A 113,256-nucleotide genomic window follows, 5' to 3' on the forward strand; every position below is an offset into this window, starting at 1 on the left:
TCTTGTGCCCGGCGATGGTGCACCACCCGCGGGTGTCCTTGTTGAACTCCCCGAAGTAGGTAGTGCTGGCCTCGCCGGGGGAGAGCCGGCCGGAGTTGGCCTCCCCGATTTTCAGGTCGTGTTCCTTCTCGCCGTCGTTGACGAGGTTGACCACTAGCTTAGTGCCGCGCGGGACCTCGATCCGGTCGGGAATGTAGCGCATGCGCTCAATGCGCACGTCGGCGGTGACGACGTCGTCGCCGGTGGGCAGTTCGTCGTCCTCGGACTGCGTTATCACCGCCGTAGCGGCGGCAGCCGCGACACCTGCGGCGACAACCGTCCACGCTGCAGCATCTACCGCACGTATCATCGGGTCAGCTCCTCCCAAAACCAAGTTGTCCAACATCTCAGGTTGGAATATAATATGAATTTACCAACAAGACACTTCCAGGAGAACGCGTATGGAACGCGCTCACGCGCCCCGTCCCGCCGGTGATTTGCTCAACGCGGTCGGCCACCTCAGCCTAAAGCAGCTCGAGGTGTTTCACGTGATCCAGGAAAACCCGGGCGGCATCCAGGTCGCCGAGATGGGCGAAGCCCTCGGCATGCACCCGAACACCGTGCGCGGCCACCTAGAGGAGCTCCTGTCCGCGGGAGTGGTCTCCCGCCGTGTCGCCCCCGGCACCGGCCGCGGCCGCCCCTCGCACGTCTACACCGCCCGCGTGGCGCGCACGAACCTGGCCTCACACTCCATGATTGCCTTGGTGGAGGTGCTGGCCAACACCCTGGCCGACCAGGACACCGTCAGCGCGAAGCGTCTCGGCCGCCAGTGGGCCGAGCGGGTGAACACCCGCCGCCACGAAAACCTGCGGGTGGACCTGGACACCGCGGAGCGCCACACTTGCCAGACCCTGCGCGAGATGGGCTTCGACCCGGCGCCGCGCCCAGACGCCGCCAGCGCCAAGGTGCGCGAGATCGGCCTCAACGCCTGCCCCTTCATTGCCGAAGAGGGTACCCGCCCCGCCCCGGTGGTCTGCGCGCTGCACGAGGGCTTTTTGGACCGGGGCGCCGGCGACGTGGAGGTGCAGCTTATCCCGCACGACCGCCCCGGCCAGTGCGGCACCCGCTTGACCAAACGGGAGGTTTAGGCCACCAGCCAGTCGTTCGGGCTGAACAGCTCGTAGTACACGTTGGCGGGGGCCTTCTCGGCGGGCAGCTGCTTCAGGTCCTCGCGCAGCGACTGGAGGAAGCCGGTGCCGCCGCAGAGGTACACGTCCGCGCCGGCGACGTCGAGCGCGCCCACGTCGACGCGCTCAGCGTCGCCGCGGAAGTAGGTCTGCAGCGACCCATCCTTCAGCTCATCCACCAGCTCGCGGGTTTCCTGCGCCTGTGCCCAGGATTCCGCGGAGTCGTCGGAATGCACGTACGTCACCCGGCGCGGGTCACCGCTTTGCGCCAGGTGGCGGAGGATGCCGGTCAACGGAGTGGAACCGATGCCGGAGGAGATCAGCAAGACTGGGCGCTCGCCCGGCTGCAGCACCAGGTCACCGGCGGCCAGTGTCACGTCCACGGCATCGCCGACATTGACACGCTCCATCAGAAACGTGGAGACCTCGCCGTCTTTCTGCACCGCGATGCGGTAGCGCGCCGGGCTGCCTTCGATGATGGAGTACTGGCGCAGCTGACGTGCGCCGTCGTCAAGCTTGACGCCAATAGACGTGTACTGGCCCGGCTTCGGCTGCGTAAAGTCGCCCTCCACGGTGAACGCGGTCACGGTGCTCGAAAGTTCGGTCTTTTCCACCACCGTGCCGCGGCGGAACACGTCGCCATCGGCGACCCCGTCGGAGGCGTAGAGATCCTTCTCGGCCTTGATCAGCACGTCTGCCATGAGCCAGTACACCGCGCTCCACGCCTCCGCCACCTCGGGCGTGACGGCGTCTCCGAGCACCTCTGCGATCGCGGCCATCAAGTTCTCGTACACGATCTGGTACTGCGGCTCGGTCACGCCGAGGGAGACGTGCTTGTGCGCGATGCGGTTGAGCATGACCACCGGGTCGGGCGCGGAGTCGTCCACAAGATGCGAGGCGAACTTCACCACCGACGCCGCAAGCGCCTTCTGCTGCGCCTGCTGCTTCTGGTTGCCGCGGTTGAACAGGTCGGAGATGAGCTCGGGGTGGGCCGCGAACATCTTGGAGTAGAAGGTGTTCGCAATGGTCTGGATGTTCTCGCCCACCGGTTGGAGCGTCGCCTTGACGGTGCCGGCGTGCTCCTGGGAGAGGTGTGCGTGCGTTGAATCTGGGAGTGTGTCATTGTACATAAACACGATTATATCCGTTTTAAATTCCTTCGCAGGGTGGGCCTCTACACTTGCTCTATGCTCTCGCCAGTCAACGACCACCTCCAGGCCATCGTGGACCGCGTCCGCGACCAAGACAGCGGCGAACTCGCCGACTACATAGACGTGCTCAAAAACGCCGATCCGAACAAGCTCGCGCTGGCCATGTGCACCACGGACGGCCACCTCTACGCCATCGGCGATGCGGACTATGAATTTTCCATCCAGTCCATCTCCAAACCCTTCGTCTACGCACTCGCGCTAGACATGTACGGCCCGGACGAGGTGCACCAGCACGTGGGTGTGGAGCCGTCCGGCGAGGCGTTCAACGCACTTTCGCTTGACGACGACGGCCGCCCCGCCAACCCCCTCATCAACGCCGGCGCCATCACGGTCAACCAACTCATCGGCGGCCCCGACATTCCGGTGGAGCAGCGCAGCGAGAAGCTGCGCGACTACTTCTCCCGCCTGGCCGGCCGCGAGCTGACCATGGACCAGCGCGTGCTCGACTCCGAGCTGGAAAGCGCCGAGCGCAACAAGGCGTTCGCGCATATGCTTCGCGACGGCGGCATGATCACCGACGACGCCCACGACGCCGTGGCCAGCTACATCGCCCAGTGTGCAGTGCTGGTCACCGTCGGCGACCTCGCCACCATGGCCGCCACCCTCGCCAACGGCGGCACCCAACCCGTCACCGGTGAGAAAATCCTCTCCGCCGAAGCGGCGCGCCTCGCCCAGGCTGTCATGGTTTCCGCGGGCATGTACGACGCCTCCGGCCAGTGGATGGTCAACGTGGGCATCCCCGCCAAATCCGGTGTGGCCGGCGGCTTGATCGGCACACTGCCCGGGCAGCTCGGGATCGCGTCGCTCAGCCCGCGGCTGAACAAGCAGGGCAACTCCGTGCGCGGCGTGAAAATCTTCCGCGAACTATCCAGCTCACTGGGCCTGAACCTGCTGTCCTCCAACTTCTACCTCGCGCCGGGCATCAAGTCCGTGGAGCGCCGCGAGGGCGCCGACATCGTGGAACTGCAAGGCATGATCAACTTCACCGCCGCCGAGAAGATCTTGCGCGGGCTGGCGCAGCGCCGCCTCCACGGCGAGAAACTGATCTTCGACGTCTCCGGTGTGACCGGCTTCAACAAAGCCGGCCGCGACCTGATCAAAGACGGGCTGATGAAGTACAAAGACGACGGTTGCGAGGTGGCCATCTACGACCCAGACCACACCCTGTCCGACTGGACGTTTGCCGACGGCACCACCGCCCAAGCCATCCGCGACTTCACCGCCTCCTTCTCCGTGCCCGCCACCCGCGAGGAGGTCTACCGCGCGATCACCAAACCCAACAGCTGGTGGGACCAGAAGGTCGAGGGCGAGGCCGGCGTGAAAGGCGGCGAGTTCCACGCCGAGGAGGGCGACTTCTCCGTGCAAGAAGCCGACGACGGCAAACGCGTGGTCTGGAACGTCGAACCCACCGAAGGCGAGTGGGACGACACTTCGCTCATCTTCGACATCGAGGAAGAAGAGGGCAAAACCAAGGTCAATTTCACCCACCGCGGTATCCGCCCGCACGACCGCGGGTACGAGGAAATTGCCAAGACCTGGAAGGACCGCATTGCCAAGGGCCTGCAGCCTCTGATCAACCGGGAGGAAAATTCGTAGCGTTCACGACGGAAAATTAGTAGTGTAGGGCGCTATGAGTTACCTTCCGCGAGCCGTCGACGCCCAACTTGACCAGCTCATTTCGCACGCTGCGGCAATTGCGCTGGAAGGGCCTAAAGCAGTAGGAAAAACCGAAACCGCACGTCGCCGCGCCTCCACCGTTATGCGGCTGGATACGCAGGAGGGCGCCGGTGTGCTCGCCGCCGACCCCACGTTCAGCGCAGAAAAATCCGGCACAATCCTCATCGATGAGTGGCAACGCCACCCCGAGTCCTGGGACTATGTGCGCCGCGCTGTCGACGAGGGTGCCGCACCCGGCCGTTTCCTCCTCACCGGGTCAGCCACACCGGCGGCGGGCACGGACACACACAGTGGGGCCGGTCGAATCCTGTCCTTACGAATGCGGCCGTTGGCGCTGTTTGAACGGGCGGGGGCGGAGCCGTCGATAAGCATGGGCGAGCTGTTCCAGGGCGGGGCAGCAATCGCAGGTGAGACCGACAAAACGCTCAAGTACTACATCGACGCCATCGCATCCGGCGGCTTCCCCGGGTTCTATGAGGCGCCCCCGGCGCTGCGCAACCAGCAGCTCGACTCGTACCTTGCACGCGTGGTGGACCGTGACCTGCCGGAGCAGGGCTACACCGCGCGCAACCCGGCGGCGCTGATGAACTGGCTGGCGGCGTACGCGGCGGCGAGCTCGACCACCACGAGCTACCAGGAGATCCTCGATGCCGCGACGCCCGGGGAGTCCAACAAGCCCGCCAAAACCACAACCATGGTGTATCGCGAGAAACTCGCCGAGGTGTGGATGCTGGACCCGGTGCCGGCGTGGGACATGCGGCGGTCCCCGTTCGCGGGCCTGGCAAAGGCACCGAAGCACCAGCTCGCGGATCCCGCGTTTGTGCTCCGGCTTTTGGACATTCCCGCTACGAAGCTGACCGGCCGGTTCAACTACCTGCTTGGCCCGCTCTTCGAGTCCCTGGCCACGTTGTCGGTGCGGGTGGCGGCGCAGGCGACCTTCGGCAACGTCGGCCATTTCCGCACCGTGAAGGGCGACCGTGAAGTGGACCTGATCGCGCAGGATCAAGACGGCGCCATCGTGGCGTTTGAGGTCAAACTCGCCGCGAACATCAGTGACGACGACGTGAAGCACCTGCTGTGGCTGCGGAAGAAGTTGCCCGACGATGTGGTCGACACCGTCATTCTCACCACCGGCACCCGCGCCTACCGACGCCCGGATGGTGTCGCGGTCGTGCCCTTGGCGTTGCTCGGTGCGTAGGCTCGAGCCCATGCTGGACCGAACAATCTGGTGGCATGTCTACCCGCTGGCCGCCCTCGGCGCACCGATCCGCGAGGAACACGATTCGGCCCCTCGCCTCCGCGCCCTCGAGCCGTGGCTGGACTACCTGGTGGAACTCGGCTGCAACGGGCTGCTGCTCGGACCCATCTTCGCCTCCACCACCCACGGCTACGACACCCTCGACCACTTCCGCATCGACCCCCGCCTCGGCGATGAGGAGGACTTCGCCTGGCTTATCGACGAATGCCGTGCCCGCGGCATCCACATCATGTTGGACGGAGTGTTCAACCACGTCGCCCGCACGCACCCGTGGGTTGAGCAGGGCCTCGCCGGCGACACGGACTGGGAGGGCCACGGCGAGCTGGCCACCCTGCACCATGGGGACGATGCTGTGCGCGATGCCGTGGCGGAGATCATGCTGCACTGGCTGCGCCGCGGCATCGCAGGCTGGCGCCTTGACGTCGCGTACGCCGTGCCCGCCGACTTCTGGGCCGACGTGCTCGCGCGCGTACGTAAAGAGTTCCCCGACGCGATGTTTTTGGGGGAGGTCATCCACGGGGACTACTCGTCGATAGGCAAGGCTGGCTCCCTGGACGCCGTGACCCAGTACGAGCTGTGGAAGGCGACCTGGTCCTCGCTTGTGGACGCGAACTTCTGGGAGCTCGCCCACGCACTCGAGCGGCATCCAACCGACATCCTGCCCAACACGTTCGTGGGCAACCACGACGTGGACCGCATCGCCTCCACCGTCGGCGAGGACAAGGCGGTGCTGGCCGCTGCCGTGTTACTGACGGTGCCCGGCATGCCGTCCATTTACTACGGCGACGAGCAGGGCTTTACCGGCGTGCGCGGTGAAAGCTGGTCCGCCGACGACGCCGTGCGCCCCGCTCTGCCCGCTTCACCCGCAGATTTGTCCCCGCTCGGCGGCTGGTTGTTCACCGAGTACCAGCGGCTGATCGGGGTGCGCCGCCGCAACGCGTGGCTCACCCGCGCGTCGGTGGAGGTGCTGGACAAGACCAACGAGACCATCTCGTTCCGGGCCTTCGACGGCGAGCACTCCCTGCAGACGGACCTCTGGCTCACGCGCGCCCCCGGCGTGCGGGTGCACTCAGGCGGCGACGAGCTTTACAGCTGGATGTTGAAGTAAGCCAGGATCTGCGCCAGCGCCTGCTGAATGATCTTGATGATGTCCGGCAGCTGCAGCGTGACCACATTCGCCACCGGCACCTCAACGGTGGGCACGCCGGCCGGCGCGAGGTTGATCAGCTGCGGGCTGACGTTCAGGTTCTGGGGGTTCTGGGTCTGCTGCTGCTTCGGTTGGGCTTGCTGAGGCTGCTGCTGGGGCTGCTTCGGCTGGGTGTTCTGCTGGTTGCTCTGGTTGCTCTGCTTCGGCTGAGCCGGCTTTGCACCGCCCTTGAGGCCGCAGCGGTTCGCGGCTTCGTCGACACGCGAGAGTGCGTCGAGGATCTGCGGGCCGCGACGGTCGAACGCGGCGACCGCCCGGGCCTGGCGGACTTTCTGCTGGTAGTCGGCGTCGTTGGTCCAGTAGCGGGAGGCCTGGTCGCAGGAGATCGGGCCGGACGGCATCTTGGCCAGGGCGTCGTCGATGGCGTCGGCGCCGGCGGTCGGCGCGAGTGCGACGGTGCCGGCGAGGGTGGCGGTCATTGCAAGGGTGCGGATCTTCATGCAGGCCAGTATGTCACGGATGGGGCCAATGTGGTAGGTGTTACGTCCCTGAGTCATGCCTCAGCGCCCCGCTTTCCTTAGGAAAACAGGGCTCTATATGCCGGAGTTCTGCTCAGCGGTTTTCACGATTCGGTGCGGGGGAGACCGAGAACCCCCAGTGCTGGAGGCTACTTCGGGCGCTTCTCGCAGCCGACGCCGTCGCCATCACGGTCTAAGTGCGGTCCGTAGCCAGCGTCGCCGCGGCGGATCGGGCCACCCAAGTCGTTCCACACTGCGCGGCAGTTGGGGTACGTCTTGGTAGCCGGGGCAGGACGGGGAGCCGGTGCGGGTGCTGGAGCCGGGGCAGGACGGGGAGCCGGTGCGGGTGCGGGGGCAGGACGCGGAGCCGGTGCCGGTGCAGGCTTCGATACCGGGTGGCACGGGATGAGATTCGGTGCCGGGTTCGGGATGAAGCCCTGCTGCATTGCCCAGCATGCTCCGCCGCCCGCTGCGGCAACGAAGGCGAGGGAGCCGACGACTATACCCACGATTTTCAGCGTAGACGGATCGTCTTCCTGTGGTTTGGACTGCGCTTTGGCAGGCACCGTCATCGTGGTTGTGGGTTCCGCTGCGTGAGCGGTGGGCACAGTCAGTGCCCCGGCGGCGACCGCGACGGCGGCGGTGGTAGCTACGAGAGTCTTCTTCATGCACACAAGTATCACACAGCCTAATCCCAGCCGCGCCTAAGCCCCGACGAAGCGGCGGATTAGGGAGCGGTACGCCCGCACGGTCAGGTCCACGTCCTCCACGGAGACGGATTCGTCGTGGCTGTGCAGCTGGCCCAGCACGGAACCCAGCGTCTCCTCGCGGGCGTGCAGGGCGAACCCGTATCCGACGCCGCCCTTCCGACGGGCAAAGCGCAGGTCCGACCCGCCGGCCGCGATCGTGGGCACGACTGGCACGCCGGGGAAGAACTCGTCGAAGGTCTGGCAGATGGCATCAAAAAGCGGGCCGGAGGTGGGGGAGACGGTCCCGTCTTCTGTGATGAGGTGGGTGATCTCTACCTCGTCGGCGAGCTCGCCCAAGGCAGAACGCAACAACGAGTCGATCTCCTCCTGCGTCTGTCCGGGCAGGGGGCGGATGTCCAGTTCCAGCCACGCCTCGGACGGCAGGACGTTGATGCCGTTGCCTGCGCGTAACACGGTCGGGGAGATGGTCAGGTGGCTCATAGCGTGGGAGTAGCTCTCCAGCTGGCCGAACGCCTCGTAGCCTTCTCCACGCATCAGCGCCGTCTCGGTCGCGGGGTCGAATTTCCAGGCGCGGACGTAGCCCTCCCAGATCTCGTCGGCACGCACCTCAGGTTCAATGGCGGCGACGCGCCGGGCCACCTCGGCGATCTTCGCCACCGCCAGGTCGCGGCCATAAGGCGCGGAGCCGTGGCCGGCGTCGCCGTGGACGGTCAAGCGCCGCTGGCCGGCGCCCTTCTCGCCGACGACGACCGCCAGCGCGTCGGAGCCGTCGACAGCGGGAATGTGCGATCCGCCCTCCTCGGACAGGCAGTTCTTCCAGTAGAACTTCCCGTGTTCGGCCAACCATTTCGCGCCGAGCCCGCCGCGGGCCTCCTCGTCGGCGCAGCCTACGAAGGTCAGGGTGCCGCGCGGCCTCTCCGCGCGAGCCACGTCGCGCACGCACGCCGCCATCGCTGCGGTGATGTAGAGCATGTCGGTGGCGCCCCGGCCGTAGACGCGCCCGTCGATGATTTGGCCCCCGAACGGGTCGGTGGTCCACTTGTCCTCGTCCACGGGCACGACGTCGGTGTGGCCGAGGAGTGTCAGCGGCTCCGCAGCGGGGTCTGTGCCCTCCACAGTGAAGCTGATGGACACGCGTCCAGGGTGCGGCTCATAGCGTTCCAAACTGACGTCGGTACCTGCGAAGAAAGTCTCCAACGTGTCGGCGTTTCTTTCCTCCTGGCCAGAATCTGCCGAAAAATAGTTGACGCATGCATTCCGTATGAGAGTCTGCAATAGTCCCAGGGTGTCATCGGTTAGGCTCATAGTAGAAAAGCCTAACGTCCAAAGTATTTGGAGAGCTCAGGATGAACTACGACCTGCCTGGCCGCCGGTCTGACAGCACGGACCCGCGCGCCCTTCGTACTCGCAATGCACTTGTCCAGGCAGTGCTTCGCCTCCTCAACGACCATGATGTGGCCGACCTCAATGTTTCGCAGATTGTGAAAGAAGCCGGCGTGAGCCGCCAGGTGTTCTACCAGCACTTCGCCGACCGCGACGCGCTCATCCTCGCTACCGCAGCAGACTGGGTGCTGGCCGCCTACGAGCGCTTCGCGGAGCGTTTCGCGATCGACCATAACTTCGAGGCGTCAGTCGTCGAACTGGTCAGCGTCGTCGACGGAAAGAACGAAGCCGCCGTGCGCCTGATCGATTCCCCGGTGCACACCGTGTTCGACAATGAGGTGCAGCGCGTCATGCAGGACACGATGCGCGAGCAGCTGCTTCCGCGCTCGAGGGAGTGGGGGGATGCGGACGCCGAGCTCATCGCCGACATGTCCCGCGTCTACGTCGCCGGCATCCAGCGCCTCATTGAGCAGTGCCTCCGCGAGGGCTGCACCGCGGAGGAGATCGGCCGTCGCGCCGAAGCTGTGCGCCGTGTGCTCATTCGTGAGTAGCCTGGCTGCATGTGTGAGGTACCGGAGGTCGTCGCAAAGCTGAAAGCCCTCTACGAGAAGTCGTGCGAAATCGCGCGCTCGGGGGATTTCGACCGCTACGGGGAGGTGCGGTACCCCAAACTCACGGTGGAGGTGGAGCGGTGGCGGCCGATCGACCGCTCTGAGCCCTTCGGCTACGTCGACGAGGCCGGCACCTACTCCGCAGTCATCTCGCGCCCGGACCTCATGGAGCCGTACCTGACGGCCCAGCTTGAGGCGCTGACCTCCAACTATCCATGTTCGGTGGAGGTCGGGTACTCGGATGTGGCGATCCCGCCCGCCTACATCAAGGGCATGCCGCCTATCGACGAAACCGCGAACCTGCCGCGCCCCACCCTGGATGAGGTGCACGACGCGATTGTCGACGGCCACTGGGACGCCTTCAACGGAGCCGAGAAACCGCTGTTCCACTTCGGGCCGCAGCGCTTCGACCTCGCGCTGGCAAGGTTAGAGCACTACACCGGCATCGAAGCCGACTCACTGCAGCGCTTCATCCTGTTCACGAACTACGCCATGCACGTGACCGAGTTTGTGAAGTTCGGGCTGCGCGAGCTGTCTCATCCTGACTCGCGCTACACGCGCCTGGTACTGCCGAGCGGGGAGACCGTGTCCGACACCGTGGCGCTGGAGGACCTGGAGCTGGAGTCGAAATTCCAGATGCCGCGCTACGACCTGGTCACCGAAAACGGCGACGGCATCACCATGATCAACATCGGTGTCGGACCGTCGAACGCGAAGACCATCACCGACTCGCTTGCGGTGCTGCGGCCTGAGGCGTGGATCATGATCGGCCACTGCGCCGGCCTGGACGCCCGCATGCGCATCGGTGATCTGATTTTGGGCAACGCGTACGAGCGCCACGACCACGTGCTCGACGACTACCTGCGCCGCGAACTGCCCATTCCCGCCGTGCCGGAGATCCAGCGCACGCTGGAAAAGGCGGTGTCCAAGGTCTACGGATCGGACGCGTCTCTCATGCGCACCGGCACAGTGTTGAGCACCGGCGATCGGAACTGGGAGTGGAAGGACCCGCGCGACCTGTGGGAATGGCTGCGCGGCTCCACCGCGGCGGCCGTGGACATGGAGTCGTGCACCATCGCCGCGAACGGGTACCGCTACCGCGTGCCCTACGGCACCCTGCTGGCGGTGTCCGACCTGCCGCTGCACGCCGTGCCGAAGCTGCCCGCCGGCGCCCAGGCGTTCTACTCCAACTCGAAGGAAGCGCACGTCATGTGCGCCGTCCGGGCCGTGGAGAAGCTCGCGCGGCATCCGGAGCGGCTGCGCACGCGCAAACTGCGCCGCGCGATCGGCGAGGTGCCGTTTAGGTAGGGCCTACCAGCGGGATTCGTCGAGGATCTTCTCGCGCTTCGCCACCACCGTCGCCACCACGGACTGGCCGGTGACGTTGACTGCGGTGCGGCCCATGTCCACGATCGGGTCCACCGCCAGCAGCAGGCCCACGCCGGCGAGCGGCAGGCCCAGGGTGGACAGGGTCAGGGTGAGCATGACGGTTGCGCCGGTGGTGCCGGCGGTGGCCGCGGACCCCAGCACGGACACGATCACGATGAGCACGTAGTCCGAGATGGACAGGTCGATGCCGTAGAACTGCGCCACGAACAGGGCGGCGATGGCGGGGTAGATGGAGGCGCAGCCGTCCATCTTCGTGGTTGCGCCGAGCGGGATGGCGAAGGATGCGTACTCGCTGGGCACGCCCATAGCTTCCTCGGTGGTGCGCTGGGTCACCGGCATCACGCCCATGGACGAGCGGGTGGCGAAGCCCAGCGTGGTCACGGGCCACACGCGGCGGAAGAACTCCAGCACTGGGATGCGGTGCGCGGCCAAAACAGCGGGGTAGAGGGCGAAGATCACCAGCGCCAGGCCGATGTAGATGGCCAGCACGAACTTGCCCAGCGAGCCGAGCGCGTCCCAGCCGTAGGACGCCACCGCGTTGCCGATCAGGGCGGCGGTGCCGATCGGGGCGAGGCGGATGATCCACCACAGCACCTCCTGGACCACCTTGAGCAGGGAGCCGGAGAACTCGATGAACGGCTCGGCGGCCTTGCCCACGCGCACCGCGGCGATGCCGAGCAGCAGCGAGACCACCAGGATCTGCAGGACGTTGAACTTCACGGACTCGCCGGACACACCCAGGCCGAGGATGTTGGAGGGCACCACGGAGTTCAAAAAGCCCATCCACGAGCCTGTCGACGTCGGCTCCGCCGCCGTGCCCGCATCCACCGAGGTGTTCGCGCCGGGCTTGATCACCAGGCCGACGAGGATGCCGATGACCACGGAGAAGAACGCGGTAATGGCGAACCACACCAGGGTCTGCACGGCCAGGCGCGCGGCGTTGGTGACCTGGCGCAGGTTGGCAATGGAAGTGACCACCGCGGTGAACACCAGCGGCGGGACCAGCAGTTTCAGTAGCTGGACGTAGGTTGATCCGACCCAGTCCAGGGTGTCGGCCAGCGGCTGGACGTCCACGGCGATGAAGCCGAGGATGAGGCCGATGATCAGGCCGTAGATAACTTGTGCGCCGAAGCTAGTTGCCCACTTAGGCACGAGCGGCTCCTTCTAGACAGAATTGTTCATTTATGTGATAAAGACGTGGATAAACTACTCCTTCAGTCCGAAAATGTAAACCACACAAATAGACAACACGGTCTGTTCCGGGCCCAGGGGATAGACTCCCCAGACGATGGACCCCCACTTCGACGACCCCGCAATCGCCATGGCGCACCGCTCCGCCGTGCGCTCCATCGAGCGGGTCGTCACCGAAACTACCGCGCCCACTCCGAACGCCAAAGCGAAAATCCTCGACCAACTAGGAAACCCAAAAACCCTGGTCATCACCGGCGCGGGCATCTCCACCGATTCGGGGATTCCCGATTACCGCAGCAAAAACGGCCGCCTGACCAAGTCCCGCCCGATGACGTTCCAGGAGTTCGCGCACTCGCCGACCCAGGTGCACCGCTACTGGGCCCGCGCGTTCGTGGGTATGCGCTACATGCGCCAGGCCCGCCCCAACCGCGCGCACTTTGCCCTCGTTGAGCTGGAGAAGGCGGGGCTGATCCGCGGCATCATCACCCAAAACGTCGACGGGCTGCATACTCAGGCGGGCTCCAACAACGTCATCGCGCTGCACGGGGACATGGAGCACGTCGTCTGCCTCGACTGCACAACGCTGCACGAGCGCTCGCTTATCGACGCCCTGCTCACCGCCGCCAACCCCACCTACTTCGACTCGGTCGAGGTGGAGGGCTCCATGCTTAACCCGGACGGCGATGTGGAGCTCAAGCCCGGAGACGTTCAGCGTTTCCGCATGATCGCCTGCCCGAACTGCGGCAGCCACAGGCTCAAGCCGCATGTGGTGTACTTCGGAGAGGGGGTGCCGAGGCAACGTCGAAAAGCTGCGGATGCTTGGTTGGAGGAATCCACAGGCGTGATCGCGATCGGCACCTCCTTGGCGGTGATGAGCGGCTACAAGTTCATCCTCGACGCGAAAAAGCAGGGCAAACCCACCGCCGTGATCAATGGTGGGCCGGGCCGCGCCGACGCGAAAGTAGACACGCTGTGGAGAGTCGACATCGCCGACGCGCTCGACGACATCCTGGATGGGCTCGACCTGTGATCGGCCGTTTTCCAGCCTGCTTTATGCTCTGGTACTCGCTACGCTCAGGGCACGCGCACCCGTCTATTCGCCGCTGACCCGGCGCCCGTTCAACTCCACCTGCTACGGCGAGGTAGGCGACCTCACCGCCACTGTGCTGACGGTGCTGTCAGTGCTGCAGGCCCTCTTCAAGTTCGTCGAGCCGCAGCTGCAACAGTTCCGCCACCTTGTCTAGGGCGTCCATGGTGTCGTCGTAGCTGCCGTCCTCGCTGCGAGCGCCGATGGCTACCCCGTAGCCGTCGAACCAGCCGAACTGGCGGGTGTGCCAGGACCCGTCGGTCTCGTCGTCGGACCAGCCTCCCTTGAACGGCACGGTCTCTAGCGTGCCCAGCCCGTAGGACTGGTCTTCGGCGATGTGGTGCATCTCCATGATCACCGGGTCGTCCTCGTCTTGCTGGCTGAGGTAGAACGCGTAGCGCGCCTGCCCGGGAAACGACCAGCTGGTGGTGCCGAAGGCGCCTTCCACCTGCACCTTGGAGCCGGACTTGGCAATCTCGTCGCGGACCTTCTCCCCGGCTTCTTTGTCGCTGCCCATGCAGTCCCACAGGGTGCGCGCGGAGTCGTTGTCGGACCACTTGATCGAGGCTTCGGTGAGTTCCTCGACGTACTCTTCGCCGTAGTCGCAGTGCTCCACCGCGGCGCGGGCGATGGGGATCTTGATGGTGGACCAGGCCGGTAGTGCGTAGAGGGATCCTGTTTGCGTCATCTCGGAGCCGTCGAAAAGCGCGATGCCCACCTCAGTGCCCGTCTCCTTCTCAATTGCTGCCACTGCATCCTCCAGCCCCTCGAAGGGGTCGGGCGCGGGTTGGGTGGTCACCTCAGTGTGCAGCGGCTCGGGCTCCTGGGCGGCGCAACCGGCCAGGAGCAGCACGCAAGCCCAAGCGGCGCGCTTCATCTACGCCTCCGCCACCTTCAGCGGCTCGTGCAGCACGTAGTCCAGCGCCACCGCGCGGGCGATGTCGCGCACAACCTCGCGGTGGGTGGGGATCAGGCGCAGCTCCGGGCGGCAGTTCGCCTCCGAGCGAACGGTGCGGGCGAACGGGGCGGCAGCCAGCGGGTCGTCGATAAACGCGCTGCCCGCCACCACCACCGTCGCGGGGGAGTAGGTACTGCACAGCCCCGCCACCAGCGAACCTAGGCCCCGCGCGCGGCGGTCCAGCGCGTAGCGGGTGTCCTCGCGCGAGTCGGTCACCGCGTCTTTGAGCGTGCGGATATCCTCCTCGCCGATGGCGTCGATCAGGCCCCGGGTGGTCAGCTCGCCCTGTTCCACCTCGATCGGCTCCACGCCGTCCGGGTGGGAGATGGCGCAGGCGATGGAGTCGTCAGCGAACAGCGCCATCACCGACGGGATGTTCAGCGAGGCGGTGGAGTGCATCTCCGAGCCGACAATCGCGCTGGAGATGGAGGAAACCTCCACCGGCACCGAGAACTGCTCGCGCAGCTGGTCGCCGATGTCCACGCCGTCCCAGCCCAGGTTCGGCGCGAAGACCTTGCCGCCTTTGCGCACCGTGCCGGAGGTGGTCACGCCCACGGCGCGGATGGGGCGCTCCAGCTTGGTGGTCATCTGGTTCAGCTCCGCCATCATGGACTGGATGAAGTCGTCCTCGCTGACGTTCTTCACCGTGATCTCCATGTCGCGGCACAGCAGCGTGCGGCCCTTCAGGTCGAACAGGGCCACGTAGGTGGATTCGGTGCCCACCGACACGCCCGCGTGCACGCCGGGGGTGTCCGCCAGCTCCAGCGGGATGGTGGGGCGGCCGCGCCCCTTGGACTGGGTCAGGTCGTTGCGCTCGGTGACGTAACCTGCGTCCACCAGCGCGGAGATCGCGCGTGTGACGGTTGGCTGCGACAGGCCGGTTGCTTTCACAAGATCGCTTCTCGACGTCGTCTCGTGCAGCCGAATAAGGTGCAGACACTTAGCTGCTGGCGTTCGCGGGCGTGAGAAGGGCATATGAATATATTTACCTGGCCCCTGACGTAATTGTCCATTTGGCCAGCTCCGATACAATCGCTCGGCATGACCAACGAAAGCTGGCGCGAGCCGTCCTTATTGGACGCCACTTGTGAGGACTTCGTCTACGACCTCGCCGAGATCAGCCCCACCCTTGCCACCCAGATCGGCATCGACGGCCACGACGGGGAGCTGCAGGACTTTTCCCCGGACTACTGGGGGCGCCTGGCCGACAGGATGCGCGACCTTGTCGCGGACGTGGACGCGCTCAACGACTCCACGGACGCCTCCGACGACGAGGACGACTTCGACGACGTGGACAACCTCACCGCCGCGATCCTGCGCGACCGAATGAGCGCGGAGCTGGAGTTCCACCACCGCGGCGAGCTGTTGTGCCGGCTGAACAACATCGACTCGCCGGTGCAGACCATCCGCGACTCCTTCGCCCTGATGCCGAAGGTGACAGAGGAGGACTTCGACAACATCGCCTCGCGCATGTCGCGGATTCCGAGTGCGTTGGCGGGCTACCGCGAGTCTCTGAGCGAAGCGGCGTCGACAGGCGATGTTGCTTCCCACCGCCAGATCGACGCAGTGATCAACCAGTGCGAGCTTTTGGGCGACACCGAATCCCAGCTGGACCACTTGGGCCTGCCGCCCGATTCGCATGTGGTGGGGCACGCCAAGGAGGCATTCCTGGAGATGGCGGACTGGCTGTCCACAGAGCTGTCGCCGCAGGCATCCCACAACGATGGCGTGGGCCGCGAGCGGTACCAGCTGTTCGCCGAGTTTTTCCACGGCCGCGAGGTGGACTTAGACACCAGCTACGACTGGGCACAGGAGGAACTGGCGAAGACCGTGGAGGAGCAGCGCGCCATCGCGCACGAGCTCTACGGAGACATCTCCGTGGCAGGTGCCTACCGCAACCTGAACCAGGACGAGCGCTACATCCTCCGCGGCACGGACGCGCTGATTGCGTGGATGTCCGAGCTCAACGACAAAGCCGCCGACGCCTTCCACGTGCCCGAGGGCTTGCACACGGTGGAGTGCGGCATCGACCGCGCCGGCTCCGGCGGCATCTTCTACACCCCGCCCAGCGACGACATGATCCGCCCCGGCACCATGTGGTGGTCTGTGCCGGAAGGCCAGGAGACGTTCCATACCTGGCAGGAGATGTCCACCGTCTTCCACGAGGGCGTGCCGGGCCACCACCTGCAGCACGGCTACGCCTTGCTCAACCGCAGCGAACTGAATCTGTGGCGCCGCTCCGTGTGCTGGAACTCCGCCCACGGCGAGGGCTGGGCGCTCTACGCCGAGCACCTCATGGAGGACCACGGCTTCTTCGAGGACCCCGGCTACCGCATGGGCCTGCTTGACTCCAGGCGCCTGCGCCTCGCCCGCGTGATGGTGGACATCGGCGTCCACCTGGGCAAGTGCACCCCGGAGGGCACCGGCACCTGGAACGCCCAATACGCGAAGGCCTTCCTGCGCGACAACACCGCGATGCCGGAGGCGAACCTGGCCTTCGAGCTGGACCGCTACATGGGCTGGCCAGGCCAGGCGCCGTCGTACGCGCTGGGCTACAAGGACTGGGTGGATCTGCGCCGCCAGGCAATGGCCCAGGGGATGACGGAGCACGAGTTCCACGTCAAGGCGCTGAAGCTCGGCTCCATGCCCATGGACATGCTCACGAACGAGGTGCTCCACCACTAAGGATCTTGGGCAGCCACCCGGCGATGAGGATCACCATGATCAGCCGGATCACCTGCAGCGCCACCACGGCCGGGCTGGTTGCCAGCACCAGCACCGTCTCCAGCGCGCCGGGGCTGGTGGCCAGGTAGCCCTCGTAGAAACTCAGGCCCAGCCACTTGGACATCAGCCACCCCATGCCGGCGCACGCGAGCATCAGCCCGGCGATGTAGGCCAGCGTGGCGGGCAGCAGGCGGGAGAACCGGCGCAGCGCGGGCACGGACAGCCCGCCACCGCACATCCAGCCGATGGCCAAAAAGCCCACGATGGAAAGCAGCTGGGGCGGCACGATGGTCACGTCTATAAGCGCGCCCACCAGCACCGTTAGCGCCATCGGGCCGAAGACTGAGGGGTTGGGAAACCGCAGCAGCTTGCCCGCGAACAACCCGCAGACGATCAGCGCCGGGACCAGCAGCCACATCCACCAGTAGGGCTCGAGTTCGGTCTGGGTGGCGGGAGAAAACTGCGAGGCGACCAGCGGCAGCGACACGGACACGATGAGCAGGCGCAGGTACTGGCTGAGGCTGACGTAGCGGATGTCCGCGCCCACGTCGCGCGCGATCGCCGGCATCAGCGACGCCCCGCCGGGCAAAAGTGACAGCACGCCCGTTTCCCGTGAAACGCCGTGGTTGGCCAAAACCAAACCACCGGCAAAGCCCATGGCAATCACCACCGCGCCCGCAACCACGCCCGGCAGCAGGTAGGGCAGCGGGTTCATCCCCACCAGCGGCAGCGCCGCAAACACACCGACGGTGCCGCGGGCGAAGGTGAGCAGGTGCTCGTTGACGGGCAGGTCGTCCTGCGTCACCAGCGCCACCGATCCGGCCCCCAGAATCCCGGCGAGGATCCACGCTGCTGGGACCCCCAGATACGAAAACAGCAGCCCGAGCGCCGCCGACAACGGAGCAGCCACAAGCCAACGGTTCATGTGGGGCATAGTAGTCCCGTGATCGTTTTCCTCCTCGCCGCGTCCGCGTTCGCCGGTTGGATCGACGCCGTGATCGGCGGCGGCGGTCTCGTGCTCATCCCGGTGCTGATGTCGGCCACGTCCATGCCGGCAGCGTCTGTGCTGGCCACGAACAAGGTCGCCGCAATCTCGGGCACCGCGTCCGCCGCCGCCACCCTCGTGCGCCGCGTTGGGGTCCCCAGGGTGACCTGGGTCTACGCGTTTATCGCGGGTGTGATGGCTGCGCTCGGCGCCAGGGCGGTTTCGCTTATCGACGACTCCGTGGCCACCCCAATCATCCTCGTCCTGCTTATCGGAGTGGGCGTCTTTGTGGCGCTGAACCCGAAGTTCGGGCAGGAGGGCGCCGGCATCTTTTCCGGCAAACGTCTCGTCCTCGCCGCGCTCGCTGTGGCGCTGATCGGTGGCTACGACGGCGTGTTCGGCCCCGGCACCGGCATGTTCCTCATCATGGCGTTTACTGCCGTGTTCACCCAGGGCTTTGTGCGTTCGGCGGCGATGGCGAAGGTGATCAACACCGCAACGAACCTGGGCGCGTTGTTGGTGTTCGGGCTCGGCGGCTTCATCAACTGGAAGCTCGCCCTCGCCCTTGCCGCGGCCAACGTGGCGGGCGCGCAGCTGGGGGCGCGCACGGTGCTCAAGGGCGGGTCCACGCTGGTGCGCGTGGCGCTCCTTGGGCTCGTCGTCACGCTATGTGCGAAGTTGGGCTGGGACCTACTCCAACACCAGTGACCCGTTCACCAGCCCGACCACTGCGATCACTGCCGCGACCAGCACCACCGCGACAACGACCTTTTCGAAGGCGTTGAAGAGTGTGTCGCCGTGCTTGCGGCGCGTCCAGATGTAGGGGACCAGGCCCGGCACCACGGCGAGCGCGCCGAGCAGCACGTACACCGGGTCCGCGGCGTAGATCAGCCAGAGTGAGTACACGGAGCCGATCAGGCCCACGATAAGGTGCCTGCGGTTGTCGCGGCGGGGCACTTCTGGCCCGGAGTCGTCGAAACGCGTGCCGGCGTGCGGGTGGGTCAGCCCCTTGCCTCTGATGGTTAAGAGCACCAGGTAGATGGAGGAGAAGATGTACGGCAGCAGGTACATGATGGTGGCCAGCTGCACCATGGCGTTGTAGGACGCCGAGGAGAGGAAGAACACCACCACGAAGAACTGGATCGCCAGCGTGGACAGCAGCTGCGCGCGTACTGGGGAACCGTTGGAATTGTGGCTGCCCATGGAGCGGGGCAAAAGGCCGTCGAGAGCCATGAGCACGATCGGCTCGGCGCACAGCATCTGCCACGACACATACGCGCCCAGCACCGACAGGCACAGACCGATGGAGATCAGGGCGCCGCCCCACGGGCCCACCACCTGCTCGAGCACCGCACCCATGGAATTGTCCGGCAGCGCCGCCAGCTCTTCCTGGCTGAGCACGCCGTAGGAGAGGGTGGACACCGCCACCAGGAGGCCCAAAACGGACAGGAAGCCGATGATGGTGGCCTTGCCCACGTCGCTACGCACACGCGCCTGCTTCGAGTACACCGAGGCGCCCTCGATGCCGATGAAGACCCAGACGGTGTAGAGCATGATGCCCTTGAGCTGGTCAGTGAAGGGGATATGTGAACCCCAGAAATCCATGGTGAAGCGGTCCCAGGAGAAGCCGAGGAACGCCACCAGCACAATGAAGGCGAGGATGGGCAGCAGTTTTGCCACGGTCGTCACCGCATTCATCACTGCCGCCTGCCTCAAGCCGCGTGTCAGGCCGTAGAAGATCAGCCAGCTCATTGCACTCACTGAGAGGGCCAGCACCCAGCGGTTGGAGAAGGCCGGGAAGTAGTAACCGAGTGTGTTAAAGAACAGTGTGGCGTAACCCACCTGGGCCATCACGGAGCCGAGCCAGTAGCCCATGCCGGAGGTAAACCCGATGAAATCGCCCAGCCCCGCCCGCACGTAGGAATAGACGCCGGAGTCCAGGTGCGGCTTCCTCACCGCGAGGATTTGGAAAACGAAGGCGATGGAAAGCATTCCCACGCCCGCGATAGCCCAGCCGGTGAGCATGGCGCCCGGGCTGGCTACTGAACCAATGTTTTGGGGCAGCGCGAAAATGCCGGACCCGATGGTGGATCCGATAATGAGTGAGACCAAGGTCCACACGGAAACAGTGCGCTTTGACATGGCGAGTAAGACTACATCAGGACTTGTCTACTACAATCATTCCATATTCAAAGCCGTATAAACATTTACAACTGAGGAAACCTTAGAAATGCGCACCAAACTTATCGCCTTCACGAGCGCCATCGCGCTCGCCTGCGCGTCCGTTTCCCCAGCTCATGCCGAAGATGGGTACGATCCCACCAACGTGGTTCCGGGCCTTACAGCCACCGTAAAACCCCCGCTGCCACTCGGTGCAGCATGGTACGAAGCGAACTCCATGCCTAGCTGGGCGACGATCACGCCAGACGGCACCATCCGCCTCGAACCGGGGGAGGACATCACCCCCGGCGTGTACACGTGGACCGTGACCGCGACGTTCGCGGACGACACCACCCAGGACTTCCCGGTCCGCGTCACTTTGGGCGACGAGACTGAGGATGAGGCGTCCCAGGAAGGCGCCGTCATCGACGCGTTTGTCCAGTACGCCCCGGAGGTCTCGCACCGCTGCGCCGCCACAGCCCTCGGCGTCGGCCTGCCGCTGCTTGTGTTGCTGCCCCTCGGGTTCGCGTCCCAGCTGAGCATCCCGTTCGTGGCGCGCCAGGATCACCTGCAGCTGCAGGTGGACGACCTACCGTTCCAGTTGGACGTGAAGCTTCGCGACCTCAACTCCAGGGACGTGGACATGGGCATCGCCGCCATCCTCGCCGCCGCGGGCCTCGCCGGCGCCGGCGCCATCATTTCCCAGTGCCAGTAGGGTCCTCGGGCCACGCGTGTTTGGGGTAGCGGCCCCGCATCTCCTTGCGCACCTGCTGGTACGGCCCCTCCCAGAAGCTGTCTAGGTCGTCCGTCACCGCGAGCGGGCGCCCGGCGGGGGAGAGCAGGTGGTACAGCACCTTCACGCCTGAGACCGTCTGTCCCTTTTGGCCAAACATGTGCTGCAGCTTCACGCGCTTGACCGGCCTGCCGCTGCCGTACTGGTATTCATTCGGCGCCGCCGCATCCAGCTCCGCCACCTGCCGCCAATCCAGTTGGCGCAGCATCGCTTGCCGCATGTCGCAGCTGCCTATCGACGCACCTTCGGCCACCCCACGTACCTCGACCGAATAATCGCCCTGGCTGACATCCGGCCAGCCCAGCGTCTCGTGCAGGAAGTCCAGCCGCTCCTTCAAGTGCTGCTCCTCCTTGGTGAGCGGGAAGCTGGCGAAATCTAGCCCGGTGAGCGCCTCCGCCGCCTCATCCGGCGTGAGCTTCACCGGTGTGGAGCTGAGCTCGATCGCGCCGATCCTGGCCACCTTCCGGCCCCGGACCTTGCCGTCTTCCAGGTAGGCCACCTTTTCTTCCACCACGCGGTGTTCCGGAAACGCGATCGGCTCCGCCTCCCGGATGACCGCACCGTTGTGAGTCCGTTGCACCTCCGCGGCGGCGATCCACTCTGCATTGGAGTTGAACTTCGCTCGTGTTCCGGACGCCAGCTGGTAGTCCTCGCCCACCTTCTTGGCTATCCACTGCGGGAAGGCGGACGCAATGACTTCGCCCGGGTCCACCGGGCCCTTGTCTTCCACCAGCCTGCGCAGCCGCTTCGGGTCCGCCTCGCCTGCAAGTCTCGCCACCGTCGGCGCCGCCTGCGCGCCCCACTCCAGCAGCGCCGCGCCGAGTCTCGGGTCCAGGGGCATACTCGCGAGCTTCTTACCAAAGGCGGTGATCTTGCCGTTATGTGTCGCCCCGAGCTGTTCGAGGTTGGATGCGGCTTCGGAGAGGTCCTTTGGTTCGTCGATAAGCGGTAAGTCCGGCGACCCCCACGCCTTCATGGTCAGCAGCGCTCCGGTGAGGTCCGCGGTGAGGATTTCCGGGGTGATGTCCGGCTGCATCTTTGCGTACTCGTCGCGGGTGAAGATGCGCACCACCTCGCCGGGTCCCTCACGCCCCGCGCGGCCCGCCCGCTGGTCAGCGCTGGTTTTCGCCTCCGACACCGTGACCAGGCCCGTCATGCCCCTGGCGTCGCGCTTGGGCACCCTGGACAGCCCGGAGTCCACCACCTTGCGCACCCCCGGCACAGTTATCGACGACTCCGCCACCGACGTCGCCACCACCACCCTGTTGGCGCCGCGCAGCGCGTCGTCCTGCTCCTTGCTGGTCTGGCGGCCGTGGAGCGGCCTCGCGTCGTCGAGGAACCCGCACACCAAGTCCACCTCTCGCACGCCCGGCACAAACACGAGCGTCCGGTGCTCGCTCTGGGCGTGGGCGGCGACGTGACGATAAAACTCCTTTGTCCCCTGGATCCTTTCTGCGTGCGGCGCGTACTGGATGTCCAGCGGGTGCGTCACCGCCTCCGTGGACAGAATCTGCGCGCGCATGTGGTCCGCGAACTTTTGAGCGTCGAGGGTGGCGGACATGGCCGCCAGGTACAGGTCATCGCGCAGGAGCGCGACCTCCATGCACATCGCCAGCACCAGGTCGGTGTCCAGTTGGCGCTCGTGCACCTCGTCGATCACCACCGCGTTGACGCCCTCGAGGCCCGGGTCCTCGAGCAGGCGGTTCAGCAGCACGCCCGGCGTGACAAATTGGACCAACGAGCCGTCCTTGTGCTCGCCGCGGATGCTGTAGCCAACCTTTTCGCTGTCGCTGAGCTGCGCGAGCCTGTGCGCCGCGGACCGCACCGCCACCCTCCTGGGCGCTGTGACCAGCGTTTTTCCCACCTTGTTCGCGATCGCCGGCGGCACCAGCGTGGTCTTGCCCGTGCCGGGCGGCGCTTCCACCACCAGCGGGCCTTTGTCCGGCAACTGGTCGATGACGCGCGACACGGGCAAATCCCGTCCGATTTTCGCGAGGTCAAACATGGCAATAAAGGGTAGCGTGTGGGCCATGAGACGCCTCTTCGCAGCGATCGTCCCTCCGGCCGATGTTCGCGAACACCTCATCACCGCCCTGCGGCCCATCCGCGACTTCTCGGGCACAGAAGTGCGGTGGGCCGACCCCGACAACTGGCACATCACGGTCGCCTTCTACGGGTCACAGCCGAACGACGCCGCCGCGGTCACCGACCACCTGGCCCAAGCCACCGCCTTCACCCGGCCCTTGAGGTTGCACCTCCGAGGAGCCGGGTGTTTTGATCGGCGCACCATGTGGATCGGCGTCGGCGGCGACAAGGCGCCGCTGAAAGACCTGATGGCGGACTGCCAGCTCGACCCGGACATGCGCCGCCGTCAGCGCGCGCACCTGACCGTCGCGCGCACCGGGACTCGCACAAGAGATCCGTGGCTTCTCGACGACCACGCCCACGCCCTCGCCATCTACACCGGCCCCGAATTCGCCGCCGATGAAGTGCTGCTGTTGGAGTCACACCTGGGCAGGGGTCGAAGTGGCGGCCCGAAGTACGAGGTGGTGGATAGGTTCTACCTGCGGTAGTGTTCCTCCTCCTCTGGGTCGGGGAACGGAGCTTCTACCGGTTCTTCGGGTAAGGGTTCCACGTACGGCATCTCCGGGGTGAACCCGAATTTCATGCCGTATTCCTGTTCCAGGTCCTTGATCGCGGCAGTCGCCTGCTCGAGGTCGAGGTCCTGGTCGAAGTTGTCCAGGATTTTGTGGCCTTTGGCGAAAAACTCCGCGACCCGGGCGCGATTCTTGCGCACGGCGGACATGCTGGACTGCCACCTAGGATTGTGCGGCGTGAACTGGTCGCGCAGGAGACCATCTTCCACGGTGACCACGTAGGAGCCGTCGGCGAACAGCCAAATGATGTCCCCCGTGTACGGGTCCGGGATGTAGAACGCTGTCCGGTCGGTCTTCATGTTGTGGTGCCGCTGGCACAGGGGGTACAGGTTGTCCGCCTCGGTTGGGCCGCCCTCGTCGTACGGAATGCGGTGGTCCAGCTGACACTGCTCGGCGGGGCGGTTGCACTCCGGGTAGATGCAGGTGCGGTTGCGGGCGTACACGGCGTGGCGCATTCCCTCGCTGGGGACGTAGCCCCGCAGGCTTTTCTTCAGCTCAGCGTCGAGGTCACGTTCGTCTAAGAATGTGTCGGCGATCCAGCGCTCGAAAGCGGTCGCGGCCTCCGGCTCGGTCCACCCGCGGCCGGAAATGAATACCGGGTCGCCATTGCCGCGGTTCTTTGGGCTGTACACGTGCAGTACCGGCGAGACCTCAATGCCGAGGGCTTCTCCGCTGAGCAGTTTGATGGCCGCGTCGGCCGCGCTGATGCCGAGCTTGCGCGCCACCTCGACGACATTGGCCTGGATCCTCCGACCGTCCAGAGAATTCGTGTCCAGCTGCACGATCGCACGGTCGCGGTACTCGTGGACGCCGAAAGTTTCTGAGTTGTCCTCCTCGCGGTTATCGCGCTTGCGTTTGTCGTAGGCGCGGCTTCTATCCATGCGCTTGATCGCGGCCCGGATGCGGTCCGTAACCGTCTTGCGCTGGGGAACGGCCTGGTCGTGGCGGCTGGGGGTGAAGGTGTCGGACAGGATGCCGTCGATGAGCATGAGTGCTTCCTCGTCCACATCCGGGCCGAGCTCCTCGATGGCGGTGTAGACCGCGGTCAGGTGTCCCACGTCCAACAGGCGCGTTTCCTGCTGCAGTTCGCGCAGGCGCGGGAGGTCCTGCAGTGCGGCGTGGCCCAGGATCGCGTTCTTGACAAACCCCTTGTGCCAACCGGTGGCGAGTTGTAGCTGGGTCACTGTGGCGTCGAAATCTTCGACGTCGAAACCGGGGTACGCGTAGTGCCCAAACATCGTCCAATACGTGTCCCGGATGGCCTGGGCACATTCGCTATCCGGGTCGTGTTCTCGCTGGTTACGGAATTTTTTCGGTGCTGTGGTCGCGGTTGTCACGGTCGCCCCTCTCGTCGTGGCACCCTCCACAATATAGAACACACAAACGATTGTCAAGGTCTGCACCAGGAAAAAGACAACATAGACCACTTACGTATTCGACAGCGACGTGCGGATGCGCTACATTAATCCCGTGCTCGTCATCCCGCGGCCACCCGCCCGCATCATCCCTGGTGCGGTTCATTTGCCTGTCTTTTTCACGCCCACTGAGCAGGAGGAACTGGTCAATCAGGCGCGCGAGCTGGCACGGAAAGTAGCGGGGACGCCGGTTGCTATGCGACGTCCAAAGGTCGGCCACGGCCAAATGGATGCCTGGCTGCTCTCGCTGGGCTGGTTCTGGGCGACGAACCCGTACCGCATGGTCAGGGAGGTCGACGGCCACCCGGTGCCGCCGATCCCGGAGAACTTCCAGGCCATCGCGGACAACGTCATGGCGACGGCGCGGTAAATAGACCCGCTTGTCGGCCCGACCCCAACAATCGAAACTGCGCTAGTGAACTTCTACCCGCCGGGCAAGGGCATGGGGCAGCACGTGGACGCGGAGGAGGAATCGGAAAACGCGGTGGTCAGCCTGTCGTTCGGCCAAGACGCGATCTTCCGCATCGCAGGGCGCGATACGCTGCTCCTATCGGGCGACGTCGTCGTCTTTGGCGGGCCCGCCAGAAGGGCGAAACACGGCGTGCTCGGCGCGAGAAAAGGGACGTCCGACCTGCTTGACGGCCGGTTGAACATCACGATGAGACAGATGGAGGGCTCATGAGCGAGCAGAAGGTAGCAGTAGTAACTGGCGGATCGGCAGGCATCGGGGAGGCCACCTGCAGGGCGCTGGCCAAGGACGGCTGGAAGGTCGTCGTGGCGGCGCGGCGCCTGGAGAAGTGCCAGCAGATCGCAGACGAAATCGGCGGGGTAGCGATGGAGTTGGACGTGGTGGACCGGGGGAGCGTCGAGAAGCTTGCGCAGCTTGAACGCGTGGACCTGCTGGTTAACAACGCCGGCGGCGCGAAGGAGCTGGATTACCTACGCGACGCGGACGACGCGGACTGGGAGTGGATGTTCCAGACCAACGTGATGGGCACCATGCGGGTGACCCGCGCGCTGTACCCGCAGCTCAAGGCCGCCAAAGGCCTGGTGGTGAACATCGGATCGGTGGCTGGCACGGACGCGTACAAGGGCGGCTCCGGCTACAACGCCGCAAAGCACGGGTTGCGCGGCGTAACCAGGGCGTTTCGGCGCGAGGAGGCGGAAAACGACATCCGCGTGTGCGAGATCGATCCCGGCAGGGTGAAAACCGACTTCGCGCTGAACCGCTTCGGCGGCGACGAGGAGCGCGCAAACAAGGTCTACGAGAGCAAACAAAACCTCACCGCAGACGACATCGCCGAGGCCGTCCGCTGGGTGGCCAGCCTCCCGGCGCACGTGAACATCGACACGATGAGCATCATGCCGGTGGACCAGGCGGAACGCTAGAGGTAATCCACCACCTCCACGTTGAGGCGCTCCCGCAGGTCCGTCATCCATTTTTGAACGTCCACGTAGTCGCCGGCCTCGACGAGGGGGAGCACATGGTGGTCGTAGCTGATCGGCGGGCCGACGGTATAGGTGGGCATGAACCGTGCGCCGGTAAACGACACCTCGTCGCCGCGCTTGGTAAACGTGAACTCGCCGATGCCGCCGATCTTGGTCGGCTCCTCCAACTGGCCGTGGAGGAAGTTGCCGTGGGAGTACCAGACGGGCCCGTCGAACGGCTCGACCACATGCGGGTGCCCGCCGAGCACCAGGTCAGCGCCCGCTTCCAGGGAAGCCGCGGCGGTCTCCTCCTGGAACTCGTTTTGCAGCGGGGCGTACTCATCGCCCATGTGCAGCATCACGACGGTGACGTCTACCTCGGAGTCCAGGGTGGTGATGCGGTCCGTGAGGTTGTCGTCGATAAGCGATGCAAAATGCTCCTCCTCCACAGGCAGGCCGTTGGTGCCGTACGTGGAGCCGAGGAAACCGACGGTGATGCCGTTCGCCTCGATGATGCGCGGGGTGGCGGCGTCGGCGGCGCTGGAGAAGCTGCCCGCGTAGAGCATCCCCCGGTCGCGCATGTGGCCGGTAGAGGCGATCACGCCCTCGCCGCCACGGTCCATGGAGTGGTTGGTGGCGTTGTTCACGATGTCCACGCCAGAATTTTTCAGTGCATCGATGATCTCGGGCGGGGAGTTGAACTGCGGGTACCCGGACAGGCCGAACGCCTCGCCGGCGACGGGGACCTCCATGTTGGCAGTGGTGATGTCGGCGTCCGCCATGTACTGTCTGACCGGGTCGAACATGCGCGTAAAGTCGAAGCCGGTGTCCGTGCGTGCGGTGGTGTACACGTCGGAGTGGACGAGGATGTCGCCGACGGAGCGGATGGTCACGGTGGAGACGGCCTCTTCAACCTCTTCAACGACCTCCGGCTCCTCCGCGGCACAGCCAGCAAGCAGGAGGGTCAGGGTGAACGCCCAGATTCTTCGCATGCCTTAGACTAACCTGCATGCATATCGACGTGCCCATTTCAGGCGAGACGATCAAACTCGGCCAATTTCTCAAACTGGCCAACCTCGTCGAATCCGGCGGCCACGCCAAGGAGGCCATCAGCGCCGGCGAGGTCACCGTCAACAACGAGGTGGTCACCTCCAGGGGGCATTCGCTTATCGACGGCGATACCGTCGGCCTAGGGGAAGATTCAGCCACGGTAGTAGTTGACGGAGACGGCGACGACTACTTCGACGAACGCACCGCCAACGACGATTTCGACCCCGAGAAGTGGAGGAACCTCTAATGCCCGCATTCGAAGGCAAAGACGGCATGCCATTCTGGCAGGACCTGGTGACCCAGAACCAGCTCAAGTCCACCCACTTCTACTCCGAGCTGCTGGGCTGGGAGATCGTGGACGGCACCGCCCGCAAAGAGGGCCTGCCGGTGGCCGGCATCGTGCCAGCGCAGATGGACATGTGGGTCACCTCCTTTATCGGCAACCCGGACAACGTGGAGAAGCTGGGCGGCAAGGTGCTCAGCTCGGACGATTCTGTGACCCTGTGCCAGGACCCCGCTGGCGGCCTGTTTGGGCTGAAGGACCCGGAGGAGCGCTTCTTCGCCGCAGGTGAGCCGGGCGTTCCGGCGTGGTACGAGTACTCGGCTCCGAGCATGGACGCCATCGACTTCTACGGCGAACTGTTCGACTGGGAGATCCGCGAGGAAGACGGCTACTTCATCGCGGTGGAGGACGGCGCGCCGTTTTTGGGCATGTTCGTCGGCGAGCACGCCCAGTGGTTCAGCTACTTCGGCGTGCGCGAGGTGGACGCGGCCTGCCGGCAGGTGGAAAACCTCGGCGGTGGGGTGGAGTTCGGCCCCGAAAATGGCACCGCAGGCGTGCACGACCCTAACGGCGCCCAGTTCTTCCTCTCCGAGGTCGACGAGCCCACCTTCGACGAGGTGGACGAAGCAGAGTCCGTCCTGGGCTAGAGCGCCTCAGCGGCGTCTGCGACCCGGCGGCGAATCTCCGCCGGCGTGGAGATGAACCCGTCGGCGTAATACTCGGTGCCCTCGAGGCCCGACCCTTTCCGCACCTGCACGAACGCAGGTTTGGTTGGTTGCGTGGTGGGGAAGGTGACGATGTAGCGGGGGGCTGGCGGGAGCTCCACATCCCCCAACGCCCACACCACCTCGGCGCCGACCAAGTCTACTGCTTCCGCGGCATCTGCCACCGAGTCCACATCCAGGATCGTGGTGCCGGACAGCTCCGCCGCGGCGGCCACGTCCGGGCGCCAGAGCATTTCCTTGGCGTTGTCTGGGCCGTCCCAAAGCGAGACCGCCCACCGGCCGTTCGGCTCCGACGGGCGGAACACCGCGCCCAGCTCGTGGGGCTCCACCGTGACCCCGCCGGCCCACTTCGTGGCGGGCAGCGCATGGTCGACGGCGGTGCCGAGCATGAGCATCGCGGCGTGGGTGATGCGGTCCGGCAGCAGGGCCAGGTAGTTCGGCCCGTCCTCGTAGGTGGCGTGAATGTAGGACGCCAGCTGCTCCAGCTGCAGCTCCGGCGGCATGTCTCTTTTTACGCCGCCGACGTTGAAGTTCGGGTCGCCCTGTTCGTTGATGTGCTCTACCAAATCGTCACCCTGTCCTCGGGGTCGATCCACATCTTGGACCCCTTTTCCACCTCAAACGCCTCGTAAAATTCGGCGATGTTCGCGGCAATCACGTTGCAGCGGAACTCGTTCGGCGCGTGCGGGTCGATGGCGAGCAGCTGCGCGGCCATCTCCGGGCGCGCCTTGGAGCGCCACACCCGTGCCCACGCCAGAAACAGGCGCTGGAAGCCGGTGTACTCGCCCTCAAGGTCGCCGAACTTCTGCCGCTCCACATCCTCGAGGCCGTTGTCATCCAGGTACTTCTTGTACGCCACCACAGCGATGCCCAGGCCGCCAAGGTCGCCGATGTTCTCGCCGAGGGTGAACTCGCCGTTGACGCCCTTCGTCTTCGTGCCCCCCAGCACGGACGGCACCAGGCCGTTGAACTGGCCGACCAGCTTGGCGGTCAGCTGCTCAAAGTTGGCTCGGTCCTCGTCGGTCCACCAGGAGTTGAGGTTGCCCAGCCCGTCGTAACGCGAGCCCTGGTCGTCGAAGCCGTGGCCGATCTCGTGGCCGATCACCGCGCCGATCGCACCAAAGTTTTCCGCGGCGTCAGCGTCCGGGTCGAAGAACGGCGGCTGCAGGATCGCGGCGGGGAAGGTGATGTCGTTGACCACCGGGTTGTAAAACGCGTTGACCGTCTGCGGGGAGGAAACCCATTGCTGCCGGTCAGAGGCTTTTCCAATCTTGGCTAGCTGGTAGTCGTGCTCGAACGCAGCGCCGCGGCGCACGTTGTCCACCAAGTCGGGCCCGAACTCCAAACCGTCGTAGCTGCGCCACTTCTCCGGGTAGCCGATCTTGGCGTTGAACTGCGCGAGCTTCTCCAGCGCGCGCTGCTTCGTCGGCTCGCTCATCCACTCCAGCTGCTGGATGCGGGAACGGTAGGCGGCGATCAGGTACTCGACAAGCTCCAGCATCGTCTCCTTGGATGAGGGCGGGAAATGCTTATCCACGTAGCTCCGCCCGATATCCTCACCAACCAGGCTTTCCGCGAGTCCCACTCCACGCTTCCAACGGTCGCGCTGCTCGGTGGCGCCGCTCAACTTTTTCCCGTAGAACTCGAAGTTGGCCTCGCCGATTTCCTCGGAGAGCACGCCGGCGCGGGAGCGCAGGATGTTCCACGCGGCCCATAGCTGCCAGTCCGCCAGGGTCTCGCGGCGCAACATGCCGTCCAGGTCAGAGGTGAACGACGGCATCATGTTGACGACTTTGCCGGAGAGACCGGAGGCGCCCAGAAGCGTGCGCACCAAAGGCGGCATCTCCTCGAGGGTGGTGGGGTTGTAGGTAGCCACCGCGTCGCGCGCCTTGACCACGTCCCAGTGGCTCGCGGCCAGCTGAGATTCCAGGTTGACGATGCGCTCGGCGGCGATCTTCGGGGTCAGGCCCTGCAGGTACTTCGGCTCGAGGAAACCGAGCATCTTCTCCACGTGAGACTTGTACGCGGCGAGGGTTTCGGCGTGGTCCTCGTCGCGGTAGTAGGCCTCATCCGGCAGGCCCAGGCCGGACTGGAAAATGTACGCCACGGACTCCTCGCCCTGCGAGTCCTTCTCCACCCAGTAGCTCACCGGACCGCCGATGCCGACGCGCTCCAGTTCCCCAAGGCCGCGGACGAACTCGTCGACGTCTGCGACCTCGATCTTGGCGAGGTCGGGGTCAAGGGAGCTGATGTCGCCGGGGTTGTCCATGAAGGATTTGAACAGAGTGCCGCCGAGACCGGTGCCGTCCTCCAGGATGGCGTGGACATCTTCTTCCGATTTGTCGCGCAGGACGTAGAACGCGCCGTCGATGCCGCGGTCAGCCGGGATTTCGTGGGCTTTAACCCACGCGCCGTTTACAAGCTCAAAGAGGTCATTCATGCCCCAACTCTACGGGAATTTGGATGGGGGCTTGTGACTGTTCGATGATCCAGTTGCTGGCCTCTTGCTGTTGCGCCAGCGTGTAGCCGCCGTGGGAGCCGATGTCGAAGAAGATGCCCAGCGACTTCAAGCCGAGCGCGCGGAACAACACATTGAACTCGGCGAGCGGTATCCGGCCCGCGGCCAGGTTGGTGCGCATAGCGGGGGCCACCAGGCCGCGGTGCGACTCCTGCATGGAGCACACCAGGTCGTCGTCGCGGCAGATCTCCAGCACGCGGGGGCCGAGCATGCCGTAGCCGTCCGGGAGCGAGCCCAGCGAACCGCGCGAATGCGGCGACGTGCCAGCGGAGAGCACCGCGCCGTTGCCGCCCTGGTGCGGGTTGGCAAACAACGCCACGCCGGAAACGCGCTCCGGTTCGATCGGGCCGCGGCCCGCGGCGATGTCGCTGGTGATGGTGGCAGCGATGTCCGCGCCCAGCGAGTAACCGGTGAAGCTGAACTTCGCGTTAGGGCACACGTTGGCCAGCCGGGACACAGTGTTGCGTGCGCGCTTGAGCCCGCCCGCCTTGGACTTCTCGTACTCCGAAGTGGCAAACGGGGTGGAGGTGTAGGACACCCACAGCGGCTGGATCTCCCCGCCGGTGCCGAGGCGGGTGAGCATGCCGGTCATGAACACGTTGCCGCCGTGCGGAACGTAGTCCGGGATGCCCTCTGCCGTGTTGCCACCGCCCGGCACCGCGATCAAGTAGTGCGCGGCGCAGTTCTGCTGGTCCTGAGCCTGAACGGGTGAGGCCACCAGGGAAAACAGCAGGGCAGCTGCGGCGGTGACTTTGGGCAGTTTCATGGCGTTATTCCTCCGGGTCGCGCACCTTCATCGGACCAGGAGTGTACAAGCCCCACCGGGTGGTTTCAGCTATGTCCACCTGCGCCAGCGCAGGCACGTCGCCGGAGGAGTTGGTGCGGCGTTCGTACTTGGCCACAGAGCCCCAGTCGCGCTGCCAGTCGCCCTTGAGGTAGCCCGGTACCTCGTAGGAGGTGTTCACGGCCTCCACCGGGGCGAGCGAGCCGCCGCCGAGGAAGTCCATGAAGCCGGACAGCTTCGCCTTGCCTGGGGCGTCCGGCATGATGCGGTACTCCGGGAGCTCGTCCACGCCCGCGTGGTGGTAGAAGGGGCGCTGGCAGGGGTATTGGAACGCCACGGTCCAGTCCAAAAGCCCCGGGGTCTCCGAGTCGAACATGGTGTTCAGCTCCACCAGCTTCGGGTTGCGCAGCGGGGTCACCGCCACCCAGTCCTTCTCCGCCAGGGAGGTGTCCTTGGCTACCAGGCGCACCACGTTGGCGTCCTCGGGCAAGTCTGCGATTGGGTAGCGCAGGTTGCGCCACTGCGGGGTCGGGCCCTGGTCCAGCATCTCCACCGCGCCGAGCTTCTGCACGCCGCCATCTGTTTTCCGGCCGTACTGCAGCTCCACCTCGCTGCCCTCTTGTTCGATGCCGTTGATGTCGTGGTGCTCGATGCGGCCGGCCACGGACGCCACCAGCAGCGGGCGCTCCTCGGAGGCGGACGGCAGGTCGAACCAGGAGGTCTCCAGCTCGGCAGACTGCGTCGGCTCGTCCTCGAAGGTGCCCAGCACCGGCACGCGGGTGTAGTCCAGGCCGAACGGTAGGCGCACCGTCGAGCCGTTCACGCCGCGCATGGAACGCGGGCGGTTGCCCTGCGTGTTCACGCGCGAGGTGGACTGCGCCTCGTCGGAGCCCGGGTCCACGTCGGCGGTGTCGTCGTCTTGCACCTGCTGGTTGTTCGAATCAGATGTGTCGGCGTTTTCAGACGCGATGAAGGCCGGAACTCCGTCGGGGTGGAACCCGGAGTTGTCGCCGGAATCTAGAGAGCGGCCGAGCGGGACGCCGTTGATAGGCGAAAGGAATGCGTCGTTGGTGTCCTCCTCCAACAACACATCCGCGCCCTGGGCGCAGTGCTCGCCCGCGAAGGTGCGCACGTTGCCCATGCCCACGGAGTAGTCCGGCGCCTGGGAGACGAAGGACTTCACAAACGTCAGGCAGGACAGCGCCACAATCAGCGCCGCCGCAACGGCGATGGGGGCGGACATGACGCCGGCCCAGCGGGAGGCGTCCACAGGCTTCGGCGGGCGCATGGACTGCACCACGCCCACCACGAACACCACAAGCGCGATGGCCAACACAATGGTGTTGAACTCCACGGCCTTCAGCTGCGGGGTGCGGTCCCACCACGGCACCGCGTAGGAGGACACGTACCACCAGCCGTTCCAGCCCGCCAGCGTCAGGGCCAGCAGGAACAGCACCGCGGCCGTGGCAAACGAGCGGTTGCGCTTGGACTGCAGTGCGATCCGAGAAAGCACGACCGAGCCGTACGCCGCGATCGCCGCGCCAAGACCGGCGTAGATGCCGAAGTGGTGCGTCCACTTCGTCGGCGTGAACATGAGGAAGAAGGTGGAAAAGCCGATGATCAGCATCATCCGCTGTGCGGTCTTGGTCCTTTCGCCGCCGCGGGCGAGCCACCACAGGGTCAGGCCGATGCACATCAAGAGCACGAACATGGGGAACCGGCGCGCCAGCGAGCCGTCCACCGTTTGCTCGAACAGCACGGAGTAGCGGCTCCACTCCTCAAACCAGCTCAATGCGGGGCCCACCTCGGAGCGCACCGCGGTCGCCTCCAGCACGGTAGCCAGCGTCTGGTCCTTGAACACCGGCGCCATCACAGCCATGCCCGCGCCCAAAAACGGAGCGACGGAAGCGAGCGTTGCTTTACGACGCCCAATGGTCCCCAACACCCAGGGCAAAGAAATCAGGAACACGCCGACTGCGGCCAAACCGGTCGGGCCGCACGCCAGAGTCAGCGCCGCCACGACGGTGCCCCACGCGGCGGGGACCAGGCGGTCGGTTTCCATGGCGCGCTCGAACAGTGCCCACGTGGCCATCAGGCCGAAGGCGATGATCGGCTCCGGGCGGGTGCCGTTGTTGTACGGCAGCCAGAACGCCAGGAACACCAGCGCCGCCGTCCAGTGGGCGACCCTTCTTTGCGCGATAGCGGGGCCAAGCTTCGGCAGGATCTCGCGGGAGAGCAGCCACCACGTGCCCAGGCCCGCCAGCAGCGCCGGCAGGCGCATCCACATCGACGCCGTGCTCACCTGCGACAGCAGCGCCAGCAGGTCGTAGAACGGGGAGCCGAACGGGGCCTCCGGCACGCCGTACCAGCGGTAGTAGTTGGCCATGTAGTCCGTGTTGGCGGCTACGCGCGCCATGGTGAGCAGGTAGCCGTCGTCGGAGGTGTTGGCCCCGAAGACGTGCCAGAAGCCGAGGACGGCGGCCACCAGGCCGTCGAGAGGCTTGAGCCCCTGGCGGCGCAAACGCGGCGCGGGGCGGTCCATCTTCCGTAGCGCGGCCAGGGAGATCAGGGCGCTGATCAGGCCGAGCACCATCGCCAGCGTCTTCACCAGCGTCGGCTGGGAGGTGAAGCGGGAGTTGATGTCCACGTGGGCGGACAGGCCTTCGTCGATAAGCTGCTGCTCATCCTCGAGCTCGGTGTAGATGCCGGTGAGCTGCGGGCGGTAATCCTCGTCCTCGGAATATTCGGTTCCCGGGACCTCCACGGTGGTGGAGTCGTGGGTGAGGGTGGCCTTGAGCTGTGCATCGTCCGGCAGCTTGTTCACCTGCGCTGGAGTGAGCTGCAGCAGCACCTCGTTCAGGGAGCTGACCACCAGGCCGCCGTCGTGGGAGGAGACGAAGAAACCGCGGTCGCTGGCCTTCGGGGAGCCCTCGGGCAGCGTGCCCAGAAGCAGCGACTGGCCGTCGCGGAGCTCGTCGATAGCCGAAAGCGGCACGGTGACATCGAGCTGCTGCGGCGCCAGCGAAATCAGCGGCGCGTTGACGGACGCCACCGAGTTATTCTGCGGCCACGACACGGAAGATTCCGTCTGCTTGACCGGCAGAAACGGCACGAGCAACAGCAGGACAAACGCGATCAAACCCGCGACAGTCGCGGTGGTCTGGACTCTTTTCACAGCGGACACCTTACTTCCTCACCGCCACAGCAAACGGGCCGAACTGCTCGACGTCCCAGTCCTGCTCAAATGCGTCTGGGTTGAAGAACAGGCCCTCGTAGCGCACGTTCGGCTGGCTCGGGTAGATGTCGTGCGCGATGTGCGTCTTCAGACCGTCTTTGCCGTTGTCGCGGAACACGAACGCCACCGGCGGCTCCCACTTCGAGTTGTCTACCGCCTCAGTGAACTTCTCCGGGTCGGCGTAGGAGATCTCCGCCCACTGCTTCAGCTCGTCGTTGCGGTGCTCGAACTCGCCCACTGGGTTGGCGTAGTGGCTGGTGTAAGCGTTAAACGCGTAGAAGGGATGGAACGCCATGAAGTTGATCTCGTCGGTGTAGATCACCGCGTCGTTCTTCATGTGGCCGTGGGCCTCGATGAAGTCCGCCATCTCCTGGTAGTAGCGGCCCGCGTCCGGCGGGAAGCGGTCCGCGCGCTCGCCGTTGCCGTCGGTGTCGGCGTAGGCCTGATCGATGTAGTCCTCATTTTCCACCGGGATGTTCTGCACCATCTGCAGCGCGCCCACTGCCAGGACCGCGGCGACGGCGGTGGTGTACTTGTTTAGCCCGAACTCGGAAATGGCAATCACGCCGAGGGTGGCAAACAGCGCCACAATCAGCACCTCGAGGCGGAAGCCGAGGAGGGAGGTGCCCAGCAGGGTGATCGCCATCGACGCGAGCGCCCACAGGTAGCACACGCCTATCGACGCCCCAAGGGCCGCCAACTCCGGCTCCTTAATCCTGTAGATCAGGTAGATCAACCCGATCATGGACAACAGCCCGATCAGCGAGAACGACAAAAACGGCAGCGGGAAGTACGTGCCCTCGATGGGCAGGAAGTGGTTCGCGGTGGACTCCAGCTGCTCGTCGCCGGTGAGCACGCGCCAGACGTACGGGCCCCAGGAGATCGCGGCGATGGCCAACGACCCCACGCCGGTGACCAGCAGGTGCACCAGCGGCTTGACCGAGTGCTTGGTAAAAGTGTGGATGACGGCCAGCACCACCATGGTCAGCGCCGCAATCGCGGTGAACAGCGTGTAGAAGCTGGCGGAAATGCCCAGGTAGACGGCCAGCGCAATGGTGGACGCCCACGAACCGTTGACCGCCCGGTACGACATCACGGCTGCGGCTGGCACGAACATGGCCACCACCGCCGCGTACGGCTCCTCCGGCACCTCCGTGAGCACGACAGCCGTGGTCACGGTGGCGATGGCGAGGGCGGTGGGCAGCGAGCCAGTGAGCCTGCGCCACACCGGCGTGAGCATCGCCGCAGCCGCCGCCAGCGTCGCGATCGCGAACGGCTGGTACACCTCCCAGCCTTCCATGCCCAGCACGTTGGCGGTGCGCCCGCCCAGCCAGAACCAGCCCATGGGGTAGAAGGTGGGCAGGTCCTTGTACGCCATGTCCGCGTGACTCAAGTTTTCCGTCATGCGCGACAGGAACTGGGTGCGGAAGCCCTGGTCCACCTGGATGCCGTCCAGGTACAGCCGGGTCGCGCCCAGCGGGATACCGATGGAGGACACCACCAGCCCCGCCGGCACCAGCGACATCACGGCGGAGGAGACCCAGGGTTTCTTGCCTTTGGTCCACAGCACGGCCAAAACGACGCCGATGCCGATGCACACGAAGGAGGCGGCGGTGGCCAGCGACCTGGTCACCATCGACGTATTAAACGCCGGCAGCGAGATCTTGTGCAGCACGAACCAGGCGGCCAGGGCAATCACGCCGCCGGCGAGCCCGGCCGCGACAGTCCGGGCAGCGGTTTGCCCGACCGACAGCTCGTCAGGGTGGTAAGCGGTAGTCATGCGTAACAGTTTCGCATACGCTACCCAACTCCACGTTCTGCCAGGTACATCAGGATTGCCCGTACTCGGCGGTTGTCCTCGTCCGGGGTGAGACCCAGCTTGGAGAAGATACTGGAAACGTGCTTCGCCACCGCTGCGCCAGAGAGGTAGAGCTTCTCGGCGATCTGCGAGTTGGACAGGCCCTCCGCCATGTGCTCGAGTACCTCCATCTCGCGCGGGGTGAGCGTGGTCAGCCAACGCGAGCTCGCGGCCATGAGTGCGCTGGCCACGTCCGGGTCGATAACCACGCCGCCGGACGCCACGGTTTCGCACGCCTGGATGAAGTCTTTCACTTCGGCGACGCGGTCCTTGAGCAGGTAGCCGGTGCCGCCGTCGCCGCCGGAGAACAACTCCCGCGCGTAGGCGGGCGCGACGTACTGCGAGAGCACCAGCACGTTGACCGGGCCCTGCTTGCGCAGCGCCAGCGCGGCTTGGAGGCCGTCGTCACGCATGTTCGGTGGCATCCGCACGTCCGTGATCACCAGGTCGGGCGCATGCGTATCGACGACCCCCTGCACCTGATCCGCGCTGCCCACCTGCGCCACAACCTCGTGGCCGCGCCGGGTGAGTAGGCCGGCAACACCTTCCCGCAGCAGTGCGGAGTCGTCCGCGATGGCAATCCTCACGGCACAATCCCACTTTCTCCCCGGAACAACAGCAAAGGAATACGCGCGGTGACGGTGGTTGGCCCGCCGTCAGGCGAGTGAAGTTCCAGCTCGCCGCCGAACGCCGCGATGCGCTCCTGCATCCCGTCGAGCCCGCCGCCGGGGGTGATGCGGGCGTTTCCGCCGCCCTGGTCGGTGACCGAGATGTTCAGGGTGTGGTCGCAGGTCACCAGCACGCTGACCGGTTGCTGTGGTGCATGCTTCGCGGCGTTGGTGAGTGCTTCGGCGGCGAAGAAATAGGCGGCGGCGGTGACGGAGTCGTCGATACGCGGCAGCGCGTGCGGCGCGCGGACCGTGACGTGCGGGCCGTACTGCGTGGCAGCCGTCTCGATCGCGGCGATAAGCCCGTGGTCCGATAGCTCGCGGGGGTGGATACCGCGCACGGTTCTCCTGAGTGCGTCGAGGCCGTTGTGAAGGTCGCGCGCGGCGTCGTCGAGGAGCGGCGAATCGACATCGAGCCTGGCCTCGCCCAGCTTCATCGCCGCGGCCACGAAATGCTGCTGCGCGCCGTCGTGCAGGTCGCGCTCGATGCGCAGGCGCTCCACCTCGTACGCCTCCGCGATCTTGCGCCGCGACGCGGTGAGCTGGTGGATCTTCGCCGCCGCCCGCTGTTCGTGGTTTATTCTTCGCCGCATGTCCGAAAGCGTAGCGGGGTAGAGCTAGCACTACCCATATTCGGGAGTCAGGGCCATAGTGCTTAGCCACGACCATCTGTGAGATAGAAACCATGCTTGAACTCAGAGACATCACAAAGTCATTCACCCAGCAGCGGGTCCTCGAAGGCATCAGCCTGACGGTGGGCGACGGCGAATCCGTGGCCATCATGGGGCCTTCGGGCTCCGGCAAATCGACCCTGTTGCACTGCATGTCCGGCGTGCTCGTACCCGATCAGGGCGAGGTGCTTTTCGACGGCCAGGATGTGTCGGCAATGAGCGACGCCGAACGCTCGCGCCTGCGCCTGGAGCACTTCGGCTTCATCTTCCAAGACGGCCAGTTGCTGCCGGAGCTGACCGCCACCGAAAACGTTGCCCTGCCGCAGATCATGCGCGGGGTGTCGCGGTCGCAAGCACACGACGAAGCCATTGACATGCTCACTCGCCTAGGCCTGGGTGCCTATGTGGACCGGTACCCGGGGCAGCTCTCCGGCGGCCAAGGGCAGCGCGTGGCCATCGCGCGTGCCTTGGCCGGGCCGCCGTCTGTAGTGTTCGCCGACGAGCCGACGGCGGCACTGGACCAGGCCACCGGCCACGAAGTCATGCAGCAGATCGTGGCCGTGTGCCAGAAGTTCGGTGTGACACTCGTGGTGGTTACGCACGACCCGAAGATCGCCGACTGGTGCAGCCGCCGTGTTGAAATCCGCGACGGCCTGATCCACTCGGAGGTGGCGCGATGATTGCGGTGACGTTGATGCGGTCGGCGGTGTCGCAGACAAACGAAGGGCGCTCGCAGCGGCAGATCGGCGAGCGCTGGGTGCGTGCGTTGTCGCTGGTTGCGGTGACGGTTGCGACCTGGATGCTGTGCACCCTTATGGGCGGCACCTGGATGTTCGTGGCGCGCAACATGCACCCGCACGAGGCGCTCGTGGCGATGGAGCAGAACCTTGGCGAACCAATCTCGTTGCCCTATGTATTTCTCGCGTTGTTTGCCAGTGTGCTGCTCGTGCCGAGCCTGTTGGGTCTGCTCACCCAGGCCGCCAGAGCGAATCTCGGCGGGCGCGAGGAACACCTAGCGGTACTCCGCCTCATCGGCGCGACGGCCGGCGAGGTGCGCGGGATGATGATCCTGGAATCGCTACGCCAGGCGCTTGTCGGGCTGGTGTTGGGGTCGGTGCTGTACGTTGTCACGTGCCCGGCATGGAGCCTGCTGACGCTCCAGGAAAAGCGCGTCGGCACTTGGGAGATCTTCACCTGGTGGGTCATCCCTGCCGCGTGGATCGTGGTGCTGGTTCTGGCCGCGTGCTCCGTATGGCTCGCGTTGCGACGAGTCGCAGTGACCCCACTCGGCGTGACCAAGAAGATCCCGCCGAAGGGGCAAAGCGTGATCACGCTGGTGTTGTCAGTGGTTGGTGCGGTGGTGCTGTACCGCACCCTGGGTTCGCTAACCATCACAGACGCGCAAGCCTTTGCCGGAATGCTGGTCGTGGCTGGCGGCATCCTCACCGTCAACGCACTGATCGCGGTCGGTGTGATCCAACTGCTCGCGCGGCTGAGCTACCGGGTGCCCGGGGCTGCCAACTACGTGGCCACGCGCCGGGTGGGCCGGGGTGCCAAGACCACATGGAAACGCGTGATCGCGCTCTACTTCGTGGCGTTCATCGGTGGTATCGGCAGCTGGTTATCAGCGGTACCTGAAATCGAAGATCAGCCCGCTTTGCATATGATCACCAGTGATATTTCCTCCGGTGTGGTCATCACCGTGGTCTTCGCGGCGGTGCTGATGGTGTCGTCCACGCTGCTCACCCAGGCGCTGAGCGTGGTGGAGCAGAAGCAGCTGACCAAGTCGTTCTACTTCATCGGTGCGCCCGCAGCCTTCCACACCAAGGTGGCTGTGCGCGAGGTCGGCATGCCAATGCTGGTGGTGTCGCTGCTCGGGTTCGGCATGGGCAGCCTGATGGGCACCATCATGGTCGTGGTCCACGTCAATGTGATGGACAAGTTGGTGCTGTTCGGGGTGCTCGTCGTGGTGGCGCTGATCGGTTGCGTCCTGGCGGTGCTGGGGACCGGCCGGTTACGCGAGAAGGTGCTCGCGCAGACCGGCCGGGAGAACGACTAGAAGTTCAGCTTGCTCATGATCGGCGCCGGGATGGCCTTCAGCACCAGGGAGATGGGGCCGAACAACTTGTGCACGAACACGGAGGGCTTGCCGGCCAAGGCAGCTTCGACAGCGGCCTCGGCGACGTCTTCCTTGTTCACGGTGAGCGGGGCTTCGTCAAGGCCGTCGGTCATCTTAGTGCGCACCTGGCCGGGACGGACCACGGTGACGGTCACGCCGTCGTCCTTCAGGGCCTCGCCGAGCTGCAGGTAGAACCCGTCGATGCCAGCCTTGGAGGCGCCGTAGACGAAGTTGGAGCGGCGCACGCGCTGGCCCGCCACGGAGGACAGGGCGATGATCGTGCCGTGGCCCTGGCGCTTCATGTGCTGGCCCAGCAGGACGCCGACGGACATCGGGGCGGTGAAGTTGGTCTGCGCGGACGCGACTGCCGCTGCCTGGTCCTGCCAGAGCTGCTCTTGGTCACCGAGGGTGCCAAAGGCGACCACGGCGACATCGACGTCGCCGTCTTCAAACGCGGCATCGAGCACAGCCGGGTGGGCGGCGAAATCGAGCGCGTCGAAGTCCACGAGGCGCACGTGGCCCGCGCCGGCTTGTTGGACGGCCGAGATCGCGCCGTCGATACGCGGGGAGTCCTTGCGCGCACACAGGGTGACGGTGGGGTTGCCGCCGCGGGAGGCGAGCTCGGCGACGATGGCGAGGCCGATCTCGCTGGTGCCGCCGAGGAGCAGGATGTGCTGGGCTTGGCCTACTGCATTCAACATGGTCGGTTCTCCTTAGTTCAGCTCGAGTCGGCGGGACATGTCGGACGCGAACACGCCGGTCGGGTCGATTTCGCGGCGGGTCTTCAGCCAGCCGGGCAGCCCCGGGTACATGGCGTGGAACTTCTCGGCGGAGGTGCGGGACTCCTTAGCCAGGTAGAGGCGGCCGCCGAACTGCATGACCTGGTCGTCCAGGCGGTCGAGGAATTCGTTGAGACCCGGGCGGATGGGAAAGTCCACGCACACGTTCCAGCCCTTCATCGGGTAGGACAGCGGCGCCTGGTTGCCCTCGCCGAACAGCTTGAACACGTTCAGGGCGGTGTAGTGGCCGGAAGCCTGGATGTCGTAGATGATGTCCTTGAACGGCTCCACGGCGTCGGTGGGCACGACGAACTGGTACTGCAGGAAGCCGGCCTTGCCGTAGCCGCGGTTCCACTCGCCGATCAGATCCAGCGGCTGGTAGAACTGCGTGAGGTTTTGCACCTGGTTACGGGCGGGCTTGCCCATGAAGTAGTACGCCTCGCCGATGGCCATCAGCGACAGCTTGTTCATGGTCCAGGACGGGAAGATGTCCGGCACCGTCATCAGCTGCGGGGCGTTGAACTTCAGCGGGTCCTTCGCCAGCTTCGGGGCGAGCTCCTTGAGCTGGTCCAGGGTGGCCAGGGAGCCGCGGGAGATGGTGGAGCGGCCGGTCTTCGGCGGCGCGGAGATGGCGTCGAACCAGGCCGAGGAGTAGGTGTAGTTCACCTCGGAGCCGTCGGAATGCAGCGCGATCGTCTCATCCAGGGTGTCGGTGCGGTCGGTGTCCGCGATGAAGTAGGCGGTTTCCGTGAACGTCATCTGGATGCGGGCGCGCAGGATGATGCCGGTCAGGCCCATACCGCCGACGGTGGCCCAGAACAGCTCGGCAGTTTCGCCCGTCGGCTCGAGGTGCAGCACTCGGCCGTCCGCGACCAGAAGCTCCATGGAGAGCACGTGGTCGCCGAAGGAGCCTGCGGAGTGGTGGTTCTTGCCGTGGATGTCCGGGCCGATGGCGCCGCCGATGGTGACCTGGCGGGTTCCGGGCAGCACCGGGACCCACAGGCCGTACGGCAGCGCGGCCTTCATCAGCTGGTCCAGGGTCACGCCGCCGTCCACGTCGACGATGCCGGTGTCCGGGTCGATGGAGTGGATGCGGTTCAAAGGCGTCATGTCCACAACGAGGCCGCCGCCGTTCTGGGCGGGGTCGCCGTAGGAGCGGCCCATGCCGCGGGCGATGACGCCACGGCGCTTGTGTTCTGGGAGCTCGGAGTTTTCGTCGGCCACCTGCTTGACCGCCTGGGCGATCGTGTCAACGTCGGCGGTGGACAACACCTGTGCGGTAGAGGGGGCGGTACGGCCCCAGCCGTAGAGGGATTGGGTTGTCAGTTCCATGCCCATCACCCTACGCCGGAATCACAGATCCATGATGCTACGAATCTCCGCGGGGAGCTCTTCTTGGCTGGAAATCACAGGTTTGCCGGCGGCCTTGTGCTCGCGGAGGATCTCGTAGATGCGGGTGCGGCCTTTGGAGTCCACGAAGGGCAGTTCCTCCGCCATGAGGCGGGCCATGAAGTCGGACAACGGAGCGTCGATACGCTGTGCTGCCTCGTGGATCGCGTGCGGGTCGTCGCCTTTGTAATGCTTCCTCATGGAAAGAAAGCCTATATTGGGCGCCATGTCCAGCACCCTCTACCGCTCAGACCACCTCGCGCCGGTGATCCGCCTCACCGAGCGCCGGGCTGGTGCGACGCTGCTTGTGCGCGTCGGCCTGGTCTCCGATGAGGTTGTGTACCGGTGGGTGGGCATCGACGAGGACGCGACCGTCGCGGATTGCTGCGAGATCGTGGGGGAGGTCTTCGGCGTCGAGGATGTGGGTGCGGATGCGCCCCAGGAGCGTTTGCTTTGCGACGTCCTAAAGTCCCCCGGCGAATCCACCCACTTTTCCCACGGCCTTTGGTCCTTCGAGATGCAGTTGGCAAACGTGTACCCGCGCGACGAGTCCACACCGCCGTCCGTGTGCGTGGCGGGCTCCGGGTCGTTCGGCGCGGTGCCTTTCGACATCAGTGCAGTCAACGCCCGGTTGATGGGGGAGGTCGAGGTGCCGGGGCTGCGCGCCGAGGTGCGCGAGTTCATGGCGCGTGCCCGCGGGCACGACTTCGCCCCGTTGATGCAGGCGCTGGATGTGGGGACGGGGAAGCGGATTGCGGCGCTGCCGGTGGAGGCCGGGCGGCTGGAAAGAGACGCCTTCTGGTCCCTGGTGTTCGCGCTGACCTGCTGCGCCGGAGGGGAGACCGCGCACATCGCCGAAAGCATCTTCGCCTCGCTGGGGCACGGGGATTTGGGCATCGGGGAGATTCGGGCGCTGTGCGCTGAATCGCTCGCTGAACTGGATGCAATCGGCGGCGAAAGGGCCCCGGCGGAGATGCTGGATATCTACCGCCAGCTCATGCGCGGGTAGGGTATTCGCCCGTGGCTTCAAGTTCTACCCTGAAACAGCAGCTCGTGCCCTTCCTCTTGGTCGGCGTCGGCTGCGCCGTCCTCGACTTCGGCATCACCTACACCCTGGACGTGCCGTTGGGGTGGCAGCGCGACTTTGCCAAGGCCGTCGGCTGGGTCTTCGGCACCCTCGCCGCCTACGTGCTCAACTCCAAGTTCTCCTTCCAATCCAAGATCAACGCGAAGAAGGCCGGGGCAGTCTTCGTGCTCTACGCGGTGACCTTCGCGGTGCAGATGGTGCTGTGGCGCGTGACGGACTCGCCGCTGACCTCGCTGGGCCTGGTCAACCCGTGGAAGAACGTCGTGTCCTTTGTCATCGCCCAGGGCGTGGCCACCGTGGTCAACTTTGAGCTGCAGCGGCACCTGATCTTCCGCGAGTCCAAGAAAACTATGGCCGCCTAAAGTCCTCTTTAGCCCCGCGGCGCAGCAGCTTCAGCCACTGGTAGAAGCCCTTCGGGTCCTTCTTCTCCAGCAGGAAGAACCAGCCGAAGCGGACCACCTCCTGCAGCTGCATCTTCTTCATGCCGCGCTGGTTGATGATGTAGCCGCGGTTGCGGTACGTGAAATACCGCTTGGTGGGGTTGTTGGGGAACTGCGCGTGCGCGCGGCCGCCCATGATCGGGTGGAATTCTCCCGAGCCGTCCGGGTGCAGGTAGAACGTGGTCAGCGCCGTGCCGTAGGGGAGGCCGGATTGTGCCAGGCGGCGGTGGTACTCCACCTCGTCGCCCCGGATGAACAGGCGGTAATCCGGCACGCCGATGCGCTCCATCGCCTCTGCCGAGATCAGCGCGCCGTTGAACAGGCTGGCGTACTGGGGTAAAAAGTCGCCCTTTAATTGGTCCACGCGGCGGTGCCAGGTGGTGCCCTGCCTTAGGGGGAACGCCAGCTTTTCCGGTTCGTCGATGTTGGCAACCACCGGGGAAACCTCCGCCAGCTGGTGCTGCTCGGCGGTTCGGTAGAGCTCTTCGAGGACGGTGTGGTCTTTCGGGCGGCCGTCGTCGTCCGCGCACCAGATCGCGTCCGCGCCCAGGGCCAGGGCGTGCAGGAATCCGTAGGCGAACCCGCCCGCGCCACCCAGGTTGGTTTTGGACGGCAGGTAGACGGCGCGGTCGGCCGCGAGGTCGTCGAGAAGCTCCCGCACCTCGTCTTGCGCCCCGTTGTCCACCACAATCACCCAATCCACCGGGTGCGTCTGGTTAACCACCTGCTCCAGCGAATGTTTCAGCAGGTCAACGCGGCGGTGGGTGACAATCACGGCGGCGGTCGTGCCGTTCGGATTCAACGCAGTCATGCCTTTATTGTGCCCGAGGGATCCAAACGCGCATTCTTCACGTCTAAGTAGGCATGGCGAATTTGTATGACGGGATGAATGTCGACTTCGAGCCGGTACTCACGCACGAGAGCCAGCGTGTGGCCGGGACCAACTACAGGCGGGTAAGCGGGCGACGGTATCTGGCTGAGCACCACTGCCGGGAGGCGTGGTTGGTGGAGCTTTCCTCTCGCCACCACCCGCGCCGGGTGCACTATTGGGGACCGGCCGCCGCCCGAGCGGTCGCGCACGCGGTTGAGCGGCCCGGGTCCGTGCTCGGCGGGTTTTCGGCGTTGGCGGTGTACGGGATGCCGTTTCTAGTGGAAGGGGCGGATACTGTGTTGTTCTCCGCCACCGCGAAAAACCAGGTGGGCGGGGAGTTCTCGCCGACGGTGCGGCGGCCTTCTCGTGCCTCGTTCAGCGCCTGGGTTCTGGTTCACCGAGGGGTGTCTTTCCGGGCTGCGTCGCCGGTCGACGCATTGGTCCAAGCGCTGCAACAGGTGAAAAAAGGCGAACACGGTTGGGACGTTGTGGGGGTCGCCGGGTGGTCGCCGCAGGAGCTTATGGCTCTCCAGCTCATCGACTGCGCTCGTCGGTTCCTCGGCATTTCATTGCGGGACATCCACGACGGTGCGCGGGGGAGAGTGGATGCGCGGTGGCTGAAACGGCTGCTGGCCTGCAGCAGCAGCCGCGCCGATTCGCCGAAAGAAACCGAGATGCGTCTGTTGGTCAAGGAATTGGCCGCTCGCTACGGATACACCGTGGAAGAGCAGGTGCCATTTATTGTTAACGGGAGGATCGTCACGGTTTTCGATTTGGCTATCCCGGAGTTGAAGATCGCCATCATGTACGACGGCGCCCACCACCTGGAATGGAAACAGCGTAAGAAGGACTCTTCCATCACCATCAAGATGACCGCGGCAGGGTGGGGGTCTGCGGACTTCCTGTGAACCACTCGTTGCCGTTGTGTTGTTGGCTAGGTGGTTTTGGCTAGGTTTCTTTGCTTAGCCAGGGTTGTGTATTGCCCGTCTGGTCCGGTGGTGAGTCTGTCAAAGACGAACCAGTCCAGGTAGTCGTCAAGATACTCCATAAACTCCTCGGTCGTGAGCTTTTCAGGTCGAATCCCATTGGCATAAAGTTCGCGCTTGACGGTGCCGAAGAAGCCCTCGACTCGGGCGTTGTCGCCGCTGTTGCCAAGCCGCGATAGGGACGGCACCATCAACCAGGCGTTATCGCAGGGTTTTTCCTGCGTGCATTGTTCGCATTGTTGCCTGTCGTGGCTGGTGTCGGTGAGTCGATCGACCCAGTCGGCGTGGCGGTAGTGCCAGCCGCGGTCGGTGTGCAAGCCGGGGCGTTGCCCCGGTTGTAGTTGCTCGAGCCCCGCTTCAAGCATGGTGTTGGTCAGCAACGCCGCTGGTCGTGTTGCGCAGGTGTATGCGATGGGCATGTTGTCGTGGAAGTCGATTAGCGGGCTAAAAAAGACCTTGCCGTCAGCGCATTGAAACTCGGTGATGTCGGTGCCGAGTTTTTGGTTTGGTGCGTCGGCGTAAAAGTCGTGCACCAGATCCTTCCTGCCCGCCTGCCTGCGACGATCCGCTTGCGAACGATATCTTTGCGAGACGTGGGTGCCATTTTTGACGACAGTATCGATATCTCCAACCAGACATCGATTCGCTGGACGATGGGCAGTTTCACCCTTATATGAGCTGTAGCGCTTTGTGTGTTTTGTCTTCGGCTGCAGGTGTTCCTGGCTCATGATCGTGCGAATCGATTTTTCACCGAGTGAAAGACCGTTCGCTTTGCATACTTCAGTCACGCGGCGGTAGCCGTAGGTCATGCGATTGTCCTCACAAACAGCCGAAACCAATGCCTTGGCCTGGGCTTTGCGGTCGACCAAAGGGTGATCCAACCGTCGGCATGCCGACTTGTACGTGCTGTAGTTCAATCCGTAGTAGGCGCAGCAATGTGTTACTTGGTATCCGACGTCCCGGAGTCGTCTGACAGCCGTAGCGACGACCACGCTGTCGAGCGTCTCCGGGTTTGCGCTTTTCCCTCAGATTCCATCACCGCCTCAAACAGCGCTTTATCCGCCAGACGCATAAACCGCTCTTGACGCAACAGGTCTTTGAGGGCCTCAACATCATCCGGCAACGCTGCCTCATCAAACGGAGTTGTTGGCTGCTCATGGTTGCGCAAATGCGCACTCTCATCGCGCGGGGTGCGTTGTGATTGACGCTGTGTCTCGGTCTGCTTGCGCTTGCGTTTTTGGGTTTCGTGGTGTTCTTTCACACGCGCCAGTGTCGCCTGTTCTATCTCCTGCGGCGTCATCCCACGCCGCGAACCCGCATCCGGAGCGAACTTGTGCGTCCACGCCGCCACGGAACTCGCAGCGACTCGAAAACGCCATCCAATCTCGCGGGTGGATGCCGACGTTGTCACATTCACCCGGACGACCTCAGCGATCAACTCGGCGCAACGCCAACCCTTATCGACGCCGTTGCCATGACGGGCGTTGCGTACCCATCCCGAAATTGAAGCTGCAGAAGGAACAGACCTACAGTCCTCCCGAATCAACTGCGCACGAATCTGCGAAGCAGCAAGCCCTTGCTCTGAAAGCTCAACGGCACGCTGCCTCACCTCCGGTGGATAACTCATCCTCGAACTCCGATCCCGACAACCGGTGGTTCACAGGAAGTCCGCACAGCCCGCGTGTGAATTTTTCTGCAGGGGGCTATTCCCCGTGGAACCGCTCCACCAGCTCCGCGACGTACTCACCAGTCTCTGGGCCCTCGTACGCGCCCACGACGTCGGCGACCAGGCCGGCTTCGCGGATCTCGCCTTTGTCCACCCACAGGGCGGTGTTGCACAGCTGGGCCAGGAAGTCGTTGGAGTGGGAGGCGAAGACTAGGATGCCGGACTTTTTCACCATCTCGGCGAGCCGGACGCGGGCTTTGGCCATGAAGGCGGCGTCGACGGCGCCGATACCCTCGTCCAACAGCAAAATCTCCGGCTCGATGGAGGTGACCACGCCCAGCGCCAGGCGGACTCGCATGCCGGTGGAGTAGGTGCGAAGGGGCATGTTGAGGTAGTCGCCGAGCTCGGAAAACTCGGCGATTTCATCCATCTTCGCCTTCATCTGCTTGCGCGTCTGGCCCAGGAACAACCCGCGGATGATGATGTTTTCGTAGCCGGAGATCTCCGGGTCCATGCCCACACCCAGGTCGAAGACGGGGGCGACGCGGCCGCGCACGTCGGCGACGCCGCGGGTGGGCTCGTAGATACCGGACAGCAGGCGCAGCAGGGTGGACTTGCCGGCGCCGTTGTGGCCGACCAGGCCGACGCGGTCGCCTTCCCTCAAATGAAGGTTGATGTCGCGCAGCGCCTCCACGACCACGGTGTTGGAGGCGTTCTGGCCGATCTTGCCGCCCGCGGAGGGCATCACGGCCTTCTTCAGGGAGCGGGATTTGGCGTCGAAGATGGGGAAGTCGACGCAGGCGTTGTAGGTGTCGATGGAAACCATGTGAAACTCCTAACCTCCTAAACCCAGTACGGCACGCGGAAGCGCCAGCGCTTCATGGCCAGCAGGGTGATCAGGATGCCGGCAACGGTGCAGGCGAGGACGATGCCCCAGTGGTAGGCGGCCAACGGTTCGTCGATAAGCGGGGTCCTCACGATCTCGAGGTAGTGGTAGAGGGGGTTGACCTCGGCGAGCATGGCGCGCTGCGCGACCTCGCCGCCTTGGTCTTTGAGGGTGCGGGTGGTCCAGACGATCGGGGTGACGTAGAAGAGGAGCTGCACCAGGGCCTCGAGAAGCGGGGCGACGTCGCGGAAGCGGGTGGCCACCATGCCGAAGAACATGGCCACCCACACGCTGTTGACCACAAGCAGCGCCAGCCCGGGGATGAACAGCAGCGTGTGCAGGGTCAGCGGGATGCGGAAGATCAGCACCAGCAGCAGCCAGATCACCATGTTGTGCGCCAAAAACAGCAGTTGGCGCCACACCAGGCGGTAGACGTGCACCGACAGCGCGGACGGGAGCTGTTTGATCAGCCCCTCGTTTTCGATGAAGACGTTCGCGCCGTCCTTGATGCAGCCGGAGAGGAAGCCCCAGACGATGAAGCCGACGGTGACGTGGGGGAGGAACTCCGCGATGTCGATCTGGAACAGCATGGAGTACAAAAGGCCCAGCGCCAGCGACATCACGCCGGTGGCGATGGTGATCCACAGTGGACCGAGGGTGGACCTCTTATACCGCTGCTTGATGTCTTGCCACCCCAGTTGCAGCCAAAGCTCGTGCTGGCCCCAGCCGCGGATGAGGTCGTCGAACGCGCGCCGGAAGGTCTTGGACTTCGACGGCGGCGTGTCTTCGCCCGGAGGGCTGGTCATGCGGGCGACGTCTTGGCGCAGCTGATCTTCGTTGTGCACGCAGATCACCCTAGTGCACTGCATTTGCGCACCCGAGCTGGCGGTGTGCGCCGTGTCGGACAGGCGTGCATAATTGGGGCATTCTTGCCTGAAGGGAGGTCGGCCGTGGCGTATGACGTGTGGGGAGTGCGTGGACTTTACACATCGCTCGGTAGCGGCTGGACGTACCTGAACGCCCACACACAGCCGCAGGTGCCGGAGAAGGTGGCGACGGCGGTCTCGCGAAGCTTCCGCGGCGCGGCGCTGGTGCCGCCGCCGGAGCCGGTGCTGGGATCGCACTCGAAGGAGGCGTTGGGCCAGCCGGAGGGCGTGCAGTACCCGGAGATGGCGCGGGTGGCCATCGCGGACCTGACCGGTGTGGCGACGGACCAGGTGGTGCTGGGACCGAGCGTGTCTGCGCTGTACTCGGCGCTGGTCAACGCGATGAAGCCGATGCTGCGCCGCAATTCCTCTATCGTGCTCAACCCGCTGGACCGGCCGCATTTGACCAAGCGTCTGCGGCGCGCCGGGCTGGATGAGGTGTGCGCGCAGGCGGACCTGGCCACCGGCGATCTGCCGGCGTGGCAGTACAGCGAGATCGCGGACGGCTCCACCCGCCTGGTATCTGTGCCGGCGGCGCACGCGGAGCTGGGCAACGTGGTGCGCGTCGCCGACATTGTGGAGGCGGTGCGCGAAAGGTCGAGGGCGTGGGTGCTTGTGGACGCCACCGCGTACGCCCCTTACCGGCCCGTTGACCTTGAGGCATGGGGTGCGGACGTGGCCGCAGTGGACATCGCTCAGCTGGGCGGGCCGGACATCGCCGCGCTGATCTTCCGCGACACCGCCATGTTCAAGCGCCTTGACATGGACGCGCTGCACCTGGAGGTCTCCCAGGGCTTGGCGGGCGCGGTGCCGGCGGTGGTGGACCACTACGCCTCGCTGGTGGAGGGTTTCTCTGGCCGTGCGACCCGCCGCAACCGCTTGAAGTACTCCCTGGACGCGACCACCGCTTACCTCAACGGCCTGCGGGATGACCTGCACACGTTCTTGGGCACCCTGCCCGCCGTGCACATCGTTGGCGTCAGCGGCGAGGCGGCCGCGGACGCTCGCGTGGAGCGCATCCCGCGCCTGGCGTTCGGCGTGACCGGCGTGCCGTCCGAAACCGTGCTGCAGCGGCTGCTTGCCAACGGCATCGTGGCCACGAAGACGTGCGCCACACCGCTTCTCGACGACATGGGCGTCGCCGACATGGGCGGCGCCGTGACCATCGCCATGTCGCCGTTTAACACCCAGAACGACATTGAGCAGCTGGTGCGGACGGTGGCGTCCCTGGCTTAAACCACCAGCAGGATCTTCCCGGTGTTGTCGCCGGAATCCAGGTGCTTGTGGGCTTTCTTGGCGTCTTCGAGCGGGAAGCGCGCGGAGATGTTCGGGGCGATCTTGCCGGACTCGATCAGCGGCCACACATTTTCCACTGTGGAGGCGACAATCGCGGCCTTCATCGGGCGCGGGCGTGCGCGCAGGGTGGTCGCGGTGACGGATAGGCGACGCGGCATCATCCGCCCCAGCGACAGCGTGCCCTTCGGCCCGCCCTGTACCGCGATGACGATGAGGTGCCCGTCCGTGTTCAGCGTCTTGATGTTTTGCTCCAGGTACGGCCCGCCAACCACGTCCAGGATCGCGTCCGCCCAGCCGGGCAGCTCCTCAGCGAATTCCTGCTCCTTGTAGTTGATCAGGATGTCGGCGCCGAGTTCCCGGCAATATTCGAGCTTCTCTTGGCTGCCGGCGGTGACGGCTACCTCGCAGCCGAGCGCCTTGCACATCTGGATGGCAAAGGAGCCAATGCCGCCCGCGCCGCCGTGGATGAGCACCTTATCGCCTTCAGATACTCCGGCGATCATGCCCAGATTCGACCACACCGTGCAGGCCACCTCGACCACGCCGGCAGTCTCCTCGACAGTCAGCCCTGAAGGAATCGGGGTGAGCTGCCCCTCCGGGACAGCGACGTACTCGGCGTAGCCGCCGCCGGCGAGCAGGCAGCCGACCTCCTCGCCTTCCTTGCGGCCAGTCGTGCCCGGGTCTGCAATGATTCCCGCGCATTCCAGCCCCATAATCTCGGACTCACCCTTCGGTGGCGGGTATTTCCCGGCGGCTTGCATTAGGTCGCCGCGGTTCACGCCGGCGGCAACGACCTTGACTAGGACTTCGCCGTCTTGCGGGGTGGGCCTTTGGGCGTCGTAAAGCATGAGCTCATCACTAATTGCTTTCATGCGCCCAGGCTACGTTAGACTGCTCTGAGTTGGAGACGTGGCAGAGTGGCCGAATGCACCGGTCTTGAAAACCGGCGAGGTTAACCCCTCCGCGGGTTCAAATCCCGCCGTCTCCGCCAAAACCCTCTATGTGAGTTCCTCCGGAAAAAGCTCCGGCATTGTGTGGAACTGCCGTTCGCCGGAGAAATCTGAAGGAACGCCCGAAAGAATATCTTTCGCCCGCTTAGTGTCCGGGCGGTTCTGCCCCGCTACAACTTGGACCTTTTCAATTGGGAAATCGCCGCGCAGCTGAACGACGGCAGCACCGTCGCCACGGTAGGCGTAATTCTCGCCGAGCAAACCAGGGACCTCGGATATGAGCTCAGTGGATTTGCCGCGGTTGTCGGCACGCCAGTTGCCCTCGATGTCGCCGAGGGGAACGCCGAGCAGAACGATGCTGTCCGCGGTCTTAGCCAGCGCGGAGGTCTTCGGGGTGAAATAGAACGGCACGGAAGCGCTCTCACCCACCAACGGGCCAGCAGTGAGCGAATCCAGGTTGGCCGGGAACCAAACTAGGTAGTCAGACGGGTCGTTGGAGGTGGCGCGGGCGGCGAGACCGGAGGTGAGCCAAGTGTGGATTTTCATGTGGCCGAGTATAGGGACAATTGGCAGGCCATTTGGACGCCGGAAGGATTGACGGTAATGTGAAACAAGGCTTGGAGATGTGCCAGAGTGGCCGAATGGGGCTCCCTGCTAAGGAGTTGCCCCCTTGACGGGGGCCGCAGGTTCAAATCCTGTCATCTCCGCCACCGCGCCCGTAGCTCAACGGATAGAGCATCTGACTACGGATCAGAAGGTTGGGGGTTCGAATCCCTCCGGGCGCACCAATACTTTGTTGAAACCCCTGCTCATGCGGGGGTTTTGGTGGTTGTGGCTTGGGTAAAAATTTGCCCCGCCGGAGCGGGGCAAATGCGAGGGTGAATTAGACGTTCTTCGTCTCGACCACAGGGGCATCCTTCGTGGGCGCTGCCGAATTACCGCTACTTCCGCCGACGCTGACGTCTACTCCGCGGACCTGGGGAATGCAGTTGCGCACTGCTGCCGCAACTAGCAGGGCAGCAACGACCCCCACTGCGCCGCCACCGATGGCGGCAGCGGTTGCGGGGTCGACGTTGATCCCTCGAGCCGCGTCATTGAACGCCCTTTCCGCCTGGGCAGCGATGCGCTCCAAACCAGGAATTCGCATCTGCTGCGTAATTGCCACGGGCACCAATGCCACTAGCGGCAGTCCGAGACCTACCAGCGGTGCTATGCAACGAGGATCGGAGGAGCCACCAGCGACATCGACATTGGCGTTCAAAAGGCTGGATCCGTCGTTGCCCGAGCCTTCCTTGCCGTCGGTGCCGGACTCATTGTTATTGCCCCGCTTGGACGAGCCACCGAACAAACCGCCGTTGGCGTTTCCAGTGACGACGGGGTTGGCGTTACCAGTGATCTCAACGCTGTTGTTCGAACCGTTGTCGTTCAAGTTCCCGGTGACGACGGGGTTTGCATTACCGGTGACGACGGCGCTGTTGTTGGAACCGTTGTCGTTCAAGTTCCCGGTGACGACCGGGTTCGCATTGCCGGTGACGACGGCGCTGTTGTTGGAACCGTTGTCGTTCAAGTTCCCGGTGACGACCGGGTTCGCATTTCCAGTGACGACCGGATTGGCGTTTCCGGTGACGACGGCGCTGTTGTTGGAACCGTTGTCGTTCAAGTTCCCGGTGACGACCGGGTTCGCATTTCCAGTGACGACCGGATTGGCGTTTCCGGTGACGACGGCGCTGTTGTTGGAACCGTTGTCGTTCAAGTTCCCGGTGACGACCGGGTTCGCATTGCCGGTGACGACCGGGTTCGCGTTCCCGGTGATGACAACCGTCGGGTTCGCATTACCAGTGACGACGGCGCTGTTGTTGGAACCGTTGTCGTTCAAGTTCCCGGTGACGACCGGATTGGCGTTACCAGTGATCTCAACGCTGTTGTTCGAGCCGTTGTCGTGGATATCCACGCTCACGGTTGGGTTCGCATTGCCAGTGACGATGATGCCGCTGGGCTGGACTTCCACCTTCACCAGGCCTTCGAGCAGACCATTGCTGCCTTTTCCGCCGCCGACGCCGAGAAGGGCGCCGATGATGGAGCCGACGGTGCCAGCGATGTCCTTTCCGGAGGTCTGCGGGTTCAGTGCACGGATCTTTAGGGTGCGGTCCGTGGTGGAGATGCCGTCAGAGAACTGCACTGGGATGTCCACCTCATCGCCGGAGGTGAAGGTGGCTGGCGCTTTGACCAGAATCTTGCCGTTTTCAACTGCGACTTCCCAGCCCACAGCGCCGATGGCGCTGAAGCCGGGCTTCTTCGCCACGGTCACGCCTTCGGGCACATCCCATGCGTCGACGACTTTGGAGCGGGCGCCATCGAAGTCGATGGTTTCGCGGGTTTCTACCGGGGGGACGTCGTGGGTGAAAGGCGGCATCTCGTCGATGACGTTGAGACGCAGTGTACCGCGGGTGGTCGTGCCACCTGCTGGAGTGAACTTCACCGGAATGTCGACCTCACCGCTTTTGAATGCGGTGCTGGAGGAGGGGCGGATAACTGTTAGCGTGCCGTCGTCGTTGCGGAAGTTCCAATTGAAAATGGTGTTTGTCACCGGTTCGACTACGTCGTTCGGCTGCAGCTGCAGCCCTTTCACGACAGCCTCCGGCTGCTCCCAGAAGTTCGCGGTGTCGAAGCGTCGGGTGAAGGGGTTTGCGGGTGCCGGGTTTTCGCTTGTCGACGGCTCCGCTGTCTCCGTCGTTGTCACAGGTGCAGCGGAGGTGGTTTCTTCTGGGGTTGTCGTTGCAGACGGGGTGGTCTCTTCCTCCGGGGCTGGGCACTGGTCGCCGGGTTCGTCGAAGGAGTTGCCGCTTTCGCGCTCGTCCACGATGGTGAGCTGCAGGGTGGTGGTAAAGGACGAGCCGTCGGTTTTGGTCACCTTCACCGGGATGTCCTGCGCTCCGGTTTTGAAGGAGAGGGAGGACTGAGGGCGGGTGATGACTAGGGCGCAGCCGGCGTTTCGGAACGTCCAGTTAAAGATGGTGTTGGTAGTGGCGGCGACGGTGTCACCTGGCTCGAGGGTGAGGCCTTGAACAATCGCGTGGTCCACGTCCCAGAAGTTGGTGGTGGTGTAGCGGGTGTCAAAGTCGGAGGCTTCAACTGCTCCGCCCTGCAACGGGGAGGTAAACGGCGCAACCAGCGCTGCTGATAGAACAGCAGCCACGACGGCGGTACGGCGGGAACGAGTCATTTGGGCTCCTTTATAACGGGCAGGCTAGTCCTGAGAGTGCAACGCAGGTTCTATCGTCGAACACGCATAGAGTTTTACACATGCCATCCTGGGACGTAAGTATTAGCTGAAATAATTCTGGGTGCTCCGGTAGCGTTTCTTGGGGACTCTCGCGGAAAGGCATGTAGATGAAAACGGTGGACCTCCGTGCGTTGCAGGATTTGGAAACCAACCTCACCAGGAGAAATCTGCGTTCAGAGGATCTGAATGGCATCCGGGAAGAACTGGCGCGGATCCCGTTGCACGATGTCATTCACGTGGTCGAGCGTCAGCCGTCGAAACGCGGTGCTGTCCTGGTGCGACTCCTCGCGCCGGAGCGTGCGGCCGCAGCCTTCGACGCGCTGGATCCCGCGCACCAGGCGGAAATTGTGGAGGCGCTCGGGCACGAGGACGTGACTGGGCTGTTCAGCGCGCTGGGCGCCGAGGACCGCGTGCGCATGCTCGACAACATGCCGCCGGCGATCGCGGAGCGCTTCCTTGGCAACCTCGACGATGAGTCCCGTGCGGTCACCGACTTGATCCTTGGCTACGAAAAGGGCTCGGTGGGGCGTGCGATGAGCCCCCAGGTGGCGGCGGTGGGGCCGGATGAAGAGGTGCGGGACGTCGTCGAGAAGCTGAAGGCGAATGTGGATGAGCTGGAGACCATCTACACCGTCGCGGTGGTGGGGCAGGATCGTACGCTGTGCGGCGTGGTGGGGCTGCGCGACCTGTTTAAGACTCAGCCGGGCGACAGGGTCGGGGACGTGATGCGTGATTTTCCGTCACTGCAAGTCGATGATGAGGCGGAAGAGGCTGCGCGCCGTCTGCTTTCGTCGGGGGAGCTGGCGTTTCCCGTGGTGGATGACGGCAACCGGCTCGTGGGTATTTTTACCTTCGACGAGGCTCAGGACATCGTCGAGCACGCAGACAGTGAGGACACTGCTCGTCAGGGCGGCTCCGAGTCCCTGAAGCAGCCCTACCTGGCTACTCCGGTGCTGAAGCTGGTGCGATCGCGCATTGTGTGGCTGTTGGTCCTGGCGCTGTCGGCAATTTTGACGGTGCAGGTTCTGGGGGTGTTTGAGGGGACGCTTGCGCAGGTGACCGTGCTGTCGCTGTTCATCCCGCTGCTCACGGGCACAGGCGGAAACACTGGGAACCAGGCCGCCACGACGGTGACAAGGGCACTCGCGCTTCACGACGTCTCCAAAGGCGACGTCTTTAAAGTTATGTGGCGCGAGCTTCGGGTGGGGGCAACGCTGGGGGCGGTGCTCGGCGTGCTGGGCCTAGGCATCGCGTGGGCGGTGTTTGGCCAGGAGATCGGCATCATCATCGGCAGCACCCTGTTTTGCGTTTGCGCCATGTCCGCCACGGTGGGTGGGATGATGCCGATTCTGGCCAAGACCGTCGGTGCGGATCCGGCGGTGTTTTCCAACCCGTTCATCTCTACTTTCTGCGACGCGACCGGCCTCATCATCTATTTCCTCATTGCCAAGTCCGTACTGGGTCTATAACCCAGTTGTGGGTTATGAACTGGGGTTTTGGTGCTCTGTTCGCCTGGGTGTAATGTTCTTTTTCGTTGTCGAGAGACATTGCGCCCGTAGCTCAACGGATAGAGCATCTGACTACGGATCAGAAGGTTGGGGGTTCGAATCCCTCCGGGCGCACCAACTATGAGAACGCCCCAAACGTTTTGTTTGGGGCGTTTTCCTTTGATTCACGCTTGAGAGATTGAGACAGCGCGACGGAACGTATACATTCGTAGATGCTTTTTGGGCTTTTGCGCGCTTTTTTCATTCGAGAGGTAATAATGACTTCGAACTCCAAGGTCAACCGCATCGCCGGGCTGTCGCTCGCCGCTGCTGTCGCGGGCACGCTCACGCTTGTGCCCGTTGCGAAGGCGGAAACGTCGTCTCCGTCCTCAGGGTCTTCGACGTCGAAGGCGCCGGTCGTCTCCTCGGAGGGCACCAGCTCCGCCACTTCGACAACTTCGGTTTCACCCTCTACCTCCACTTCCGTGGAGAAGTCGGCGGTGGGGTCCCCGAAGGCGTCGACAAGCAATGTTGCCCCCACGACCAAGGCGGACAGCGCGCAGGAGTGGGCCGACATCCTTAAGGGTTTTGCCTCCCTGATCGTTTCGGCCACAGCCACAGGCTCCGGTACCTCGGGTGTGGAGTACACCTCCGACGACCACACCTACAGCGCCGTGGCCAGCAACCCGACCAACGGCCGCCTCTACGCTGTCTCTGACAAGGGCCACCTGCTGCGCATCCACCCCCAGACCGGCAACCTGAAGGACCTGGGCGAGATCCCGGGCATCGATACCGAGGAGATCACCTCCGCCGCCTTCACTAAGGACGGCACGCTGGTGCTTTTCGACGGCGAAACCGTCTACACCAAGGACCTCGCCGACGACGAAACCGGTCCGAAGAGCAAGCCGGCGAACCTCGACTTTGTGGAGAAGCCCGTCGAAGGTGCGCTCGATCTGCCGAAGCTTGCGTGGGCTCCGACCGACAATGACACCGAGCTGGTCGCACTTGCCACCAAGGACGGTAAGGCAACGCGCTACACCCTGAACGTGAAGGACGCGAAGGCCACCGTCGACGATGCTCCTGCCGAGGTTGACAACGGCGTCAACCTGGACGACGTCGCCGTGTTCAAGTACGCCTACCTGGCTGATGACGCCACCCTCTTCGCCGACGGCAAGGGTAACGCCGTCAATCTTGACGGAGGCAAGATCGTCGCCGTTGAGACGGATCGTACTGAAGAGGACAATTACAAGGCCGTGGCCGGCCTGGAGGCGAAGCCGCTGTCTGCTGCTGGCGAGACCCCGGCAACCGAAGCGGATGCCCCGACCACCACTGCGGCTGACGCGCCCGCTGGTGCTGGCTCCGCGACGGTTACCCCGACCACCACCGCTGAGCCGACCCCGTCCAAGAAGGCCCCGAGCGTTGGCCAGCGCGACACTGAGGTCATCGAGCTCGACGTTGAAGTTGTCACGGCCGACGGTGGTTTAGTGCAGGGCGCCAGCTTTGTCAGCAAGGACGGCACCGTCGAAGGCAGCACCGACGAAACCGGCAAGGGCAAGGTTTCTCTGAAGCTGGACGAAGCCTCGCGCGGTAAGGACGCCTTTAACCTGGCCATCGACGTGCCGCCGGAAGGCTGGGGCGGCTCCGTGGCCGAGGTCCAGCGCGGCGCCAAGTCTGTGAAGTTCGTCCTCCCGGAGGACGAGAACGCTTCCGCGACCACCACCGTTGCTGCGCCGAAGGACACGCCGACGTCGACGACCACCACGAAGAAGACTGAGTCCAAGGACAACTTCTTCGAGGTGGAAGTCCTGGTCAAGACCGCCGACGACAAGCTCGTCGAGGGCGCTGAGTTCAAGAGTGAGGACGGCCGCGTGGTCGGCACCACCGACGCAAACGGCCGCGGCCGCATCGGCATCGACTTGAAGAAGAACTCGCGCGACAACAACCTCATCCAGCTGACCCTGAAGGAAGCTCCCAAGGGCTACAAGAACACCGAGGTCCTCATCCGCCGCGACGAGGACAAGGCCGAGCTCGTGCTTCCGCGCGACCCGAACGCCACCCCGTCGTCCACGCTGAGCAAGCCGGACCAGGTGCTGAAGGTTATCGACCAGGTCCGTCCGATGGCGTCGTCCTTCCTCGCCCCAGCGGCCGCACTGGCTGGCGCCGGTGGTCTGGCGGGTGCCGCCGGTCTTGGCGGTGCGAAGAGCACCAAGACCACCAAGACCACGTTCGGTGGCACGAAGGTCACCTCCAGCAAGAAGGCTGGTCGCTCCACGGGCCGGTCCACCAGCGTGAAGCCGTCGGCGAAGGTGGTCACCCGCAGTGGCAACTCCAACAAGGTGGCCAAGTCGACTTCGACGACGCGCACAACCTCCTCCGACAAGGAGCGCGATGGTGATCTCGCGGATACCGGTACCCCGATGCGCGCAATCATCGCGCTCGGTGTGCTGTCCGTGCTCATCGGTGGCGCCTACCTGGCCCTGGGGCGTCGTCGCGAGAACCAGTAAGGCCGCGTCGGGCTAGAACACCTCGACGCGCCCGCCGACGGACTCGATCTGCACCAGCTGCTTCTCCCAGCCGGGGGTGCCCGGGTGCACGCGCATGATCGGGCGCGAGGAGATCTCCACGGGCGAGACGGACTCGCGTCGCGCCCCCTTGCGCGCGGCCATGCGCAGGTGGGCGCGGTGGCCGGACTTCGTCAGCTCCTCTAGCGACCGGCTCTCGCCGGACAGTGAGTCGCGGGCGCCTTGAAGGAGGGCGATGAACTCGTCGAGCACGGGCACCAGCGATTCTGCGTTGGTCTCGCACATGTTGCGCACCAGATCCGGGTCGGTGCTGGCCACACGCGTGGAGCCACGGAAGGACCCGGCGGACAGGGATTGCGCCAGGGTGCCGCCGTGGTCGCCGACTAAAGCCAGCGCCTCGGCGATGACGTGGGGCAGGTGGGACACTCGGGCGACGGCCTCGTCGTGGCGGTCCACAGACACCGGCACCGCCTCCGCACCAACCACCGCGGCCATGCGGCACACCACGGTGAACAGCTCGGCCCACTCCGGGTCGCCGGGGTGCTCGCGGGCGTAATCGAAGGTGACGGCCCACGCGGCGCTCGCGAACAGCCCTTCCTGGGAGGCGGTCCACCCGGAAAACTCTGTGCCTGCCATGGGGTGCCCGCCCACGTAGCGGGACGCTAAGCCGCGCTGAACAACAAGGTCGTCGACCGGCTTTTTCACACTGACCACGTCGGTGATGCCGCACGACGGCGCGAACTCGGCCACCTGGTCTAGCACGGAGGCGACGGCCCGCATCGGCACCGCCACGACCACCAGGGCGCGATCGTCCTCGGCGCGGCGCAGCACCTCTTCTACGGAGTCGGACACGTCGAAGCCGTCCCTGTGCGCGGCACCTGCGCCGTGCAGCGTGAAGCCGTAGACGCGCTCGCCGCGCGCCTGCAGGTCGCGCATGAGCGATCCGCCGATGAGGCCGAGACCGACGATGCACACTGGGGGCAGCTGATATGTAGTCACCGCACACAGTCTAGTGACACCTCCGCGCCCGCAGACTACGCTTCCACACCATGAGCCAGGATTTCCCGGACGGGTACGCAGTCACCGTCGAGCGCGCAGGCGGCGCGTGGCGTGTGCGCGAGTTCGAAGACGATTTTTCGGACCTTTCCACCTCCATCACCGCGGTGCGCAACCTGCGTGCCGAGGGGCCTGCGTTCGCGCTGCTCAATGTGGAGGAGGACTACCTGGTCATCGTGCGCCCGGGCCCGTCGCAAACCCGCGTGCTCATCTCGGACGCGACGATGGCGGTGGACGACGATTTCGCCGCGGACATCCTGGATGAGGCGGGCGCCGAGATCCCGGACATCGACCCGGACGAGCTGGACAATGTGGACGCGTGGGCGGACGGGGACTTCGACATCCTCGCTGACCTCGGCCTGTCCGAGGAACAGATGAGCATTTTGCTTGACGACGACGCGGATCCGGCCGACCTCGCCCTGGCAATCGCCGACGAGCTCGGCTTCGGCGACGAGTTGGACGACGTTGTCGGCTAGCCTGCGGCGCGCCGAGGAGCGCATGCGCGTCGCGCTCGAGACCGCCAAGCAGACTCCCGCCGGCGACGTGCCGGTGGGCGCTGTCGTGTTTGATGCTGACGGGGAGGTGGTGGGCAGGGGCGTGAACCGTCGAGAAGCGAACTGCGATCCCACAGCCCACGCCGAGGTGGAAGCGATCCGCGACGCCGCGCGGACGTTGGGGACGTGGCGGCTGGACGGCTGCGAGCTGGTGGTGACGTTGGAGCCGTGCACGATGTGCGCGGGCGCGATCCTGGGGGCGCGGGTGTCCTCGCTGGTCTTCGGCGCGTGGGAGCCGAAGACGGGCGCGGTGGGCAGTGTGCTGGACGCGATCCGGGACCCGCGCCACCTGCACACCCCGGAGGTGCGCGCGGGTGTGCTGGGGGCGGAGACTGCCAGAATGGTGACGGAGTTCTTCGAAGGTCTGAGGAGTAATTGAATCGTTACCCAACGCCGTGCCGTTCGTACCTATAGTGGGGCACCTAGCTGATTCCAACGAACAAAGGAGTAAGACAATGGGTATTGAGGACAAGGCAGACCAGCTCAAGGGCGGCGCTAAGGAAGCTCTGGGCAACGTCACCGATAACGACAAGCTGGCCAATGAGGGCAAGGCTGAACAGCTGATCGGCTCCGCTAAGGAGAAGCTCTCCGAGGCTGGCGACGCTATCAAGGACAAGGCCAACGAGGTCGCCGCGAAGGTTGAGGACAAGCGCGACGAGGCTGAGGACGCCGCTGAGCGCTAATTTGGTTATCCGGCAACGCTGCCGTTAATCTGTTCGGCGGTAGCGTGTCCGAGCGGCCGAAGGTACTCGCCTCGAAAGCGAGTGAGGGTCAAACCTCCGCGGGTTCAAATCCCGCCGCTACCGCCAAAGTGTCAAGCCCCCGGAAACGGGGGCTTTTCGCATGTCGGGGGCTGCCACTAGGATGGGCCGGGTTACGCTCGCGCGGGCCGCGGGCGGGAAGGAACGGGTCTTTTACGTGGCGAAACTGCTGTACAAACTGGGGCGCGCATCGTACCTGCACAAGTGGCGGGTGATCGTCGCCTGGCTGCTGCTGCTCGGGGCGACGGCCGCTGGTGCGCTGTCGCTGATGAAGCCGTTCACGGACGAGTTCGCCATCGAGGACACCCCGGCTATCAACGCGCTGGACACCATGGCAGAGAACTTCCCGGACGCGGGCAACGTGGCCACCGCGCCGAGTGTGAACCTGGTCTTCGCCGCGCCGGAGGGGCAGCGGCTTGACACCCCGGAGCACATGGCGGCGATGGATGAAACCGTCGGGTACATCCGCGAGCACCTGGGCGTGGAGGGCGAGCGCTTCGGCAACCCGGTGGAGGTCAACGAACAGTTGCAGCGCACCATCGTCGACCAGATGTCTGAGATGGGCATGCCGCCCGAGCGCGCGGAGGCGGACGCGCACAACTTGCGGATGCTTTCCGACGACGCGGGCATCGGCTACACCACCTTCGACTTCGATGCCCCATCTTCGATGTCCGTGGACCAGGCGGACCGCGACGTGGTGACCGACGCGATGCAGCTGGGCCGCGACGCCGGGCTGCAGGTGGAGGCCGGCGGCGCCGGCTTCGGCGACCCGATCGCGGTGAAAACCACCTCCGAGCTGGTTGGCTTGGGCGTGGCGTTTGTGGTGCTGGTGGTCACGTTTGGCTCCCTCGCGGCGTCGGTGATCCCGTTGATCTCCGCCGTGGTGGGCGTGGGCATCGGCGCGCTTTTGGTGATGCTGACCACGCACTGGGTGGAGCTGAACAACGTCACCCCGGTGCTGGCCGTGATGATTGGCCTGGCCGTGGGCATCGACTACGCCCTGTTCATCCTCTCGCGCTTCCGGCAGGAGGCACGGGACCTGCCGCCGGACAAGGCCGCAGGCATGGCCGTGGGCACCGCCGGTTCCTCGGTGGTTTTCGCCGGCACCACGGTGTTCACGGCACTGGTGGCGCTGGCGTTGGCGCAGATCGAGTTCCTCACCTGGATGGGCCTGGCGGCCGCCGCCACCGTAGCGATTTCCGTGCTGGTGGCGCTCACCCTCGTGCCAGCGCTGCTCGGCCTGTGGGGGTCGAAGGCGTTCGCCGGCAAGATCCCCGGCCTGGCGGGCAACCCCGGGCCCGGGAAACGCCCGGGCAAGGACCTGGACGAAAACTCCATGGGCCGGCGCTGGGTCCGCTTCGTGGAAAAGGCCCCCGGCCTGGTCATGGCCGTGGTGGTGCTGGGCCTCGGCGCCCTGTCTATCCCGGTGCTGAACCTGGAGATGGCGTTGCCGTCTGACACCACCTCCAACCTGGACACCACCCAGCGCAAATCCGCCGACCTCATGGCGGAAGGCTTCGGCCCCGGCGTCAACGCCCCGCTGCTCTTGGTGGTGGACGCGCACAGCGTCAACCCGGATTCGGAGATCCTGCAGCCGTACATGGACGCCATCCCGGACGAGGCCGGCGGCGACGCCGAAAAGGCGGCGCTGGCCAGCTTCATCTACACCGTGGGCGAGGTCGGTTCCGTCGGCGGCATCACCCACGCCCAGCTCATCGGCGCCAACGACGACCTCACCGCGGCGCAGATCCTGGCCACCCCGGACGGCGGGCCCGAGGAGCAGCGCACCCTTTCCGTCGCCCACGGCGTGCGCGACGTGATCGGCCAGGTGGAAGACGCCACCGGGGTAGACGTGGGGCTGACGGGTCTCACGGCGGTGCAGATGGACATCACCGAGGAACTCGCCGAGGCCATGCCGCTGTACCTGTCCATCGTGGTGGGCCTGGCCATCGTGCTGCTCATGGTGGTGTTCCGCTCCATCCTCGTGCCCCTGGTGGCCGGCCTGGGTTTCCTCCTCTCTGTCGGCGCCGCGTTCGGCGTGACCGTCCTGGTCTTCCAGGAAGGGCTCACCGGCCTGGTCAACACCCCGGGCCCGATCCTGTCGTTCTTGCCCATCTTCATGATCGGCGTGACCTTCGGCCTGGCCATGGACTACCAGGTCTTCCTGGTCACCCGCATCCGTGAGGCGTATCTGAAACGCGGTGACGTGGATAAGCTTCGCGCCGTCCACGAATCCACCGTCGAAGGCTTCGCGCAGGGCGCACGCGTGGTCACCGCAGCCGCGATCATCATGATCGCCGTGTTCATCGCCTTCCTTGACCAGCCGTTGCCGTTCATCCAAATCTTCGGCTTCGCCCTCGGCATCGCCGTGCTGTTCGACGCCTTCTTCATCCGCATGGCCCTCGTCCCCGCCACCATGTATATCCTGGGCCGCTCCACCTGGTGGATGCCCAAATGGCTCGACCGCCTCCTGCCCGAAGTCGACGTTGAGGGCACCGAACTAGAAAAGGAACACGCATGACCGACGTGACGTTTGAGGCCCACACCCAGCTCGAGCCCGCGCCGGGCCGCCACGGCCGCACCGGCGTGATCCACACCCCGCACGGTGACATCCAGACCCCGGCGTTTATCCCCGTGGCCACCAAGGCGACGGTGAAAACACTCACGCCGGAGCAGATCCGACAGACCGGTGCGCAGGCGATCTTGTCCAACGCGTACCACCTCTACCTGCAGCCCGGCCCCGACATCGTGGACAAGGCGGGCGGTGTGTCCGCCTTTGAAAACTGGCACGGGCCTACCTACACCGACTCCGGTGGCTTCCAGGTGATGAGCCTGGGCGTCGGGTTTAAAAAGGTCCTGGCCATGGACGTGGCTGGGCTGACCGATTCCGACATCCGCGCCGCCAACAAGGACCGCATGGCGCGTGTGGATGACGACGGCGTCGACTTCAAATCCGTCATCGACGGCTCGTCGCACCGCTTCACGCCCGAAGTGTCCATGCAGATCCAGCATCAGCTCGGAGCCGACATCATGTTCGCCTTCGACGAGCTGACCACGCTCGTGGATACCCGCGCCTACCAGGAACATTCCGTCGAGCGCACGCGCCGCTGGGCCCGCAGGTGCCTGCTCGAGCATGATCGCTTGACGACGGCACGTTCCAGCAAACCCCTCCAATCCCTTTGGGGCGTCGTCCAAGGCGCCCAATACGAGGACCTGCGCCGGCAGGCGGTGCGGGGTCTTTTGGACCTGGATAGGGAAGCGCGCGACGAAGGGCGCCGCGGATTCGGCGGCTTCGGCATCGGCGGGGCGCTAGAGAAGGAAAACCTGGGCACCATCGTCGGCTGGGTCACCGACGAGCTGCCCGTTTCGATGCCGCGGCACCTGCTGGGCATCTCCGAACCGGACGACATCTTCACCGCCGTCGAAGCCGGCGCCGACACCTTCGACTGTGTGGCACCGACCCGCCTGGGCCGCCGCGGCGGGGTGTACACCCTGGACGGGCGGATGAACCTCGCCGGCGCCCGCTTCAAGCGCGACTTCGCCGGCGTGGACGAGGAGTTCGGCGGCTACGTCTCCGAGAACTACTCGCGCGCCTACATCCACCACCTGCTCAAGGCCAAGGAGTTTTTGGCCGGCACGCTGTGCACCATGCACAACCTGGAGTTCATGATCCGGCTGGTGGACAACATCCGCGCCGCCATCGACGCCGGCGACTACGAGGCCTACCGCGACGAGTTCCTCGGCCGCTACTACGCCACTACCTAGCTCGTTTGTGTAGTTTAGGGGAATTGTTCCGTTGAGTGAAGGGTGACACTCCAGCACCCCCGAATTGTGCACAGCATCTGGTCAGCTGTCATTCAACAAAGAAATATTGACGCTGGCCACAGGTATCTATTGGCGAGTCCTTATATATCGGTCTTTGCAACGAATTTTTAAGGTGATTATCATCGCGAAAACCGTGGGCTGGGCCCTGCGGTCCTGAAATATGAGAAAACTCGGCTTAGGAGGGAGAATGCAAAGAACTCTGAAGGGAGTCGTGGCCGCGATCATGGCCACGATTCTGGCGCTGGCGGGGGTGACCGCCGCGCAAGCGCAGGAATATGCGCGCGATACGTATTTGGCGTATACCCGCGACCTGCGGAGCACTAACGGCACAACCGTACGTGCAATTTCGGCGTTCCCTGGTGAGGACTACAGGACGGCGACAATCCCGAGTCCGCAAGAACAGATTGTTTACTGCTTCAACAAGACTAAGGGTTTGCCGTACGAGTTGAGCTGGGTAGCCGGTGCGAAGACTACCTCCGGCGAATGGCCGAAGTGGGAGCGCGCATATGGTGAGCTGCACCAGTACGCGGGAACCCCGCGTGCAGCGAACATCGACGCGAGCGTGCTAAAGGTCATCTACAACGGCTACGACGGTGGCAACGACCGCGCGGGTATTCAGCAGAAGTTCAACCTTTCTGATGCTGAATTCCGTGAGGCCACTCAGCAGGCCGTGTGGTACTACACCGATCGCTTCGGCTTCAGTAGCGCGTATGGCCAGGATATTGTTGCTGCAGCGAAGGCACTTGCCGGGCTGGATCAGAGCACGCAGCTGAAGAACCCGCCGAGCAAGTCCACGCTGGAAATTTTCGAGACAAATCAGACCAGCTTCCAGAACCTGCTGGGCGTGAAGTTTGTTGATGAAGAAACCGGCGAGCCGATTGATGACGACTGTGGCTGCGAGTACCCGAAGGTGGACATCGTCCGCAATGAGGACGGCAGCGTCACCATCATCACTCAGTCCGGACCGGGCGAGGAGAACATCAAGAAGGAGACCATCTCGGCTCCGAAGGTGACCCTCACCGACGTGATCAACAACGAGGGCCGCAACGGCGTCAAGATCGAGGTTGTGAACCCGGATGGCTCCAAGGACAGCAAGACTGTCTGGGGTGGCCTTGACGGTAAGGACGGCAAGGATGGCGTTGACGGCAAGGATGGCGTTGACGGCAAGGATGGCCAGGACGGTAAGGACGGCGTTGACGGCAAGTCTGTCACTGCGATCACTGAGCGTGGTGAGCAGGACGGCAAGACTGGTTCCTGGATCCGTACCTACATCGTTGAGGCTGACGGTTCCCGTGGTGAGCTGATTTCCGAGACGTTTGTCGAGGATGGCCAGGACGGCGAGAACGGTGCTCCGGGTAAGGACGGCAAGTCTGTCACTGCGATCACCGAGCGTGGTGAGCAGGACGGCAAGACCGGTTCTTGGATCCGTACCTACATCGTTGAGGCTGACGGTTCCCGTGGTGAGCTGATTTCCGAGACGTTTGTCGAGGATGGCCAGGACGGCCAGGACGGCCAGGACGGCCAGGACGGCCAGGACGGCCAGGACGGCCAGGACGGCACCGACGGCACCGACGGTAAGGACGGTGCTCCGGGCAAGGATGGCCAGGACGGCAAGTCTGTTACTGCCATCACTGAGCGTGGTGAGCAGGACGGCAAGACCGGTTCTTGGATCCGTACCTACATCGTTGAGGCTGACGGTTCCCGTGGTGAGCTGATTTCCGAGACGTTTGTCGAGGATGGCCAGGACGGCGAGAACGGTGCTCCGGGTAAGGACGGCAAGTCTGTCACTGCGATCACTGAGCGTGGTGAGAACGAGGGCAAGACCGGTTCTTGGATCCGTACCTACATCGTTGAGGCTGACGGTTCCCGTGGCGACCTGATCTCCGAGACTTTCGTCGAGGACGGCCAGGACGGCACCGACGGCACCGACGGTAAGGACGGTGCTCCGGGCAAGGATGGCCAGGACGGCAAGTCTGTTACTGCCATCACTGAGCGTGGTGAGCAGGACGGCAAGACTGGTTCCTGGATCCGTACCTACATCGTTGAGGCTGACGGTTCCCGTGGTGAGCTGATTTCCGAGACGTTTGTCGAGGATGGCCAGGACGGTGAGAACGGTGCTCCGGGTAAGGACGGCAAGTCTGTCACCGCTATCACCGAGCGTGGTGAGCAGGACGGCAAGACTGGTTCCTGGATCCGTACCTACATCGTTGAGGCTGACGGTTCCCGTGGTGAGCTGATTTCCGAGACGTTTGTCGAGGACGGCCAGGACGGCCAGGACGGCCAGGACGGCCAGGACGGCCAGGACGGCACCGACGGCACCGACGGTAAGGACGGTGCTCCGGGCAAGGATGGCCAGGACGGCAAGTCTGTTACTGCCATCACTGAGCGTGGTGAGCAGGACGGCAAGACCGGTTCTTGGATCCGTACCTACATCGTTGAGGCTGACGGTTCCCGTGGTGAGCTGATTTCCGAGACCTTCGTCGAGGACGGCACCGACGGTAAGGACGGTGCTCCGGGCAAGGACGGCAAGGATGGTCAGGACGGCAAGGATGGTCTGTCTGTCACTGCGATCACCGAGCGTGGTGAGAACGAGGGCAAGACCGGTTCCTGGATCCGTACCTACATCGTTGAGGCCGATGGTTCTCGCGGTGAGCTGATCTCCGAGACCTTCGTCGAGGACGGCCAGGATGGCCAGGACGGCAAGGATGGCCAGGACGGCAAGGATGGTCTGTCCGTTACTGCGATCACTGAGCGTGGTGAGCAGGACGGCAAGTCTGGTTCTTGGATCCGTACCTACATCGTTGAGGCCGATGGTTCTCGCGGTGAGCTGATCTCCGAGACCTTCGTCGAGGACGGCCAGAACGGCACCGATGGCAAGGAAGGTGTCGATGGCAAGGACGGCAAGGATGGTCTGTCTGTCACCGCGATCACTGAGCGTGGTGAGAACGAGGGCAAGACCGGTTCTTGGATCCGTACCTACATCGTTGAGGCTGACGGTTCCCGTGGTGAGCTGATTTCCGAGACCTTCGTCGAGGACGGCCAGAACGGCACCGATGGCAAGGATGGTGTCGATGGCAAGGACGGCAAGGATGGTCTGTCTGTCACCGCGATCACTGAGCGTGGTGAGAACGAGGGCAAGACCGGTTCCTGGATCCGTACCTACATCGTTGAGGCTGACGGTTCCCGTGGTGAGCTGATCTCCGAGACCTTCGTCGAAGACGGCCAGGACGGCACCAACGGTGTCGACGGTAAGTCTGTTACTGCTATCACCGAGCGAGGTGAGCAGGGCGGCCAGACTGGTTCTTGGATCCGTACCTACATCATTGAGGCTGACGGTTCGCTTGGCGATCCCATCTCCGTGACCTTCGTCAAGGACGGTAAGGACGGCAAGGACGGCCAGACCCCCGATGCGCCGGAAACCGACCAGGGCAACGTCATCGAAACCGAGAATGGCAAGGTCGAGATTGAGCGCGGTGAAGATGGCAAGGTCATCATCATCACGCGTGATGGCAAGAATGATGAGACGAACCGTATCGAGTTCCCCAAGGGCTGGGACACCGAGCACGGCAATATCATCAACATCACCACTGAGCGCAACAAGGACGGCAAGCTGATCCTCCACGTTGTTTTCGAGGACGGCACCAAGGAGTCCTACGACGTTGAGAAGGGCACCAAGGTTGAGGTGAACAAGAACGTCAATGTGAACTCCTCCGTGGGTTCCACTGACAACGACACGCTCAACCGCTGCCTGGCCAACGCCGCAGAGTCGCCGCTGGTGTGGCTGATCCCGATCGGCGTACTTGCCGGTGTGGGCGGCCCGCTGCTGCAGCCGTACATGGGTGTCTTCCAGGAGCAGATCGACAAGATCAATGCCGATCTTGCTGGCCAGTTCCAGTTCAACCGTGACCGCGATCCGTTCGGTATCGGCGGCCGCGGCGCGGACAACCAGAACAGCCAGTGGGGCGAGTTCCAAGCTCGTATCAACGAGGCGAACCGCCAGTTCCAGGAGGCCTTCGGCGGCCCGCAGGTTCAGCAGGCCGGCCAGGTTGCCGCTGCACTGGTTGGTGTGATTGCGGCTGGTTCCGCGATCTACAAGTGGTGCACCACTGAACCGACCGCTACTGCGGACGCAACTGAGACCGCAAAGCTCAGCTCCTAAGCTGACGCAGATAGCGCGGTAGAGCAACCCCCGCCTCGAGTACAGCTCGGGGCGGGGGTTGCGTCGTTAAGCAAAAGCTTGACTTACATGGTGCGCGCCTCGGCGCGCTTCACAGCGGCGATGGTGGGGTAGGTGATGGGGAGGAGCACAACTTCCATGAGGGTCTTCCATACGAAGCCCACGATGACAAAGTTGATAAAGGCACCGGCGGAATCAACGCCGATCACCGCTGCGGCAATAGAGCAAAACAGTAGCGTGTCCGCGAACTCGCCAACGACGGTGGAGCCGATCAGGCGCGCCCAGAGCCGCTGCGCGCCGAAGCGGTCTTTCATCTGCTGCAGCACCCACGCGTTGAGCAGCTGCCCCACCACGTACCCGGCCAGTGACGCAACCACGATCCTCGGCAACAGGCCCAGTACTGACGCGAACGTGTCTTGCATGTTGTAGAACCCTGCCGGCGGCAACCAGATCGCGATATAGAAGGACAGCACGGTAATGACGGCGATGCCGAATCCGGTGAACACGGCGCGGCGGGCGGCTTTGAACCCGTAGACCTCGGCGATCACGTCGCCGATGACATACGAGATGGGGAAGAGGAAGAACGCGCCGTCGGTGATCAGCGCCCCGAACGCCACGCCTTTTTGTGCGGTGATGTTGGAGATCAAAAACACTGCGCAGAAGAGGGCGAGCAGGTAGGGGTACGGGGAGCGGGAAACGCGGGGTGACATGCGATTTATCATGGCACACATGTCTGATTTTCAAGCTCCCGCCGGCCGCTACGCGCCGAGCCCCAGCGGTGATCTGCATTTCGGTAACCTCCGCACCGCGGTGCTGGCGTGGTTGTTCGCGCGCCAGTCGGGCCGCAACTTCTACCTGCGGGTGGAGGATATTGACTCGGAGCGCTCGTCCGCGGATTCCGCGCAGCGCCAGATCGGGGATCTGAAGATGCTCGGCCTCGACTTCGATCCGCCGGTGATCTACCAGCACGATCGCGGCGACGCGTATGCGGAGGCGCTGTCCCGCCTGGATACTTACGAGTGTTACTGCACCCGCCGCGACATCCGCGAGGCCGCATCCGCGCCCCACGCCCAGCCCGGCATGTACCCGGGCACCTGCCGCGATCTTTCAGAAGAGCAGCGTGCTTTACGACGCTCCGAGCTCCACGCCGCCGGCCGCCTCCCCGCAATCAGGCTGCGGGCGCATGTGCGCGAATGGACGGTGCACGACTTCTACCAGGGCGAATACACGGGGCGGGTGGACGATGTGATCTTGAAACGTGGCGGGCGCATCGATCAAGCGCAGGCGGGGGACTGGGCGTACAACCTGGCCGTGGTGGTCGACGACGGCTACCAGGGCGTGGACCAGGTGGTGCGAGGAGACGACCTGCTGTTTTCGGCGCCGGCGCAGGCGTACCTCGCCGACCGCTTAGGGCTCACAATCCCCTCGTATGTTCATGTTCCGCTCGTGGTGGGGCCGGAGGGACGTCGATTAGCAAAGCGCGATGGGGCGGTGACGTTGCGGGATATGCTGCGCGAAAACAGTGCGGAAGAAGTGGTGGCGCAAATCGCGGAATCGCTCGGCTGCGCGGGTGTTTCGAGCGCCCAGAAGTTACGGGAGGTTTTTGATCCGGCGCAGCTGTCGCGCCAGCCGTGGTCGTGGGCGCGATAGGCTTATTGCCCGAAGCCCTCGCCTTTGCGCCACGTCAGGGCCGCGCCGGGGGAGACGGGCGAGGCGGGGTCCAGGATGTTGTGCACGCGGAGCCACTGCATGTCCACCTGCTCGGGCGTGATGTCCACAACCGTGTATCCGTGCGTGTCCAACGCCACGTGGTGCAGGCTGGGGTTCGCCGCGCGCAGGTAGCCGCACGCCGCGCCGAAGATGGGGTGGCCGGCGCGGATCTTCGTCGACTCCGCCACGTTCGGCGCGGTGATGGAAGAGCAGACGATTTCGCAGCCGATCTCTTCCCCGCCGTGGGCGATGGTGTGCGCCCACTCGGAGTGGATGTCGCCGGTGAGGAAGATCGGCTGCTTGCCTAAACGGCCCAGGGCGTTGATCAGGCGGCGGCGCTCGAAGTCGTAGCCGTCCCACTGGTCGCCGTTGAGCGGCATGTCGTTGAGCTCGGGCAGCGGTGCCTGCGCCGGCACGATGCTCGCGCTGAGCGACTTCGCCACGGGCCGTGTGGCCGCGTGGTTGAACGTCGCGCCGAGGTGCAGCGGGGAGAACATCACGGAGTTGCCCAGTGCGTTCCACGTCGCGGTGGAGTGCTCGAGAGTGTCGATGAGCCAGTCGTACTGCTCGGAGCCGAGCATCGTCCGGGCGTCGCCGGTTTGGCGGGCGCCGCCGCGCCAAAACTCCTTGTCGCGGTAGGTGCGCAGGTCCATGATGGTCAGCTCCACCAGGTCGCCGAAACGCAGGGAGCGGTAGATGTGGCCCTCGTCGGACGTCTCGGTCAGGCGCACCGGCATCCACTCGTAGTAGGCGCGCATGGCGGCGTCGCGGCGGGTGTGGAAGTCGCCCTCGTCCGCGTTGTGGTTGTCGGCGCCGTCGCGCCAGTTGTTGTTGGCGATTTCGTGGTCGTCCCACACCACCACCCACGGCATGGCGGCGTGGGCGTCGCGCAGGTGCGGGTCGGTGCGGTAGCGGCCATAGCGGGTGCGGTAGTCCGCCAGGGCGACAATTTCGTGGGCGGGTTGGTGCAGGCGCACGGGCCCGTAGCCGGCGTATTCGTACTGGGCGTATTCGTAGATGTAGTCGCCGAGGAAGACGGTCAGGTCCAGCTCGCCTGACCATGCGCGGGCTGCCATGTCTTTGTAGGCGGGGAAGAAGCCGGATTCCCAGTTGGCGCAGGAGGCGACGGCCCAGCGTTGCCGGTCCACGTGGCCGTCGGGCGCGGTTTTGGTGCGGCCGAGCGGGGAGGCAGTACCCTCGTGCGGGCCGTTGGCCACGGTGAATGCGTAGTAGTAGACGGTGTCCGGTTCCAGGCCGGACACGTCGACGTGGATGGTGTGGTCGCGCTCTGCGCGGCTTTCGGTCTCGCCTTCGGCGATGACGTCGTGAAGCTGCGCGTCGCGCGCGACCCGCCAGCGCACGCGGGTGTTGGTGCCGCCGCCGGAGCCGGGCATCGCCTGCTCGTCGGGGGTGATGCGCGTCCAGATCACCACCGCGTCCGGCAGTGGGTCGCCGGAGGCCACGCCGTGCACAAACGGCAGCGGCGCGAGCTCCATCTCCACGGGCATCGGCTTCGTCGGCAGCGTGCTCTGCGATTGCGCACTCGGTACCGCCACCGCCGCGCCTGCCGCCGAGGTCGCCACAGCGGCGGTGCGCAAAAAGCCGCGTCGAGACAGGCGCCTTTGCCTATCGACGCCCTCCGGTTGCCTCCGCTCACACCCGTACACGCCCCACAGTGTGGGCCGTGTACGGCGGCTTCGCTACCGGGAGAGGGCGATGTAGCTGGGAATTCGCCGGAAGTTCGCGCGGAGTTTACTTACACGAGTTCGAAGTTGAACCCGTCAATACTGACTACCGCAGGCTCAGCGGCTTCTTTGCCTGCAAAGTCGAACTGCCATCTCTTGTTGGGCTCAAGCGCCTCGTAAACGTGGCCGATCGAACTGTTGGCGTGGACCTCGGTCGCGCTGATGTAGTCGCCCAGTATCTGGATCTTTGAACTGGTAGCGATAATCGTGTGCATGTCTTCATCGCGGCGGAAAGCGATGATGGCGTGCTCGGGATCCTTTGGCGTCGTAGCCACAGCGCGTTTGATCATCGCCATGACCTCGCCCATCGAGGTGTCCCATTCGCAGACAATCACAGGTGCGTCGGAGGGAACGGATGCGCGACGGAAGCTTTCGCGAACGTCTGGATCTGCCAAAAAGCGAACAGCCAGTCGTCCCGACTTCGCGCGGTCAGTTTTGTGGTCAGTGTTGCTCGCGCCCATCCGAATCCCACCTCCTGTAGTTGACGTCCCAAGATTCGGTCATGTCGTTGTAGCAGTGATCATACTCGGAGTCGATGGTTTCCCAAGAGGTCTCTTGGGATTCGATCTTGGCTATGACCGTGCGTGTTTCCTTTTCGCCGGTCTGGAAATGCTGGCCGTTTCTGTAGTACTGGTGCTTGTGGACTTCGCTATGGCAGCAGTCATATCGAGCGACGTGATCTTCCCCTCCCTGGGGATTTTCCACTTCGTCCGCCATCTGTGTGAACGCGAAGTCGACGATTTTCCCGCGGTAACTCCATGCGACGACATGCAAGGTGCAAGTGCCTTCGGGCTGGAGAACGATGGTGGTATCCAAGACCTTCTCTGCTGGGTCGGGCCGGACGTACTGGAACTCGGGCACGTTCGCCGACATGTCGACAAGCCGTCGTGTCCGGCCGCTTTTACCAGGCTTTTGCACGCCGACACCGTAGCATGCGCAGCGAGTGCTAAACGCAAAAGCCGGCGCCCCGCGGGGCACCGGCTTGTGGCGGAGGATGTGGGATTTGAACCCACGAGGGTCGTGAAACCCGCACGCGTTCCAGGCGTGTGACATAGGCCGCTAGTCGAATCCTCCAGCGACGCTCGAAAGCGTCTTGCGATATATTAGACCACCCAGCGCCCACGGCCAAAACAGCAGCGCATCCGGCTTATGCGGCCTTGGCTTGTTTCTGGAGGGGCAACATGGCTACAGTAGCGGGCAGGATCCCACGCGGTGTTATCTTGTGAACTCCCCCAGGGCGGGAACGCAGCAAGGGTCAGCGAGCTCTGGCAGGTGCGTGGGGTCCCTTTTTAATGCGCGCTACGATGTAACCCATGTCTCTTTCGGATCTCGATCCCACCCAGTTCTCAGAGCTGGCCCAGCGCACCCGCCAGCAGTACGACGAGCTCAAGGCGCGCAACCTCAACCTGGATTTGACGCGCGGCAAGCCGTCGAGCGAACAGTTGGACTTCTCCAACGCGCTGCTTTCCCTGCCAGGCGAGGGCGACTACACCGACAAAAACGGCACGGACGTGCGCAACTACGGCGGGCTTACCGGCATCCCGGACATCCGCGAACTCTGGGCCGAGGCGCTGGGCATCGACCCGGACAACCTCATCGCCGGCGACTCTTCCAGCCTGAACATCATGTTCGACCTGATCTCCTGGTCGTACATCTGGGGCAACAACGACTCGCCGCGCCCGTGGAAGGACGAGGAAACCGTCAAGTGGATCTGCCCCGTGCCGGGCTACGACCGCCACTTCTCCATCACCGAGCACTTCGGCTTCGAAATGGTCCAGGTGCCCATGACCCCGACCGGCCCGGACATGGACGTCGTCGAGGAACTGGTGAAAGATCCGCAGGTCAAGGGCATGTGGACGGTGCCGATTTACGGTAACCCGACGGGGGTGACGTTCGCACCGGAGGTCGTCGAGAAGCTTGCCGCGATGGAAACCGCGGCGCCCGACTTCCGCATCGTCTGGGACAACGCCTACGCCATCCACACCCTTACCGGCGCGCTGCCGGACAACCCCGACGTGATCGCGCTAGCGCAAAAGCACGGCAACCCGAACCGCTTCTGGTACATGTCGTCCACCTCCAAAATCACCCTCGCCGGCTCCGGCGTGGCATTCTTCGCTTCCTCGAAGGCCAACTTGGAGTGGTACGCCTCCCACGCCTCCATCCGCGGCATTGGCCCGAACAAGGTCAACCAACTTGCACATGCGCGTTTGCTTGGCGACGTCCAAGGGTTGCACACGCTCATGAAACACCACGCCAACTCGCTGGCGCCCAAGTTCGAGGCCGTCATTGGGATCCTTGGCGAGCGCCTCGGCGAGTTTGGGGTAGCCGAGTGGACCGAGCCGGAAGGCGGCTACTTCATCTCCCTCGACGTGTTGGACGGCTCCGCCACCCGCGTGTGGGAGCTGGCCAAGGACGCCGGCATCACCCTGACCAAAGCCGGCGCCTCCTTCCCGCACGGCGTGGACGAGAACGACCAGAACATCCGCCTCGCGCCCTCGCTGCCGCCGCTGGACGAGGTGCGCACCGCCATGGACGGCGTTGCCACCTGCGTGCTGCTCGCCTGCGTGGAAGCTGCGGAGGCGCAGGCGGGCTAGACTTGCCCGCGTGGCTCTGTACAGGAAATACCGCCCCGCAACGTTCGGCGAGGTCATCGGCCAAGAGCAGGTGACCCGCCCCCTTTCAACCGCCCTGGACAACGGGCGGATCTCGCACGCCTACCTCTTTTCCGGCCCGCGCGGCTGCGGAAAGACATCCTCGGCGCGCATCCTGGCGCGCTCGTTGAACTGTGCCGAGGGGCCCACCTCCACCCCCTGCGGCGTGTGCGAATCCTGCGTCGCGCTCGCGCCGGGCGGCAGCGGCAACCTGGACGTGATGGAGCTCGACGCCGCCTCCCACGGCGGCGTGGAGGACATGCGCGACCTGCGAGAGCGCGCCCTGTTCGCGCCGGCGGAGTCGCGCTACCGCGTCTTCATCATCGACGAGGCCCACATGATCACGAAGGAGGGCAACAACGCCCTGCTGAAGATCGTGGAGGAGCCGCCCGCCCACCTGATTTTCATCTTCGCCACCACCGAGCCGGAGAAGATGCTGGGCACTATCCGCTCGCGCACCCACAACTACCCGTTCAGGCTGCTGGCGCCGCAGGCGATGCGCGAGCTGGTGCAGCACGTGGTGGAAGAAGAAGGCGTCCACGTCGACGAGAACGTCTACCCGCTGGTCATCCGCGCCGGCGGCGGCTCGCCGCGCGACACCCTTTCGATCCTGGACCAGATGCTCTCCGGCGCCGGGGAGGACGGCCTGACCTACGAGCTCGCACTGCCGCTGCTCGGCGTGACGGACCTGACGCTGCTTGACGCCGCCATAGACGCTTTGGCGGACCGTGACGCGGGCGCGATGTACCGCACCATCGACCAGGTCATCGAGTCCGGCCACGAGCCCCGCCGCTTCGCCCTCGACCTGCTAGACCGCATGCGCGACCTACTGCTCATCCGCACTGTCCCGGATGCCTTTGGGCAAGGGCTTGTCGACGCACCTTCGGACCGCGCCGACATCCTCACCCAAGAAGCCCACCAGTTTTCCCCGCAGCACCTCGCCCAGTTGGCGTCCGAGGTCAACGACCGCATCGCGAGCCTGCGCGGCGCAACCTCCCCGCGCCTGCTGCTAGAGATCATGGCCGCCCACCTGCTGACCCTGCAGCCGGCCGGCGGGGCCGAGCTGCCCCAGCCTGCGGCTTCTCCTGCGCCGTCCCAGTCCACGCAGCCGCAACAGGCGCAGCAGCCGCAGCAACCCAGCCCTGCGCGTGCGGGCGGAGGCGCGGCCGCGGCGGCCGTCGCAGCTGCCGCGGCCGCGTCGAAGGGCCGCCAGCAGGAGCAGCAGGCACCCGCACAGCCTGAGCCGGAGCAGCCGGCGCCGGACCCGCGCCCGCAGCCTGTCGAGCAGCCGCAGGAACACCAAGCGCCAGACACCGACGAGTTGTTTGAGCGCATCGACAAGGATTGGACGCGGCTACGCCAGTCCGTCGGCGAGCGCAACAAGGTTGCCGAGATCATGCTCACCGAGGCCACACCGCTCGGCTTCGACGACGACGTGCTCGTGGTCGGCCACCACACCGGCGCGCTGGCCGAACGCATCAACGCCGAAAAGAACAACGCCGACATCGCCACCGTGCTCTCCGAGAAGCTCGGGGCGAAGGTGCAGGTGCGATGCGTTATCGGCACCGACCCGGCGACCGCGAACCTGCGCCGCCCCGCCAAGCGCGAGGTGTGGAACCCGGGCGCGGAGACCAATGAGGGCTCAGGCGGTGCGGGCGACTCTGACAGCTCGGACGGCTCAGATTCCGACGACCCCGCGCCCGCCCCGGCCGGCGGCTGGGACGCGCCCGCCCCGGCCCGCCAGCAGGCGCCGCAGCAGACGCAGCAGCAGGCACCGCAGGCACCAGCACCGCAGCCAACCCCGTCGATGCCTGCCAAGCGCGAGGACGACTGGCGCTCCGCCGCCCTGGCCGCCAGCCAAAAAGCCGCCGAAAAAGCCAAGCGTGAACGCGACGAAATCCCGCCGCCGCCGGAGCCGTATGACTATGACGAGGGGGTGCCGGAGGCGTCGATAGGCAATGTGCCCGAATACTCCCGCGAGGACGAAGAACGCGACATGGCCGACCAGGCGCGCGACGAAGCCGGCACCGCGGACCGGCGCGACGCCACCGAGGTGGCGATGGACCTGCTCGCCGCGGAGCTCGGCGCGAAGCCGTTGTAGACTGGCGCGAGAACTATTAGCGAACGAAAGGGGACAACCATGACCCAGCCGCAAGATATGCAGGAACTCATCCGCCAGGCCGCCGAGGTGCAGGCCTCCCTCCAGCAGGCGCAGATGGAACTGCTCCAGACCGAGGTCACCGGCACCGCCGGCGGCGAACTCGTCACCGTCACCATGACCGGCGGCGCCGAGATCACCGACATCAAGATCAAGCCGGAGGCTGTCGACGCCGACGACATCGAGTCGCTGCAGGACCTCATCCTCGCTGCATACCGCGACGCCCACAACCAGGCCGGCAAGCTCGCTGAAGAGAAGATCGCCCCGCTGACCGGCGGCGCGATGGGCGGCGGCCAGGCTCCGCAGGCAGGCCCGGGCGAGATCCCGTTCGGCGGCATCATCTAACTACCGCTCTACCGCGTCCGGCCCCCTTGCGGTCGGGCGCGTTTTCTTTTGTGAAAGGACGCCGTGTTCGAAGGACCACTGCAGGACCTTATCGACGAGCTATCGCGCCTCCCCGGTGTCGGACCGAAGTCCGCGCAACGGATCGCGTTTCACCTGTTGAAGGAGGAACCGGAGGACGTCGATAGGCTGCGCGCCGCATTGGCCGCCGTGCGCGACGGGGTGACGTTCTGCCGCATCTGCAACAACGTCTCGCGCGAGGACGTCTGCCGCATCTGCACCGATTCGGGGCGCGACAAAGCGCTCGTGTGCGTGGTGGAAGACGCGAAAGACATCCAGGTCATCGAGCGCACCGGCGAATACTCCGGCCGCTACCACGTACTTGGCGGGGCGCTGGACCCGCTGGCGAACGTCGGGCCGAAAGACCTCGCGATCGCGCCGCTGTTGCAGCGCATCGGCGGTGTCCTGCCGGACCTGGAGGGCGCCGAGGCGCCGGCGGTAAGCGAGGTCATCTTGGCCACCGACCCCGACACCGAGGGCGAGGCGACCGCGTCGTATCTCGTGCGCCTGCTCAAGGACTTCCCGGACCTGACCATTTCGCGGCTCGCCTCCGGCATGCCATTGGGCGGGGACTTGGAGTTTGTCGACGAGCTCACGCTCTCCCGCGCGCTTACCGGGCGTCTGCAGCTTTAGCCCCCCCCCTTTTTTACTGCGAGAATGCCGGTTATCCACAGGGGTGGTGTTGCAAATTCCACAGGGCGGGCCGGGGTGGGGTTGCGTTGGGTTTAGGGTCTGTGGCCATGAACTCGTTCGACGCATTCATCCAGGCGATGTCCGCAGTATCCATGGAGACACTGCGGCACTTCGACCTGCCGGTTGCCCTTGCTGCCGGGATGGCGCCGGATCGGGCGCGTGCGTGGGATCAGATGCAGGACGTCTACTACGGGACAACGAAATTCACCCGCAAGCAATCGGAAGCCGCGCAGAAAGCCCGCGGGTTCTCCCTGGACGAGCTCGCGCTGATCGAACGTCGCATCAGCGGAGTGAAAGATGCCGGCGAGCGGTGGCGGCTGCGGCTGGAACTGTTGGATGTCACCGGCGGGTACCGCGCGATCGAACGCGCCGCACGAGAGATCGTGCCCCGCGAGGACAACACCCCGACAAAGAAACAGGTGGCGTTTTCCGCGCCGAAAAACGGGCGCGCGCGCATCACCATCGACACCACCGACCGCAAAGCAGCCGACTTAGAGCACCGCCTGCGCCAAGACATCGACGCCACGCTGCCGGCGGCGGCGCAGATGGAGGAGGCGTTCTGGCGCATCGTCGAAGGTAAGGCTGGCGGGGTGGTCGCCGCCGCGCCACGGCCGATCGTGCTGGTGCCGATCACCGAGCACGCACGCATTATGGCGGGAGACGGCGACGACGTCATCCTGACGCTGACTGACGGCACCATCATGACGGGTGCGGAGTACCTCCAGCAAGAGTTCGGCGAGGCACTCGAGGTCGCAGCCTTCCACCCCGAGGAAGGCGCGGTGAACCTCTACGACACCGAACGCTTCGCCAACCAGAAACAACGCGATCTTGCCTGCATGGTCTCACCCGTGTGCGCCTTCCCAGGCTGCCGCCACGGCGCCTACGCTTCCGAGATCCACCACGTCAAAGCGTGGAAACACGGCGGGCTGACCAACATGGACAACCTGGTGCCGCTATGCAGGTATCACAACCGGATCAACGACGACGACCCCTGGCGCACCAAACGCGGCCGCATCACCATGATCAGAGGCGCGCCCTGGTGGGTCTCACCCCGCGGCTACCACATCAAAAACACCGACCGCGGAGCACTCGACCAACTCTTCGGACCCCGAAGAGCTGGCCCCTAAGCAACGCGAATTAACGCAGGCGCTCCTCGCGCAGCTTGGTCACCGCGTCGAGCTCAAGCGGCTCCAACTCCGCGAGCGGGATGTCCAACGCGCGGGCGATGAGCAGGTCCGCCAGCTGCGGGTTTCGGGCCAGCGCCGGGCCATGCATGTAGGTGGCTATCACGCTGCCTTGCACCACACCGTCGACCTTCGCGTCGCCGTTGCCGACGCCGCGGGTCACGCGCCCCAACGCAGACGCGTCCGGGCCGAGCACGGTTGCGCCCATGTGGTTTTCGAAGCCGGTCAACGGCTCGGAAAGCTCGGCGGTGACACCGGCGCGGGTGGGCTCGGAGGCGAGTTCGCCGGTGGCGCGGCGGGAAAGCGGGGTGGTGGTGACGTCGAGAAGCCCGAGGCCCTCGGCCTCCTCGCCGTGCGCGCGGAACGTGTGGCCGAGCACCTGCAGGCCCGCGCACACCGCGAAGATTGGCCGGCCGTCGGCGGCCGCGGACTGCAGACCCGGGGAGGCGCTCAGACGCGCCGCGGCGAGTAGTTGGGCGGAGTCTTCGCCGCCGCCGAGGGTGTAGAGGTCGTAGGAGGGCGGGATGTCGTCGTGAAGCAAAACGCGCTCGATGGACGCCTCGATGCCGCGGCGGTGCGCACGCTCGCGCAGGACAAGGGCGTTGCCGTCGTCGCCGTAGGTGCCCAACACGTCGGGCAGGACGAGGCCGATGGTGAGTTTAGGCACGGTAGTCCTCCTCCTTGGTCAGCGCGCGGCGCAGGTTGAGCAGCGCGGTGTAGTTGGCCAGCACCTCGACGCGCCCGGGCGGGCAGGCGCGGATGGCGGCGATCGCGTCGTGGATGGTGTCGTGGTCGATGCCGCCGTAGGTAAGGCGTACGGCGAGGTCGGTGGCGCGCTCACCGGCGGCGACGACGTGGGTGTCACCGAAGTCCTCAAACTTGACGTCCCAGAGCCAGGAGACGTCTTCGCCGTCGCCTTGTTGCGCGTTGACGGCGATGACCACGCCGTCGGCGTCGCGGTCGACCATGGACAGCGCTTCCTGCCAGCCGGCGGGGTTCTTCGCCAGCAGGAGGTGGACGTCGCGTTCGCCGAGGTGGACGGTGGTGTAGCGGCCGGCAACGTTGTCCACCTCGGCGGCGGCGTGCACGGCGGCGTCGAAGGGGACGCCGAACGCTTCGACGGCGGCGGCGATGGCCTGGGCGGCGTTGCCTCGGTTGGCGCGGCCGGGGAGTTTGAGCTCAAGCTTTGCGACGCCCTCCGGTCCCACCAACGTTTCCCCCTCGACCGCGTACTTGGAGGTGGGGCGGCGGAATTCGCGGCCGTCGGGCAGAGGGTCGACGGCGTACCAGTCGCTTTCGCCCGTGGCGTTGTCGTCGTGCGCGACGGAGGAGCGCACGACGTGGCCGCCGGAGCGGGGGTTGGTCACGGAGTCGCCGGTCCAGCCGGCGCCGGCGGAAACCCAGACGACGTTCGGGTGGTCGTAGGCAATGGAGGTGATTAAAACGTCGTCGCAGTTGGCGACGACGGTGGCCTCCGGGTGGGCCATGACGGCTGCGCGCAGGGCGCGTTCGATGGAGTTGATCTCGCCGACCCGGTCGAGCTGGTCACGGGTGAGGTTGAGCAGTACGAACGCTGCCGGCTGCAAACGTTCGGCCACCTTGGGCACGTGCAGCTCGTCGCATTCGAGGACGATGGCGTCGGCGTCTTTGCCGGCGAGCAGGGCGGAGATGATGCCGGCGTCCATGTTGTCGCCGCCGTCGTTGGTGGCCACGTTGTGCTTGGTGCCGACGGCGCCGGCGAGCATGCGGGTGGTGGTGGATTTGCCGTTGGTGCCGGTGACCAGGACGGCGGGGCGGCCGCCACCGAGGGAGGCCATGATGTTCGGGTCGATCGCTGCGGCGACGAGGCCGCCGATCATGCCGCCGGCGCCGCGGCCGGTGGCGCGCGAGGCGGCCGTGGCCAGGTTGGCGGCGGTGGCGGCTACCGCGGTGCGGATGCGCGAGATGGGTCCTTGCATGCGGACAAGGCTACTCCGCGGATTCCATCTGGCCGACTAGCCGCGCGAATTCTTCCCCGGAGACGACTGGGATTTCTTTGCGGTGGGCGTGCATGGCTTTTCCGCGCAGCTCAGCGCCGCGCTCCATGGCGTCGGAGACGGCGACGGAGGTCTCGCGGGTGAGTTTTTCGCGGTAGGTCAGCCCTGCGCGCACGCCGGCGTCGATGAGATCGTCGGGGTTGAGGGCGACGTCGTCGGAGACGACGAACTCCATGCCGCGCAGCAGTCCGCCTTTGCCGAGGCGTCCGGGGTTCGCGCCGACGGCGGGGGCTTTTTCCGCATCCACGCGTATCGACGAGCGCTGCAACCCGAATGCGTCCGGCGCCAGATCCTCGGGGTTGAGCTCGACGAGCCCGCCGGGGGCGAGCTGGAGGTGCATGGCCACCAGTTTCAGGGTTTGGCCGCGTGAGAAGTCCGCTTCGGGCTCGCCGATGCGCTCGGTGGAAGCGGTCGGCGGGGTGGACGCTACGCCGACGAGGTTGGCCACGGCGTTGATGCGGGTGTCCACCGGGATGTGGCTCTGCCGGCGGGCGGTGGCGAGCAGGTCCACGATCGCGGTTGGCTTGGGGACGTGGCCGACACGCTGGCGGCGCCTGTTGCCGCGGCCGCGGCGCGAACGGTTCGCCCGGGCCGCGGCGTTCATGGCGCGGCGCGCCTCGGAAACAATGTATCCCCAGGTGACGGGGGAGTCGTGGGTGACTACCACGCGGCCGTCGAGAAGCTTGTCCAGCGTGCGCAAGAAGCGGGAAAAGCGTGGGGCTTGGGCGAAGTCGTGCGGGGTCAGGCCGTGGGTGTGGGCGGGGCCGGGATCGGTGGCGGGGTTAACTACGGCGTGGAACTCCTCGCCCACGCGCCCGGCGACGTCGAACGTGACCGCGTCGATGGTGAGCAGGCGCCCCGTCGACGGGTGAATCCCCGTGGCCTGTGTAAACAGCGCCACGTAGGGGTAGTCGTTCTCAGTCATCGTTCCAAGGTAGCTTACGGCTCGGCTACCTCGTACAGGGGCTGATCCAGCCTGGTGTTGGAGCGCACCTTCAGCCCGCCGATGGAGTATTCGTACTGCTGTTGTTGCGGGGCAGGCGCTGGCGCAGGTGCAGGAGCGGGGGCGGGGGCTGGCGCAGGCTCGGGTGCCGGGGCTGGCGCGGGAGCGGGGGCGGGTGCCTGCTGACGCGGCGCCGGCGCGGGTGCCGGGGCAGGCGCGGGCGCACGCTGCACCGGGGCTTGCTGTGGCTGCGGGGCAGGCGCGGGCTGCTGGACCTCCACCACCGGCTCCGGGGCCTTCTCCGGCAGCGCGGTGCTGAACTGAGAGGTCGACTCCGAAGGTTCGGTGGGCTCCGTCGGCTCAGTGGTCGCCGTTGGCTCAGTTGACTCGGTAGAGCTGCTCGGCTCCGAGACCTCCGTGGTTTCCCGGTACGCCGAGGTGGAGTCGCGCTGCATGCTCGACGGTGAGCTCATCACCACGGTGCCGATGCCAGCCAGCACGAGCGCCACGACCGTCGCGGCGATCAGCGGGCCGCGGACCGTGCTCGGCTCGCGCGTGGCGTCCGTCGGGGACTCCTCGGTGTCCGCCGCCAGAGCCGCGGCTTCCGCGTCCACGGTGGCGAAGAAGTTCGTGCCCGGGTGCGCTACCTCCACCTCGCGCACGACTGGCGGAAGCGGGGAGATAGAGATGTCGTCGCCTTCGATCGGGCCTGCGATGACGGCTAGTGAGGTGCCGCCTACCACCGCGGTGGTGTAGCCGCGCGCCACCGCGATAAGCCCGCGGTCCTCTAAACGCCGCAGCGTTGGGGTCAGCGCCTCGCCGGCGGCCGGGTCCAGCTCGCCGACAATGTCGCCGTCGACGCACAGCTCGATGTCGCCGGCATCGTCGAAACCCATCGACACCAGCACCTGCGCCGGCGCCTCCACCGGCAGCTCTTCGTGCAGTTCAGCCACGTAGCGCTCGCCAGCGGGCAGCAGTGCCCAAGGCTCGCGCGGCGGGGTGTTCACTGGCAGCACCTGACCCGCTGGCGGCAGTACAACCGCACCGCCGTCGGTGGCCACCACCGGGGTCACGCCAGCCGCGGCCAGCTGGGCCAGCTCCGCGTCCTCCACCGAGCCGACGACTTCACCGTCCACCACTACGTCGAGGTCCGGGGTGAGGGTGGCCGAAGGGGCGTCGATAGGCAAACGCTCCACGGGGAGGCGACGGGTGCCCGCAGGCACCTCGTACATAGCCATCACGCAACCTCCCGCTGAAATGTGTGGTCAAGTCACGCAAGTATAGCGCGCGGGGGCTAGTTTGCGGCAGTCGAGCGGTTGACCGCCGAGACGATCGCCTCCAGCGACGCGCGCGTGGTCGACCCGGCGATACCCACACCCCACGCCGACGTCCCGTCGACGTCCGCGTGGATGTAGCAGACCGCGTCCGCGTCGTCGCCGGCCGTGCGGGCGCGCTGCGAGTAGTCCTGCACCTCGAAGTCGATGCCGACCTGCTCCAGCGCGTTCGCGAACGCCGCGATCGGGCCGTTGCCGGTGCCCGCGACCTCGCGGGACGCGCCCTCGTAGACCACCGTCGCTGCGACGCGGGTGTCCTGGCCTTCCTCCTCGGCGGCGTCGATGCGGTAGTGTGCCAGCTCCAGCGGCGAATCCAGGTCCAGGTAGGTGGTGGCGAAGACGTCCCACATGTTCTTCGAGTTGACCTCGCCGCCCTCCGAGTCGGTGATGTTTTGCACGATGGCGGAAAACTCCGGCTGCATGGCGCGCGGCATGTTGATGCCGTGGTCCGTCTTCATGATGTAGGCCACCCCGCCCTTGCCGGACTGCGAGTTCACGCGGATCACGGCCTCGTAGGTGCGGCCGACGTCCTTCGGGTCGATGGGCAGGTACGGCACCTCCCAGGTGGTTTCGCTCAGCTCTTCCCAGGTGACATCGGAGCTGGTGGCGTCCGGGCGCACGGTCTGCGCCAACGCGTCCAGCCCCTTATTAATCGCGTCTTGGTGGGAGCCGGAGAACGCGGTGAAGACCAGGTCGCCGCCGTAGGGGTGGCGCTCCGGCACGCGCAGCTGGTTGCAGTACTCGACGACTTCGCGGATGCGGGTGATGTCGGAGAAGTCGATTTGCGGGTCCACGCCCTGGGTGAGCATGTTCAACCCCAGGGTGACCAGGTCGACGTTGCCGGTGCGCTCGCCGTTGCCGAACAGGCAGCCCTCGATGCGGTCGCCGCCGGCCATATACCCCAGCTCGGCCGCGGCCACACCGGTGCCGCGGTCGTTGTGCGGGTGCAGGGAGATGATGATGGACTCGCGGTTGTTCAAGTTGCGGTGCATCCACTCGATGGAGTCGGCGTAGACGTTCGGGGTGATCATCTCCACCGTGGACGGCAGGTTGATGATCATCGGGTTCTCCGGCGTCGGCGCCATGACGTCCACGACCGCGTCGCAGACCTCTTTGGCAAAGTCCAGCTCGGTGCCGGTGAAGGACTCGGGCGAGTATTCCCAGCGCCAGTTGGTGTCCGGGTAGTCGGCGGCGATGGTCTTGATCAAGGCGGCGGCGTCGGTGGCCAGCTTCTTAATCGCGTCGCGGTCCTTGCGGAAGACCGCGCGGCGCTGCAGCTTCGAGGTGGAGTTGTAGAAGTGCACGATGACGTTCTTCGCGCCGGCGCAGGCCTCGAAGGTGCGGCGGATCAGGTGCTCGCGAGCTTGCACGAGGACCTGGATGGTCACGTCGTCGGGGATCATGTCCTGTTCAATGATCTCGCGGACGAAGTCGAAGTCCGTTTGAGAGGCGGACGGGAAGCCCACCTCGATCTCTTTGAAGCCCGTTTCCACCAGCAGGTTGAACATGCGGCGTTTGCGTTCGGGGCTCATCGGGTCGATCAGGGCTTGGTTGCCGTCGCGCAGGTCCACGGCGCACCACTGCGGCGCGCTGGTGATTTTCTTGTCGGGCCAGGTGCGGTCCGGCAGCTGGATGTCTTCGACTTCTTCGGCGAAGGTGAGGTAGCGCTCTACCGGCATCTGCGAGCCGCGCTGCTTGTTCCACGCGGGCTGGCCGTCGCCTCGCGGGCCGGAGGGGGTTTGGATCTCGCGGGGTGCGAAAAAGTCGGTCATTGGAGCTCTCCTTTGTTGGGGGTGTTCCACGGCCGGCCAACAGAAACTCCGCGACGGGGTGCCGGCCGTGTTAGCTGGCCTGATTCCCGCCGCGGCGTAGAAGGAGAAGCGCCCTGTGCGACATGTGGCACACCTTACGTCAGGCAGGTGTTGTCGCGCGGGATTTATATCCACCCGCGGTCATCGGATGGACACCCGCGTGAGCATTGCGGCGGAGACGAGCATCACGCCTATCGACGTCCCAACGGCCGCCCACCCGGCAGCCGAATCAACACGGAAAGATTCGCCGAGCAAAAACACGCCCAGGGAAAACGCGACGAGCGGCTCGATGATCTTCGACGCCGGAAGCGAGGTGGCCAGGTTGCCCGCGGCGAACGCGTATTGCTGCACGACCGTGCCGGCCGTGGCCGCCAGCAGCATGGCCCACAGCTGCCACGTGGCCAGCAGGCCGGGCACGCCGCCGTGGACGAAGCCGTCGACCGCCACTTTGGAAAACACGGCCTGGTAGCCGTACATGGCGCCGCAGGCGGAGCCGAAGATGAGGGCTTTGCTGGCCGGGGGACGTCGAGAAGCAATGGCGTAGGAGGCCGCGATGATCGCGACCGCGGTGCCCACGACAACACCCCACTCCCAGGTGGCGGGGTCGCGCTCGCCGGGCAGCGGGCGGCCGAGTACGACCACCCCGCCCACACTCGCGGTCAGCAGCACCGCCCAAAACGCCTCCGCGGTGTGCATGTGGCGCTTGTCCGCCCACGCCGAAAACAGCAACGTGAGCATCAAAGACAGCGCCAGGATCGGCTGCACCACCAGCAGGGACCCGAATGCCAGCGCCGCCGCCTGGAAGCCGTACGCCACAAACGCGATGCCCATCGACGCCCACCACGCCGGGCGTTTGATGGACTGCATGGGGGAGTCGTTGTTCTCCCCCTCCGAGGCGCCCGCGCGCATGATGCGGTGGCGCCACACGGTCCCCGCCGCCATGGTCGCGGCCGAGATCAGCGCGAACGCGACGGCGAGAAAATTGTTGTGCACGGTGAATGATATTAACTCGAGTGGCTGAAACGACGGTTTTGGGACGCTATTCTTGAACGCTGGAATGCACCCAGATCCGCGGAGGTACGAATGGCACTGATCGTTCAGAAATACGGGGGCTCCTCCCTGGAAAGCGCGGAGCGGATCAAGGCCGTCGCCCAGCGGATCGTGGACACGCGCCGCGCCGGCAACGACGTCGTGGTGGTCTGCTCCGCCATGGGCGACACCACCGACGAACTGCTCGACCTCGCCGCCGAAGTCAACCCCACCCCGCCCGCGCGCGAAATGGACATGCTGCTCACCGCCGGCGAGCGCATCTCCAACTCACTGGTGGCCATGGCGGTGCACGCGCTGGGGGAGAAGGTGCAGTCGTTCACCGGCTCCCAGGCCGGCGTGATCACCACCGAACGCCACGGCAACGCCCGCATCCTCGAAGTCACCCCGGGGCGTGTGCAGGAGGCGGTCGACGAAGGCAAGATCGCCATCGTCGCCGGCTTCCAGGGTGTGAACCGTGAAACTAAGGACGTGACCACACTCGGCCGCGGCGGCTCCGACACCACCGCCGTGGCCCTAGCCGCGGCGATGGGCGCCGACGAATGCGAGATCTACTCCGACGTCGACGGCGTCTACACCGCGGACCCGCGCATCGTGCCGGACGCGCGCAAACTGGACAACCTCTGCTTCGAGGAGATGCTCGAGCTTGCCGCATCCGGGTCCAAGATCCTGGTGTTGCGCAGCGTGGAGTACGCCCGCGCATTCAACGTGCCCATGCGGGTGCGCTCGTCTTACAGCACAGATACCGGCACCCTGGTCGCCGGAGCATTGGAGGATATCCCTATGGAAGAAGCAGTACTTTCCGGCGTAGCCACCGACGATTCGGAGGCCAAGATCACCATCCTGGGCATCAAGGACGAGGTCGGCGAGGCCGCCAAGGTCTTCCGCGAGCTCGCCGACGGCGAAGTCAACATCGACATGGTGATCCAGAACATCTCCAACTCGCACGACAACAAGACCGACATCACCTTCACTCTGCCCAAGGCTGACGGCGCGCGAACCATGGAGAAGCTGCGCGTCCTGCAGGCCGCCGAGGGCTGGGAGGATTTGAGCTACGACGACCAGATCGGCAAAGTCTCCCTCGTCGGAGCCGGCATGAAGTCCCACCCGGGTGTCACCGCCGACTTCTGCGACGCGCTGCGCGACGCCGGCATCAACATCGAGATGATCACCACCTCCGAGATCCGCATCACCGCCGTGGTGCGCCAGGCGGACGTGGCTGAGGCCGCGCGCGCCATCCACACCAAGTTCGACCTCGGCGGCGACGAGCTGGCCGTGGTATACGCAGGCACCGGACGTTAGAAAGAGGTTTCAATGACCACCCTTGCAGTCGTCGGCGCCACCGGCCAGGTCGGCCGCGTGATGCGCGACATCCTCACCGAGCGCAACTTCCCAGCCGACAAGGTGCGCTTCTTCGCCTCTCCGCGTTCCGCGGGCAGCACGCTGGAGTTCCGCGGCGAGCAGATCACCGTCGAAGACCTCACCCAGGTCACCGAGGAATCCGTCGCCGACGTCGACATCGCGTTGTTCTCCGCCGGCGGGTCCACCTCGCGCGAGTGGGCGCCGGTGTTCGCCGCCGCGGGCGCGACCGTGGTGGACAACTCCTCGGCGTGGCGCAAGGACGACGTGGTCCCGCTGATCGTCTCCGAGGTCAACCCGGAGGCCGCGCGCGAGCTGCCCAAGGGCATCATCGCCAACCCGAACTGCACCACCATGGCGGCGATGCCGGTGCTCAAGCCGCTGCACGACGCGTTCGGCCTGACCACCCTCCGCGTCGCGTCCTACCAGGCGGTTTCCGGCTCTGGCCTGGCCGGGGTGGAGGCGCTGGCCACCCAGGTCGAGGAGTTGGGGGATCCGCGTGGGCTGGTCCGGGAGGACGTCGATAAGCCAAGCGATCTCGGGCCGTACGTGGAGCCCATCGCGTTCAACGCGCTGCCGTTTGCGGGCTCGCTTGTCGACGACGGCTCCGCCGAAACCGACGAAGAGCAGAAACTGCGCAACGAATCGCGCAAGATCCTGGGGATCCCGGAGCTGAAGGTGGCGGGCACGTGCGTGCGCGTGCCAGTGTTCACCGGCCACACGATGGTCGTGCACGCCGAGTTCGAGCAGGCCGTCACCCCGCAGCAGGCGGAGGAAACCCTGGCGGGCGCGCCGGGCGTGAAAGTGGTGGACGTGCCGACGCCGCGCGCCGCCACCGGCATCGACGAGTCTCTGGTTGGCCGCATCCGCCAGGACCAGTCCGTTGACGGCGGCCGCGGGCTCGTGCTCGTCGTCGCCGGCGACAACCTGCGCAAGGGCGCGGCGCTAAACACCATCCAGATCGCCGAGCTTCTGGTGTAGCGCGGCGGCGCCCGCGTGCGCCCAGGGGCGCTACAGCTTGGTGGAGCCGCCGGTTTCCTCCACAGCGTCTTCCTCATCGTTGGCGTCGCCGCCCAGGCTGTTGTCCGGCCCGGCGGCCTCTTCGGCCTCCTCTGCGGCGATCATGTCGTCGACGGTGCGGTCGTTCCACGGCTCGTCGGGGTTGGCCGCGTACTCGTCGGCGGAGACGGGGTCGGTGTAGGAGACGTAGACGACGTCGGAGGGATTGTCGATGTCGTCCTCCTCGAACTCGCTCTCCTCGTCGTCGAGCAGCTCCTGGGCGACTTCCTCTTCGAGGGCCTCGACGAGCTCCTCTTCGTCCACGTTGGACTTGGCGGTGAGGTACTCCAGCTCGCGCTCGTCGTTTTTGGTGAAGCGCTCGGCCGGGTCCATCTTCTTGCGGGTCAGCTCAAGCGCGCGACGGCGGCGGTCGCCTTCCTTGCGCAGCTTCGGGATGCCGCGGATCCACGCGAGCGTCATCACGACGATGAGCAGCAGGCCAAGGTAGCCCAGGATCGGGTAGACGGTGGACACGAGCTGCTGGAAGCCCACGAACGACAGCACGAAGCCGATCAGGCAGGCGGAGATGAAGATGATGCGGAACTTGTCTTCGCGGCCGCGGGAGAGGCGCTTGCCCAGGGCGAAGAACATGCCCAGGCAGGTGGCGAAAATCATGCCGAAGATGACCAGGGACATGATCAGGCCCATGGTGGGGTTGATGTCCGAAATCAGGGCCAGAAGCGGCATGTCCTGGCCTTCGACGGTGTCGATCTTGACCAGCAGCGCCATGGCCAGCAGCATGAGCATGACCAGGTAGCCGATGCCGCCGAAGAGGCCGCCGAGGCCGGCTGCGCGGGTGTCTAGCTGGTTGCCGCCGATGACCAGTGCCATGGACACCACGCACATGACGTTCAGGCCGGTGTAGTTCAGTGCGGAGATCCACCAGTTGGGCAGGGAGGTGTCCACCTGCGCGGCCGCGGCGTTGAGCGCCTCCCAGTTCGGGTGGGAGTTGATCAGCGTCCAGCCGCAGCCGAAGATGACAAAGATCAGCAGAAACGGGGTGAGTGCGCCGATGGCGCCGGTGACTTTGTCCACGTCGAGCATGCCGAATCCGATGGTGGCGGCGAGCATGAGCACCGCGCCGATCCAGACGGGGATGCCGAACTGCTGGTTCAGGTTGGCGCCGGCGCCGGCGAACATGACAAACCCGATGGAGAACAGGGTGACGATGGTGGCGATGTCCAGGATCCAGCCCATCACCTTCGAGGAGATTGAGCCGAGGACTTCCATGTGCTCTTTGGCTTGGAAGAACGAGCCGAGCTGGAGAATGGTCACACCGGCGATGAGCATGAGCGTGGATCCCAGGACTGCGCCCCAGAGGCCTTGGGTGCCGAAGGCGGAGAAGTACAGCATCGCTTCCTGTCCGGATGCGAAGCCGGCGCCGACGACGGTGCCGATGAAGGCGAATGAAATTAGCAGTGCGTTTTTCAGCATGAAAAAACTCCGAGATTAGTTTAGTAAAACCTTTTCCAAACCTAGGCGAATTTCTCCCGGTTGGCACCTTTGCGTGTGCTCTACAAAGTCCCTTCGGCTCCCGCGACCAGATCCCTGCGTGCCCGTGCGACGCGGGATCTGATGGTGCCGACGCGCACGCCTGCGATGCGGGCTGCTTCTTCGTAGGTGTAGCCCATCACCTGCGTCAGGACTAGGGCTTCGCGGCGTTCGGGCGGCAGCTCGTCGAGAAGCGAGCGTGCGTCGATGACGTCGCCCCAGGTGTTGGGGTTGTCGGGGCTGGGGTTGGCGGCGGCGACATCTTCGTACTCGGTCGCGGATTTGCGGGGCCGGGCCATGTCGTGGCGCACGGAGTCCACCCAGGCGCGGCGCGCCAGCGACAGGATCCAGGTGCGGGCGGTGGAGCGGGCTTGGAAGCGCGGCAGGGAGCCAAGCACCCGCAGGTACGTCTCTTGGGTGAGGTCGTCGGCGTGTTGGGGTCCGGCGAGGTGGGCAAGGAGGCGCCACACGTCGTTTTGGGTGAGCCGGATGAATTCGGTGAGCGCGTGTTTGTCGCCACGGCCGGCGCGCAGTGCCAGGTCCGTGACGTACGCGTCGTCGCTAGTGCTCACAAGCTCATTACGTTAGCGGTTGCGAGGTTCGGCGAAGGTGGTTTTGTCGGAGACGGTCACGCCGTACAGGGAGCGGCCCATGATGAAGGATGCCACGGAGCCGACGATCCACACCGCGAAGATGGCTAGCACGGCGCGGATGAAGTCGTTGAGGTCGAAGCCGGTGGTGGTCCAGGAGTGGATGAGTTTGGCCACGGTGAGGATGGGAAAGGCCACGACCACCAGGGGGCCGAGCAGGTTCACGCGGGTCAGGGCGTCGGGGGCGCGCAGCTGCAGGATGGTGGTGGCGACCACGCAGATGGTGGCCACGACAACCAGCACGGCGACGATGATTTCGGCGATGGTCATGTTTAGCGGCGTCCTCTCGAAATGATTCGGGCCATGGAGATCGTCGGGATCACGCCGCACACTAGGCCGGCGAGCAGCGGGATTTCGTAGGCGATGGCGGACGAGTTGAACAGCGTCCACACGAGGAAGATGGCGATCATGGCGTAGAAGATCACGTCTGCCATCACGGCGCGGGAGAGCTCGTCTTTGGTCAGGATCACGGCGCCGAGCGCGATAAGCAGGCTGACCGCCATGATGATCAGGCAGATCTGCATGATTGTGGTGAACATGGGCTACACCATCCTTTCGGCCGGCGGCACGTGGTCGCCGTGGTGGTCTGAGCCGTGGTCGACGTAGGGTTCCCAGGCCACGGTTTTCGGGTCGATGGGGCTTTTGCTTAGCGACGGCCGAAGGTGCTCCTCCATATCCACCAACCCTGCGATGACCTCTTCCGGGTCGGAGCCGAACGCCTCCTGCACCAGCAGGGTGATCGGCCCGTCTTCGGCGACCGGGTGGCGCAGCCCCATGGACAGGGTGCCCGGCGTTGCGGTGATGGAGGTGGAAAACCAGAACACGTCCCAGTCGGTGTTTATGCGCAGTGGGTAGTAGATGACGATGGGGTCGAACTTCGTGGCCGGGTTGAACGCTTTGGCAACGGCGTCGAAGCCGGCCACGAAGATCTCTTTAGCAATCCAGATGGCGTATCCCACGCCGTGGAAGAAGCCTCGCATTAGTTCTCGCCTCCATTGGTTTGGGCGCCGAAGGTGTCGCCGGGTGCGGGGACGCCGATGGGGTCGTCGCCGAGTACGGCGGTGGTGTAGGCGTCAACGTCGAGCAGGTCGTCGACGGCGTTGGTGGTGATGTCCCACATGTGGCCGGCGAAGATGAACATGCACAGCGACATGACCATCAGTACTGCGGACGGCAGCATGAAGCTCACGCGCACGTTGAGCGCCTCGGGGTAGTTCTGCATCGGCCGACCCCAGAACACGCGTTGCCACATGCGCATCATGGACAGCAGCGCGCCGAAGGACGCGATGATGATGGCGGTGATGGCCACCCAGGAGCGCCAGTCCCCGGCGGAGGCGGCTGCCAGCACGACGGTGACCTTGCCGAAGATGCCGGAAAACGGCGGGAAGCCCACGATGGAAAACGCGCCGGCGACGAACACGGCGGACGTCCACGGGTCGCGCCGGGCGATGCCGGAGAGTTTCGCCATGGTGCCGGTGCCGTAGGTTTCCTCGATCGCGCCGGAGTTCAGCACGAGTGCGGCGATGGTGATCATGTGGTGCAGGGTGTAGAGCAGACCGGCGGCGAGGGCGTAGCGTGCGTCGTCGTTAGTAAAGGCCAGCATGATCAGGATGAACGGCATGCCGTTGACCATCTGGTAGGCCAGCACGCGGCGCATGGTGGCCTCGGCCAGGCCGGCGAAGCCGCCGATGATCATGGAGATGACCATGACCACGATGAGCAGCGTGTTCCAGCGCGGGTCCATGTCGAACATGATCACCCAGATGCGGAACAGCATGTACACGGCCACTTTGGTGTGTAGGCCGGAGAACAGGCCCATCACGGCCGCGGAGGTGGATGGGTAGGTGCGCGGCAGCCAGGTGTAGACGGGGAACACGCCGGCCTTTGCGGCGATGGCGATGACGACGATGCCGGCGGCCACCGTCGCCGGGCCGCCGCCCGCGGCCACGCCCTGCAGCGACGCCAGGTTCACGGCGCCGGTGACGGCGTAGAGGTAGCCCACGCCGAGCACCAGCATTGTCGACGCCGCCAGGTTCACCAGCACGAACATGCGCGCGGACAACAGGCGGTGGCGGGTGCCCGTCATGGCGATCAGGCCGTAGGACGGCAGCAGGCACACCTCGATCATGACGAAGAAGTTGAACAGGTCGGCGGTGAGCAACGCGCCGGAAACACCGGTGATGAGCACGAGTGACAGCGGCACGTAGAACCGGGACTGGGTTTCGCCGACGACGATGGCGAACCAGTTGGACATCAGCGCCACGATCATGGTGGTCACGATCATTACGGCGGAGAACGTGTCGGCGGCGAAGGAGATGCCCACGCCGCCCTGGTACAGGCCGATGACGTGGCCAACGGTGCCGTGGTCGCGGGTGTGGCCGTAGAGCCACACGCCGAGGGCCAAGTTGATGGCGGGGATGAGGATCGCCAGGGCGTCGTTGAGCCACTTCCAGGGGCTCAGCGCCGTGACCGCGGAGACGATCAGCGGCAGCGCCACAAATACGGGCAGGATTGCGTCTACGGCCATTAGTCGGTCACCCTCAGGCTTTCGTTGTCAACGTGGCTGATCTCGCGTGCGCGGATCTCTTCCAGCTTCTTCTGGTTCAGGCGCGCGTTGCGGCCGGCGGTGGACAGGGCCGACGGGCTCAGCCGCATCTTGGAGTAGCCGGCGTCGGTGCCGGTGGGCAGCTCCGCGGTGTCGTCGTTGCGCCCCAGCGCGGAGAGCATGAGCAGGATCGTGGTGGTGGCCATCGCGATCACGATGGCGGTGAGCACGAACGCCTGGGGCAGGGGATCGCCCATGTCCTCGAAGGGCACGCGCGACGGGAAGGCCTCCCCGCGCCACGCGCCGACGCCCGCGGCGAGCAGGGTGAGGTTTGAGGCGTGGCCGAACAGGGACATGCCGAAGATGACGCGCACCATGCCGCGTTGCAGGACCAGGTACACGGATCCCGCGACCAGGACTGCGATGGTAAGTGCCATGACCATGGGTTAGTGCTCCTTCGTGGTAACCGGTCGCGGGTCGTGCGCCGGGTTGATCGGCTCCGGGTGCGCGTCCACGGGGTTTTCGGGCTCCAGCGGGGCCGGGATGCTCGGCAGCGGGTTGTCTTCCTCGTCGCGGGTGTAGTCCAGGTCCGACAGGTCCATGCCGGGGCGCAGGTAGCCGCCGAGCGCGTTGATCGCGGCGGTGACCATGCCGAGCACGGCGAGGTAGATGCCGAAGTCGAAGATCAGCGAGGTGGTCATGTGCTCGCCGGCGATCTCGCCGTGGATGGCGTACATGAACCCGCTCTCGATGAAGCCGAGGAAGCCGGAGGCGATAGCGATGATGATGCCCCAGCCGGTCAGGCGGATCGGGGTGAAGTTTTGCACTACGTCCGCGTCCGCGCCACGCGACAGGTAGTTGATGGCGAACGCCGTGGCCATCACAAGCGCTGCGACGAAGCCGCCGCCGGGGGCGGTGTGGCCGCGGAAGAAGATCAGCACGGACAGCACCACCAGCACCGGTGCGACCAGGGCTGCGGCCTTGCGCAGCGGGATGGAGTTGAGCTGGGACTGGCCAAACGGGCGCGGGCGGGTGCCGGCCTCGAACAGGTGGCGCGGCATGGAGCTGACCACCGCGGCGATGACCACCGCGGCCATGCCGAGCACGGACAGCTCGCCCAAGGTATCGAAGCCACGGAACTCCACGATGATCACAGCGACGATATTGTCGGCACCGGTGACGTCGCCGCCTTCAGTGAGGTACCACTCGGCCAGTTCGGAGCGGCCGCGGCGGCCGGTCAGGCCGTAGACGCCGAAGAAGGTGACCACGCCCGCGATCAGGGCGAAGATGGAGGCAAGAGCCTTGCGACGAGCCTTCGTCTCCGGGAACATCCGCGGCTGGTAGCGAAGCACCACCAGGATGACCACCACGGTCAGCGACTCGACCAGGAACTGCGTCATGGCCACGTCCGGGGCGCCCAGCAGGAACATCTGCAGGGTCATGCCCACGCCGACGGTGCCGAGCAGCACGGCGGAGGCGAGACGGGAGCGGGTGAAGACCATGCCCAGCACGGACATCGCGATGATCGCGAACGGGATGAGGTCCCACCACACGTCCAGGCCCTCGGCGCGCGGGGCCGGGGTGACGCCATCGATGCCGTCGGTCAGCACGATCACGCACAGGCCCATCGCGGTGACGGAGGCCAGCAGGGGGAACAGGTGGCGCGACGGGTTGAAGCCGTCGGCCAGCGAGCCGAGCTGTTTGCCCAGGTCGGACAGGCTGCGGGTGAGCCAGGCCAGGACCTCGGTGCCGTCTGCGGGCAGAAGGTCCTTGTTGCCCAGTGCTGCGAAGACGCGCTTGCGGAAGAACACCACGAACACCACGCCGGCGACCAAAACTGCCACCGACACCAGGAATGGCGGGGTCACGCCGTGCCAGAGTGCGAGGTGGGTGGCGAAGCTGTCGTCGCCCGTCACAGCCCGCACGCCTGCGGAGACGGGGTTGTCCACCCAGAACAGCACAAACGGCAGGACCGCGGAGGTCAGGCCGGGCAGCGCGGCGGGCAGCCAGAGGGCGGTGGGGGCTTCGTGGACGTCGGGGAGGCCCTTTGGTCCGTCGATAAATGCGCCGAAGACGATCTTGGCGGAGTACACGAAGGTGAGGAATGCGGCGATGCCGGCCACCGTGAGCAAAAGCGCCCCGTAGGAGGATTCGTGGAAGGCATCCAGGATGGATTCCTTGGACACGAAGCCGAACAGCGGCGGGATCGCGGCCATGGAGGCGGCGGCGATAACGGTGGAGGCGAACGTGAACGGCATCTTGTTGTAGATCGGGCCCAGGCGGCGCATGTCGCGCGAGCCGGCCTCGTGGTCCACCACACCGATGAGCATGAACAGCGAGGACTTAAACAGCGCGTGCGCGAGCGTGTGGGTCAGCGCCGCGGCGAGAGCGACCGGGGTGCCGATGCCGATCGCGGCGACGATCCAACCCAGGTGGGAGACCGTGGAGTACGCGGTGAGGTGCTTCAGGTCCGTCTTGGTAATGGCGAACAGCGCGGACATCAGCGCCGTGAACAGGCCGACGGTGACAAGCAGGTAGTTCCACGCGGCCACGTCCGAGAAGATGGTGGAAAAACGCACCAGCAGGTAGATGCCGGCCTTGACCACCGCCGCGGCGTGCAGGAACGCGGAGACCGGGGTGGCAGCGGCCATGGCCTCGGGCAGCCAGAAGTGGAAGGGGAACTGCGCGGCCTTGGTGAACGCGGAGAACGCGATGAGCAGCGCGACTACGACGGTGACGCGGTTGTCGCCCCAGATATCGGCGGCGAGGATGTCCTGCAGGCGCGTCGTGCCGGTCTGCGCGGAGGCCACAGCCAGGCCAGCCAGCAGCGTCAGGCCGCCGAAGAAGGTGAGGATCAGGGTGCGGTAGGACCCGGCCTCGCCCGAGGAGCCGGAGCGCGCGATGAGCAGGAACGACGCGATGGAGACGAGCTCCCAGGCGATGAACAGCAGCACGGCGTCGTCCGCAAGCACCAGCAGCAGCACCGACAGGGTAAACGCCGTCATGATGGTGTAGAAGCTGGTGTTGCCGTTGCGCTCGGGCAGGTACGCGGCAGAGTACAAAAAGACCACGCCGCCGATCACCAACGCCAAAAGTGCGAAGAAGATACCCAGGCCGTCTGCGCGCAACGCGAAGTCCACGGAGGTGCCCGTGCCCATCACATTGTGCGCCCACTCCTTGGACCATTTGAGGTCCGTGCCGCGTGAGACTTCTGTGAACTTGGAGCCCAGCACGGCCGCGGCGGCGAAGAGTATCGCCGCGAGCGGGTACCCGGCCTTCTTGTCCATGACTCGCACGAGGATCGGTGAGAGCACCACCGTCGCTGCGACGAGCCCGATGACAAGGGGAAGTGTCATGGTGAACCCATTTCATTCCATGGTTTTGGCAAGAACCCTTACGACAGTATCAAGGCCGCCGACACGGTTCTAACGGTGCGCATTCCCGACGATGTGCTGGCGGTGCGCCTCCCGCAGCAAGTCGGGCGCGAGTGCTAAGAACAATGCCATGAAATCGGGCAACGCGTGGCGGTTGGTGTGTGCGCTTCTGGCGCTGGTTGTCGGGGTGTTTTTGCCCATGAATCCGGCCGACACATGGGCGAATGCGGGGCGCGATGCTGAGGTTTCGGGCGCCCCGCAGGTCGGCCCCGACAACTTGGGGGATGCGCGCCGCGCCGCCGGTGAGGCCGGGCAGCAGGCGAAGGTGCTCAAGGAGGGCGCCGGCCAGCTCGCCGCGGGCATTGGCGAGGCGCAGGGGCAAACTCAGCAGCTTATCGACGCCCTCGCCGCCGCCCAGTCCGGCTCCCAGCAGCTCGCCGACGGCATGGTTGAGCTCCAGGCCGGCACTGGCCAGCTGGGCGCGGGCGCGACGCAGCTGGCGGATTCCATCGGCGAGGTGGTCGGCCAGGTGTCCGGGTTTGAGGCAGTGCGCGGCCAGGTGGTCGGCGCGATCGACCGTTCCCTGGAGGAGCTCAAGGGCGCGAAAGACCCGGAGGCGGTCAAGGCCCGCGAGTCGCTGAAGGACCTGCGGGCCCAGGCGGAGACAGCCCAGCTGCCGCCGGACGTGGTGGCGAAAATGAACCAGCTGCGCGACGGCTCCCGCGACCTGGCCAACCAACTCGCCGTACCGGGCTACGGCTACCACGACGGTATATATACAGCCACCAACGGCTCCGCCGAGCTGGCCGCGGGCTTGCGTGAGCTCCAGGCGCAGACCGGGCAGGCCACCGGCGGCATCGACGAGCTGGTCGCCGGCGTGGAAAAGATCAACCAGATGGCGGGCATGAACGCCGACAAGGTTGGCGCGGTGCGCGCGGCCCTGCCGGTGCCGGCGGCCGCGTCGGGTGCCGCAGAGAACGCGCCGGCCGGCTCAACCCTCGCCCCGGTGGCCGCGATGTTGCTTGCGGCGATGGCCGTGCTCGGCGGCACCGCGCTGGCGGCGGCTGCGTGGTTCGCGTCCCGCGGGCGCTGGTGGATCCTGGGCGTCGGTTCCGTGGTTTTGGCCGCCGCGGGCACCATCTTGGCCGGGGTGATCGGATCTGGGTTCAGTGTGCAGGAATACGGGGTGGCGTTTGCGGGTCTGCTGCTGGGCACGCTCGCTAGCGCGGGGCTGGCTTCCGTGTTAAGTCGAGCATTCGGCGCTGGGGTTGGTCTTGGCGCGGCCGGCGTGCTCGCCTTGGTGCAGACCGGACTCGTCGGCTGGGTGTGGCGCACCGCGACCACCGCGCAGGTCGACTCTGCGTGGGTTTCGTTGTCCCAGGCAGCGCCGATGCACTGGGTGTCCACCGCTGTCTCGGCGGGCGGCAACGGTGGCGACTACCGCGGCATCGTCTCGGCGGTGCTGCTGTCCGCTCTGCTTGCGGTGGCGGGCCTGGTTGGGGCACGGGGGCGTCGTCATCCGTGTCGGTACCAAGACCACCGGTGACAACACCGAGTCCGTGGAGTCTGAGATCCCGTTCTATGTGAAGGTTGAGTTCGACCCGAACATGCCAGCCGGCACGTCTGAGACTGTGACCGAGGGCAAGCCGGGCAAGAAGACGGTGACGATCAAACGTGGCGTCACCACATCCGCGTGGGCACGAAGCAGGTGGAGCCGGAAGAGCCGGCCCCAGCGCCGTCACCAAGCGTTGAGCCCCTGACCGTCGAGCTGCCGTACCCGGTGGAGTACGTCTTCGACCCGAACCTGCCTGCAGGCGAGGAGGTCGTTGACCAGGAGGGCACCCCGGGTGCTAAGACGCTCCGCCCGAAGCTGGAAATGGTCGACGGCAAGCCGGTGTGGACGATCGAAGAGGTTGAAACCCAAAAGCCGGTCCAGCGCGTTGTTCGCCTGGGCACCAAGCAGCCGGAAACCAACCCGTTCACCTGGACCTCCGAGGTTCCGTTCAACACGACCGTTAAGCCCAACCCCGAGCTCGCACCCGGCGAGAGTCGCGTTGTGCAGGTTGGCGAGAACGGCTCCACGAAGCACTCCGCAGACCCGGCAACCGGCGAGGTGACCAAGCTCGAGGAGAAGAAACCGGTCGAGCGCATCGTCGAATACGGCCCGAAGGACGATGTCGCCGTGACCAAGGTGACGCGTCCGGTGCCGTTCGAGACCGAGGTGATTTACGACCCGGATCTGCCGGAGGGCGCGCAGCGCATCGAGCAGGGTGAAGTCGGTGAAGAAGTTGTCACCACCACCCAGGAATTCAAGGACGGCAAGCTGGTTGGCGAACCGACCACGACCACGGAGCGGACCCGCGAGCCGAAGAATGCCGTCATCCGCATCGGCACCAAGCAGACGCCGATGGACGCGTCCGTGACCGAGCTGGAGGTCCCGCCGACCACGCAGCTGATCTTCGACCCGTCGCTCGAGCCGGGCGAGCAGGTTGTTGTCCGCGAGGGCACGTCGGGCACCGTCCGTGTGACCACCGTCGATGATGAGACCACCGTGGAAAACACCCTGGACGCCATCCCGCGCCTCGTCCGCGTTGGTGCGAAGCAGCCGGACCAGCTGAACTGGCTTGAGCCGCTGCCGTTCAAGGTGATTGCGACGGAGAACCCGAACCTGCCAGCTGGCGAGCACAAGGTGATCCAGGAAGGTAAGCCGGGCCTGGTGCAGCACGTGGGCGACACCGCCACCACTGTCACCGAGCCGCAGGATTACCTTCTGGAGATCGGCACCGCGAAGGATGTCCAGGAAAAACGCGAGGTCATCACCGAGCCGATCCCGTTCGAGACCATCTTCATCGAGGACGACACCCTGGCCGCTGGTGTGGTCAAGGTGGACACCCATGGCGAAAATGGTGCCAAGCGCACCACCAAGGTCTGGGAGATGAAGGAAGGCAAGGAACTCGGCGACCCGACGGTGACCGACGAGACGCTGCGCGAGCCGACCAACCTGGTCATCCGCGTGGGCACCGGCAAACCGGTCGAGGAAAAGCCGGAGGATCCGAAGCCGGAGCAGCCGAAGCCGGATACTCCGGTGGAGGACGAGAAGGGCTCGTCCGCGGAGCGTTGCGTCGCCAACGCGTTCGCCGCGAACAGCCCGCTGCTGTGGCTGCTGCCGGTCGGTCTTCTCGGCGCAATCGGCTACGGCGTCAACGAGATGTACGGCCCGCAGATCAACCAGGCATCCGGCGCGTTGAACGCCCGCTGGGAGGCATTCGTCCGCGAGAACACCCCGGACTTCGGCCACGGCCACCGTGGCATTGAGAAGCCGGAGTGGGTCCGCCAGGCGGAGGCTCAGGCCAACGCGCTCAACCAGCAGTTCAATCAGCGCTTCGCCGGCTACGGCGAGCAGCTGCGCCCGGTGGGTATCGCCCTCGGCGCCCTTGCTGCAGTCGCGCTGACGGGCACGCTGATCGCGCAGGCTTGTAGCGAGGAGGGCTTCGACAACGGGATGACCGTGCTCGGATCCACCGAGCGCAAGCTGAACTTCGGCGGCTCGTCCGATAAAGCGGGCGAGGCAAAGGCCGGGTCCTCCCGCGAGCGTGAGGCTGGTTCTTCGAAGAAGACCGCGCTGACCACCGCCGCGAAGCCCGCAGGCGAGAAGTAGCTCGCGCTAGCCCACGCGAAGAAAGACGGCTCCCGGAGCGATCCGGGGGCCGTTTTTCGCGTTTGAAGGTCCGGTTGCTGGGGGAGTAGTCAAACCTCTCGTGACGAATAAAGCGCCGCTAGTTGAACACCGATTTCACTTACCTGCAACAAATATAGGGCCAGGAGCTGTGCTGATGCGGACGTAACCTGAAATTCACCTGAATGTCACCTCCTGTACGCAACCTGGGAGTAGCTTGCGCCATGGTTACAAAAACCGTCCCTCTTACCTCAAGGAATTCTTATGCGTTTCTCCTCCAAGGCAGTGGCAGCTGTCGTCAGCGTCTCCGCGCTGGCACTGGCAAACCTGCCGGTTTCTCTCGCTCAGTCCGCGGAGCAGGCGTTCAACGGCAAGGACACCTGCATCTCCATTGATTCCGAAGGCAACGTCGTCGCGCCGCAGCCGGGCGATTGCACCCAGTTTGGCAAGGGCGGCCAGGGCAACTCCGACGCCCAGGCCCGCAACGTCATCTTCATCCTGGGCGACGGCATGGGCCACCAGGAGATCACCGCGGCGCGCAACTACCTCAAGGGCGCGAACGGTCGCTTCGAGGGCCTCGACGAGCTCACCGCGTCCGGCGCGTACACCACCTTCGCAATCGGTGAGGACGGCAAGCGTCAGTACGTCACCGACTCCGCCGCGTCCGCGACGGGCTGGTCCACCGGTGGAAAGACCTACAACGGCGCGCTGTCCGTGGACATCACAGGCAAGCCGCATGAGAACCTCCTGGAGATGGCCAAGAACGCCGGCATGCGCACCGGCAACGTCTCCACCGCGGAGATCCAGGACGCCACTCCGGGCGCGATGCACTCCCACATTTCCAAGCGTGGCTACTACGCGCCGTCCGGCGACGCGAAGCCGGTCAAGGGTGCTGAAGCTCGCGAAAACGGCGGTCTCGGATCCATCTCCGAGCAGATCATCGATACTCGCGCCGACGTTACTCTGGGCGGCGGCCGCAAGTACTTCGACGCCGAGGTGCTTGAGGGCGGCGAAAACCGCAACCCGTTCCTGACGGAGAAGAACGACGGCGGCGCTGACTGGGAGGACGGCAAGTCCGTCCGCGAGAACGCGATTGCCAAGGGCTACCAGGTTGTCGACGACAAGCAGGGCCTCGAGGACATCACCGTAGCGAACCAGGACCAGCCGGTGCTCGGCCTGTTCCACGACAAAAACATGACCCGCAAGTTCGAGCAGACCGTACCGGTGAAGTCCGATGGCACCACCGAGCCTGAGGTCTGCAAGGAAGCTGATCGCGGTGACGAGCCGTCCGCAGCTGAAATGACCAAGAAGGCCATCGAGCTTCTCGACGACAAGAGCTCCGACAAGGGCTTCTTCCTGCAGGTCGAGTCCGCATCCATCGACAAGGCGGACCACGCGGCCGACGCCTGCGGCATGATCGGCGAGACCGAGCAGATCGACGAGGTGATCAAGGAGGCCCTGGACTTTGCCAAGGCTGACGGTGAGACCATGATCGTCGTCACCGCCGACCACGCACACACCGCGGAAATCATCCCGGACGGGCGCCCGTCCGTCTCTGCTGTGACCCGCCTGCAGTCCCCGAAGGACGGCGGCGCGGTCATGTCCGTCGGTTTCGGCACCCAGCCGTGGTTGGATGAGAACGGCAACCCAGTTTTTGACAAGAAGGAAAACGGCGACCCGTTCGACACCCCGGGCTTCTCCATGATGCACACCGGCACCCAGGTGCGCATCGCAGGCTTCGGTCCGGGTTCCGAGAACGTCAACGGCCAGCTCGACCAGACCGACGCCTTCTACGTCATGGCGAACGCGCTCGGACTCAACGGCGGCACCGACGGTGGCCAGAAGCCGTGGAAGATCAATAAGGACAACAAGGTCGTATCCCTGGCCAACCGCTCCAAGGCGAAGCCGGGCGACGAGCTCTGCTACCTCGTCGCCGCTGGCGAAGCTCCGAAGGTGGGCGACTGCGCCCAGTTTGGCAAGGACGGCCAGGGCATCGACAACGCCAAGGCGAAGAACGTCGTGGTCCTGATCGGCGACGGCACCGGTGATTCCGAGATCACCGCAGCCCGCAACTACCTGAAGGGCTCCGCTGGCCGCTTCGAGGGCCTGGACAACCTGGACTATACCGGCTACCTGACCACCTTCTCCCTGGAAAAGGAGACCGGCCTGCCAAACTACGTGGCAGACTCCGCCGCCACCGGTACCGCATGGAACTCCGGCGTGAAGTCGTACAACGGCGCCATCGGTGTGGACAACGCCGGTAAGCCGGTCGCCACCATGGGTGAGCTGGCCAAGGCCCGCGGGATGAAGATCGGCAACGTCTCCACTGCCGAGATCCAGGACGCCACCCCGGCGGCCTTCGCCGCGCACGCGCTCGACCGCTCCTACTACGCACCGTCCGGCGACAAGAAGGTGGCCAAGGGCGATCAGCTGCGTGAAAACGGCGGTTTGGGCTCCATCTCGGAGCAGATCGTGGACCTGCGCGCCGACGTCACTCTCGGCGGCGGCAGCAAGTACTTCGACACCGAGGTCGTTCAAGGCGGCAAGTGGAACGCCAGCGGCAACACCTGGACCGCCGGCAAGTCGGTGTTGGACAACGCGAAGGACAACGGCTACCAGGTGGTGACGAACGCGTCCGAGCTTGAGGCCATCGCCGAGGCCAATTCCGACAAGCCGGTGCTGGGCCTGTTCTCCGAGGGCAACATGCCGCGCGTGCTCAACCAGTCCATCCCGACGACCGACGGTGGCGACCAGCAGCCGGCGACCTGTGTGGCGAACCCGGAGTTCACCGAGGAGACCCCGCGCTTGGGCGCGATGACCTCCAAGGCGCTGGAGCTGCTGCAGAACGACAACGGATTCCTGCTCCAGGTCGAGTCCGCGTCCCCGGACAAGGCCGACCACCAGGCGGACGCCTGCGGCCTGATCGGTGAGGTTGGTCAGCTCGACGAGGCCGTCCAGGCTGTGCAGAAGTGGGTCGAAGAGACTGGCGAGGAGACCCTCATCGTCGCCACCGCCGACCACGCCCACACCGCGCAGATCACCTACGACAACGCCAACACCGCTGGCCGCGTGACCCAGCTGACCACGGTGGATGGCTCCACCATGGCCGTCAACTTCGCCACCTCCAAGACAAACGAGGACGAGGACGCCCTCGGTGGCCAGCAGCACACCGGCGCGCAGCTGCGCGTCGCGGCATCCGGCCCGGGTGCGGCGAACGTGACCGGCCAGATCGACCAGACTGACCTGTTCTTCCTGGTCAATAATGCTCTCGGCATCGAGAGCATTAACCACGGTCTCACCTTCGACACCACGATGACGCCGGTTGAGGCCCAGCCGGAGGGGGATTCCGAGGGCTCTGCGCAGGGATCCTCGACCACCAGCCCGTGGCTGATCGCCGTGCTGTCCATCTCGGGCATCATCGGCCTGCTGTCGCTCATCTCGCTGCTCTTCCCGTTCCCGATCGATGAGGTGCTTGGCCCGATCGCGAAGCGCTAAACGCCTCACGCTTATCGACGCCACGTCCCGTCCACCCCGCAATTCTTAAGGGGTGGGCGGGATGTGTCATTGACGCGGCTCTTTGGACTACAAGCCGGGCATGCTTATGCCGGGCAGGTTAATGCCCAGCATCGGCAACGCCGCCGCGATGCCAGCCAGCGCCAACAGGGCAGCGATTACGCCACCAACGATGGCGGCGACGTTCGGGGTATCCTTCATGTCGCCCGGCTTGGTCTTATCCAGCGCGATGGGGGCAGTGGGGAAGTCCAGCTCCTTCACGTCGCCGCTGGCGCAGGAGGTGGCGGCCGCGGCGTTAGCTTCGTCGATAAGCTGCTGGTTCATGAAGAGCATGCCGCTGGGGGTTGCGGACCATGCCTCGTAGAGCTCGGTGCCCTCGGTGAACGGGGCTTCAGCCATCGGCGTGGTGGAGGGGCCGACCATCCACGCGTCCACGTTGACGTCCTCGAGGGTGGTGGCGGTGGTCGGTTCGGTCTCGTCGAGCATCCGCAACGCATCGGTGTACGGCTTGACCAGCTCTGCCGGCAGGATCTTGGAGTAGTCCGGCGCCTCGCCTTTGAGAGCGGACTCGTTGGCGGCCATGACACCCGGGTAGACCGTCTCCACAGCGGCGATGAAATCGCGGGCGCGCTCGTGCGCGCCGATCTGCTTGGCCTGGTCGAAGGTGTCCATGATGAACTCCTTCTCCATGTCCGTGAGGGTGACGGCGCAGTTCCCGCCCGCGTCCTTCTCGCCGACGGTGGCGGCGTGTGCCGGGGCGGCGACGGCGCCGAGCGCGATCACGCACGCGGCGGCGCTGGTGATGATGCGTTTCATATGGACTTCCTTGAGGTGTAGGTGTGTACTCGAAGCGGTACACGCACCAGTGTGATGGGGGCCATGTTGCAAGAGCGTTAACGCGGAGGGTGAGCATGCACCCCGACGCCCCCAAATGCGAAAAACCCGCCTTGAAAGGCGGGTTTGTGTTGGTCGGGATAACAGGATTTGAACCTGCGACCTCTTCGTCCCGAACGAAGTGGAACTGCCGGAGTGTGTCGTCTACCTCGTAGTTCACGTTTGTTCGGGGCTCTCTTGCGTGTCTCGTTTGTCTCGTATCGTCACCCTGGGTGACAAACGGGTGACAAGAATGTGCCATGAGACGGGCACGAAAGAAGCGAAGAAATCAGTCCACGTTGGACCTTGTGAGCATCCGGTCGGTCAGTTAAGTGCCCCGCGATGAGCTCGTCGCAGCATGCACGTTGACATCGAGCAAGAAGTTACTCAGTCATCCAGAACGCTTTCACCTTCTTAGGTTGATCCATGCCTACAGATAATCTTGGTCATGTTTCGGCTTCGTTGCAGCGTAAGCGAAAGCACAAATAAAGAGCCCTGCTGTAGCGGCAACTATAGCGCTATCGTTAATTCCATAAAGTAACAGCAACGTCGCCGAAGCTAGGTAACTGACGAAAGAAATAGCGAATAAAACCGCTCCCCAAATCGAGCGATCACTAACCAGCGGATGATTGGGACGGCGTCTGCATGCGGAATAGCTTGCAGTAGCCATGACCACTGAGGCGCTGAGAGTTATCAAAATTGGAAACCAAGAGCTAGCCAAAATTTGCACCTCCACTCTTCCAATGCCCTGGCAAAGGTACCGTAACAATTACGGAACAAATACGCTCCCCTTGTGGAACCAGCAACGTACCCGCGATTGGGACGGAGGCACGCAAGGTCTGGAACAAAGAACGTAGTCCTCGGGGAGCTCCCAAAGACCGCAGTGGGAGAAGGTGTTCGGTCAAGTCCTGGGAAGTGGTGTATTTGGCTTTCGGGTATGTGGTTAGTTTCGGGGGCGGGTGCTTGGGGCCGTCTCGGGGGCGGGGGTGGGTTAGCATTAGGCGGCGATCTTTTTGCTGTCGGTGGGAGTGTCGTCGACGAGGTTGGCAGCGATGATTTCCTTGGTCTGGGTCAGGCTGGTCAGCGACATGTAGCGTTTTTGCTGGATCCACTCATCGTGTTGTTCCACCAGGATGGCCCTGACCAGCCGGATGACGGCTTCACAGTTTGGGAAGATCCCGACGACGTCGGTGCGACGTCGGATTTCTCGGTTGAGCCGTTCGGTGGGGTTATTAGACCAGATCTTGGTTCATACCGGTTTCGGTGCAGTAGTAAAAAGCTAACAGCGCATCGGGTGATTCCTCCAGGTAGTCGGCCACATGAGGAAATTTTTGCCCGCAGAACTCTACAACCTCACGGGCCTGAGCACAGACGCTGTCAGCGTCGGGCTGCTGGAAGAGAGTGTGAAACATTGCCGATAGCGTCGGCCATTGTGTTTTCGGCACCTGCGAGTAGAGGTTCTTCGCGGATTGGGTCCGGCACCGTTGCCAACTCACCTGCGGTAAGCAGTGACCAACGGCTGCTTGGATACCAAGATGTGCATCACTGGTGACGAGGAAAACCCGGTCAGGCCACGGGCGATTCAGTCGCGGAAGAACCCAGTCCAAAAGGCAGTGGACTCAGCCGTGGCGACCTGCATGTCCAACAACTCCCGGTAGCCAGGTGACAAACAAAGCACAAAAGAAACGGGCCGAATCACTGCATTTGAAGTAAATGCAGGTCATCGACCCGTTGAGATGGTCGGGATAACAGGATTTGAACCTGCGACCTCTTCGTCCCGAACGAAGCGCGCTACCAAGCTGCGCCATATCCCGGTTGTATCTGCAGGCTCTCGCCCGCGGTACTGGCAACACATTACCCCCGGGTGGCGATTCGGCCAAAACACCAGGTAGGTCGGCCTATTCTCCTCGCTCCACCACGCGGATCAGGCTCGCGGACGGCGGACAGAACAGCCGCACCGGCGCGTACTTGGACTGGCCCAGGCCGTTGGAGACCTCCATCCACATCTCGCCGTACTTGTGCAGGCCGGATGCGCGCTCGCGGTCGATGTCGGCGTTGGTTACAATCGCGCGCTGACCGGGGAGGCAGATCTGCCCGCCATGGGTGTGGCCGGACAGGGCAAGCTGGTAGCCGTCGGTTTCAAATGAATCCAGCACCCTCCGGTACGGCGCGTGGAGCAGGCCAATGGACAGATCCGCGTCCCTGTTAGGCGCGCCTGCCACCTCGGAGTAGCGGTCCAGCTCGTGGTGGGGGTCGTCCACGCCCGCCAGCGCCAGGCGCACCCCGGACGCCTTGAATTCCAGCCGGGCGTGGGTGGCGTCTTGCCAGCCGCGCTCCACAAACGCGGCGCGCATGCCCTCCCAGGGCAGGTCCTCATATGACGGCTCGCGCTTCGCCCCGGTCAGGTACTTCAGCGGGTTGACCGGCCGTGGCGCCCAGTAGTCGTTGGTGCCGAACACGAACGCGCCCGGGCGGTTCAGCAGCGGGCCCAGGGCGTCGAGCACCCACGGCACGCCGCCGACATCCGACAGATTGTCGCCGGTGTTGATCACCAGGTCCGGCTCGAGCGCGTCCAGGCTGGAGACGAACTCCACCTTCTGCCTCTGTCCCGGGATCATGTGCAGGTCGGACACGTGCAGCACCTTGAAAGCATCCCGCCCGTCCAACACACCCGGTGCGAGCAGGGGCAAGGTGTATTCACGCAGCTGGAAATTGTTGCGTTGGGTGTACCCCCACGTCAGCGCGGCGGCGCCCGTCGATAGGCAAAGTGCTCCGATTCCCGTCAACTTCTTCACCCGCACCACTGTAATCTCGCATGCATGAGTGCACTGAAAGACCAGATCCGCGCAGACCTCAAGGAAGCCATGAAGGCGAAGGAAAAGGAGCGCACCGGCACCATCCGCATGCTGCTGGCCGCGATCCAGACCGCCGAGACCGTGGGCTCCAAGCACGAGGTGGATGACGGGGAGATTCAGAAGATCATCGCCCGTGAGATCAAGAAGCGCCGCGAGTCCGCGGACATTTATAAAACCAACGGCCGCGACGACCTCGCGGACGCCGAGCTCGCGGAGGCGGGCATCCTCGAGGCGTACCAGCCGAAGCAGCTGGATGACCAGGAGCTTGCCAAGCTTATCGACGAAGCTATCGCCGAAACCGGTGCCGAATCCATGGCCCAAATGGGGCAGGTCATGAAGGCCGCCACGGCGAAGGCTGCAGGCCGCGCCGACGGCAAGCGCCTGTCCGAGGCCGTCAAGGCCCGCCTGAGCTAGTTCGGGGCTGCGTCGTTGCCGGCGTCGTTGCCGACGCCAAAAGCGTCGGCGATGGCATCGCGGGCGTCGTTGAGCGATTGCTCGAGCCCCTCGATGCCCGGCGGGGGAGCGGGGCTTGGCGAAGGCGGCGCGGTCGGCGACGTGGGCGCCGGCGAGGTGGTCGGCGGCGCGGTGGGACTAGCGCTGGTAGCGCCGGCGCCGTCAGAGATGTTGAGAGTCACCGTGGTATTCGCGCCGTCCTGAACCGCAGAGACCACCGTGCCAGCCGGCGCGCCGGCGCCGTAAACCGTGTTCAGCGTGACCACGTAGCCCTGCGCCTCAAGCTGGGACTTCGCGGCGGAGGAGTACTGGCCGACCACCGCGTCCAGCGCCCCGCGCTTGGTGCCGCGCACGTGCGCCGGGCTCGCAGGCGGCAAACCACCAGCCGCGGCACCCGGCACCCCGGCCGCAGCCTGGAACCAAGTGTCTGCGGCCTCGTTGCCGCCGAACAGGGTGCCGTACTGGCACTGGCGCACCGGCTGGGTGCAAAGCGGGGTGGACTGCACGCCGTCGTTGTAGATGTACGGCGCCGCCGCCATGCCGCGGGTGAATCCCAAAAACGCGGTGGAGTGGTGGGACTCCGTCGTGCCCGTCTTCGCGGCCGTTTGGGCTGACCAGCCGTTGTTGCGGGCAGAAGCGGACGCGGTGCCGTCGATAATGTCCTTCGACATGCCGTGCGACAAGGCGCCGGCGACCTCCGGGGATACTGCCTGTTCGCAGGCGGGACGGTCGATAAAGACTTGCTTGCCGTGCTGATCCAGCACTTCCTTGATCGGGTTCGGCTCGCACCAACGCCCACCCGAGGCCAAGGTGGCGCCCACGTTGGACAGCTCCAGCGCGTTGACCGCCAGCGGACCCAAGGTGAAGGCACCCATGTTGTCCTCCTTCGCCGCCTGGGCGATGGAGCGGCCGTCGCCGAACGAGTTCTCGTCCGCGTACGAGCGCAAGCCCAGGCGCACCGCCAAGTCAACCACCGGCGTCACACCGGTTTTCTGGATCAGCTCCACAAACGTGGTGTTCGGCGACTGCGCCAGCGCATCCTGCAGCGTCATACGCGGGGCGTAAGTGCCGGCGTTTTCCACGCAGTAGGCACCCGGCGGGCAGTTGGCTGCGCCGCCGCCGCCCATGCCGTAAAGCACCGCGCGCACCGGCGTTTCCAGCATCGTGTTCAAACCGTAGCCCTGCTCCAGTGCCGCGGCGGCGGTGAAGATCTTGAACACTGAACCTGCGCCGGCACCTACCAGCGACACCGGCTGCGGCAGGATCGTCTGGCTCTGGTCCAGGTCCAGGCCGTAGAACCGCGAGGACGCCATGGCCAAAATGTCGCGGGAATCAGCGCCGGGGCGGACGATGTTCATCACCTCGGCCACACCCGGGGCATAGGGGCTGACATTGTTGCGGACCGCGTTGTTGGCCACCTGCTGCACCGCCGGATCCAAGGTGGTGGTGATGGTGTAAGAGCCGTTGAGGATGGTCTCCGTGTCCAGCCCCTTGTCCTCCAGGTAGCGCAGGGCGTAGTCGCACATGAACCCCTTGTCGCCGGCGGCGATGCAGCCCTGTGGCAGCGTCTTCGGTCGCTCCAAGATGCCCAGTGGGGTGCCGGCCAGGCGGTCCGCTTCCGCCTGGTCCATGTAGCCCTGGGCTGCCATGTTGTTCAAAACCACGTTGCGGCGCTGGGTGGCTCCCTCCGGGTTGGTGTACGGATTGAGCGCTTCCACGGACTGCAGGATGCCCACCAGGAGTGCCGCCTGTTCCGGCTTAAGGTCGCGGGCGGGGACGTCGAAGTACGTTAGCGCCGCCGCCTCGATGCCGAAGGCGTGATTGCCAAAGGAGACGAGATTGAGGTACCTGGTCAGCACCTCGTCCTTTTCCAGCGTCTTGTCCAGGTCGGAGGCCATGCGCATCTCGCGCAGCTTGCGCGGGATGGACTGCTCGGTGGCGGCGTTGGCCTCTTCCTCGTTTTCCGCGTCGATGAGCCAGAGGTAGTTCTTCACGTACTGCTGGTTGATCGTGGACGCGCCCTGCTCCACACCACCGGCGAGCACGTTGGTCACCATCGCGCGGGCGAAACCTTGCATGTCCACGCCTTCGTGCTGGTAGAAGCGGCGGTCCTCCGTTGCCACCAGGGCGTCTTTGACGTGCTGGGAGATCCCGTCGCTGGCCACCTCGTAGCGGCGTTGCTTGAAAATCCAGGCCATGGGGGCGCCGGTGGCGTCGTTAATCGTGGTGACGCCGGGGACTTCGCCGTGCGTGAGGTCGGAGAGATTGGACTGCATCGTCTCGTCGGTGCGGGCGACGGCGGCGCCGCCCAGGCCTGCGACAGGAGCGAGGCACAGGGCAATAGCCAGCGCCGCAGCAACGAGCGCGGCCAGCAGGCTTCCTAGGGATTTCAGTGCGGACACGCCAATACCTTAAATGACTGGGCATGTGCGTGGGAATATAAAAGCCCCCCCGAAAATGTGATCCATTCGACAGCAAACTTTTTTATGTGATTACATTTACATGGGACCGGAGATATGCGGTCAGATGTATAAAACTGCGCCCAGGAGGCGGCGCAGGCGAACGAGAAAAGGAGCACGGCTATGAGCACGGCTTTGGGTAACAGGACGCAGCGAAACGCACAACGGACCACGTCCCGCAAGTGCGACGCATCCGGACATCTCGTTTTTGACCGGGGGGATTGGGTAACTCACGCACAGTGCCGCGGCAAGGACCCGGACGCCTTGTTCGTGCGCGGCGCGGAGCAGCGTAAGGCGGCCGCGATCTGCCGCGCGTGCCCGGTACTCACCGAGTGCCGAGCGGACGCGCTGGACAACAAGGTCGAGTTCGGTGTCTGGGGCGGGCTGACGGAGCGTCAGCGCCGCGCGGTGCTGCGGAAGAACCCGCACGTGACCGACTGGGCGGAGCACCTGTCCGCCGGCGGCGAAGTTGTCGGCCTGTAGGTAGTCTTGGGCGCCATGACGAAATGGGAGTACGCAACGGTTCCGTTGCTCACGCACGCCACCAAGCAAATTCTGGACACCTGGGGCGAGGGCGGCTGGGAGCTCGTCTCCGTCGTTCCGGGCCCAACCCAGGACAACGTTGTCGCTTACATGAAGCGGGAGGTCGAGTAAATGTGGACTGACCGTCTGAAGGAACTGGGCATCGAGCTGCCCGCCGTCGCCGCGCCTGTGGCGGCGTACGTGCCCGCTGTCCAGGCCGGCAACCAGGTGTGGACGTCCGGCCAGCTGCCGTTTACCGACGGCAAGCTGCCCGCCACCGGCAAGGTCGGCGCGGAAGTCACCGAGGAGGCCGCCTACGGCTACGCCCGCCAGGCCGCGCTCAACGCTATCGCCGCGGTGGATGACCTCGTGGGCATCGACAACGTCGCGCGTGTGCTCAAGATCGTCGGCTTTGTCGCCTCTGACCCGGCGTTTACCGGCCAGCCTGCCGTGATCAACGGCGCCTCCGAGCTTTTGCAGGAGGTCTTCGGCGAGGCCGGCGCGCACGCCCGGTCCGCAGTGGGCGTGGCGGCGCTGCCGATGGACACGCCGGTCGAGGTCGAGCTCGTCGTCGAGCTGAAGAGCTAGAACTCCAATAAACGGCTGCTAAGCGGGTACGCTGGGGCACATGCAACATCCCGCTTACAGCCAACTGCGCCCTGTGACCGCCAACGCCGCGGTGGTCCTGGCGCCGAACCCCAGCTACGCGGCGCTCGAGGGGACCAACTCCTGGGTGATCAGGGGTGAGGGGGATCAGCGAAGCATCGTCGTTGATCCGGGCCCGGAGGACGAGGGCCACCTCAACGTCCTCCACGCCAAAGCGGGGGAGGTGGCGCTAATTTTGCTGACGCACCGCCACCACGATCACGCTGATGGCGCGGAGCGTTTCCGTCAGCTCACTGGTGCACCGGTTCGCTCGTTGGACCCGCAGTACAGCTCGGGGGCTGATCCGCTTGTCGACGGCGAAGTGGTCGCCGTCGACGGCATCACCCCACGCCTGAAGGTCGTGGCCACCCCGGGCCACACCAGCGATTCCGTGTGCTTCTACGTCTACCCGGGCGGCCCGGACTCCACCGAGCTGGAGGGCATCATCACCGGCGACACCATCGCCGGCCGCCACACCACCATGATTTCGGAGACCGACGGCGACCTGGGCAAGTACCTGGATTCCCTGGAGCTTCTGGAAGAGCAGGGCAAGGACATCCCGCTGTTGCCGGGCCACGGCCCCGAGGGTGCGGACCTGTCGGCCTATGCCCGCAAGTACATCGACCGCCGCAACCAGCGCCTGGAGCAGATCCGCGAGGCGCTGAAGACCCACGGCGAAAACGCCGACATCAACACGCTGGTCGACGCGATCTACGACGACGTCGACCCGGTGCTGCGCGGCGCCGCT

General features: G+C 65.1%; 100 protein-coding genes, 7 tRNA genes, 1 other RNA gene and 2 pseudogenes (2 of these 110 running past the window's edge). 54 read left to right on the forward strand and 56 right to left on the reverse strand.

Annotated elements, in window-relative coordinates; translation table 11 throughout:
* On the reverse strand, window positions 1-349 hold the 5' portion of the coding sequence (locus CIHUM_RS00220; protein ID WP_034996780.1) for a cupredoxin domain-containing protein. Its footprint begins 35 nt before the window's first position; the window shows 349 of its 384 coding nt (coding positions 1-349); its start codon is at window positions 347-349; its stop codon lies off the left edge, out of view.
* Between the two features lie 91 nt (window positions 350-440).
* On the opposite strand from CIHUM_RS00220, the gene CIHUM_RS00225 reads away from it, so the two are divergent.
* A complete protein-coding gene (locus tag CIHUM_RS00225) occupies window positions 441-1,127 on the forward strand; it encodes a helix-turn-helix transcriptional regulator (protein ID WP_051106202.1) in 687 nt (228 codons plus the stop codon).
* Here the strand turns inward: CIHUM_RS00225 and CIHUM_RS00230 are convergent.
* A complete protein-coding gene (locus CIHUM_RS00230) occupies window positions 1,124-2,296 on the reverse strand; it encodes a globin domain-containing protein (protein ID WP_034996781.1) in 1,173 nt (390 codons plus the stop codon). The two genes, CIHUM_RS00225 and CIHUM_RS00230, sit on opposite strands and share 4 nt — an antisense overlap.
* A gap of 57 nt (window positions 2,297-2,353) precedes the next feature.
* Between CIHUM_RS00230 and CIHUM_RS00235 the strand changes: the two are divergent.
* The 4 genes and pseudogenes from CIHUM_RS00235 to CIHUM_RS00245 form a co-directional block, all read left to right on the forward strand.
* A pseudogene (locus tag CIHUM_RS00235) lies at window positions 2,354-3,592 on the forward strand (glutaminase); the annotation flags it as partial.
* Window positions 3,593-3,610: 18 nt separating this feature from the next.
* On the forward strand, window positions 3,611-3,973 hold the full coding sequence (locus CIHUM_RS11010) for an SRPBCC family protein (RefSeq protein WP_316244759.1): 363 nt from the start codon (window positions 3,611-3,613) through the stop codon (window positions 3,971-3,973).
* Window positions 3,974-4,007: 34 nt separating this feature from the next.
* A complete protein-coding gene (locus tag CIHUM_RS00240) occupies window positions 4,008-5,252 on the forward strand; it encodes an ATP-binding protein (RefSeq protein ID WP_034996784.1) in 1,245 nt (414 codons plus the stop codon).
* 10 nt (window positions 5,253-5,262) lie between these two features.
* Complete coding sequence (locus CIHUM_RS00245) at window positions 5,263-6,420, forward strand: alpha-amylase family protein (RefSeq protein WP_034996786.1); 1,158 nt, start codon at window positions 5,263-5,265, stop codon at window positions 6,418-6,420.
* Here the strand turns inward: CIHUM_RS00245 and CIHUM_RS00250 are convergent.
* From CIHUM_RS00250 to CIHUM_RS00260, 3 genes are all read right to left on the reverse strand, one after another.
* On the reverse strand, window positions 6,399-6,959 hold the full coding sequence (locus CIHUM_RS00250; RefSeq protein WP_034997735.1) for a hypothetical protein: 561 nt from the start codon (window positions 6,957-6,959) through the stop codon (window positions 6,399-6,401). The genes CIHUM_RS00245 and CIHUM_RS00250 overlap by 22 nt on opposite strands.
* Window positions 6,960-7,126: 167 nt before the next feature.
* The gene (locus tag CIHUM_RS00255) at window positions 7,127-7,645 is read right to left on the reverse strand and encodes an excalibur calcium-binding domain-containing protein (protein ID WP_074431953.1); all 519 of its coding nucleotides are present in this window, start codon (window positions 7,643-7,645) and stop codon (window positions 7,127-7,129) included.
* Window positions 7,646-7,681: 36 nt separating this feature from the next.
* A complete protein-coding gene (locus tag CIHUM_RS00260) occupies window positions 7,682-8,992 on the reverse strand; it encodes a M20/M25/M40 family metallo-hydrolase (protein WP_034996789.1) in 1,311 nt (436 codons plus the stop codon).
* A gap of 41 nt (window positions 8,993-9,033) precedes the next feature.
* Here CIHUM_RS00260 and CIHUM_RS00265 point away from each other — a divergent pair, with 41 nt between their 5' ends.
* Both CIHUM_RS00265 and amn read left to right on the forward strand, forming a co-directional pair.
* Entirely contained in the window at window positions 9,034-9,621 is a 588-nt protein-coding gene (locus CIHUM_RS00265) for a TetR/AcrR family transcriptional regulator (RefSeq protein ID WP_081634351.1), read from the forward strand.
* A gap of 9 nt (window positions 9,622-9,630) precedes the next feature.
* Window positions 9,631-10,989 carry an AMP nucleosidase gene (gene amn, locus CIHUM_RS00270; protein ID WP_034996791.1) on the forward strand — a complete coding sequence of 453 codons (1,359 nt, stop codon included), beginning with the start codon at window positions 9,631-9,633 and terminating at the stop codon, window positions 10,987-10,989.
* 3 nt (window positions 10,990-10,992) lie between these two features.
* On the opposite strand, the gene CIHUM_RS00275 is transcribed toward amn, so the two are convergent.
* Window positions 10,993-12,222 (reverse strand): dicarboxylate/amino acid:cation symporter, encoded by a 1,230-nt coding sequence (locus CIHUM_RS00275; RefSeq protein ID WP_034996801.1) that lies wholly within the window; start codon window positions 12,220-12,222, stop codon window positions 10,993-10,995.
* Between the two features lie 136 nt (window positions 12,223-12,358).
* Here CIHUM_RS00275 and CIHUM_RS00280 point away from each other — a divergent pair, with 136 nt between their 5' ends.
* Window positions 12,359-13,291 carry a Sir2 family NAD-dependent protein deacetylase gene (locus CIHUM_RS00280; protein ID WP_034996804.1) on the forward strand — a complete coding sequence of 311 codons (933 nt, stop codon included), beginning with the start codon at window positions 12,359-12,361 and terminating at the stop codon, window positions 13,289-13,291.
* 148 nt (window positions 13,292-13,439) lie between these two features.
* Here CIHUM_RS00280 and CIHUM_RS00285 read toward each other — a convergent pair whose 3' ends face one another.
* Both CIHUM_RS00285 and CIHUM_RS00290 read right to left on the reverse strand, forming a co-directional pair.
* Complete coding sequence (locus CIHUM_RS00285; protein ID WP_051106205.1) at window positions 13,440-14,225, reverse strand: serine hydrolase; 786 nt, start codon at window positions 14,223-14,225, stop codon at window positions 13,440-13,442.
* Window positions 14,226-15,281 (reverse strand): ROK family transcriptional regulator, encoded by a 1,056-nt coding sequence (locus CIHUM_RS00290; protein WP_034996805.1) that lies wholly within the window; start codon window positions 15,279-15,281, stop codon window positions 14,226-14,228.
* A gap of 66 nt (window positions 15,282-15,347) precedes the next feature.
* Here CIHUM_RS00290 and CIHUM_RS00295 point away from each other — a divergent pair, with 66 nt between their 5' ends.
* Window positions 15,348-16,991 carry a DUF885 domain-containing protein gene (locus CIHUM_RS00295; RefSeq protein ID WP_034996806.1) on the forward strand — a complete coding sequence of 548 codons (1,644 nt, stop codon included), beginning with the start codon at window positions 15,348-15,350 and terminating at the stop codon, window positions 16,989-16,991.
* On the opposite strand, the gene CIHUM_RS00300 is transcribed toward CIHUM_RS00295, so the two are convergent.
* Entirely contained in the window at window positions 16,966-17,955 is a 990-nt protein-coding gene (locus CIHUM_RS00300; RefSeq protein ID WP_074431954.1) for an AbrB family transcriptional regulator, read from the reverse strand. The genes CIHUM_RS00295 and CIHUM_RS00300 overlap by 26 nt on opposite strands.
* Window positions 17,956-17,973: 18 nt before the next feature.
* On the opposite strand from CIHUM_RS00300, the gene CIHUM_RS00305 reads away from it, so the two are divergent.
* The gene (locus CIHUM_RS00305) at window positions 17,974-18,723 is read left to right on the forward strand and encodes a TSUP family transporter (protein WP_034996809.1); all 750 of its coding nucleotides are present in this window, start codon (window positions 17,974-17,976) and stop codon (window positions 18,721-18,723) included.
* Here CIHUM_RS00305 and CIHUM_RS00310 read toward each other — a convergent pair.
* Entirely contained in the window at window positions 18,706-20,157 is a 1,452-nt protein-coding gene (locus CIHUM_RS00310) for an amino acid permease (protein ID WP_034996811.1), read from the reverse strand. The genes CIHUM_RS00305 and CIHUM_RS00310 overlap by 18 nt on opposite strands.
* An 88-nt stretch (window positions 20,158-20,245) precedes the next feature.
* On the opposite strand from CIHUM_RS00310, the gene CIHUM_RS00315 reads away from it, so the two are divergent.
* Entirely contained in the window at window positions 20,246-20,890 is a 645-nt protein-coding gene (locus CIHUM_RS00315; RefSeq protein ID WP_034996812.1) for a Rib/alpha-like domain-containing protein, read from the forward strand.
* Here the strand turns inward: CIHUM_RS00315 and CIHUM_RS00320 are convergent.
* Window positions 20,871-22,973: an ATP-dependent RNA helicase gene (locus CIHUM_RS00320; RefSeq protein ID WP_034997741.1), complete on the reverse strand. Its 2,103-nt coding sequence runs from the start codon at window positions 22,971-22,973 to the stop codon at window positions 20,871-20,873. The two genes, CIHUM_RS00315 and CIHUM_RS00320, sit on opposite strands and share 20 nt — an antisense overlap.
* Window positions 22,974-22,998: 25 nt before the next feature.
* On the opposite strand from CIHUM_RS00320, the gene thpR reads away from it, so the two are divergent.
* Window positions 22,999-23,541: an RNA 2',3'-cyclic phosphodiesterase gene (gene thpR, locus CIHUM_RS00325; protein ID WP_034996817.1), complete on the forward strand. Its 543-nt coding sequence runs from the start codon at window positions 22,999-23,001 to the stop codon at window positions 23,539-23,541.
* Here thpR and CIHUM_RS00330 read toward each other — a convergent pair.
* Complete coding sequence (locus CIHUM_RS00330) at window positions 23,529-24,863, reverse strand: HNH endonuclease signature motif containing protein (RefSeq protein WP_034996819.1); 1,335 nt, start codon at window positions 24,861-24,863, stop codon at window positions 23,529-23,531. The genes thpR and CIHUM_RS00330 overlap by 13 nt on opposite strands.
* Window positions 24,864-25,095: 232 nt before the next feature.
* Between CIHUM_RS00330 and CIHUM_RS00335 the strand changes: the two genes are divergently transcribed.
* Genes CIHUM_RS00335 through CIHUM_RS00345 form a run of 3 tightly spaced genes read left to right on the forward strand, consistent with a single transcriptional unit; the run spans window position 25,096 to window position 26,429 of the window.
* Window positions 25,096-25,410 (forward strand): 2OG-Fe(II) oxygenase family protein, encoded by a 315-nt coding sequence (locus CIHUM_RS00335; RefSeq protein WP_243427106.1) that lies wholly within the window; start codon window positions 25,096-25,098, stop codon window positions 25,408-25,410.
* 30 nt (window positions 25,411-25,440) lie between these two features.
* Window positions 25,441-25,722, forward strand: a complete 282-nt coding sequence (locus CIHUM_RS00340; protein ID WP_262360345.1) for an alpha-ketoglutarate-dependent dioxygenase AlkB — start codon at window positions 25,441-25,443, stop codon at window positions 25,720-25,722.
* Complete coding sequence (locus CIHUM_RS00345) at window positions 25,719-26,429, forward strand: SDR family oxidoreductase (RefSeq protein WP_034996822.1); 711 nt, start codon at window positions 25,719-25,721, stop codon at window positions 26,427-26,429. The genes CIHUM_RS00340 and CIHUM_RS00345 overlap by 4 nt, the downstream gene beginning before the upstream one ends.
* Here CIHUM_RS00345 and CIHUM_RS00350 read toward each other — a convergent pair.
* A complete protein-coding gene (locus tag CIHUM_RS00350) occupies window positions 26,426-27,460 on the reverse strand; it encodes a CapA family protein (protein ID WP_051106206.1) in 1,035 nt (344 codons plus the stop codon). The two genes, CIHUM_RS00345 and CIHUM_RS00350, sit on opposite strands and share 4 nt — an antisense overlap.
* 17 nt (window positions 27,461-27,477) lie before the next feature.
* Between CIHUM_RS00350 and CIHUM_RS00355 the strand changes: the two genes are divergently transcribed.
* Together CIHUM_RS00355 and CIHUM_RS00360 are read left to right on the forward strand one after the other, a co-directional pair.
* Window positions 27,478-27,765, forward strand: coding sequence for an RNA-binding S4 domain-containing protein (locus tag CIHUM_RS00355; RefSeq protein WP_034996824.1), 288 nt, complete (start codon window positions 27,478-27,480; stop codon window positions 27,763-27,765).
* A complete protein-coding gene (locus CIHUM_RS00360) occupies window positions 27,765-28,448 on the forward strand; it encodes a VOC family protein (protein ID WP_034996826.1) in 684 nt (227 codons plus the stop codon). The genes CIHUM_RS00355 and CIHUM_RS00360 overlap by 1 nt, the downstream gene beginning before the upstream one ends.
* Here the strand turns inward: CIHUM_RS00360 and CIHUM_RS00365 are convergent.
* The 7 genes from CIHUM_RS00365 to CIHUM_RS00395 are packed head-to-tail and all read right to left on the reverse strand — an operon-like array spanning window position 28,445 to window position 38,182.
* On the reverse strand, window positions 28,445-29,122 hold the full coding sequence (locus CIHUM_RS00365) for a hypothetical protein (RefSeq protein WP_148363813.1): 678 nt from the start codon (window positions 29,120-29,122) through the stop codon (window positions 28,445-28,447). The two genes, CIHUM_RS00360 and CIHUM_RS00365, sit on opposite strands and share 4 nt — an antisense overlap.
* Window positions 29,086-30,966, reverse strand: a complete 1,881-nt coding sequence (locus CIHUM_RS00370) for a M13 family metallopeptidase (RefSeq protein WP_034996827.1) — start codon at window positions 30,964-30,966, stop codon at window positions 29,086-29,088. Before CIHUM_RS00370 ends, CIHUM_RS00365 begins: the two co-directional genes overlap by 37 nt.
* A complete protein-coding gene (locus CIHUM_RS00375) occupies window positions 30,959-31,810 on the reverse strand; it encodes a cutinase family protein (RefSeq protein WP_051106209.1) in 852 nt (283 codons plus the stop codon). The genes CIHUM_RS00370 and CIHUM_RS00375 overlap by 8 nt, the downstream gene beginning before the upstream one ends.
* A gap of 4 nt (window positions 31,811-31,814) precedes the next feature.
* Window positions 31,815-35,003, reverse strand: a complete 3,189-nt coding sequence (locus CIHUM_RS00380; RefSeq protein ID WP_243427108.1) for an arabinosyltransferase domain-containing protein — start codon at window positions 35,001-35,003, stop codon at window positions 31,815-31,817.
* Window positions 35,004-35,013: 10 nt separating this feature from the next.
* Window positions 35,014-36,843, reverse strand: a complete 1,830-nt coding sequence (locus tag CIHUM_RS00385) for an arabinofuranosyltransferase (RefSeq protein ID WP_051106211.1) — start codon at window positions 36,841-36,843, stop codon at window positions 35,014-35,016.
* Between the two features lie 20 nt (window positions 36,844-36,863).
* A complete protein-coding gene (locus tag CIHUM_RS00390) occupies window positions 36,864-37,508 on the reverse strand; it encodes a response regulator transcription factor (RefSeq protein WP_034996834.1) in 645 nt (214 codons plus the stop codon).
* Entirely contained in the window at window positions 37,505-38,182 is a 678-nt protein-coding gene (locus tag CIHUM_RS00395) for a sensor histidine kinase (RefSeq protein ID WP_034996835.1), read from the reverse strand. Before CIHUM_RS00395 ends, CIHUM_RS00390 begins: the two co-directional genes overlap by 4 nt.
* 92 nt (window positions 38,183-38,274) lie before the next feature.
* Here CIHUM_RS00395 and CIHUM_RS00400 point away from each other — a divergent pair, with 92 nt between their 5' ends.
* Together CIHUM_RS00400 and CIHUM_RS00405 are read left to right on the forward strand one after the other, a co-directional pair.
* Window positions 38,275-38,940: an ABC transporter ATP-binding protein gene (locus CIHUM_RS00400; RefSeq protein WP_034996836.1), complete on the forward strand. Its 666-nt coding sequence runs from the start codon at window positions 38,275-38,277 to the stop codon at window positions 38,938-38,940.
* A complete protein-coding gene (locus CIHUM_RS00405) occupies window positions 38,937-40,319 on the forward strand; it encodes an FtsX-like permease family protein (RefSeq protein WP_034996837.1) in 1,383 nt (460 codons plus the stop codon). Before CIHUM_RS00400 ends, CIHUM_RS00405 begins: the two co-directional genes overlap by 4 nt.
* Here CIHUM_RS00405 and CIHUM_RS00410 read toward each other — a convergent pair.
* From CIHUM_RS00410 to CIHUM_RS00420, 3 genes are read right to left on the reverse strand one after another with little or no spacing between them, the layout of a single operon-like run.
* The gene (locus CIHUM_RS00410; protein WP_034996839.1) at window positions 40,316-41,080 is read right to left on the reverse strand and encodes a decaprenylphospho-beta-D-erythro-pentofuranosid-2-ulose 2-reductase; all 765 of its coding nucleotides are present in this window, start codon (window positions 41,078-41,080) and stop codon (window positions 40,316-40,318) included. The genes CIHUM_RS00405 and CIHUM_RS00410 overlap by 4 nt on opposite strands.
* 12 nt (window positions 41,081-41,092) lie before the next feature.
* Window positions 41,093-42,490 carry a decaprenylphosphoryl-beta-D-ribose oxidase gene (locus CIHUM_RS00415; protein WP_377734690.1) on the reverse strand — a complete coding sequence of 466 codons (1,398 nt, stop codon included), beginning with the start codon at window positions 42,488-42,490 and terminating at the stop codon, window positions 41,093-41,095.
* Between the two features lie 21 nt (window positions 42,491-42,511).
* Window positions 42,512-42,748, reverse strand: a complete 237-nt coding sequence (locus tag CIHUM_RS00420; protein WP_034996843.1) for a hypothetical protein — start codon at window positions 42,746-42,748, stop codon at window positions 42,512-42,514.
* Window positions 42,749-42,773: 25 nt separating this feature from the next.
* Between CIHUM_RS00420 and CIHUM_RS00425 the strand changes: the two genes are divergently transcribed.
* Together CIHUM_RS00425 and CIHUM_RS00430 are read left to right on the forward strand one after the other, a co-directional pair.
* Entirely contained in the window at window positions 42,774-43,556 is a 783-nt protein-coding gene (locus tag CIHUM_RS00425; RefSeq protein ID WP_051106213.1) for a hypothetical protein, read from the forward strand.
* A gap of 11 nt (window positions 43,557-43,567) precedes the next feature.
* A complete protein-coding gene (locus CIHUM_RS00430) occupies window positions 43,568-43,996 on the forward strand; it encodes a GtrA family protein (protein WP_034996845.1) in 429 nt (142 codons plus the stop codon).
* On the opposite strand, the gene glfT1 is transcribed toward CIHUM_RS00430, so the two are convergent.
* The gene (gene glfT1, locus CIHUM_RS00435) at window positions 43,983-44,885 is read right to left on the reverse strand and encodes a galactofuranosyltransferase GlfT1 (protein ID WP_034996846.1); all 903 of its coding nucleotides are present in this window, start codon (window positions 44,883-44,885) and stop codon (window positions 43,983-43,985) included. The genes CIHUM_RS00430 and glfT1 overlap by 14 nt on opposite strands.
* Window positions 44,886-44,938: 53 nt before the next feature.
* On the opposite strand from glfT1, the gene CIHUM_RS00440 reads away from it, so the two are divergent.
* Window positions 44,939-45,853: a hypothetical protein gene (locus CIHUM_RS00440; protein WP_273680222.1), complete on the forward strand. Its 915-nt coding sequence runs from the start codon at window positions 44,939-44,941 to the stop codon at window positions 45,851-45,853.
* Window positions 45,854-45,879: 26 nt separating this feature from the next.
* Here CIHUM_RS00440 and CIHUM_RS00445 read toward each other — a convergent pair whose 3' ends face one another.
* The 4 genes from CIHUM_RS00445 to wzm all read right to left on the reverse strand — a co-directional run bounded on the left by CIHUM_RS00445 (window position 45,880) and on the right by wzm (window position 49,352).
* Window positions 45,880-46,800, reverse strand: coding sequence for a DDE-type integrase/transposase/recombinase (locus CIHUM_RS00445; RefSeq protein WP_187370399.1), 921 nt, complete (start codon window positions 46,798-46,800; stop codon window positions 45,880-45,882).
* Between the two features lie 71 nt (window positions 46,801-46,871).
* Window positions 46,872-47,558, reverse strand: a complete 687-nt coding sequence (locus tag CIHUM_RS00450) for a hypothetical protein (RefSeq protein ID WP_148363865.1) — start codon at window positions 47,556-47,558, stop codon at window positions 46,872-46,874.
* 76 nt (window positions 47,559-47,634) lie between these two features.
* Window positions 47,635-48,423 (reverse strand): galactan export ABC transporter ATP-binding subunit Wzt/RfbE, encoded by a 789-nt coding sequence (wzt, locus tag CIHUM_RS00455; protein WP_034996848.1) that lies wholly within the window; start codon window positions 48,421-48,423, stop codon window positions 47,635-47,637.
* Window positions 48,424-48,440: 17 nt separating this feature from the next.
* Window positions 48,441-49,352, reverse strand: a complete 912-nt coding sequence (gene wzm / locus CIHUM_RS00460) for a galactan export ABC transporter permease subunit Wzm/RfbD (RefSeq protein WP_034996849.1) — start codon at window positions 49,350-49,352, stop codon at window positions 48,441-48,443.
* An 81-nt stretch (window positions 49,353-49,433) separates the two neighbouring features.
* On the opposite strand from wzm, the gene CIHUM_RS00465 reads away from it, so the two are divergent.
* Window positions 49,434-50,645, forward strand: a complete 1,212-nt coding sequence (locus tag CIHUM_RS00465; protein WP_034996850.1) for an aminotransferase class V-fold PLP-dependent enzyme — start codon at window positions 49,434-49,436, stop codon at window positions 50,643-50,645.
* Here the strand turns inward: CIHUM_RS00465 and CIHUM_RS00470 are convergent.
* Window positions 50,642-51,577, reverse strand: a complete 936-nt coding sequence (locus CIHUM_RS00470) for an NAD(P)H-quinone oxidoreductase (protein ID WP_034996852.1) — start codon at window positions 51,575-51,577, stop codon at window positions 50,642-50,644. The two genes, CIHUM_RS00465 and CIHUM_RS00470, sit on opposite strands and share 4 nt — an antisense overlap.
* A gap of 31 nt (window positions 51,578-51,608) precedes the next feature.
* Here CIHUM_RS00470 and CIHUM_RS00475 point away from each other — a divergent pair.
* A tRNA-Ser gene (locus tag CIHUM_RS00475) sits at window positions 51,609-51,696 on the forward strand.
* A 7-nt stretch (window positions 51,697-51,703) separates the two neighbouring features.
* On the opposite strand, the gene CIHUM_RS00480 is transcribed toward CIHUM_RS00475, so the two are convergent.
* A complete protein-coding gene (locus CIHUM_RS00480) occupies window positions 51,704-52,201 on the reverse strand; it encodes a hypothetical protein (protein ID WP_034996853.1) in 498 nt (165 codons plus the stop codon).
* A 73-nt stretch (window positions 52,202-52,274) separates the two neighbouring features.
* On the opposite strand from CIHUM_RS00480, the gene CIHUM_RS00485 reads away from it, so the two are divergent.
* Together CIHUM_RS00485 and CIHUM_RS00490 are read left to right on the forward strand one after the other, a co-directional pair.
* Window positions 52,275-52,365 (forward strand) — tRNA-Ser (locus tag CIHUM_RS00485).
* A gap of 2 nt (window positions 52,366-52,367) precedes the next feature.
* Window positions 52,368-52,443, forward strand: a tRNA-Arg gene (locus CIHUM_RS00490).
* 95 nt (window positions 52,444-52,538) lie between these two features.
* Here CIHUM_RS00490 and CIHUM_RS00495 read toward each other — a convergent pair.
* Window positions 52,539-54,878 carry a hypothetical protein gene (locus CIHUM_RS00495; protein WP_273680223.1) on the reverse strand — a complete coding sequence of 780 codons (2,340 nt, stop codon included), beginning with the start codon at window positions 54,876-54,878 and terminating at the stop codon, window positions 52,539-52,541.
* Window positions 54,879-55,045: 167 nt separating this feature from the next.
* Here CIHUM_RS00495 and mgtE point away from each other — a divergent pair, with 167 nt between their 5' ends.
* The 3 genes from mgtE to CIHUM_RS00510 all read left to right on the forward strand — a co-directional run bounded on the left by mgtE (window position 55,046) and on the right by CIHUM_RS00510 (window position 58,929).
* The gene (gene mgtE, locus CIHUM_RS00500; RefSeq protein WP_034996862.1) at window positions 55,046-56,407 is read left to right on the forward strand and encodes a magnesium transporter; all 1,362 of its coding nucleotides are present in this window, start codon (window positions 55,046-55,048) and stop codon (window positions 56,405-56,407) included.
* Between the two features lie 80 nt (window positions 56,408-56,487).
* Window positions 56,488-56,563 (forward strand) — tRNA-Arg (locus CIHUM_RS00505).
* Between the two features lie 140 nt (window positions 56,564-56,703).
* Window positions 56,704-58,929: a hypothetical protein gene (locus tag CIHUM_RS00510; protein WP_148363814.1), complete on the forward strand. Its 2,226-nt coding sequence runs from the start codon at window positions 56,704-56,706 to the stop codon at window positions 58,927-58,929.
* A gap of 12 nt (window positions 58,930-58,941) precedes the next feature.
* Here the strand turns inward: CIHUM_RS00510 and CIHUM_RS00515 are convergent, their stop codons facing one another.
* Entirely contained in the window at window positions 58,942-59,946 is a 1,005-nt protein-coding gene (locus CIHUM_RS00515; RefSeq protein WP_034996868.1) for a prephenate dehydrogenase, read from the reverse strand.
* Window positions 59,947-59,996: 50 nt separating this feature from the next.
* On the opposite strand from CIHUM_RS00515, the gene CIHUM_RS00520 reads away from it, so the two are divergent.
* The 7 genes from CIHUM_RS00520 to CIHUM_RS00550 all read left to right on the forward strand — a co-directional run bounded on the left by CIHUM_RS00520 (window position 59,997) and on the right by CIHUM_RS00550 (window position 69,302).
* Window positions 59,997-60,479: a tRNA adenosine deaminase-associated protein gene (locus CIHUM_RS00520; RefSeq protein ID WP_034996869.1), complete on the forward strand. Its 483-nt coding sequence runs from the start codon at window positions 59,997-59,999 to the stop codon at window positions 60,477-60,479.
* 22 nt (window positions 60,480-60,501) lie between these two features.
* Window positions 60,502-60,936, forward strand: a complete 435-nt coding sequence (locus CIHUM_RS00525; protein WP_034996872.1) for a nucleoside deaminase — start codon at window positions 60,502-60,504, stop codon at window positions 60,934-60,936.
* A gap of 76 nt (window positions 60,937-61,012) precedes the next feature.
* Entirely contained in the window at window positions 61,013-61,240 is a 228-nt protein-coding gene (locus CIHUM_RS00530) for a CsbD family protein (RefSeq protein ID WP_034996874.1), read from the forward strand.
* 38 nt (window positions 61,241-61,278) lie between these two features.
* A tRNA-Ser gene (locus CIHUM_RS00535) sits at window positions 61,279-61,366 on the forward strand.
* Between the two features lie 109 nt (window positions 61,367-61,475).
* Window positions 61,476-63,839, forward strand: a complete 2,364-nt coding sequence (locus CIHUM_RS00540; protein ID WP_034996875.1) for an MMPL family transporter — start codon at window positions 61,476-61,478, stop codon at window positions 63,837-63,839.
* The gene (gene tgt / locus CIHUM_RS00545; RefSeq protein ID WP_034996877.1) at window positions 63,836-65,083 is read left to right on the forward strand and encodes a tRNA guanosine(34) transglycosylase Tgt; all 1,248 of its coding nucleotides are present in this window, start codon (window positions 63,836-63,838) and stop codon (window positions 65,081-65,083) included. The genes CIHUM_RS00540 and tgt overlap by 4 nt, the downstream gene beginning before the upstream one ends.
* Window positions 65,084-65,330: 247 nt before the next feature.
* Entirely contained in the window at window positions 65,331-69,302 is a 3,972-nt protein-coding gene (locus CIHUM_RS00550; protein ID WP_273680224.1) for a thioester-forming surface-anchored protein, read from the forward strand.
* An 83-nt stretch (window positions 69,303-69,385) separates the two neighbouring features.
* Here CIHUM_RS00550 and CIHUM_RS00555 read toward each other — a convergent pair whose 3' ends face one another.
* Window positions 69,386-70,030 (reverse strand): queuosine precursor transporter, encoded by a 645-nt coding sequence (locus CIHUM_RS00555; RefSeq protein ID WP_051106215.1) that lies wholly within the window; start codon window positions 70,028-70,030, stop codon window positions 69,386-69,388.
* A gap of 19 nt (window positions 70,031-70,049) precedes the next feature.
* Here CIHUM_RS00555 and gluQRS point away from each other — a divergent pair, with 19 nt between their 5' ends.
* Window positions 70,050-70,970 (forward strand): tRNA glutamyl-Q(34) synthetase GluQRS, encoded by a 921-nt coding sequence (gene gluQRS / locus CIHUM_RS00560; RefSeq protein ID WP_034996884.1) that lies wholly within the window; start codon window positions 70,050-70,052, stop codon window positions 70,968-70,970.
* A gap of 2 nt (window positions 70,971-70,972) precedes the next feature.
* Here the strand turns inward: gluQRS and CIHUM_RS00565 are convergent, their stop codons facing one another.
* The 4 genes from CIHUM_RS00565 to CIHUM_RS00580 form a co-directional block, all read right to left on the reverse strand.
* A complete protein-coding gene (locus CIHUM_RS00565) occupies window positions 70,973-72,697 on the reverse strand; it encodes an alkaline phosphatase D family protein (RefSeq protein ID WP_243427111.1) in 1,725 nt (574 codons plus the stop codon).
* An 89-nt stretch (window positions 72,698-72,786) separates the two neighbouring features.
* A complete protein-coding gene (locus CIHUM_RS00570; RefSeq protein ID WP_034996886.1) occupies window positions 72,787-73,236 on the reverse strand; it encodes a hypothetical protein in 450 nt (149 codons plus the stop codon).
* Window positions 73,217-73,693: a hypothetical protein gene (locus CIHUM_RS00575; RefSeq protein WP_148363816.1), complete on the reverse strand. Its 477-nt coding sequence runs from the start codon at window positions 73,691-73,693 to the stop codon at window positions 73,217-73,219. The genes CIHUM_RS00570 and CIHUM_RS00575 overlap by 20 nt, the downstream gene beginning before the upstream one ends.
* Window positions 73,694-73,760: 67 nt before the next feature.
* Window positions 73,761-73,849, reverse strand: a tRNA-Ser gene (locus CIHUM_RS00580).
* A gap of 122 nt (window positions 73,850-73,971) precedes the next feature.
* On the opposite strand from CIHUM_RS00580, the gene ffs reads away from it, so the two are divergent.
* The 6 genes from ffs (at window position 73,972) to CIHUM_RS00610 (ending at window position 79,806) form a co-directional block, all read left to right on the forward strand.
* Window positions 73,972-74,067: signal recognition particle sRNA small type (ffs, locus tag CIHUM_RS00585), an RNA gene on the forward strand.
* 21 nt (window positions 74,068-74,088) lie between these two features.
* Window positions 74,089-75,369, forward strand: coding sequence for an aspartate aminotransferase type Ic (locus tag CIHUM_RS00590; RefSeq protein ID WP_034996891.1), 1,281 nt, complete (start codon window positions 74,089-74,091; stop codon window positions 75,367-75,369).
* 10 nt (window positions 75,370-75,379) lie between these two features.
* The gene (locus CIHUM_RS00595) at window positions 75,380-77,527 is read left to right on the forward strand and encodes a DNA polymerase III subunit gamma and tau (protein WP_273680225.1); all 2,148 of its coding nucleotides are present in this window, start codon (window positions 75,380-75,382) and stop codon (window positions 77,525-77,527) included.
* Window positions 77,528-77,566: 39 nt separating this feature from the next.
* The gene (locus tag CIHUM_RS00600) at window positions 77,567-77,929 is read left to right on the forward strand and encodes a YbaB/EbfC family nucleoid-associated protein (RefSeq protein WP_081634352.1); all 363 of its coding nucleotides are present in this window, start codon (window positions 77,567-77,569) and stop codon (window positions 77,927-77,929) included.
* Between the two features lie 63 nt (window positions 77,930-77,992).
* Window positions 77,993-78,619: a recombination mediator RecR gene (recR, locus tag CIHUM_RS00605; RefSeq protein WP_034996897.1), complete on the forward strand. Its 627-nt coding sequence runs from the start codon at window positions 77,993-77,995 to the stop codon at window positions 78,617-78,619.
* 107 nt (window positions 78,620-78,726) lie between these two features.
* The gene (locus CIHUM_RS00610) at window positions 78,727-79,806 is read left to right on the forward strand and encodes an HNH endonuclease (RefSeq protein ID WP_034996899.1); all 1,080 of its coding nucleotides are present in this window, start codon (window positions 78,727-78,729) and stop codon (window positions 79,804-79,806) included.
* A 10-nt stretch (window positions 79,807-79,816) separates the two neighbouring features.
* Here the strand turns inward: CIHUM_RS00610 and CIHUM_RS00615 are convergent, their stop codons facing one another.
* The 6 genes from CIHUM_RS00615 to CIHUM_RS00640 form a co-directional block, all read right to left on the reverse strand.
* Complete coding sequence (locus tag CIHUM_RS00615; protein ID WP_034996901.1) at window positions 79,817-80,530, reverse strand: type 1 glutamine amidotransferase; 714 nt, start codon at window positions 80,528-80,530, stop codon at window positions 79,817-79,819.
* Window positions 80,523-81,821: a MurT ligase domain-containing protein gene (locus CIHUM_RS00620; RefSeq protein WP_034996903.1), complete on the reverse strand. Its 1,299-nt coding sequence runs from the start codon at window positions 81,819-81,821 to the stop codon at window positions 80,523-80,525. Before CIHUM_RS00620 ends, CIHUM_RS00615 begins: the two co-directional genes overlap by 8 nt.
* 10 nt (window positions 81,822-81,831) lie before the next feature.
* Window positions 81,832-82,824 (reverse strand): exonuclease domain-containing protein, encoded by a 993-nt coding sequence (locus CIHUM_RS00625; RefSeq protein WP_034996905.1) that lies wholly within the window; start codon window positions 82,822-82,824, stop codon window positions 81,832-81,834.
* A 14-nt stretch (window positions 82,825-82,838) separates the two neighbouring features.
* A complete protein-coding gene (locus CIHUM_RS00630) occupies window positions 82,839-84,080 on the reverse strand; it encodes a hypothetical protein (protein ID WP_172796739.1) in 1,242 nt (413 codons plus the stop codon).
* 56 nt (window positions 84,081-84,136) lie between these two features.
* The gene (gene leuA / locus CIHUM_RS00635; RefSeq protein ID WP_034996909.1) at window positions 84,137-85,948 is read right to left on the reverse strand and encodes a 2-isopropylmalate synthase; all 1,812 of its coding nucleotides are present in this window, start codon (window positions 85,946-85,948) and stop codon (window positions 84,137-84,139) included.
* A 180-nt stretch (window positions 85,949-86,128) separates the two neighbouring features.
* The gene (locus tag CIHUM_RS00640; RefSeq protein ID WP_034996911.1) at window positions 86,129-86,980 is read right to left on the reverse strand and encodes a DMT family transporter; all 852 of its coding nucleotides are present in this window, start codon (window positions 86,978-86,980) and stop codon (window positions 86,129-86,131) included.
* A gap of 90 nt (window positions 86,981-87,070) precedes the next feature.
* Between CIHUM_RS00640 and CIHUM_RS00645 the strand changes: the two genes are divergently transcribed.
* Entirely contained in the window at window positions 87,071-88,336 is a 1,266-nt protein-coding gene (locus CIHUM_RS00645) for an aspartate kinase (RefSeq protein ID WP_034996913.1), read from the forward strand.
* Between the two features lie 12 nt (window positions 88,337-88,348).
* Window positions 88,349-89,374 carry an aspartate-semialdehyde dehydrogenase gene (locus CIHUM_RS00650; RefSeq protein ID WP_034996915.1) on the forward strand — a complete coding sequence of 342 codons (1,026 nt, stop codon included), beginning with the start codon at window positions 88,349-88,351 and terminating at the stop codon, window positions 89,372-89,374.
* Between the two features lie 30 nt (window positions 89,375-89,404).
* On the opposite strand, the gene CIHUM_RS00655 is transcribed toward CIHUM_RS00650, so the two are convergent.
* The 8 genes from CIHUM_RS00655 to CIHUM_RS00690 form a co-directional block, all read right to left on the reverse strand.
* Window positions 89,405-90,886, reverse strand: a complete 1,482-nt coding sequence (locus CIHUM_RS00655) for a YkvI family membrane protein (protein WP_074431955.1) — start codon at window positions 90,884-90,886, stop codon at window positions 89,405-89,407.
* Between the two features lie 80 nt (window positions 90,887-90,966).
* Window positions 90,967-91,515, reverse strand: coding sequence for an RNA polymerase sigma factor (locus CIHUM_RS00660; protein WP_034996917.1), 549 nt, complete (start codon window positions 91,513-91,515; stop codon window positions 90,967-90,969).
* A 12-nt stretch (window positions 91,516-91,527) separates the two neighbouring features.
* Complete coding sequence (locus tag CIHUM_RS00665; protein ID WP_034996919.1) at window positions 91,528-91,863, reverse strand: Na+/H+ antiporter subunit G; 336 nt, start codon at window positions 91,861-91,863, stop codon at window positions 91,528-91,530.
* Window positions 91,864-91,865: 2 nt separating this feature from the next.
* Window positions 91,866-92,132: a cation:proton antiporter gene (locus CIHUM_RS00670; protein WP_034996921.1), complete on the reverse strand. Its 267-nt coding sequence runs from the start codon at window positions 92,130-92,132 to the stop codon at window positions 91,866-91,868.
* Between the two features lie 3 nt (window positions 92,133-92,135).
* Complete coding sequence (locus tag CIHUM_RS00675; protein WP_051106217.1) at window positions 92,136-92,573, reverse strand: monovalent cation/H+ antiporter subunit E; 438 nt, start codon at window positions 92,571-92,573, stop codon at window positions 92,136-92,138.
* Window positions 92,573-94,120, reverse strand: a complete 1,548-nt coding sequence (locus CIHUM_RS00680) for a monovalent cation/H+ antiporter subunit D family protein (RefSeq protein WP_051106219.1) — start codon at window positions 94,118-94,120, stop codon at window positions 92,573-92,575. The genes CIHUM_RS00675 and CIHUM_RS00680 overlap by 1 nt, the downstream gene beginning before the upstream one ends.
* On the reverse strand, window positions 94,120-94,581 hold the full coding sequence (locus CIHUM_RS00685) for a cation:proton antiporter subunit C (protein ID WP_034996923.1): 462 nt from the start codon (window positions 94,579-94,581) through the stop codon (window positions 94,120-94,122). Before CIHUM_RS00685 ends, CIHUM_RS00680 begins: the two co-directional genes overlap by 1 nt.
* A 3-nt stretch (window positions 94,582-94,584) precedes the next feature.
* Window positions 94,585-97,494, reverse strand: a complete 2,910-nt coding sequence (locus tag CIHUM_RS00690; RefSeq protein WP_034996925.1) for a DUF4040 family protein — start codon at window positions 97,492-97,494, stop codon at window positions 94,585-94,587.
* Between the two features lie 148 nt (window positions 97,495-97,642).
* Between CIHUM_RS00690 and CIHUM_RS00695 the strand changes: the two genes are divergently transcribed.
* The 4 genes from CIHUM_RS00695 to CIHUM_RS00705 all read left to right on the forward strand — a co-directional run bounded on the left by CIHUM_RS00695 (window position 97,643) and on the right by CIHUM_RS00705 (window position 104,683).
* Window positions 97,643-99,058, forward strand: coding sequence for a hypothetical protein (locus CIHUM_RS00695; protein ID WP_034996927.1), 1,416 nt, complete (start codon window positions 97,643-97,645; stop codon window positions 99,056-99,058).
* A 13-nt stretch (window positions 99,059-99,071) separates the two neighbouring features.
* A complete protein-coding gene (locus CIHUM_RS11020) occupies window positions 99,072-99,272 on the forward strand; it encodes a G5 domain-containing protein (RefSeq protein ID WP_074431956.1) in 201 nt (66 codons plus the stop codon).
* The gene (locus tag CIHUM_RS00700; RefSeq protein ID WP_034996929.1) at window positions 99,206-101,170 is read left to right on the forward strand and encodes a G5 domain-containing protein; all 1,965 of its coding nucleotides are present in this window, start codon (window positions 99,206-99,208) and stop codon (window positions 101,168-101,170) included. The genes CIHUM_RS11020 and CIHUM_RS00700 overlap by 67 nt, the downstream gene beginning before the upstream one ends.
* Before the next feature lie 282 nt (window positions 101,171-101,452).
* Window positions 101,453-104,683 (forward strand): alkaline phosphatase, encoded by a 3,231-nt coding sequence (locus CIHUM_RS00705; protein ID WP_051106221.1) that lies wholly within the window; start codon window positions 101,453-101,455, stop codon window positions 104,681-104,683.
* 87 nt (window positions 104,684-104,770) lie between these two features.
* Here the strand turns inward: CIHUM_RS00705 and CIHUM_RS00710 are convergent, their stop codons facing one another.
* From CIHUM_RS00710 to CIHUM_RS00725, 4 genes and pseudogenes are all read right to left on the reverse strand, one after another.
* Complete coding sequence (locus CIHUM_RS00710; protein ID WP_034996930.1) at window positions 104,771-105,517, reverse strand: hypothetical protein; 747 nt, start codon at window positions 105,515-105,517, stop codon at window positions 104,771-104,773.
* A gap of 1,054 nt (window positions 105,518-106,571) precedes the next feature.
* Window positions 106,572-107,234: pseudogene (locus CIHUM_RS00715) on the reverse strand (IS256 family transposase); the annotation flags it as partial.
* 77 nt (window positions 107,235-107,311) lie between these two features.
* Window positions 107,312-107,388 (reverse strand) — tRNA-Pro (locus CIHUM_RS00720).
* An 84-nt stretch (window positions 107,389-107,472) separates the two neighbouring features.
* Window positions 107,473-108,414 carry a metallophosphoesterase gene (locus tag CIHUM_RS00725; RefSeq protein WP_392389853.1) on the reverse strand — a complete coding sequence of 314 codons (942 nt, stop codon included), beginning with the start codon at window positions 108,412-108,414 and terminating at the stop codon, window positions 107,473-107,475.
* Here CIHUM_RS00725 and CIHUM_RS00730 point away from each other — a divergent pair.
* Entirely contained in the window at window positions 108,394-108,843 is a 450-nt protein-coding gene (locus CIHUM_RS00730) for a GatB/YqeY domain-containing protein (RefSeq protein WP_034996935.1), read from the forward strand. The genes CIHUM_RS00725 and CIHUM_RS00730 overlap by 21 nt on opposite strands.
* On the opposite strand, the gene CIHUM_RS00735 is transcribed toward CIHUM_RS00730, so the two are convergent.
* On the reverse strand, window positions 108,840-111,284 hold the full coding sequence (locus CIHUM_RS00735) for a penicillin-binding protein (protein ID WP_051106223.1): 2,445 nt from the start codon (window positions 111,282-111,284) through the stop codon (window positions 108,840-108,842). The two genes, CIHUM_RS00730 and CIHUM_RS00735, sit on opposite strands and share 4 nt — an antisense overlap.
* Window positions 111,285-111,464: 180 nt before the next feature.
* Between CIHUM_RS00735 and CIHUM_RS00740 the strand changes: the two genes are divergently transcribed.
* The 4 genes in view from CIHUM_RS00740 to CIHUM_RS00755 are tightly spaced (at most 40 nt apart) and all read left to right on the forward strand, a layout consistent with a single transcriptional unit that may run on beyond the window.
* Window positions 111,465-111,824, forward strand: a complete 360-nt coding sequence (locus tag CIHUM_RS00740; RefSeq protein WP_034996937.1) for a WhiB family transcriptional regulator — start codon at window positions 111,465-111,467, stop codon at window positions 111,822-111,824.
* A gap of 15 nt (window positions 111,825-111,839) precedes the next feature.
* Entirely contained in the window at window positions 111,840-111,995 is a 156-nt protein-coding gene (locus CIHUM_RS00745; RefSeq protein WP_187370364.1) for a Sp36 family protein, read from the forward strand.
* Complete coding sequence (locus tag CIHUM_RS00750) at window positions 111,996-112,451, forward strand: RidA family protein (RefSeq protein ID WP_034996939.1); 456 nt, start codon at window positions 111,996-111,998, stop codon at window positions 112,449-112,451. It begins immediately after the preceding gene.
* Between the two features lie 40 nt (window positions 112,452-112,491).
* Window positions 112,492-113,256, forward strand: partial view of an MBL fold metallo-hydrolase gene (locus CIHUM_RS00755; RefSeq protein ID WP_034996941.1) — the 5' portion only. Its footprint extends 48 nt past the window's final position; only the first 765 of its 813 coding nucleotides appear in the window; it begins with the start codon at window positions 112,492-112,494; its stop codon lies beyond the right edge, outside the window.

Source organism: Corynebacterium ihumii (assembly GCF_028609825.1).
GTDB lineage: Bacteria > Actinomycetota > Actinomycetes > Mycobacteriales > Mycobacteriaceae > Corynebacterium > Corynebacterium afermentans.

Bases quoted from the DNA above. Each gene is read 5' to 3' on its own strand.
- CIHUM_RS00225 (WP_051106202.1), top strand. From the start codon at position 441: ATGGAACGCGCTCACGCGCCCCGTCCCGCCGGTGATTTGCTCAACGCG.
- CIHUM_RS00230 (WP_034996781.1), bottom strand. From the start codon at position 2,296: ATGTACAATGACACACTCCCAGATTCAACGCACGCACACCTCTCCCAG.
- CIHUM_RS00240 (WP_034996784.1), top strand. From the start codon at position 4,008: ATGAGTTACCTTCCGCGAGCCGTCGACGCCCAACTTGACCAGCTCATT.
- CIHUM_RS00245 (WP_034996786.1), top strand. From the start codon at position 5,263: ATGCTGGACCGAACAATCTGGTGGCATGTCTACCCGCTGGCCGCCCTC.
- CIHUM_RS00250 (WP_034997735.1), bottom strand. From the start codon at position 6,959: ATGAAGATCCGCACCCTTGCAATGACCGCCACCCTCGCCGGCACCGTC.
- CIHUM_RS00255 (WP_074431953.1), bottom strand. From the start codon at position 7,645: ATGAAGAAGACTCTCGTAGCTACCACCGCCGCCGTCGCGGTCGCCGCC.
- CIHUM_RS00260 (WP_034996789.1), bottom strand. From the start codon at position 8,992: ATGAGCCTAACCGATGACACCCTGGGACTATTGCAGACTCTCATACGG.
- CIHUM_RS00265 (WP_081634351.1), top strand. From the start codon at position 9,034: ATGAACTACGACCTGCCTGGCCGCCGGTCTGACAGCACGGACCCGCGC.
- amn (WP_034996791.1), top strand. From the start codon at position 9,631: ATGTGTGAGGTACCGGAGGTCGTCGCAAAGCTGAAAGCCCTCTACGAG.
- CIHUM_RS00280 (WP_034996804.1), top strand. From the start codon at position 12,359: ATGGACCCCCACTTCGACGACCCCGCAATCGCCATGGCGCACCGCTCC.
- CIHUM_RS00285 (WP_051106205.1), bottom strand. From the start codon at position 14,225: ATGAAGCGCGCCGCTTGGGCTTGCGTGCTGCTCCTGGCCGGTTGCGCC.
- CIHUM_RS00290 (WP_034996805.1), bottom strand. From the start codon at position 15,281: ATGCCCTTCTCACGCCCGCGAACGCCAGCAGCTAAGTGTCTGCACCTT.
- CIHUM_RS00295 (WP_034996806.1), top strand. From the start codon at position 15,348: ATGACCAACGAAAGCTGGCGCGAGCCGTCCTTATTGGACGCCACTTGT.
- CIHUM_RS00300 (WP_074431954.1), bottom strand. From the start codon at position 17,955: ATGAACCGTTGGCTTGTGGCTGCTCCGTTGTCGGCGGCGCTCGGGCTG.
- CIHUM_RS00310 (WP_034996811.1), bottom strand. From the start codon at position 20,157: ATGTCAAAGCGCACTGTTTCCGTGTGGACCTTGGTCTCACTCATTATC.
- CIHUM_RS00315 (WP_034996812.1), top strand. From the start codon at position 20,246: ATGCGCACCAAACTTATCGCCTTCACGAGCGCCATCGCGCTCGCCTGC.
- CIHUM_RS00320 (WP_034997741.1), bottom strand. From the start codon at position 22,973: ATGTTTGACCTCGCGAAAATCGGACGGGATTTGCCCGTGTCGCGCGTC.
- thpR (WP_034996817.1), top strand. From the start codon at position 22,999: ATGAGACGCCTCTTCGCAGCGATCGTCCCTCCGGCCGATGTTCGCGAA.
- CIHUM_RS00330 (WP_034996819.1), bottom strand. From the start codon at position 24,863: ATGTTTGGGCACTACGCGTACCCCGGTTTCGACGTCGAAGATTTCGAC.
- CIHUM_RS00345 (WP_034996822.1), top strand. From the start codon at position 25,719: ATGAGCGAGCAGAAGGTAGCAGTAGTAACTGGCGGATCGGCAGGCATC.
- CIHUM_RS00350 (WP_051106206.1), bottom strand. From the start codon at position 27,460: ATGCGAAGAATCTGGGCGTTCACCCTGACCCTCCTGCTTGCTGGCTGT.
- CIHUM_RS00355 (WP_034996824.1), top strand. From the start codon at position 27,478: ATGCATATCGACGTGCCCATTTCAGGCGAGACGATCAAACTCGGCCAA.
- CIHUM_RS00360 (WP_034996826.1), top strand. From the start codon at position 27,765: ATGCCCGCATTCGAAGGCAAAGACGGCATGCCATTCTGGCAGGACCTG.
- CIHUM_RS00370 (WP_034996827.1), bottom strand. From the start codon at position 30,966: ATGAATGACCTCTTTGAGCTTGTAAACGGCGCGTGGGTTAAAGCCCAC.
- CIHUM_RS00375 (WP_051106209.1), bottom strand. From the start codon at position 31,810: ATGAAACTGCCCAAAGTCACCGCCGCAGCTGCCCTGCTGTTTTCCCTG.
- CIHUM_RS00385 (WP_051106211.1), bottom strand. From the start codon at position 36,843: ATGACTACCGCTTACCACCCTGACGAGCTGTCGGTCGGGCAAACCGCT.
- CIHUM_RS00395 (WP_034996835.1), bottom strand. From the start codon at position 38,182: ATGCGGCGAAGAATAAACCACGAACAGCGGGCGGCGGCGAAGATCCAC.
- CIHUM_RS00400 (WP_034996836.1), top strand. From the start codon at position 38,275: ATGCTTGAACTCAGAGACATCACAAAGTCATTCACCCAGCAGCGGGTC.
- CIHUM_RS00405 (WP_034996837.1), top strand. From the start codon at position 38,937: ATGATTGCGGTGACGTTGATGCGGTCGGCGGTGTCGCAGACAAACGAA.
- CIHUM_RS00410 (WP_034996839.1), bottom strand. From the start codon at position 41,080: ATGTTGAATGCAGTAGGCCAAGCCCAGCACATCCTGCTCCTCGGCGGC.
- CIHUM_RS00415 (WP_377734690.1), bottom strand. From the start codon at position 42,490: ATGGAACTGACAACCCAATCCCTCTACGGCTGGGGCCGTACCGCCCCC.
- CIHUM_RS00420 (WP_034996843.1), bottom strand. From the start codon at position 42,748: ATGAGGAAGCATTACAAAGGCGACGACCCGCACGCGATCCACGAGGCA.
- CIHUM_RS00425 (WP_051106213.1), top strand. From the start codon at position 42,774: ATGTCCAGCACCCTCTACCGCTCAGACCACCTCGCGCCGGTGATCCGC.
- glfT1 (WP_034996846.1), bottom strand. From the start codon at position 44,885: ATGACTGCGTTGAATCCGAACGGCACGACCGCCGCCGTGATTGTCACC.
- CIHUM_RS00440 (WP_273680222.1), top strand. From the start codon at position 44,939: ATGGCGAATTTGTATGACGGGATGAATGTCGACTTCGAGCCGGTACTC.
- CIHUM_RS00450 (WP_148363865.1), bottom strand. From the start codon at position 47,558: ATGAGTTATCCACCGGAGGTGAGGCAGCGTGCCGTTGAGCTTTCAGAG.
- wzt (WP_034996848.1), bottom strand. From the start codon at position 48,423: ATGGTTTCCATCGACACCTACAACGCCTGCGTCGACTTCCCCATCTTC.
- wzm (WP_034996849.1), bottom strand. From the start codon at position 49,352: ATGCAGTGCACTAGGGTGATCTGCGTGCACAACGAAGATCAGCTGCGC.
- CIHUM_RS00470 (WP_034996852.1), bottom strand. From the start codon at position 51,577: ATGAAAGCAATTAGTGATGAGCTCATGCTTTACGACGCCCAAAGGCCC.
- CIHUM_RS00480 (WP_034996853.1), bottom strand. From the start codon at position 52,201: ATGAAAATCCACACTTGGCTCACCTCCGGTCTCGCCGCCCGCGCCACC.
- CIHUM_RS00495 (WP_273680223.1), bottom strand. From the start codon at position 54,878: ATGACTCGTTCCCGCCGTACCGCCGTCGTGGCTGCTGTTCTATCAGCA.
- mgtE (WP_034996862.1), top strand. From the start codon at position 55,046: ATGAAAACGGTGGACCTCCGTGCGTTGCAGGATTTGGAAACCAACCTC.
- CIHUM_RS00510 (WP_148363814.1), top strand. From the start codon at position 56,704: ATGACTTCGAACTCCAAGGTCAACCGCATCGCCGGGCTGTCGCTCGCC.
- CIHUM_RS00520 (WP_034996869.1), top strand. From the start codon at position 59,997: ATGAGCCAGGATTTCCCGGACGGGTACGCAGTCACCGTCGAGCGCGCA.
- CIHUM_RS00525 (WP_034996872.1), top strand. From the start codon at position 60,502: ATGCGCGTCGCGCTCGAGACCGCCAAGCAGACTCCCGCCGGCGACGTG.
- CIHUM_RS00530 (WP_034996874.1), top strand. From the start codon at position 61,013: ATGGGTATTGAGGACAAGGCAGACCAGCTCAAGGGCGGCGCTAAGGAA.
- tgt (WP_034996877.1), top strand. From the start codon at position 63,836: ATGACCGACGTGACGTTTGAGGCCCACACCCAGCTCGAGCCCGCGCCG.
- CIHUM_RS00550 (WP_273680224.1), top strand. From the start codon at position 65,331: ATGCAAAGAACTCTGAAGGGAGTCGTGGCCGCGATCATGGCCACGATT.
- CIHUM_RS00555 (WP_051106215.1), bottom strand. From the start codon at position 70,030: ATGTCACCCCGCGTTTCCCGCTCCCCGTACCCCTACCTGCTCGCCCTC.
- gluQRS (WP_034996884.1), top strand. From the start codon at position 70,050: ATGTCTGATTTTCAAGCTCCCGCCGGCCGCTACGCGCCGAGCCCCAGC.
- CIHUM_RS00570 (WP_034996886.1), bottom strand. From the start codon at position 73,236: ATGGGCGCGAGCAACACTGACCACAAAACTGACCGCGCGAAGTCGGGA.
- CIHUM_RS00590 (WP_034996891.1), top strand. From the start codon at position 74,089: ATGTCTCTTTCGGATCTCGATCCCACCCAGTTCTCAGAGCTGGCCCAG.
- CIHUM_RS00600 (WP_081634352.1), top strand. From the start codon at position 77,567: ATGACCCAGCCGCAAGATATGCAGGAACTCATCCGCCAGGCCGCCGAG.
- CIHUM_RS00610 (WP_034996899.1), top strand. From the start codon at position 78,727: ATGAACTCGTTCGACGCATTCATCCAGGCGATGTCCGCAGTATCCATG.
- CIHUM_RS00620 (WP_034996903.1), bottom strand. From the start codon at position 81,821: ATGCAAGGACCCATCTCGCGCATCCGCACCGCGGTAGCCGCCACCGCC.
- CIHUM_RS00625 (WP_034996905.1), bottom strand. From the start codon at position 82,824: ATGACTGAGAACGACTACCCCTACGTGGCGCTGTTTACACAGGCCACG.
- CIHUM_RS00630 (WP_172796739.1), bottom strand. From the start codon at position 84,080: ATGGCTATGTACGAGGTGCCTGCGGGCACCCGTCGCCTCCCCGTGGAG.
- leuA (WP_034996909.1), bottom strand. From the start codon at position 85,948: ATGACCGACTTTTTCGCACCCCGCGAGATCCAAACCCCCTCCGGCCCG.
- CIHUM_RS00645 (WP_034996913.1), top strand. From the start codon at position 87,071: ATGGCACTGATCGTTCAGAAATACGGGGGCTCCTCCCTGGAAAGCGCG.
- CIHUM_RS00650 (WP_034996915.1), top strand. From the start codon at position 88,349: ATGACCACCCTTGCAGTCGTCGGCGCCACCGGCCAGGTCGGCCGCGTG.
- CIHUM_RS00655 (WP_074431955.1), bottom strand. From the start codon at position 90,886: ATGCTGAAAAACGCACTGCTAATTTCATTCGCCTTCATCGGCACCGTC.
- CIHUM_RS00665 (WP_034996919.1), bottom strand. From the start codon at position 91,863: ATGACCATCGCCGAAATCATCGTCGCCGTGCTGGTTGTCGTGGCCACC.
- CIHUM_RS00670 (WP_034996921.1), bottom strand. From the start codon at position 92,132: ATGTTCACCACAATCATGCAGATCTGCCTGATCATCATGGCGGTCAGC.
- CIHUM_RS00675 (WP_051106217.1), bottom strand. From the start codon at position 92,573: ATGCGAGGCTTCTTCCACGGCGTGGGATACGCCATCTGGATTGCTAAA.
- CIHUM_RS00680 (WP_051106219.1), bottom strand. From the start codon at position 94,120: ATGGCCGTAGACGCAATCCTGCCCGTATTTGTGGCGCTGCCGCTGATC.
- CIHUM_RS00685 (WP_034996923.1), bottom strand. From the start codon at position 94,581: ATGGTCATGGCACTTACCATCGCAGTCCTGGTCGCGGGATCCGTGTAC.
- CIHUM_RS00690 (WP_034996925.1), bottom strand. From the start codon at position 97,494: ATGACACTTCCCCTTGTCATCGGGCTCGTCGCAGCGACGGTGGTGCTC.
- CIHUM_RS00695 (WP_034996927.1), top strand. From the start codon at position 97,643: ATGAAATCGGGCAACGCGTGGCGGTTGGTGTGTGCGCTTCTGGCGCTG.
- CIHUM_RS00705 (WP_051106221.1), top strand. From the start codon at position 101,453: ATGCGTTTCTCCTCCAAGGCAGTGGCAGCTGTCGTCAGCGTCTCCGCG.
- CIHUM_RS00710 (WP_034996930.1), bottom strand. From the start codon at position 105,517: ATGAAACGCATCATCACCAGCGCCGCCGCGTGCGTGATCGCGCTCGGC.
- CIHUM_RS00730 (WP_034996935.1), top strand. From the start codon at position 108,394: ATGAGTGCACTGAAAGACCAGATCCGCGCAGACCTCAAGGAAGCCATG.
- CIHUM_RS00740 (WP_034996937.1), top strand. From the start codon at position 111,465: ATGAGCACGGCTTTGGGTAACAGGACGCAGCGAAACGCACAACGGACC.
- CIHUM_RS00745 (WP_187370364.1), top strand. From the start codon at position 111,840: ATGACGAAATGGGAGTACGCAACGGTTCCGTTGCTCACGCACGCCACC.
- CIHUM_RS00750 (WP_034996939.1), top strand. From the start codon at position 111,996: ATGTGGACTGACCGTCTGAAGGAACTGGGCATCGAGCTGCCCGCCGTC.